At 68.1% G+C, this 112,895-nt stretch carries 105 protein-coding genes, 1 tRNA gene and 1 pseudogene (1 of these 107 running past the window's edge); 62 read left to right on the top strand and 45 right to left on the bottom strand.

What is annotated here, in order from left to right; all coding sequences use genetic code 11:
• Positions 1–633: the 5' portion of a glycosyltransferase family 2 protein gene (locus tag WS91_RS00850; protein WP_059645737.1), read on the bottom strand. Its footprint begins 132 nt before the window's first position; the window shows 633 of its 765 coding nt (coding positions 1–633); it begins with the start codon at positions 631–633; its stop codon lies beyond the left edge, outside the window.
• A gap of 423 nt (positions 634–1,056) precedes the next feature.
• Between WS91_RS00850 and WS91_RS00845 the strand changes: the two genes are divergently transcribed.
• Entirely contained in the window at positions 1,057–1,449 is a 393-nt protein-coding gene (locus WS91_RS00845; RefSeq protein ID WP_038754811.1) for an RcnB family protein, read from the top strand.
• Between the two features lie 267 nt (positions 1,450–1,716).
• Here WS91_RS00845 and WS91_RS00840 read toward each other — a convergent pair whose 3' ends face one another.
• The 6 genes from WS91_RS00840 to WS91_RS00815 all read right to left on the bottom strand — a co-directional run bounded on the left by WS91_RS00840 (position 1,717) and on the right by WS91_RS00815 (position 8,310).
• Complete coding sequence (locus WS91_RS00840; RefSeq protein ID WP_052145211.1) at positions 1,717–2,274, bottom strand: FUSC family protein; 558 nt, start codon at positions 2,272–2,274, stop codon at positions 1,717–1,719.
• Between the two features lie 267 nt (positions 2,275–2,541).
• The gene (locus WS91_RS00835) at positions 2,542–3,792 is read right to left on the bottom strand and encodes an MFS transporter (RefSeq protein WP_059669580.1); all 1,251 of its coding nucleotides are present in this window, start codon (positions 3,790–3,792) and stop codon (positions 2,542–2,544) included.
• Positions 3,789–4,763: a hypothetical protein gene (locus WS91_RS00830; RefSeq protein WP_038754836.1), complete on the bottom strand. Its 975-nt coding sequence runs from the start codon at positions 4,761–4,763 to the stop codon at positions 3,789–3,791. The genes WS91_RS00835 and WS91_RS00830 overlap by 4 nt, the downstream gene beginning before the upstream one ends.
• Before the next feature lie 595 nt (positions 4,764–5,358).
• Positions 5,359–5,811 carry a carboxymuconolactone decarboxylase family protein gene (locus WS91_RS00825; protein WP_059669579.1) on the bottom strand — a complete coding sequence of 151 codons (453 nt, stop codon included), beginning with the start codon at positions 5,809–5,811 and terminating at the stop codon, positions 5,359–5,361.
• Positions 5,812–6,277: 466 nt separating this feature from the next.
• Positions 6,278–7,171 carry an RNA polymerase sigma-70 factor gene (locus tag WS91_RS00820; protein ID WP_059574670.1) on the bottom strand — a complete coding sequence of 298 codons (894 nt, stop codon included), beginning with the start codon at positions 7,169–7,171 and terminating at the stop codon, positions 6,278–6,280.
• A gap of 152 nt (positions 7,172–7,323) precedes the next feature.
• A complete protein-coding gene (locus tag WS91_RS00815; RefSeq protein ID WP_052145168.1) occupies positions 7,324–8,310 on the bottom strand; it encodes a LysR family transcriptional regulator in 987 nt (328 codons plus the stop codon).
• Positions 8,311–8,419: 109 nt separating this feature from the next.
• Between WS91_RS00815 and WS91_RS00810 the strand changes: the two genes are divergently transcribed.
• On the top strand, positions 8,420–9,652 hold the full coding sequence (locus WS91_RS00810) for an MFS transporter (RefSeq protein ID WP_059574668.1): 1,233 nt from the start codon (positions 8,420–8,422) through the stop codon (positions 9,650–9,652).
• Positions 9,653–9,932: 280 nt separating this feature from the next.
• Here WS91_RS00810 and WS91_RS00805 read toward each other — a convergent pair whose 3' ends face one another.
• On the bottom strand, positions 9,933–10,226 hold the full coding sequence (locus tag WS91_RS00805; protein WP_059574666.1) for a hypothetical protein: 294 nt from the start codon (positions 10,224–10,226) through the stop codon (positions 9,933–9,935).
• A gap of 229 nt (positions 10,227–10,455) precedes the next feature.
• On the opposite strand from WS91_RS00805, the gene WS91_RS38075 reads away from it, so the two are divergent.
• On the top strand, positions 10,456–11,289 hold the full coding sequence (locus tag WS91_RS38075; RefSeq protein WP_231751954.1) for a hypothetical protein: 834 nt from the start codon (positions 10,456–10,458) through the stop codon (positions 11,287–11,289).
• Positions 11,290–11,433: 144 nt separating this feature from the next.
• Here the strand turns inward: WS91_RS38075 and WS91_RS00800 are convergent, their stop codons facing one another.
• Positions 11,434–11,949 (bottom strand): hypothetical protein, encoded by a 516-nt coding sequence (locus tag WS91_RS00800; protein ID WP_038753150.1) that lies wholly within the window; start codon positions 11,947–11,949, stop codon positions 11,434–11,436.
• A gap of 961 nt (positions 11,950–12,910) precedes the next feature.
• Between WS91_RS00800 and plcR the strand changes: the two genes are divergently transcribed.
• Both plcR and WS91_RS00790 read left to right on the top strand, forming a co-directional pair.
• Positions 12,911–13,627 (top strand): phospholipase C accessory protein PlcR, encoded by a 717-nt coding sequence (plcR, locus tag WS91_RS00795; protein WP_059669578.1) that lies wholly within the window; start codon positions 12,911–12,913, stop codon positions 13,625–13,627.
• A gap of 57 nt (positions 13,628–13,684) precedes the next feature.
• Positions 13,685–15,073 carry a pectin acetylesterase-family hydrolase gene (locus tag WS91_RS00790; protein ID WP_059669577.1) on the top strand — a complete coding sequence of 463 codons (1,389 nt, stop codon included), beginning with the start codon at positions 13,685–13,687 and terminating at the stop codon, positions 15,071–15,073.
• Positions 15,074–15,515: 442 nt separating this feature from the next.
• On the opposite strand, the gene WS91_RS00785 is transcribed toward WS91_RS00790, so the two are convergent.
• From WS91_RS00785 to upp, 11 genes and pseudogenes are all read right to left on the bottom strand, one after another.
• A complete protein-coding gene (locus WS91_RS00785) occupies positions 15,516–16,904 on the bottom strand; it encodes a nucleobase:cation symporter-2 family protein (protein WP_038753145.1) in 1,389 nt (462 codons plus the stop codon).
• 180 nt (positions 16,905–17,084) lie between these two features.
• Positions 17,085–17,622, bottom strand: a pseudogene (locus tag WS91_RS00780) (GNAT family N-acetyltransferase).
• 249 nt (positions 17,623–17,871) lie between these two features.
• A complete protein-coding gene (gene rng, locus WS91_RS00770; protein ID WP_059574660.1) occupies positions 17,872–19,335 on the bottom strand; it encodes a ribonuclease G in 1,464 nt (487 codons plus the stop codon).
• A 16-nt stretch (positions 19,336–19,351) separates the two neighbouring features.
• Entirely contained in the window at positions 19,352–19,984 is a 633-nt protein-coding gene (locus WS91_RS00765; RefSeq protein WP_038753139.1) for a Maf family protein, read from the bottom strand.
• Positions 19,985–20,033: 49 nt separating this feature from the next.
• Positions 20,034–20,504 (bottom strand): 23S rRNA (pseudouridine(1915)-N(3))-methyltransferase RlmH, encoded by a 471-nt coding sequence (rlmH, locus tag WS91_RS00760; RefSeq protein WP_038753137.1) that lies wholly within the window; start codon positions 20,502–20,504, stop codon positions 20,034–20,036.
• Between the two features lie 88 nt (positions 20,505–20,592).
• On the bottom strand, positions 20,593–21,057 hold the full coding sequence (gene rsfS / locus WS91_RS00755; protein WP_038753135.1) for a ribosome silencing factor: 465 nt from the start codon (positions 21,055–21,057) through the stop codon (positions 20,593–20,595).
• A gap of 4 nt (positions 21,058–21,061) precedes the next feature.
• Positions 21,062–21,814, bottom strand: coding sequence for a nicotinate-nucleotide adenylyltransferase (locus WS91_RS00750; RefSeq protein WP_038753133.1), 753 nt, complete (start codon positions 21,812–21,814; stop codon positions 21,062–21,064).
• Entirely contained in the window at positions 21,811–22,734 is a 924-nt protein-coding gene (gene hemF / locus WS91_RS00745; protein WP_038753131.1) for an oxygen-dependent coproporphyrinogen oxidase, read from the bottom strand. Before hemF ends, WS91_RS00750 begins: the two co-directional genes overlap by 4 nt.
• Before the next feature lie 127 nt (positions 22,735–22,861).
• Positions 22,862–24,139 carry a phosphoribosylamine--glycine ligase gene (gene purD, locus WS91_RS00740; RefSeq protein WP_059669576.1) on the bottom strand — a complete coding sequence of 426 codons (1,278 nt, stop codon included), beginning with the start codon at positions 24,137–24,139 and terminating at the stop codon, positions 22,862–22,864.
• 107 nt (positions 24,140–24,246) lie between these two features.
• Positions 24,247–24,975: a YebC/PmpR family DNA-binding transcriptional regulator gene (locus WS91_RS00735; RefSeq protein WP_038753127.1), complete on the bottom strand. Its 729-nt coding sequence runs from the start codon at positions 24,973–24,975 to the stop codon at positions 24,247–24,249.
• A 308-nt stretch (positions 24,976–25,283) separates the two neighbouring features.
• Complete coding sequence (gene upp / locus WS91_RS00730) at positions 25,284–25,934, bottom strand: uracil phosphoribosyltransferase (protein WP_038753126.1); 651 nt, start codon at positions 25,932–25,934, stop codon at positions 25,284–25,286.
• 237 nt (positions 25,935–26,171) lie between these two features.
• Between upp and WS91_RS00725 the strand changes: the two genes are divergently transcribed.
• The 19 genes from WS91_RS00725 to WS91_RS00620 all read left to right on the top strand — a co-directional run bounded on the left by WS91_RS00725 (position 26,172) and on the right by WS91_RS00620 (position 49,196).
• A complete protein-coding gene (locus WS91_RS00725; protein WP_059669575.1) occupies positions 26,172–26,951 on the top strand; it encodes an SDR family oxidoreductase in 780 nt (259 codons plus the stop codon).
• A gap of 193 nt (positions 26,952–27,144) precedes the next feature.
• Positions 27,145–27,537 (top strand): methylglyoxal synthase, encoded by a 393-nt coding sequence (locus WS91_RS00720; protein ID WP_038753122.1) that lies wholly within the window; start codon positions 27,145–27,147, stop codon positions 27,535–27,537.
• A gap of 722 nt (positions 27,538–28,259) precedes the next feature.
• Positions 28,260–29,234, top strand: a complete 975-nt coding sequence (locus WS91_RS00705) for a quinone oxidoreductase family protein (protein ID WP_038753118.1) — start codon at positions 28,260–28,262, stop codon at positions 29,232–29,234.
• A gap of 436 nt (positions 29,235–29,670) precedes the next feature.
• Entirely contained in the window at positions 29,671–29,763 is a 93-nt protein-coding gene (gene kdpF, locus WS91_RS00695) for a K(+)-transporting ATPase subunit F (protein WP_038753116.1), read from the top strand.
• Positions 29,760–31,568: a potassium-transporting ATPase subunit KdpA gene (gene kdpA / locus WS91_RS00690; protein WP_059574653.1), complete on the top strand. Its 1,809-nt coding sequence runs from the start codon at positions 29,760–29,762 to the stop codon at positions 31,566–31,568. The genes kdpF and kdpA overlap by 4 nt, the downstream gene beginning before the upstream one ends.
• Positions 31,569–31,635: 67 nt before the next feature.
• Complete coding sequence (kdpB, locus tag WS91_RS00685) at positions 31,636–33,747, top strand: potassium-transporting ATPase subunit KdpB (RefSeq protein ID WP_059574650.1); 2,112 nt, start codon at positions 31,636–31,638, stop codon at positions 33,745–33,747.
• Positions 33,748–33,759: 12 nt separating this feature from the next.
• The gene (gene kdpC, locus WS91_RS00680) at positions 33,760–34,341 is read left to right on the top strand and encodes a potassium-transporting ATPase subunit KdpC (protein WP_059669572.1); all 582 of its coding nucleotides are present in this window, start codon (positions 33,760–33,762) and stop codon (positions 34,339–34,341) included.
• A 268-nt stretch (positions 34,342–34,609) separates the two neighbouring features.
• Positions 34,610–37,747 carry a DUF4118 domain-containing protein gene (locus WS91_RS00675; RefSeq protein WP_059669571.1) on the top strand — a complete coding sequence of 1,046 codons (3,138 nt, stop codon included), beginning with the start codon at positions 34,610–34,612 and terminating at the stop codon, positions 37,745–37,747.
• Entirely contained in the window at positions 37,740–38,438 is a 699-nt protein-coding gene (gene kdpE / locus WS91_RS00670; RefSeq protein WP_038747356.1) for a two-component system response regulator KdpE, read from the top strand. Before WS91_RS00675 ends, kdpE begins: the two co-directional genes overlap by 8 nt.
• Positions 38,439–38,729: 291 nt before the next feature.
• A complete protein-coding gene (locus tag WS91_RS00665) occupies positions 38,730–39,026 on the top strand; it encodes a putative hemolysin (protein ID WP_038747354.1) in 297 nt (98 codons plus the stop codon).
• A 198-nt stretch (positions 39,027–39,224) separates the two neighbouring features.
• Positions 39,225–39,545, top strand: coding sequence for a quaternary ammonium compound efflux SMR transporter SugE (gene sugE / locus WS91_RS00660; RefSeq protein ID WP_038747351.1), 321 nt, complete (start codon positions 39,225–39,227; stop codon positions 39,543–39,545).
• A 191-nt stretch (positions 39,546–39,736) separates the two neighbouring features.
• Positions 39,737–40,354 (top strand): DUF4126 domain-containing protein, encoded by a 618-nt coding sequence (locus tag WS91_RS00655; RefSeq protein ID WP_059669570.1) that lies wholly within the window; start codon positions 39,737–39,739, stop codon positions 40,352–40,354.
• Entirely contained in the window at positions 40,351–42,969 is a 2,619-nt protein-coding gene (locus tag WS91_RS00650) for an ABC transporter permease (RefSeq protein WP_059574644.1), read from the top strand. The genes WS91_RS00655 and WS91_RS00650 overlap by 4 nt, the downstream gene beginning before the upstream one ends.
• A gap of 71 nt (positions 42,970–43,040) precedes the next feature.
• Complete coding sequence (locus WS91_RS00645) at positions 43,041–43,451, top strand: group II truncated hemoglobin (protein ID WP_038747342.1); 411 nt, start codon at positions 43,041–43,043, stop codon at positions 43,449–43,451.
• A 112-nt stretch (positions 43,452–43,563) separates the two neighbouring features.
• Positions 43,564–44,295: an alanyl-tRNA editing protein gene (locus tag WS91_RS00640; protein WP_038747339.1), complete on the top strand. Its 732-nt coding sequence runs from the start codon at positions 43,564–43,566 to the stop codon at positions 44,293–44,295.
• Positions 44,292–44,918, top strand: coding sequence for a DUF924 family protein (locus tag WS91_RS00635; protein ID WP_059669569.1), 627 nt, complete (start codon positions 44,292–44,294; stop codon positions 44,916–44,918). Before WS91_RS00640 ends, WS91_RS00635 begins: the two co-directional genes overlap by 4 nt.
• 263 nt (positions 44,919–45,181) lie before the next feature.
• Positions 45,182–46,576 carry an amidase gene (locus tag WS91_RS00630; RefSeq protein WP_038747333.1) on the top strand — a complete coding sequence of 465 codons (1,395 nt, stop codon included), beginning with the start codon at positions 45,182–45,184 and terminating at the stop codon, positions 46,574–46,576.
• A 156-nt stretch (positions 46,577–46,732) separates the two neighbouring features.
• The gene (locus tag WS91_RS00625; protein WP_059669568.1) at positions 46,733–48,067 is read left to right on the top strand and encodes an MFS transporter; all 1,335 of its coding nucleotides are present in this window, start codon (positions 46,733–46,735) and stop codon (positions 48,065–48,067) included.
• A gap of 55 nt (positions 48,068–48,122) precedes the next feature.
• Complete coding sequence (locus tag WS91_RS00620) at positions 48,123–49,196, top strand: porin (RefSeq protein ID WP_059669567.1); 1,074 nt, start codon at positions 48,123–48,125, stop codon at positions 49,194–49,196.
• 77 nt (positions 49,197–49,273) lie between these two features.
• Here WS91_RS00620 and WS91_RS00615 read toward each other — a convergent pair whose 3' ends face one another.
• The 12 genes from WS91_RS00615 to WS91_RS00560 all read right to left on the bottom strand — a co-directional run bounded on the left by WS91_RS00615 (position 49,274) and on the right by WS91_RS00560 (position 60,415).
• Positions 49,274–50,212: a LysR family transcriptional regulator gene (locus WS91_RS00615; RefSeq protein WP_059574637.1), complete on the bottom strand. Its 939-nt coding sequence runs from the start codon at positions 50,210–50,212 to the stop codon at positions 49,274–49,276.
• A gap of 200 nt (positions 50,213–50,412) precedes the next feature.
• Positions 50,413–52,329: an ArnT family glycosyltransferase gene (locus tag WS91_RS00610; RefSeq protein ID WP_059669566.1), complete on the bottom strand. Its 1,917-nt coding sequence runs from the start codon at positions 52,327–52,329 to the stop codon at positions 50,413–50,415.
• A 550-nt stretch (positions 52,330–52,879) separates the two neighbouring features.
• Positions 52,880–53,638, bottom strand: coding sequence for an SDR family oxidoreductase (locus tag WS91_RS00605; protein WP_059669565.1), 759 nt, complete (start codon positions 53,636–53,638; stop codon positions 52,880–52,882).
• A gap of 312 nt (positions 53,639–53,950) precedes the next feature.
• Positions 53,951–54,538, bottom strand: a complete 588-nt coding sequence (locus tag WS91_RS00600) for a TIGR00730 family Rossman fold protein (RefSeq protein WP_059574632.1) — start codon at positions 54,536–54,538, stop codon at positions 53,951–53,953.
• Positions 54,535–55,254 carry a TetR/AcrR family transcriptional regulator gene (locus tag WS91_RS00595; protein WP_006025081.1) on the bottom strand — a complete coding sequence of 240 codons (720 nt, stop codon included), beginning with the start codon at positions 55,252–55,254 and terminating at the stop codon, positions 54,535–54,537. Before WS91_RS00595 ends, WS91_RS00600 begins: the two co-directional genes overlap by 4 nt.
• 237 nt (positions 55,255–55,491) lie before the next feature.
• Complete coding sequence (locus WS91_RS00590) at positions 55,492–56,040, bottom strand: diacylglycerol kinase (protein ID WP_038747312.1); 549 nt, start codon at positions 56,038–56,040, stop codon at positions 55,492–55,494.
• An 8-nt stretch (positions 56,041–56,048) separates the two neighbouring features.
• Positions 56,049–57,083, bottom strand: a complete 1,035-nt coding sequence (locus WS91_RS00585) for a glycosyltransferase family 4 protein (protein WP_038747309.1) — start codon at positions 57,081–57,083, stop codon at positions 56,049–56,051.
• Between the two features lie 21 nt (positions 57,084–57,104).
• Positions 57,105–58,043, bottom strand: a complete 939-nt coding sequence (locus tag WS91_RS00580) for a UDP-2,3-diacylglucosamine diphosphatase (protein WP_038747307.1) — start codon at positions 58,041–58,043, stop codon at positions 57,105–57,107.
• Positions 58,044–58,133: 90 nt separating this feature from the next.
• Positions 58,134–58,643: an RDD family protein gene (locus WS91_RS00575; RefSeq protein ID WP_197422199.1), complete on the bottom strand. Its 510-nt coding sequence runs from the start codon at positions 58,641–58,643 to the stop codon at positions 58,134–58,136.
• A 6-nt stretch (positions 58,644–58,649) separates the two neighbouring features.
• The gene (locus tag WS91_RS00570) at positions 58,650–59,402 is read right to left on the bottom strand and encodes a DUF3106 domain-containing protein (RefSeq protein WP_038747305.1); all 753 of its coding nucleotides are present in this window, start codon (positions 59,400–59,402) and stop codon (positions 58,650–58,652) included.
• 30 nt (positions 59,403–59,432) lie between these two features.
• Positions 59,433–59,858 (bottom strand): DUF3619 family protein, encoded by a 426-nt coding sequence (locus WS91_RS00565; protein WP_038747303.1) that lies wholly within the window; start codon positions 59,856–59,858, stop codon positions 59,433–59,435.
• Entirely contained in the window at positions 59,855–60,415 is a 561-nt protein-coding gene (locus tag WS91_RS00560) for an RNA polymerase sigma factor (RefSeq protein ID WP_038747300.1), read from the bottom strand. Before WS91_RS00560 ends, WS91_RS00565 begins: the two co-directional genes overlap by 4 nt.
• A gap of 385 nt (positions 60,416–60,800) precedes the next feature.
• Here WS91_RS00560 and WS91_RS00555 point away from each other — a divergent pair, with 385 nt between their 5' ends.
• The 6 genes from WS91_RS00555 (at position 60,801) to WS91_RS00530 (ending at position 67,847) form a co-directional block, all read left to right on the top strand.
• Complete coding sequence (locus tag WS91_RS00555) at positions 60,801–62,564, top strand: acetolactate synthase 3 catalytic subunit (protein WP_059574629.1); 1,764 nt, start codon at positions 60,801–60,803, stop codon at positions 62,562–62,564.
• Between the two features lie 112 nt (positions 62,565–62,676).
• Positions 62,677–63,168 (top strand): acetolactate synthase small subunit, encoded by a 492-nt coding sequence (gene ilvN / locus WS91_RS00550; protein ID WP_004186134.1) that lies wholly within the window; start codon positions 62,677–62,679, stop codon positions 63,166–63,168.
• Positions 63,169–63,250: 82 nt separating this feature from the next.
• Complete coding sequence (gene ilvC, locus WS91_RS00545) at positions 63,251–64,267, top strand: ketol-acid reductoisomerase (protein WP_038747295.1); 1,017 nt, start codon at positions 63,251–63,253, stop codon at positions 64,265–64,267.
• A gap of 121 nt (positions 64,268–64,388) precedes the next feature.
• Entirely contained in the window at positions 64,389–65,039 is a 651-nt protein-coding gene (locus tag WS91_RS00540; RefSeq protein ID WP_038747292.1) for a phosphatidylserine decarboxylase, read from the top strand.
• Between the two features lie 16 nt (positions 65,040–65,055).
• On the top strand, positions 65,056–65,928 hold the full coding sequence (pssA, locus tag WS91_RS00535; RefSeq protein ID WP_038747289.1) for a CDP-diacylglycerol--serine O-phosphatidyltransferase: 873 nt from the start codon (positions 65,056–65,058) through the stop codon (positions 65,926–65,928).
• Between the two features lie 371 nt (positions 65,929–66,299).
• Positions 66,300–67,847, top strand: a complete 1,548-nt coding sequence (locus WS91_RS00530; RefSeq protein WP_038747284.1) for a 2-isopropylmalate synthase — start codon at positions 66,300–66,302, stop codon at positions 67,845–67,847.
• Positions 67,848–67,975: 128 nt separating this feature from the next.
• On the opposite strand, the gene WS91_RS00525 is transcribed toward WS91_RS00530, so the two are convergent.
• The 3 genes from WS91_RS00525 to WS91_RS00515 all read right to left on the bottom strand — a co-directional run bounded on the left by WS91_RS00525 (position 67,976) and on the right by WS91_RS00515 (position 71,150).
• Entirely contained in the window at positions 67,976–69,511 is a 1,536-nt protein-coding gene (locus tag WS91_RS00525; protein ID WP_038747282.1) for a SulP family inorganic anion transporter, read from the bottom strand.
• Positions 69,512–69,565: 54 nt separating this feature from the next.
• Positions 69,566–70,201: a carbonic anhydrase gene (locus WS91_RS00520; RefSeq protein ID WP_038747279.1), complete on the bottom strand. Its 636-nt coding sequence runs from the start codon at positions 70,199–70,201 to the stop codon at positions 69,566–69,568.
• Positions 70,202–70,637: 436 nt separating this feature from the next.
• A complete protein-coding gene (locus tag WS91_RS00515) occupies positions 70,638–71,150 on the bottom strand; it encodes a hypothetical protein (RefSeq protein ID WP_038747277.1) in 513 nt (170 codons plus the stop codon).
• 303 nt (positions 71,151–71,453) lie between these two features.
• Between WS91_RS00515 and WS91_RS00510 the strand changes: the two genes are divergently transcribed.
• The 29 genes from WS91_RS00510 (at position 71,454) to WS91_RS00370 (ending at position 99,493) form a co-directional block, all read left to right on the top strand.
• Positions 71,454–72,728 carry a branched-chain amino acid ABC transporter substrate-binding protein gene (locus WS91_RS00510; protein ID WP_059669564.1) on the top strand — a complete coding sequence of 425 codons (1,275 nt, stop codon included), beginning with the start codon at positions 71,454–71,456 and terminating at the stop codon, positions 72,726–72,728.
• Positions 72,729–72,834: 106 nt separating this feature from the next.
• Positions 72,835–73,104: a 30S ribosomal protein S15 gene (gene rpsO, locus WS91_RS00505; protein ID WP_038747271.1), complete on the top strand. Its 270-nt coding sequence runs from the start codon at positions 72,835–72,837 to the stop codon at positions 73,102–73,104.
• A 299-nt stretch (positions 73,105–73,403) separates the two neighbouring features.
• Positions 73,404–75,545 carry a polyribonucleotide nucleotidyltransferase gene (gene pnp, locus WS91_RS00500; protein WP_038747269.1) on the top strand — a complete coding sequence of 714 codons (2,142 nt, stop codon included), beginning with the start codon at positions 73,404–73,406 and terminating at the stop codon, positions 75,543–75,545.
• A gap of 115 nt (positions 75,546–75,660) precedes the next feature.
• On the top strand, positions 75,661–76,680 hold the full coding sequence (locus WS91_RS00495) for an NAD(P)H-quinone oxidoreductase (protein WP_038747266.1): 1,020 nt from the start codon (positions 75,661–75,663) through the stop codon (positions 76,678–76,680).
• Between the two features lie 59 nt (positions 76,681–76,739).
• Entirely contained in the window at positions 76,740–77,540 is an 801-nt protein-coding gene (gene tpiA / locus WS91_RS00490; RefSeq protein ID WP_197419469.1) for a triose-phosphate isomerase, read from the top strand.
• 84 nt (positions 77,541–77,624) lie between these two features.
• Entirely contained in the window at positions 77,625–78,002 is a 378-nt protein-coding gene (gene secG, locus WS91_RS00485; RefSeq protein ID WP_038747374.1) for a preprotein translocase subunit SecG, read from the top strand.
• A gap of 107 nt (positions 78,003–78,109) precedes the next feature.
• Positions 78,110–78,194: transfer RNA gene (locus WS91_RS00480), tRNA-Leu, on the top strand.
• Between the two features lie 155 nt (positions 78,195–78,349).
• Complete coding sequence (locus WS91_RS00475) at positions 78,350–78,709, top strand: NADH-quinone oxidoreductase subunit A (protein ID WP_004186624.1); 360 nt, start codon at positions 78,350–78,352, stop codon at positions 78,707–78,709.
• Between the two features lie 62 nt (positions 78,710–78,771).
• Complete coding sequence (locus WS91_RS00470) at positions 78,772–79,251, top strand: NuoB/complex I 20 kDa subunit family protein (protein ID WP_004186402.1); 480 nt, start codon at positions 78,772–78,774, stop codon at positions 79,249–79,251.
• A 20-nt stretch (positions 79,252–79,271) separates the two neighbouring features.
• Positions 79,272–79,874, top strand: coding sequence for an NADH-quinone oxidoreductase subunit C (locus tag WS91_RS00465; RefSeq protein WP_038747263.1), 603 nt, complete (start codon positions 79,272–79,274; stop codon positions 79,872–79,874).
• 9 nt (positions 79,875–79,883) lie between these two features.
• Entirely contained in the window at positions 79,884–81,137 is a 1,254-nt protein-coding gene (locus tag WS91_RS00460; protein ID WP_038747262.1) for an NADH-quinone oxidoreductase subunit D, read from the top strand.
• Positions 81,138–81,305: 168 nt separating this feature from the next.
• Positions 81,306–81,791 carry an NADH-quinone oxidoreductase subunit NuoE gene (gene nuoE, locus WS91_RS00455; RefSeq protein WP_038747259.1) on the top strand — a complete coding sequence of 162 codons (486 nt, stop codon included), beginning with the start codon at positions 81,306–81,308 and terminating at the stop codon, positions 81,789–81,791.
• Positions 81,788–83,098: an NADH-quinone oxidoreductase subunit NuoF gene (nuoF, locus tag WS91_RS00450; protein WP_038747256.1), complete on the top strand. Its 1,311-nt coding sequence runs from the start codon at positions 81,788–81,790 to the stop codon at positions 83,096–83,098. Before nuoE ends, nuoF begins: the two co-directional genes overlap by 4 nt.
• An 82-nt stretch (positions 83,099–83,180) precedes the next feature.
• On the top strand, positions 83,181–85,511 hold the full coding sequence (gene nuoG / locus WS91_RS00445) for an NADH-quinone oxidoreductase subunit NuoG (RefSeq protein ID WP_038747253.1): 2,331 nt from the start codon (positions 83,181–83,183) through the stop codon (positions 85,509–85,511).
• Positions 85,512–86,576: an NADH-quinone oxidoreductase subunit NuoH gene (nuoH, locus tag WS91_RS00440; RefSeq protein ID WP_038747250.1), complete on the top strand. Its 1,065-nt coding sequence runs from the start codon at positions 85,512–85,514 to the stop codon at positions 86,574–86,576. It abuts the gene before it with no gap.
• 15 nt (positions 86,577–86,591) lie between these two features.
• On the top strand, positions 86,592–87,080 hold the full coding sequence (nuoI, locus tag WS91_RS00435) for an NADH-quinone oxidoreductase subunit NuoI (protein ID WP_038747248.1): 489 nt from the start codon (positions 86,592–86,594) through the stop codon (positions 87,078–87,080).
• 109 nt (positions 87,081–87,189) lie between these two features.
• On the top strand, positions 87,190–87,846 hold the full coding sequence (locus WS91_RS00430) for an NADH-quinone oxidoreductase subunit J (protein ID WP_038747247.1): 657 nt from the start codon (positions 87,190–87,192) through the stop codon (positions 87,844–87,846).
• 17 nt (positions 87,847–87,863) lie between these two features.
• Complete coding sequence (gene nuoK / locus WS91_RS00425) at positions 87,864–88,169, top strand: NADH-quinone oxidoreductase subunit NuoK (RefSeq protein ID WP_004185739.1); 306 nt, start codon at positions 87,864–87,866, stop codon at positions 88,167–88,169.
• A gap of 17 nt (positions 88,170–88,186) precedes the next feature.
• Complete coding sequence (gene nuoL, locus WS91_RS00420) at positions 88,187–90,235, top strand: NADH-quinone oxidoreductase subunit L (RefSeq protein ID WP_038747245.1); 2,049 nt, start codon at positions 88,187–88,189, stop codon at positions 90,233–90,235.
• A gap of 14 nt (positions 90,236–90,249) precedes the next feature.
• Complete coding sequence (locus WS91_RS00415) at positions 90,250–91,740, top strand: NADH-quinone oxidoreductase subunit M (protein ID WP_038747244.1); 1,491 nt, start codon at positions 90,250–90,252, stop codon at positions 91,738–91,740.
• Positions 91,741–91,779: 39 nt separating this feature from the next.
• On the top strand, positions 91,780–93,237 hold the full coding sequence (gene nuoN / locus WS91_RS00410; RefSeq protein WP_059669563.1) for an NADH-quinone oxidoreductase subunit NuoN: 1,458 nt from the start codon (positions 91,780–91,782) through the stop codon (positions 93,235–93,237).
• A complete protein-coding gene (locus WS91_RS00405) occupies positions 93,237–93,542 on the top strand; it encodes a DUF2818 family protein (protein WP_038747240.1) in 306 nt (101 codons plus the stop codon). Before nuoN ends, WS91_RS00405 begins: the two co-directional genes overlap by 1 nt.
• Positions 93,543–93,578: 36 nt before the next feature.
• Positions 93,579–94,169, top strand: a complete 591-nt coding sequence (locus WS91_RS00400) for an NUDIX domain-containing protein (RefSeq protein WP_038747238.1) — start codon at positions 93,579–93,581, stop codon at positions 94,167–94,169.
• Between the two features lie 142 nt (positions 94,170–94,311).
• Positions 94,312–94,734: a DUF1178 family protein gene (locus tag WS91_RS00395; protein WP_038747235.1), complete on the top strand. Its 423-nt coding sequence runs from the start codon at positions 94,312–94,314 to the stop codon at positions 94,732–94,734.
• A gap of 62 nt (positions 94,735–94,796) precedes the next feature.
• Positions 94,797–95,993 carry an acyl-CoA dehydrogenase family protein gene (locus tag WS91_RS00390; protein ID WP_038747232.1) on the top strand — a complete coding sequence of 399 codons (1,197 nt, stop codon included), beginning with the start codon at positions 94,797–94,799 and terminating at the stop codon, positions 95,991–95,993.
• An 11-nt stretch (positions 95,994–96,004) separates the two neighbouring features.
• On the top strand, positions 96,005–97,138 hold the full coding sequence (locus WS91_RS00385) for an acyl-CoA dehydrogenase family protein (RefSeq protein ID WP_038747229.1): 1,134 nt from the start codon (positions 96,005–96,007) through the stop codon (positions 97,136–97,138).
• Between the two features lie 43 nt (positions 97,139–97,181).
• The gene (locus tag WS91_RS00380) at positions 97,182–97,640 is read left to right on the top strand and encodes a MaoC family dehydratase (protein WP_038747227.1); all 459 of its coding nucleotides are present in this window, start codon (positions 97,182–97,184) and stop codon (positions 97,638–97,640) included.
• Positions 97,637–98,119, top strand: coding sequence for a MaoC family dehydratase (locus tag WS91_RS00375; protein ID WP_059574612.1), 483 nt, complete (start codon positions 97,637–97,639; stop codon positions 98,117–98,119). Before WS91_RS00380 ends, WS91_RS00375 begins: the two co-directional genes overlap by 4 nt.
• 96 nt (positions 98,120–98,215) lie before the next feature.
• Positions 98,216–99,493: a right-handed parallel beta-helix repeat-containing protein gene (locus tag WS91_RS00370; protein WP_059574610.1), complete on the top strand. Its 1,278-nt coding sequence runs from the start codon at positions 98,216–98,218 to the stop codon at positions 99,491–99,493.
• A gap of 200 nt (positions 99,494–99,693) precedes the next feature.
• On the opposite strand, the gene WS91_RS00365 is transcribed toward WS91_RS00370, so the two are convergent.
• From WS91_RS00365 to WS91_RS00350, 4 genes are read right to left on the bottom strand one after another with little or no spacing between them, the layout of a single operon-like run.
• Positions 99,694–100,920: an acyl-CoA dehydrogenase family protein gene (locus WS91_RS00365; protein WP_059574608.1), complete on the bottom strand. Its 1,227-nt coding sequence runs from the start codon at positions 100,918–100,920 to the stop codon at positions 99,694–99,696.
• Between the two features lie 45 nt (positions 100,921–100,965).
• Positions 100,966–102,072, bottom strand: coding sequence for a phosphotransferase (locus WS91_RS00360; RefSeq protein ID WP_038747218.1), 1,107 nt, complete (start codon positions 102,070–102,072; stop codon positions 100,966–100,968).
• Between the two features lie 27 nt (positions 102,073–102,099).
• Positions 102,100–102,813, bottom strand: a complete 714-nt coding sequence (locus WS91_RS00355) for a histidine phosphatase family protein (RefSeq protein WP_038747216.1) — start codon at positions 102,811–102,813, stop codon at positions 102,100–102,102.
• A gap of 9 nt (positions 102,814–102,822) precedes the next feature.
• On the bottom strand, positions 102,823–103,614 hold the full coding sequence (locus WS91_RS00350; RefSeq protein ID WP_059669584.1) for an oxepin-CoA hydrolase, alternative type: 792 nt from the start codon (positions 103,612–103,614) through the stop codon (positions 102,823–102,825).
• A gap of 234 nt (positions 103,615–103,848) precedes the next feature.
• On the opposite strand from WS91_RS00350, the gene WS91_RS00345 reads away from it, so the two are divergent.
• Positions 103,849–104,505, top strand: coding sequence for a glutathione S-transferase (locus WS91_RS00345; protein ID WP_038747364.1), 657 nt, complete (start codon positions 103,849–103,851; stop codon positions 104,503–104,505).
• A 200-nt stretch (positions 104,506–104,705) separates the two neighbouring features.
• Here the strand turns inward: WS91_RS00345 and WS91_RS00340 are convergent, their stop codons facing one another.
• Both WS91_RS00340 and WS91_RS00335 read right to left on the bottom strand, forming a co-directional pair.
• Positions 104,706–105,878, bottom strand: coding sequence for a pyridoxal phosphate-dependent aminotransferase (locus WS91_RS00340; RefSeq protein ID WP_059669562.1), 1,173 nt, complete (start codon positions 105,876–105,878; stop codon positions 104,706–104,708).
• Positions 105,879–105,915: 37 nt separating this feature from the next.
• On the bottom strand, positions 105,916–106,557 hold the full coding sequence (locus tag WS91_RS00335; protein ID WP_059669561.1) for a PIN domain-containing protein: 642 nt from the start codon (positions 106,555–106,557) through the stop codon (positions 105,916–105,918).
• 93 nt (positions 106,558–106,650) lie between these two features.
• Here WS91_RS00335 and yaaA point away from each other — a divergent pair, with 93 nt between their 5' ends.
• Together yaaA and WS91_RS00325 are read left to right on the top strand one after the other, a co-directional pair.
• On the top strand, positions 106,651–107,433 hold the full coding sequence (yaaA, locus tag WS91_RS00330) for a peroxide stress protein YaaA (RefSeq protein WP_059574600.1): 783 nt from the start codon (positions 106,651–106,653) through the stop codon (positions 107,431–107,433).
• Positions 107,434–107,508: 75 nt separating this feature from the next.
• Positions 107,509–108,663, top strand: a complete 1,155-nt coding sequence (locus WS91_RS00325; protein ID WP_059669560.1) for a M14 family metallopeptidase — start codon at positions 107,509–107,511, stop codon at positions 108,661–108,663.
• Between the two features lie 203 nt (positions 108,664–108,866).
• On the opposite strand, the gene WS91_RS00320 is transcribed toward WS91_RS00325, so the two are convergent.
• From WS91_RS00320 to WS91_RS00305, 4 genes are all read right to left on the bottom strand, one after another.
• Positions 108,867–109,490, bottom strand: coding sequence for a BspC domain-containing protein (locus WS91_RS00320; RefSeq protein ID WP_038747201.1), 624 nt, complete (start codon positions 109,488–109,490; stop codon positions 108,867–108,869).
• 161 nt (positions 109,491–109,651) lie between these two features.
• Positions 109,652–110,326 carry an energy-coupling factor ABC transporter permease gene (locus tag WS91_RS00315; protein ID WP_038747199.1) on the bottom strand — a complete coding sequence of 225 codons (675 nt, stop codon included), beginning with the start codon at positions 110,324–110,326 and terminating at the stop codon, positions 109,652–109,654.
• Between the two features lie 66 nt (positions 110,327–110,392).
• Positions 110,393–111,232 carry a helix-turn-helix transcriptional regulator gene (locus tag WS91_RS00310; RefSeq protein WP_059669559.1) on the bottom strand — a complete coding sequence of 280 codons (840 nt, stop codon included), beginning with the start codon at positions 111,230–111,232 and terminating at the stop codon, positions 110,393–110,395.
• 194 nt (positions 111,233–111,426) lie between these two features.
• Positions 111,427–112,644 carry a DUF2863 family protein gene (locus tag WS91_RS00305; RefSeq protein ID WP_038747194.1) on the bottom strand — a complete coding sequence of 406 codons (1,218 nt, stop codon included), beginning with the start codon at positions 112,642–112,644 and terminating at the stop codon, positions 111,427–111,429.
• Positions 112,645–112,895 lie beyond the last annotated feature (251 nt).

Genomic DNA, 112,895 nt, shown 5'->3' with positions numbered 1-112,895 from the left:
CGCGAACGCCCATGCGGCGCGGCCGAGCGCCTTCGCGAATCCGCCGCGCTTGCCCGCCTCGCGCCGCTGTGCCGCGCCTGCGCTCGAATATGCGTCGAGCTTGCGCAGCACGGTTTCGAAGTCCTCGTACGAATAGTGGAGCAGTTGGCCGTCGAGCCTCGCGGACGGCCCGTCGAACACGAGCCGCTCGTGGACGAGATCGTCGGAAAAGCGCGCCGATTCGCGCTGGAAGAGGCGCGGCACCCAATCCGGATACCAGCCGCTATGGCGCACCCAGCTGCCGCAGAAGCTCGATAGCCGATCGAGCGCGTAGACCTGCGCGCGCGGCGCGCGGATCGCCGCCTGGATCGACGCGGCGAGTTCGGGCGTGACGATCTCGTCGGTGTCGATCGACAGAACCCAGTCGGTGTCGAGCGCGGCGACCGCGCGATTCTTCTGCGGCCCGAACCCCGGCCAGTCGACGGCGACGATCACGCGCGCGCCGTGCGCCTTCGCGATTTCGACGGTCGAGTCGGTGCTGCCGCCGTCGACGACGACGACGTCATCGGCGAACGACAGCGCGTCGAGACATTCGGCTAGCCGGGCCGCGGCGTTGAGGGCGATGAGGGCGACGCCGAGAGTGGGTTCTGCCATGAAAGCGATGGGTTGGTGCGAGGCGGGTGTTGAGAGTGAGCGCGAGTATACCCGCGCGGCGCGTGGCGGCCCGCGATGTCGCGCAAGCGGGGGCGCGGCTCGCCGCGTGGGGCGGCTCACGAGGCCGCGGCGCATCGAGCTGGATGGGCGGATCGAATGGACGAGCGGATCGAGCGGGGCAAGCGAGGCGGTGGCCCCGAGGAATCGGAGGGCCTGATTGTCCGGATGCGCGGAAGGCGGGGGCGAAAGAACGATCGGGCGGCCCGCAACGGCAGCCGCATGGCCGAATCGTACGCGGTTTGCGGCGCCTCACGTTATTTTTCATCACGACCCGCAATTCCGGGCGGATCAGCCGCGATGTGCTACCTTTTTCTATGCGCCCCGGCGCCAACGGCCGGTTGCGCCTTTTCACGGAGAGATTCGATGAAAGCACATCGCATGTTGTGGATTTCGATGGTCGCCGCCGGCGCGCTCGTGTCGTCGCTCGCCGTCGCTCAACCGCACGGCCCGGGCGGGCCGGGCGATGAGCGTCATGGGCCGCCTCCCGGCAAGCATTACGGCCGCGATCATGGCAATCACGGCGAGCGCGGCGATCAAGGCGGCCCGCGTCCCGGCGAGCATCGCGGCGACGAAAACGCCGCATGGCGTCGCGGCGATCGTCTGCCTGACGAATACCGGGACCGCCAGTACGTGATCGACGACTGGCGCGGCTACCGCCTGTCGCCGCCGCCGCGCGGCTATCACTGGGTCGGGATCGGCGGCGATTATCTGCTCGTGCGCATTTCGACGGGCGTCATCCTGCAGATCGGGCCGTAAGCCGGCCGGCGCGCGGCGCGCCGCACGCGGGCCTTCGCGCGATCCACACGGGGCGGGCGGGGCGAGCGCCGCGCACGTTCCGGTTCCGGGCGGCTCGGGATCGGACTGGCAGCTCCATTGCGGCTTCGTTGCGGCACCAGCGCGGCACCAGCGCGGCATCGGGGCGGGCATCCGTCAGGTTGCCGCGCGATGCGAGCCGATGCGGCCTCGTGCCGCGCCGTCATTTCCGTGCGCGCGGCGGCCCATTTTGGGTTTCCCGTCGCGGCTTCAGCTTTTGGCGAACCAGCGCCGCTCGATTTGCGACATCGTCCAGCCGACCGCCATCGCGCACGCGGTGCCGAGCGTCACCTCGCCGAGCCGCACGAGCGGGATGTCCCACAGCGGGCCTTCGCCCGGGAACAGCAGCACGATCGTCGCGGTGATCGCGCCGAGCCGCGCCGCGCTGCCGACGTTCAGACACCAGCAGCAGACGATCGCGGCCACGATCGTCACCGCGTACGCGACGAAGTGGCCGGCGCCCGTCGCCGCGCCCGCGAAGCCGATCAGGCCGCCCACCATCGCGCCGATGAACTGGTCGCGCGACAGGCTGATCGTGTCCGTGTAGTTGTGCTGCGTGACCGCGATCGCGGTGATCGCCGCCCACACGGCCTGCTCGGTGTGCAGCGCGCGGCCGATTCCGTAGGCGAGGCACGCGCCGCTCGCGGCCTGCACCGCCATCAGCAAGCCTTGCAGCAGGCGTTCCTTGAGCGAAAGGCCCTTGAACAGGTCGAGCACCGATTCCTGGATCTGCCGGCGCGCGTCGTTGAATGCTTTGATCGTTTCCATCGGGTTCATGCAGGGATCGGGGAATCAGCAGCGACTGCCGCACGGTCGGCGCGCGCGGGCGGCGGCGCGCATCGATCGCCGCCCCGCCGTCACGTGCGCGCCGAAACGGCGACGCGTCGCCGTTTCGGCGGCTGCGGCGGGCGCACCGTGCGCGTCGCGGCCACATCGAGCATCGTGCGGCCCCATGTCTGTCGTCGCGTTCGTTCGCGCTCGTCGTCGTGTCTGTCGTCGGTCGGCCGGCCGTCGCGCGCGACATCGCCCGCCGCGTTACTGCGCCGGCTCGGCGCTCGGGCGCTCGGCGTCGTCGACGAACGCCGCGTCGCGCGTCTCGGGCATCGCGAACCAGACGAGCAGCGTCGCGAGCGCGCCCGCGGCGGCGAGTCCGAAGAAGCTCGTCGCGTTGCCGAAGTGGTCGGCCGCGAAGCCGGCGAGCGCGGTACTGAGCGTTGCGCCGACGCCGGCCGCCAGTCCGAAGAGCCCGATGCACAGGTTGTAGCGCCCCTTGCCGCCCGCGACGTCGGCGGCGACGAGCGGCAGCATCACGCCGAACACGGCGGCGCTGATGCCGTCGAGCATCTGCACCGGCACGAGCAGGTATGGGCTCGAGACGCCCGCGAACAACAGCGCGCGCAGCGGCAGCGCGGCGAAGCCGAGCAGCAGGATCGGCCGGCGCCCCCAGCGCTGCGCCGAGCGGCCGACCCAGGGCGAGAGCATCGCGACGATCGCCTGCGGCACGATGATGCACGCGGCGATCACGAGCTGCACGTTCTCGCCCATGCCCGCCGTCACTTCGCCCGCCGCGAGGTTCAGCATCGCCGCGTTCGACAGGTGGAACAGCACGACGCACGCGGCGAAGATCAGCATCCGCTTGTCGCGCAGCAACTCGCGCAGCGTTTCGCGCTCTTCCTCGTCGTCGGTGCCGTCGCGCGGCGCGGCCGCGTGGTGGTGATGGTGCGTCGGCTCGATCATCGCGAGCGCGACGAGCGCTGGCAGCGCGAGCGCCGCCGTCAGCCAGAACACCGCGCGCGCGGAGAAGTACTCGCCCGTGAGCCCCATCAGGCCCGCCGCGACCGCGCTGCCGAGCGACGCCCAGCGGGCGTTGCGGCCGAGCCGGTCGCCGAGGTTCTCGCGGCCGACGAGCGCGAACGAGATTGCCGCCATTGCCGGCACGAGCATGCAGCTCGCGAAGCCGTGGAACACCTCGGCCGCGATCACGGGCACGATGGTCGGGCTCGTGGCGAGCAGCACCGCGGACAGGATGATCGCGGCGATCGCCCAGGCCGCCGCGCCTTTCTTGTTCTTCAGCGCGTCGACGGCCGCGCCGCCCGGCACCTGGCTCACCATCGCGCTGATCGTGCCGATCGACAGCACCATGCCGATCTCGCCCTGCGTCCACTTGTGCGAAGCCAGATACGACGCGATGAACGGACCGAAGCCCGTTTGCACGTTTGCGACGAAGAAGTTGAGCCAGTCGAGGGCGCGCAGGCTACGCGCGCTGACCGCATGCCGGAGCGTCATCGTTTCGCCCCTGCTTGAGCGGCGGCCGGCGCGGCCGCAGGGGCCACGGCCGGCGAGACGGCGAGGATCGGCTTGTCGCCGGCATAGGGCGGCGACGCCTTGAGCTGCGCGTCGCTCAGATCGAGCAGCGCGCGCAGCGATTTGTTCTTCGGCGCGAAGCGCAGCGCCGACCAGTTCGCGGCGATCGTGTGCCGGTCCGGATCGACGAGGCCGCCGACGTCGAGCACGACCGCCTGCGGCTGCGCGTCGCGGCCGATCAGCACGTCGACGACGCGGCCGATCTTCGCGCCGTTCGGGCGTTCGACGTCCGCGTCGATGATGCGCATCTGGCCGGGCTCGGCGCCCGCCTGCGTCGAGCCCGTGAGCGGCACCGTTCTCGGGCGGTCGGCGGGCGGCAGTTGCGCGGCCGCCGGCATGTCGAGGACGATCGGCTCTTGCCTGCCGCCCGGCGTGAAGCGGAACAGCTTCCACGGGAAGCTCACCTTGCGATCGCCGACGCCCATGAAGCCCTGCAGGTTCACGAGCATTTCGCGCGGCGCGCCGTTCGCGTCGGCCGTCATGTCGACCGCGCGGCCGATCACCTTGCCGCTGCGCCGCACTTCGCTGTCGAGCAGCGCGTGCACCTGGCCGCGCTCGATCGCGCGCGTCGTCACGAGCGGCGCGGGCGCAGACGCGGGCACGGGAGGCGGCGGCGCGGCGCGCGCCGGCTTCTTCGGCGGCGCGGCTTCGTGGTGCGGCTTCTTCGGCGGCGCGGCCTCGGCCGGCTCGGGCGCGCTCGCGGGCTCCGGGGCCGCGACGGGCTCGCTCGCCGGCTCGACGGGCACGGCGACCGCCTCGACGACGGGCGCGGGCGCCTGCGGCGCGCGGAACAGCGCGCAACCGGACAGCGCAAGCGTGGCGAGGACGACGGGAGCCGCAGTGGCGACGGGACTGGGGAGACGGAAGGCAGGACGCGGGAATCCGCCGCTCATCAAGAAATACTCCATGAACTGGGGCAGGCCGCGCGGGCGGTCGCTGTCGATGATGGCTGACGCCCCGAGGGCATCGCGGGAGGACAGAGTTTAACCTGTGAGGAATACGTGCCGGGGAAACGGCGCGCGGCGTTCGAATCGAATGGTACGCCCGTGCGGGCGGTGGTGGGGCGGGGGACGGATGGGCGGCGGCGATCGGCGGATGGCGAACGGCGGGTGATTCGCATTCGGCTTTTTGTTTTTCGATGTCTTTTGCCTCGCCCCGCCGAGGGATTTTTCGCGGGCGGGGCGCGAGGCGGCGGCCGCTCTCGATACGGCGGTCGCGAGGCTCGGCATTCGGCGGGGCCGAGGCGTCGCGGCGATTACTGGCCGATACGACGGAACCCGGAACCAGGCGGCGGGCACCAACTGCCGAACGTCGAACGTCGAACGTCGAACGTCGAACGTCGAACGTCGAACGTCGAACGTCGAACGTCGAACGTCGAACGTCGAACGCCGGAACGCCGGAACGCCGGAACGCCGGAACGCCGGAACGCCGGAACGCCGCGAGGCGGTCGTCGCCCTTGCGGCGCGACGACCGGCCCCTGACGTCCGCTCACACCGCTTCCGGAATCGGATTCCTGAAGCTGACGTTGAGCAGGTTCCATGCATTGATGGTCGCGATCGCGAAGCCGAGCTCGGCGATCTCGGCGTCGGAGAAGTGCGCCTGTAGCTCGGCAAACGCCGGGTCGCTCGGGTCCGTGCGCGGAATTCGCGCGACGCTTTCCGCCCATTGCAGCGCGGCGCGCTCGCGTGCGTCGAAGAACGGCGCCTCGCGCCAGCCGGCGACCGCGTTCAGGTGCCGCTGGTCGACGCCGAGGCGCACGAGATCGCGCCAGTGCATGTCGATGCAGTACGCGCAACCGTTGATCTGCGACACGCGCAGGAACACGAGATCGACGAGCCGCTTGTCGAGCGAGCCGCTCCACACGGTTTCGGACAGATGGAGCAGCGCGTTGAACGATTTCGACGCGAGCTTCGGGTACGGAAGACGGGGGGCGTGCGCCATGATCGGTTTCCTCTTGAAGGCGGGGGCCGCCCGATGCGGCCCTCTCGCCTACAAGACGCGTCGCGGCGCGCGTTTGTGACAGACTTTTTGCTGGAGAGAGGGGCGGTGCGGCTCGGCGCGGGTCGAAATCGATGGCCGTTTGGACGATGGGATGGTCTTCGAGGCGTGCCATACCATGCTGGCTATGAGTCGAGCCGAGCGGAGCCGAGCCAAGTCGATTCGAGTCGAGTCGAGTCGAGCCAACCAAGCCAAACCGAGCCAAGTCAGGCCAAGTCAGGCCAAGTCAGGCGCGTCGAATCGAATCAAGCCAAACCGTTCGACAGCGAACTAAGCAGTGAAGCCGAGCCGTAACGCAATGAGCCGTCGCGCAGCGCGCGCGGCGGCACGCGGCGCCGCGGCGGCGACGCGCGATTCGCCGCGCGACATCGCGCACAGACGCGGGCCGCCGCGCGCCCCCCGGCAGCGTTCACGCGTCGCGTGTCGGGATATGCGCAAGCTTGTCCGGGTTGCGCACCGCGTAGATCGCGACGATTCGCGCGCCGTCGGTGACGAACGCCTGCGCCGACTCGATCTGCCCGTCGATGAAGCGCAGCAGGCCCGGCTCGCCGTTGATTTGCACGAGGCGGTATTCGATGCGCCCGACGTTACGCCGGCCGACGACCCAGTACAGATTCGCGATCCGGAGCGCGCCGCGCAGCACCTTGAAGAACGACGGCACCTTGCCGCCGCCGTCGCCGACGAGCTCGACGTCGTCGGCGAGGAGCGCCTGGATCGCGCCGCGCTCGCCGCTCGCCGCGGCCTGCGCGAAGCGCTCGACGAGCTGCCGGTGCCGATCGCGCGACACGTCGAAGCGCCGGTGCGCCTGCTGCACGCGCGTCGACGCGCGATGAACGAGCTGCCGGCAGGCGGCCTCGCTCTTGTCGAGCAGTTGCGCGATTTCCGCGTAGTCGCGCTCGAACGCCTGACGCAGCAGGAACGCCGCGCGTTCCTCGGGCGACAGCCGCTCGAGCACCCACAGCAGCGCGACCGACAGATCGTCGGCGAACTCTGCCGCGGTCTCGGGCGTGCGCTCGTCGACGTCGACGAGCGGTTCGGGGAGCCACCAGCCGACATACGCGTCGCGCTGTGCCTTCGCGGCGCGCAGCCGGTCGATCGACAGCCGGGTGACGACGGTGACGAGCCACGCCTCGGCCGAGTCGAGCGCGCCGTGATCCGCTTGGTGCCAGCGCAGCCATGCGTCCTGCAGCACGTCCTCGGCGTCGGCGCGCGTGCCGAGCATCCGGTACGCGATCGAGAAGAGGCGCGGGCGCAGCGTGGTGAACGGTTCGTCGGACGGCTTCGGTCGGAAGGTTTCGGTGATGTTCGTAGGGGGCTTGAATGGCTAACGGTCCATCCCACCAAGACGGGGCGGGCCGCGTTTTTGTGACAGCGGCGAGCGGGGCGATGCGCCGAAGCCCGGCGCTTGGCCGTTTGTCGGGGGACGGAGCGCATCCGGCGACGGGCGCGCGGCGCTCAAGGCTTGGTCGTCCGCGCGCCGCCGCCCGATTCCGGGGCTGGCTCCGGCTCCGGCTCGCCCGTGCGCTGCCGAACGACGGCGAACAGCTCGTCGCGCAGCCAGCGGTGCGCGGGATCGGCTTGCAGACGCGGATGCCATGCGGCGGCCAGCTTGAAGCCTTCGACTTCGACCGGCAGCGGCAGCAGATCGAGCCGCTTGGCGAAGCGCATCAGGAAGCGCTCGGGCAGCGCGCACACGTAGTCGGTCGCTTCGAGCACGAGCGGCGCGAGATGGTACTGCTGGACCGACACCGCGACGGCCCGCGAGCGCCCCAGCGCGCGCAGGCGGTCGTCCATGAAGCCGTGAAAACCGCCGCCGTCGCCCGACACGATCACGTGACGAAGCGCGCAGTATGCGTCGAGGTCGGGCGGCGCGAGCCCGCGCGGATGTCCCTTGCGCTGCGCCATCACATATCGTTCCTGCAGCAGCGGGCGCGCGACCGTCGTGCGCGGCACCGAGAAATCGGCGGCGATCAGCAGATCGGCCTCGCCGCGCTCGAGCATCGCACCCGCGGCGTCGGCGGGCAGGTTGCGGAACGCGAGACGCACGCCCGGCGCGCGCGTCGCGACGCGCCGCACGAGATCGAGACCGGCCATCACGAAGCCGTTGTCGCTCGCGACGATCTGGAACGTGCGTTCGTCGGTGGACGGATCGAACGCCGCGCCGTGACGCAGCGCGGTCCGCAGCTCGCGCAGCGCGCCGCGCAACGGGCCGCGCAGCGCGAGCGCCCGCGCGGTCGGCACCATCCCGCGGCCGTTCTTCGCGGGCAGCAGCAGCGGATCGCCGATCAGCTCGCGCAGGCGCGCCAGTTGCGCGGACAGCGCCGGCTGGCTCAGATGCAGCCGCGCGGCCGCGCGGGTCACGTTCGCCTCTTCGAGCAGCACGTCGAGGGCGGCGAGCAGCGCGAGATCGGCGCCGCGCCATTCGGTCGACGTATTTCCCATGTGAATGGCTCCAATACGAAGAATCGATTTCAAATATACCAACAGGGTGCGCAGACTGTCGCCAAGCGCGGCTTCGGTGGCCGCGATCGGGACATTTGAAGGGGATTCGATGAAGACACACGAACCCGAGCGTCACGCGCTGCGCGCGCTCGCCAGCGCGAATTTCGCGATGGGCAGCATGTCGTACGGCGTGGTGGGCGCGCTGCCGTCGCTCGCCGCCGACTGGCGGATCGCGCCGGGGCGCGCGGCGCTGTTGATGGCGGCGTTCTCGATCGCGTTCGCGCTCGGCGCGCCGATGCTGCAGATGCTGATCGGGCATCGGCGGCGGCGCGGTGTCCTGATCGCCGGCCTGCTGACGACGTCGCTCGCGACGCTCGCCGGCGCGTTCGCGCCGGGCTTCGGCTGGCTGTTCGCGACGCGGATCGTCGCGGGCGTCGGCGCGGGCGCGGTGAGCCCCGTCGCGACCGCGATCGGCGCCGGGCTCGCGCCGGCCGAGCGGCAGGGCAAGGCGCTCGCGATTGTGTTCGTCGGCGTGACGTTATCGAGCGTCGTCAGCGCGCCGCTGTCGGCCTGGGTCGCGCAGGCGCTCGGTTGGCGCGAGACATTCGGCTGGCTCGCCGCCGTCGCGCTCGGCAGCGCCGCATGGATCGCCTGCACGGTTCGCGACGCGTCGCGCGGCGAGCGGATGCGCCCGGGCGGGCTGCTTGCGTTGCTCGCGCGTCCCGCGACGGCGGCGGGCCTCGCCGTCGTCGTGCTGCAGACGGGCGCGTTCTTCTGCACGTACACGCTGATCCTGCCGCTGCTGCATCGGCGCTTCGGCGCGAGCCCGGGCGACGGCGCGTTCGCGCTCCTCGTGTTCGGCGTGACGGGCGTGCTCGGCAATCTCGTCGCGCAGCGCGTGGCGCGCCGCTGGTCGGCCGATTCGCTGCTCGGCGCGGCGATGGGCGCGATGCTCGTGGTGTTCACGGTGTTCGGGGGCATGGCCGCGCTCGCGACGGCGGGCTTCGCCGGCGGCGCGCGATTCGCGGCGGCGCTCGCGCTGCTCGCGCTCTGGGCTTTGATGCAGGATCTGTTCTATCCGTCGCAGTTGCGGCGCGTCGTGGGTCTCGAGCCGAATTACCGTGCGATGGCGCTCGCACTCAATTCGTCGGGGATCTTCGCCGGCATCTCGCTCGGCTCGGCGCTCGGCGGGCGGGTCGCGGACACGTGGGGCGTGGGCCGGCTCGCACCGGCGTCTGCGGCGCTGACGGTCGCCGCGCTGATTGCATTGGGGATCTCGCGGCGATACGTGGCCGCGCCGCGCACGAGCGCACGCGCGGCGGGGGCGCCCGTGCTCAGATGACGCGCGAATCGGGCGCGCGCGAGCGCAGGCTCGCGAGCCGTCTCGTTTTTTTGTCGACGCGTCAGGCGTTCGGCCGCGCACAGCCGGACGAGCCGGACATGCTTCAGCGTGCCGTTCCGCTGCGGCGTCGGCGTGCCGAGATGCGGCGCGTTGTCGGTCGGCTCGACGTTGCGTGGCCGGAGCCGGGCTCAGACGCCGGATGCTGGCCGCCGTCGCCATCGCGGCCGCAAGTATCGCGACGTCGCCGACTCCGCACGGCTCGTCGCGCGACATCGCGGTATCAATAACCGTGCGTGACGAGCGACAGCACCGACAGATCCGGATGCGTGCCGTCGACGATGCTGCGGCCGATCGACACCGCCTCGTGGAACGCCTCGTCGGCGCTGCGGAAGCTCTCTTCGCCGTCCGCATGGAACGGCACGGTGTGACCGGGCAGCGCCGGATCGGCGCCCGGGTGGCACACGTAGCCGGCGTACGTGTAGCGGTTTGCGTCGGCCTGCGTCGGGGCCGGCGACACGTGGATCTCGAAGCTTTCGTAATCGACGTGTCGAGACGGGAGTGGCGATTCGGACATGGCTGTCTCCTGGGCCGCGTTCGGCGCATCTGGCGCCAGTCGCGCGGCCGTCTTTCGTTGTTGTCCTTTGAAGGAAATTCTAGGCGATGCGGGGCGCGGCGGCGGGTGCGGCGCAGCGTGCGGGGCGACGCCGCGGCTGGCGCGAGCACGTTGCGGGCGGCCGCGAGCGTGCAGCAGGCGGCCGATGGGCCGATGACGGTTCGCCACGCGGCTGCGGCCGGGATGCGCGGTGCATCGCCTGCTGCGCGATGGATTCGCTCACTGCGGGAGGGGCTATGCAACCCGAATTTTCTCGAAGCGTATGGCATGCGGTTGCCGTTGGGGTAACGACGGCCGGATTGGCGATGGCGATGGCAATGGCAATGGCAATGGCATCCTGCTCGAAGCCGGGCGGCTCGAACGCCGATTCGAGTCCGACCGGCGCGACGGGCGGCGTGCAGCCCGTGTCGATGGCGTTGTCTGGCAGTTCCGGCGCGGCGTCTGGCGGCGCATCCGGTGGCGGTTGATCCACGAATTTCGCCAGTTCGGCGCATGGCGAACACCGAGCACCGAGCACCGAGCACCGAGCACCGAGCACCGAGCACCGAGCACCGAACACCGAACACCGAACACCGAACACCGAACACCGAACACCGAACACCGAACGCGCCGCGCGCCTGGGCCGACGCGCGATTCGCCTGATCTGCCGACGCGCACGACGATCGGCTCCGCACCGAGCCGCGAAGACGGGCTGCTCGAGTTGAGCGAAGAGCGTCCGCCGAAAGGCGGCGACGATCGTTTGCTCGACCCTAGCGACTCGTCGATCCGCGGCGGCAGCGCGGCTGTGAAGCGGAGGCCGTTCGATGTCGATGCCGCGCCCGACAATCGGCGCGCGAGACGGGCAATGCCGATCCCGGTAGCGACACGGATCATGGCGGAACGGGCCGGTGCGCATCGGCGGACGGTGATTCGACGCTCGATGAACGCGCGGATGTCGAGCCTGACCGGACAGGCTCGGGTCGCGGTCGACGCGCGATGGTTGGCGGATGCGCGCGCTTTTCTTCAACGCCGTTGCGAAATGTGACGTTGTCGGCGGAACTGCATCGCGGCGGCGCTCGAAACGTCGGCCGATACGCGCGCGCTCGCTCTTGGGGGCGACCTTGCATGCGCTCGGGCGGTTAGGGCGCATCAGGACGCATCAGGGCGCAACAGGGTGCATCGCGTCGGCTCACGGTGCGATGCGAACGATAGCCGACGTGGAATTTTCGTCGGAGTTATATGTACCTGCATGAATCTTCATTTCTGCAATCACCGAAACCATGCTGCCGGCCGGCAGGACGACGGCCTGCATATCGTCCATTTCGGCATTGGGCAGGAACTCGTAACTGTCGCCTGCGCGTTCCAGCAAGTTTGCGCTCGCGACAAGTTCTCCTTCGTCCTCGTGAAACACGGTTCCGGCTTTCGCATCCACGGGCAGTTTGCGTACGCGCAACTGGTACGTGTCTTTGTTGCTGCTGGTCAACGCGAAAGTGCTGTTGCGCGGGTTTTTCGACTTTGCATGGATCACGAGCAGGCGGAGGTTGTCGTGATAGGGCAGCACCTGCGTGTCGAGCGTGATGTTGTTCTGCCAGTCTGTCGAACCGCCGAGCCAGAAAATCCATGCCGCCCATCCGCCTGCGACGAGAATGGCGATGCACGACAGCACTTTCAGAATCAGATCGAGGATTTCGATGGCTCGTTTCATAACCAATGCCTCCGGTAATCGTCCGCCCGTGCCGCCGCGCGCATCACGCCTTCGCTGTCCCCGCACGCGCAAATTGTCGATCGAATAGCCGCACGGCGTCGCGCGCCGAGCCCCCGCACATATCGACAGCGGCCGTTCAGATTCGCGATCGCGACGGGCCCGGACGCGACGAGTGAACTGGACGTCGATTGAATCGACACTCAGCCCACCTCGTCGTTCGACATCGGGATGTCGTGCGTCTTCGCGCCCGCGTCCGGCGTATCGAAGGCGGCCTTGCTGCGTGTCGCGGCCGCTTGCTTGTCGATGCCCATGTTTGCACCGGTTCCGGTCACGGAATACACCGCGCCGCCGTCAGCGCGAAGGGAACGGCGTCGAGTTCACGATCGTCGGCGTGATGCCGGTGAGATGCGCGATCGACGTGAACGCAGGGCCGGCGCACGTGTACGACTGCGTCGCGTGCATCATGTCGCCGTTCCGCCTGAACGACAACGAGCGTCCGTTCGCGCCGAATGTCGGATCGTCATTGCGCGTATGACTGGCGTATGACCGGCGCTGCGGGCCATGTCGATGGGCGCACCGATCGATTCGACCGCGCGGAGGAAGACGTTCCGCGCGCCGTTGGCCACGCTTTCGAAACATCGCGGCGAATCGTTGCGCTCCATCGGCGCGACGTTCGCTCATTTCGTTTGGACACCGAACGTCGACAGCCGTCGACCGCACACATCACGTACCACGCACCACCATTCATCGACGGAAACCCGATGGCCGACACCCGCCCGTAAAGCGGCGCGCGCCCCGGCGACGCGATATGTCAGGAAATGCAGGCAATGCGAGCGTTCGATGCGTGTTTTGCGGCTAGTGGATACCTTCTAGCGCGCGCTTTGACCACGGGTATGTTTCGACATAGAACCTACTCGAAAGCAAACTGTGAAGTGTCGCGACGGCCCGATCAGGAGACGCCGTGAAAAAATCGAAAACGCTTTGGCGAACGGTATCGCTGTTGACGATGATCGGTGCCGCTGTTGCGGTATGGCGATACGTGATGCCGTCGCCGGCCGCCGCCGCTTGGCCCGCGCAATCCGGTGCGACGCCGAGCGAACGGGTCGAACCGTCCGCGGGCGCGACGCCGAGCGAAATGCTCGCCGACGCCGGCCCCGCTGAGCGCAAGCTGGATCTCGTCGCACTGCGAAAGAGTCTTGCGGGCCGCGCGGACGCGGAAGCGCAGGTGCAGCGCATCGTTGCATTCGCTCGCTTCCGAGATCGGGTCGCCGCATACGGCGAAGGCAGGAACAGCATGCCGGTTGCGCAAAGAGCCCGATTGGCCCATCAGATTCTTGCGGAATTGCCCGAGCATGTTGCGCGCAACGAAATTGTCCCGGTGCAGGCCGAGGCGATTGGCGTCGCGCTGGTTGCCGACACGACGGCGGATTCCGCGACGCGCAGCGCGGCCATCCAGGCGATGCGGCAGCAGTGGGATGCCTATGCGCGGCGGACCGTCGGCCCGTCGCCCGCGCAGGACCCGCGCTATCAGGCCTATGCGCAGCAGAGCCGCGACATCGTCATGCAGGTGCAGGCGAGCATTTCCGATCCCGGCCAGCAACAGGCCGTCATCGCGCAGCGTCTGCAGGCGCTGCGCGTTCAGCTGTTCGACCAGTCGTCCCGTCCCGACACCCGTTGAGCGAGCCGCGCGCTCGTGACCGTGCGCCGTGGCGGCGAAAAAAAACGATCGATAGAGATGGAGGAGCGAATGTCCGTTCTCGAATGCGTCAAACGCGTCTGCGGCGCCGGCCTGCTGAGCCTCGCGACCCTCGACGGGCATGCCGCGAGCGCGGCGATGCAGGATTCGTCGATTCCCTATTATTCGTGGTACGAAGTGACGCTGCCGGAAAGCAGCGGCGCGTCGTGCGGCAACGGCACGCCGATGCGCTTCTACGTCAATCGCGCGCAGTCGGACAGCCTGCTCCTTATGATGGAGCCCGGCGGCGCATGCTGGGATCACGGCACCTGCACCGAAACGGCGGCCGGCTCGCAGGCGGGGCTGGGCGCGCTCAATCCCGGCGGCGTTCCGCGGAACTACGTGAACGGCACCGTGCAGCAGAGCCTGAAGACGTCGTTCCTGTCGCCGTTGATGACGCGAATGGATCTCGCGCATATCCTCGTCGGCGAGCCGAAGGTGGAAACGCAGGATTGGACCCAGGTGTTCGTTCCGTACTGCACGGGCGATATTCACATGGGCAGTGCGGTGCGCAGCTACACGTCGCCGTCGGGCGACTGGCGGATTCAGCATTACAACGGACTGAAGAACATGCGGGTGGTCGCGCAGTGGCTCGTCGACCACGGATTCGGCCAGCCGAACCGGCTGCTCGTGTACGGCACGAGCGCGGGCGGCTACGGCACGCTCGGCAACTATGCGACGCTGCGCAACACGTTGCGGCCGCAGATGCACAGCTCGCTGCTCGACGACGCGGGCACCGTCTTTTTTACGCGCTTCGGCGCCGATCCGGCGACGCATCCGTCCGTCGGGCTATACGACAAGGTGCGCGACGAGTGGGGGATGACGGCGCCGGACGGCATGATCACGATCAACAGCCGGCTGACCCGCAACTTCGATCCCGGTAACATGGGCAGCGCGTACGCAGCGTTGTCGGCGACCTATCCGCACGACCGCTTCGGCTTCACGACGTACCGGCGCGACAAGATCATCGCGGCCTACCATTACCGCCCGTTCGTGTCCGCGGTGATTGCGGCGCCGGACGACGCGGCCAAGGACGAACTGTCGCTCGCGATGTTCGATCAGGAGCTGAGCAACTTGAAGGAGGTGCTCAATGCGCTGCCGAACTTCGGCTATTTCATGCCGTGGGCGCGCGACGACTTCATCGGCAACCATCAGGTGACGGCGGTCAGCTTCACGGGATCGGGCATCCACGAGAGCGGCATCGACGCGGACGTCGGGACGTTCGTCGCCGATCTGCTCAATCAGCGGGACCCGGCGGATACGCCCGTGATGAAGGCGTATCGCACCGAGCAGTGGTCGGATTTCACGTTGTCGACATTCCTCGCGTGGATCGACAGCATCTTCAACCTGACCGGCGAGGCGGGGCCGATCTCGGGGCATCGGGCGTGAGCGTGCGATGCGCAAGTCGGCGTCGTGAAGCGTGCGATGGCCGCAGGCGCCGTGGCGTTTCGAATGCGCTCGAGCGCCGCACGCAAGCAGTTGGATCGCCGGATCATCGACTCGCTGACTCGCTGACTCGCTGACTCACTGACTCGCCGAATCGCCGAATCGCCGAATCGCCGCGATGTGTGACGCGCCGCGCGGACGTGTGGTGAATCCTGCGCGATTCGGCGGTTGTCGGCGTTTCACGCGAGGCGTTCGCGCGAGCCGTCGTGGCGAGACGAGCGGGAGGCGGGGCAGTGGGCCATCAGGCGATTGGCGACGCGTTCGGACGCCGATTCGGCGATGACATGTCGACGCACGGATGTGGCGCGGCGACGGACGCGCGCCTTTCCACGCTCGGCGGCGGCCCGCGAGCCGCCGCTATTGCATCGAGCGCTTCGTCGGCGCGTCATTTCTTCTCGGGCAGGAACCAGTTCATCACGAGCGCGCAGATGCCGCCCGTGGCGACGCCCGATTCCAGCACGTTCTTCAGCGCGTGCGGCAGGCTCGTCAGGATCTCCGGCACTTGCGACACGCCGAGGCCGAGCGCGAGCGAGACGGCGATGATCAGCAGCGCGCGGCGGTCCAGCCGGATGCCGGCGAGGATGTTGATGCCGGACGCGGCGACCGCGCCGAACATCACCATCGCGGCGCCGCCGAGCACGGGCTCGGGCACGGCCTGCAGGACGCCGGCGACGACGGGGAAGAGGCCGAGCAGCACGAGCATGCCTGCGATCCAGATGCCGACATGGCGGCTCGCGATGCCGGTGAGCTGGATCACGCCGTTGTTCTGTGCGAACACGGAGCTGGGGAACGTGTTGAAGACGCCGGCCAGCAGCGAATTGGCGCCGTTGACGAGCACGCCGCCCTTGATGCGTCGCATCCACAGCGCGCCCTCGACGGGCTGCCGGGAAATCTTGCTGGTGGCGGTGACGTCGCCGATCGCTTCGAGCGACGTGACGAGATAGATGATCAGCATCGGCACGAAAAGCGACCACGAGAAGCCGAGGCCGAAGTGCAGCGGTGTCGGGATCTGGAAGAGCGCGGCTTCGCGCGCGCCGGTGAAATCGAGACGGCCCATCGCGGCCGCCGCGAGATAGCCGATGGCGAGCGCGATGACGAGCGCGGTGCTGCGCACCCAGACGACGGGCACCCGGTTGAGCAGGATGATGGTGCCGAGGACGAGGCCGGACAGAGTCAGGTTCTGGATGCTGCCGAAGCTGCCCTTGGCGATCGCGCCGTAGCCGCCGCCCATGCTGACGAGGCCGACCTTGATGAGCGTGAGGCCGATCAGCAGCACGACGATGCCGGTGACGAGCGGCGTGATGAGGCGCTTGACGAAGGGCAGGACGCGGGACACGGCCATCTCGACGAACGAGCCGGCGATGACGACGCCGAAGATCGCGGCCATTACCGTCTCGACGGGCGCGCCCTGCTTGACCATCAGGCCGCCGCCGGCGATGAGCGGGCCGACGAAGTTGAAGCTCGTGCCCTGGACGATGAGCAGACCCGCGCCGAGCGGGCCGAAGCGTTTGCACTGGACGAATGTGGCGATGCCGGAGATCACGAGCGACATCGACACGATGAGCGTGGTGTCGCGGCTCGCGACGCCGAGCGCTTGGCAGATCAGCAGGCCGGGCGTGACGATGGGCACCAGGATCGCGAGCAGGTGCTGCAGCGCGGCGACGAAGGCGACCGCCGGCGCGGGGCGATCGTCGGGGCCGTAGACGAGGTCTTGGACGGATTCGGCGTCGTCGGCGCCGGGGGAAGCGGGTTGAGCGAGCGGGGCGGGTTGCATGGCGAAAGTGCCGGTCCGGGTGGAAAGTGCGGGATTTTAACGGAAGGCCCGACCGCGCCCTCCCGGAAAGGCTTCCGGCTGACAGCCCTTCCGGGAGGGCGCGTGCCGAGGGCGTGCGCTCTTGCATCGCGGTTGTATCCCGGTTGCATTGCAGTTGCCACGCAGCGCGACCGGCGATTGCTAATCGATTGCCAGTCGCGAATAGAGCGCAAAGTCCGCCGGGGCGCCTCGCACGATGCGATAGGAGCGGAGCAGCCCCTCGTGACGATACCCGCAGGCGATGAGCACGCGCGCCGATCGCGCGTTGCTTTTCAACACCGTCCCCGGCACGCGGACAAAGCCGCAGTGGCCGAACGACCACGCGGTGACGGATGCGCACGCCGCGCGCGCGATGCCTTTTCCCCAATGCGACGGACAGAGGTCATAAGCGATCTCGGCAGTCCGGGTCACTTTCGAAATCGAGTGAAAGCCTATCGTGCCGATCAATTCCTGCGTGCGATCGTCGACGCGTCGCGAGACGCCGGGTCGATTCGGCCGAGGTGGCGTCGTAACCGTCGAACAGCGGCAGCAGATCGTTCTTCGCGCGCAAGTTCCAGCTCGTGTGCTCGACGACATGAGGGAGCTTCAAATACGCATACCAAGCGTTCGCGTCCGTGCGTTCGAGCTGACGAAGCGATACGCCGGGGTAATCCAAGTGCGGGGCGCGTTCGATTCTCACCTTGAATGGGCCTCGGATGTCGATGCGCCGCCCCTGGCGATTGCGCGCCGGGCGAGCATGCGGCTGCCGTGCCGATCAATGCCGGCGGCGGCGCGGCGATCGGACCGCCGCCGTCCGGATCGACGACGAATCCGCTAGCAAGCTCGTGCTTGCGCTTGCGCGTTCGAACCCGCGCTGGACGGCGGGCTCCGTCGTCGCGACGCAGCGCGCATTCGGGATCGACAGGCGCCCGTATGACGCCGGATGAATCTACATCAGCACGATGTCGTATTGCTCTTGGCTCAAATTCGACTCCACCTGCAACGACACCGGCTTGCCGATGAAATCGATCAGCATCGCGAGATGCTGCGACTCCTCGTCGAGAAAGAGGTCGATCACCTGCTGCGACGCGATCACGCGAAACTCGCGCGGATTGAACTGGCGCGACTCGCGCAGGATCTCGCGCAGGACGTCGTAGCACACGGTGCGCGAGGTCTTCACCTGGCCCTTGCCCTGGCACGTCGGGCAAGGCTCGCACAGCACGTGCGCGAGCGACTCGCGCGTGCGCTTGCGCGTCATCTCGACGAGCCCCAGCTGCGAGAAGCCGTTCACCGTCACGCGCGTGCGGTCGCGCGCGAGCGCCTTCTTCAGCTCGGCGAGCACCGCGTCGCGATGCTCGGCGTTCTCCATGTCGATGAAATCGATGATGATGATCCCGCCGAGATTGCGCAGCCGCAACTGCCGCGCGATCGTGTGCGCCGCTTCGAGGTTCGTCTTGAAGATCGTGTCGTCGAAGTTGCGCGCGCCCACGTAGCCGCCCGTGTTTACGTCGATCGTCGTCATCGCTTCCGTCTGGTCGATCATCAGGTAGCCGCCCGATTTCAGATCGACGCGGCGCGACAGCGCACGCTGGATCTCCGTCTCGATGTTGTACAGATCGAAGAGCGGCCGCTCGCCCGTGTAGTGGTGCAGCTTCGGGCTCACGGCCGGCGTGAATTCGGCCGCGAAATCCACGAGCCGCTGGTGCGTCTCGCGCGAATCGACCTGGATGCGCGTGGTGTCGTCGTTCGCGAAATCGCGCAGCACGCGCTGCGCGAGATCGAGATCCTGATACAGCAGGCTCGTCGGCGGCAAGCGCTGGCCTTGCGCGACGATCGTCGCCCAGGTCTTGCGCAGGTACGCGACGTCGGCGGCGAGCTCGTCGGGCGTCGCGTCCTCGGCGATCGTGCGCACGATGTAGCCGCCTTTCTCGTCGGCCGGAATCACCGAGGTCAGCCGCGCGCGCACCGCTTCGCGCTCGGTTTCGCTCTCGATCTTCTGCGAGATGCCGATGTGCGGCTCCTGCGGCAGGTAGACGAGCGTGCGGCCCGCGATGCTGATCTGCGTCGACAGCCGCGCGCCCTTCGTGCCGATCGGGTCCTTGATCACCTGGACCATCAGCGTCTGCCCCTCGAACACGATCTTCTCGATCGGCTGGTGCACGGCGACGGGCGCGTCGGCCGCGCGCGGCTGCCAGATGTCGGCGACGTGCAGGAACGCCGCGCGCTCGAGCCCGATGTCGATGAATGCCGACTGCATGCCGGGCAGCACGCGCACGACCTTGCCGAGATAGATGTTGCCGACGCGTCCGCGCGACAGCGTGCGCTCGACGTGAAGCTCCTGCACCGCGCCTTGTTGGACGAGCGCGACCCGCGTTTCCTGCGGCGTGATGTTGATCAGGATCTCTTCGTTCATGGTGCGATGGGGCGGTTCAGAAGGCGACGTGCGCCGCGCGCAGCAGCGCCGCGGTCTCAAAAAGGGGCAGACCCATGATACCTGAATGGGAGCCGTCGATTCGCTCGACGAATTCCGCGGCGCGTCCCTGGATCGCGTACGCGCCCGCCTTGCCGAACGGCTCGCCGGTTTCGACGTAGCGCTCGAGCGCGTCGCGCGTCGCGGGCGCGAAGCGGACTTCGGAGCGCGACAGCGCGGGCGGCATCAGCTCGCCCGTCGCGTCGATCACCGCGAGCGCCGTCAGCACTTCGTGCGTGCGGCCGGCGAGGCGCGCGAGCATCGCGAGCGCGTCCGCGGCGTCGGCGGGCTTGCCGAGGATCGCGCCGTCGATCGTGACCGTCGTGTCGGCGACGAGCACGGGCGCGGCCGGCTTGCCGCCCGCGATGAGCCGCGCGCGCGCCGCCGCCGCCTTCGCGACGCACACGCGCAGCACGTAATGGTCGGGCGTCTCGCCCGGCAGCTCGGCTTCGAGCGCTTCGGCGTCCTCGTGCGGCGCGGGCGCGAGCAGCACGTAGCGCACGCCGAGCTGGTCGAGCAGTTCGCGGCGGCGGGGGCTTTGCGAGGCGAGGTAGACGAACGGATAGGACGGGGCGGCGGCGCGGTCGGGCATCTTCTGGGTTGTCTCGATGGACACGTGCGGCGCGTCGGGACGACGGCCGCTACGCGCGATGGTAAGGGTGATTCTGCGTGATGCTCCACGCCCGGTAAAGCTGCTCGGCGAGCAGCACGCGAACCATGCCGTGCGGCAGCGTGAGGCTCGACACGCGCAGCAGCAGCTCGGCGCGCGACTTGAGCTCCGGATCGAGCCCGTCGGCGCCGCCGATCACGAACGCGACGTCGCGGCCGTCCTGCTGCCATGCGGGAAGCGCCTGCGCGAGCTGCATCGTGGTCCAGTCGCGGCCGCGCTCGTCGAGCGCGACGACGCGCGCGTGCTTCGGCAGCGCGGCCTCGATCCGCTGCTTCTCGGCGGCCATCACGCTCTCGGCCGTGCGCGAGCCCGAGCGCAGCTCGGGCTTCACTTCGCGCAGCTCGATCCTGAGCTCGGGCGGCATCCGCTTCGCGTATTCGTCGAAGCCGGTCGCGATCCAGCCGGGCATCTTGTGGCCGACCGCGACGATGTGCAGTTTCATGGCGGCGAAAGCAATGAAAACGATGAAAAAAAGAAAGCGACGAAGGCGGTGACGGCGAGAAAGCCGACAGGCGCGACGAAACGGCGCGTCAGCGGCGGCGCGCGGCCGTCGTCTTGCGCGCCGGGCGCTCGGCGGGCGCCTCGTCGTCGTCGGATTCGTCCTCGTCGGCGCCGTCGGCCGCGCGCGCGCCGCGCGCGTTCGCCGCCACGCCGCCGAGCTTCATCCGCACGGGCTTGTCGCCCCAGATCTCCTCGAGGTTGTAGTACTGGCGCAGCGCCGGCTGCAGGATGTGGACGACGGCGTCGCCGCAGTCGACGAGCACCCATTCGCCCGTGTCCTCGCCCTCGGAGCTGACGACGTCGCCGCCCGCTTCCTTGACCTTGTCGCGCACGTTCGACGCGAGCGCCTTCGTTTGCCGGTTCGACGTGCCGGACGCGACGATCACGCGGTCGAACAGCTCGGTCAGGTGGCTCGTGTTGAACACTTTGATGTCTTGCGCCTTGACGTCTTCGAGAGCGTCGACGATCACGCGCTGGAGTTTGCGGATATCCATGGAATCAGGGGTGGTAGAGACGATGTTGGAGAATATAGGCCCACACGGCGGCGGGCACGTGCTCGGCCGACGCGTCGGGCACCCGCGCGCGGCGCGCGATGCATTCGCGCAGGTGCGCGCGGATGTCGGTCGCGGCGACGTCGAGCGAAAGCGTCGTGTCGATCAAGAGGCGCCCGGCGGGCGTCGCCTGCAGCACGTCGGCGCCGGCCTGCCGGCTCGCGATCTCGGCCGCGACGGCGGGCGACGCCGCCGCGAAGTCGAAGCCCGGCCGCGTCGCCGCGCACACGTGCGCGAAGTCGAAGAGCCGGCGCCAGTCGCGCCACGTGTCGAGGCGCACGAGCTGGTCGGCGCCGATCAGCAGCGACAGCGACGCGTCGGCGCCGAGCTGCTCGCGCCAGCGCGCGAGCGTCTCGACGGTGTAGGTCGGCCCGGCGTGCTCGATCTCGTCGGTCGCGACGCTCACGGCGACGCCCGGCAGCACGAGCGAGCCCGCCGCGGCGCGCGTCATCGCGAGCCGGTGCTCGGCCGCCGACACATCCTGCTTCTGATACGGCTGGCCGGCCGGCATCAGCACGAGCTCGGTCAGGCGCAGCACGTCGGCGAAGCGGCGCGCGAGCGCGAGATGGCCGTCGTGGATCGGGTCGAACGTGCCGCCGAGCATGCCGATGCGGCGCGGCAGCGGCGGCGGGCCCGCGTGGTCGGGATTCGGCGCGCGTCCTTTCGCGGCGGCGGCGCGGCCGGTGGCGGGGCGGCTCATGCCCAGTCGCGCGGCGCGAGGAAGTCGCTGTAGAGGCGCGCTTCCGGCGTGCCCGGCTCCGGGCGCCAGTCGTAGCGCCAGCTCGCCGTCGGCGGCATCGACAGCAGGATCGACTCGGTGCGGCCGCCGCTTTGCAGGCCGAACAGCGTGCCGCGGTCGAACACCAGGTTGAATTCGACGTAGCGGCCGCGCCGGTACGCCTGGAACGCGCGCTCGCGCTCGCCGTACGGCGTGTCGCGGCGGCGCTCGACGATCGGCAGGTACGACGGCAGGAACGCGTCGCCGACGCTTTGCAGCATTTCAAACGAGCGTTCGAAGCCGAGTTCCGAGAAATCGTCGAAGAAGATGCCGCCGACGCCGCGCGCCTCGTTGCGATGCTTCAGGAAGAAATAGTCGTCGCACCACTTCTTGAAGCGCGGGTACAGCTCGGCGCCGAACGGATCGAGCGCCGCGCGGCACGTGCGATGGAAGTGCCGCGCGTCTTCCTCGAAGCCGTAAATCGGCGTCAGATCCATGCCGCCGCCGAACCAGAACACGGGCGCCTCGCCCGGCTTCGTCGCGATCAGCATCCGCACGTTCATGTGCACGGTCGGGCAGTACGGATTGCGCGGGTGCAGCACGAGCGACACGCCGAGCGCCTCGAAGCCGCGCCCGGCGAGCTGCGGGCGCGCGGCGCTCGCCGACGGCGGCAGCGCGTCGCCCGCGACGTCGGAAAAGCCGATGCCCGCGCGCTCGAAGAACCTGCCTTCCTCGACGATGCGCGTGCAGCCGCCGCCGCGCAGCCGCTCGCCGGGGCCGCGCTGCCACGCGTCGGCGCAAAGCGGCGTGCCGTCGAACGCGCCGAGCGCGTCGGCGATGCGCGTCTGCAACCCTTGCAGATACGCGCGTACTCGGTTGACGTCGTAAGTCGAATCGGTCATCGATGTGGGGCGACATCCGCATGACGGATGCCGTCGAAAAATGCTTCTGCCGGGCATTCTAGCGAACCCCGGCAGAAGAGAGGGCGCGCCGGCCGGGAAGCCGGCGCGCGAGGAGCGGCGCGGCGCGTCAGACCGTCTTGCGGTTGAGCGCGCGGTGGCCGATGTCGCGGCGGTACTGCATGCCCTCGAAGGTGATCTGGTTGATCGCCTCGTACGCGGCCTGCTGCGCGCCGCGCACCGAATCGGCGAGGCCGACGACGCACAGCACGCGCCCGCCCGACGTGACGAGCTTGTCGCCGTCGAACGTCGTGCCCGCGTGGAATGTCACCGAATGCGCGGTTTCGGCCGGGATGCCGTTGATCCGGTCGCCCTTTCTCGGCGCATCGGGGTAGCCGTGCGCGGCGAGCACGACGCCGAGCGCCGTGCGGCGGTCCCATTCGAGCTCGACCGCATCGAGCGTGCCCGCGATCGCCTGCTCGACGACCTTCGAGAAATCGCTCTTCAGGCGCGCCATGATCGGCTGCGTTTCCGGGTCGCCCATCCGGCAGTTGAATTCGAGCGTGCGCGGGTTGCCGTCGCGGTCGATCATGAGGCCCGCGTACAGGAAGCCCGTGAAGCGGATGCCGTCCTTCTCCATGCCGCGCACGGTCGGCATGACGATCTCGCGCATCACGCGCGCGTGCATCTGCGGCGTGACGATCGGCGCGGGCGAGTACGCGCCCATGCCGCCCGTGTTCGGGCCGCGATCGCCGTCGAGCAGGCGCTTGTGGTCCTGGCTCGACGCGAGCGCGAGCGCGTTCTTGCCGTCGACCATCACGATGAAGCTCGCTTCCTCGCCGTCGAGGAATGCCTCGATCACGACGCGCGCGCCGGCGTCGCCGAGCTTGTTGCCGGACAGCATCATGTCGACGGCCGCGTGCGCTTCTTCCAGCGTCGTCGCGACGACGACGCCCTTGCCCGCGGCGAGGCCGTCCGCCTTCACGACGATCGGCGCGCCTTTCGCATCGAGGTACGCGTGCGCGGCGGCCGCGTCGGTGAACGTTTCGTAGTCGGCGGTCGGAATGCCGTGGCGCTTCATGAACGCCTTCGCGAAATCCTTCGAGCTCTCGAGCTGCGCCGCTTCCTTCGTCGGGCCGAAGATCTTCAGGCCGCGCGCGCGGAAGTGGTTGACGATGCCCGCCGCGAGCGGCGCTTCCGGGCCGACGAGCGTGAACGCGACGCCTTCGGATTCCGCGAAATCGGCGAGATCGTCGAGCGAGCTCAGATCGACGTTCTTCAGGCGCTCGTCCTGCGCGGTGCCGCCGTTGCCGGGCGCAACGTAGACGAGCTGGACGCGCGGCGACTGGGCGAGCTTCCAGGCGAGCGCATGTTCGCGGCCGCCGGAGCCGACGACGAGTAGTTTCATGGGATTCCCCGCAGACTAGAAAATAGGGCGGCCGGCGCGCGCGAGGCGGGCCGGCCGCGAGAAACGGCGGCGGCCGTCTTTCGCGCGAAAGGGCGGCCGCGCAACGCTCATTCCTCGATGACGACGGCGTTCGTGTAGACCTCCTGCACGTCGTCGAGATTCTCGAGCGCGTCCAGGAGCTTTTGCATCTTCACTGCGTCTTCGCCGGTGAACTCGATCTCGTTCTGCGGCTTCATCGTGACTTCGGCGAGCTCGGCCTTCAAGCCCGCCGCTTCGAGCGCGTCCTTCACCTTCGAGAATTCCTGCCAGTCGCACAGCACCTCGATCGAGCCGTCGTCGTTCGTGTTGACGTCGTTCGCGCCCGCCTCGAGCGCCGCTTCCATCAGCGTTTCTTCCGACGTGCCCGGCGCGAACAGGAACTGGCCGACGTGATCGAACATGAACGCGACCGAGCCGTCGGTGCCCATGTTGCCGCCGAACTTCGAGAACGCGTGGCGCACTTCGGCGACCGTGCGGGTGCGGTTGTCGGTCAGCGTGTCGACGATGATCGCCGCGCCGCCGATGCCGTAGCCCTCGTAGCGGATCTCTTCGTAGTTCGCGCCGTCCGCGCCGCCGACGCCGCGGTCGATCGCGCGCTTCACGTTGTCCTTCGGCATGTTCGCGTCGGCCGCCTTGTCGACCGCGAGACGCAGGCGCGGGTTCGAGTTCGCGTCGCCGCCGCCCAGGCGCGCGGCCACCTGGATTTCCTTGATGAGGCGCGTCCAGATCTTGCCGCGCTTCGCATCGGCCGCCGCCTTCTTATGCTTGATGTTGGCCCATTTCGAGTGACCAGCCATACTTTTCTCCGTCCGCTAGCGCGACAGGCCGCGCAGGCGTTTCAATGTGTCTGTCGTTGAGTCCGGCGGCCGCGTGAGCGGGCGAATGCCGCTTGGGCCGCGCGTTATCGAGTGGAACGTGATTTTATCACGCGGCGGTGCGCCGTTTGACGGGCAGACGGCGGGCGAGCGGCCGCCGCGCGGCGCGCGAACCGCGGCGCACCGGGGCCGCGCATCGTGCCCGCGCGCGGGCACGGCCGCGTGCGCACGGCGCGGCCGGCCGCGCTCGGCTCGACGCACGAGCCCGCGCCGGCCGCCGGCGTTTCCCGTCAGTTTTTCGTGCCGAACAGGCGGTCGCCCGCGTCGCCCAAGCCCGGGACGATGTACGCGTGGTCGTCGAGGTGCGAATCGAGCGACGCGACATAGAGCTTCACGTCCGGATGCGCGTCCTGGAACACCTGCACGCCTTCGGGCGCGGCGACGAGCGCGAGGAACATGATCCGCTCGCCCGGCACGCCGCGGCGCTTGAGCACGTCGATCGCGTGCGCGGCCGAATAGCCCGTCGCGACCATCGGATCGCACAGGATGAAGATCCGGTCTTCCAGATCGGGCAGGCGCACCAGGTATTCGACCGGGCGGTGGTCGTCGGCGCGGTACACGCCGATGTGGCCGACGCGCGCCGACGGAATCAGCTCGAGCAGGCCGTCCGACATCCCGACGCCCGCGCGCAGCACGGGCACGATCGCGAGCTTCTTGCCGGCGATCACGGGCGCGTCGACCTCGACGAGCGGGGTTTCGACCCGCTTCGTCGTGATCGGAAGATTGCGGGTGATCTCGTAGCCCATCAGCAGCGTGATTTCGCGCAGGAGCTCGCGGAACGTGCGCGTCGACGTGTCCTTGTCGCGCATGTGCGTGAGTTTGTGCTGGATCAGCGGATGGTCGAGGATGAAGAGATTCGGAAAACGGCTGTCCTGTTTCATGGAAGCGGCGGCTCAAAGGATTCTGGGACGGCGGGCGTGCCGGGTCGGCAGGCTGCGCGCGGGACAGCCGCAAGTTTACCGAAGATGAACGCTCGCGATCCGGATATTATCGGCGTTTCGACGCGCGTTTGGCGCGCGCGTTCGGTCGCAGGCGGCGGGACGGGCGCGCGTCAAGCGCCGCCCGGCTGCGCGCGGCGGCGGTTTTCGTCATGCAGGCATCGGTAAGGAACACGCTCAATGGATCTGGGAATCGCAGGACGGACCGCGCTCGTGTGCGCGGCCAGCAAGGGCCTCGGGCTCGGCTGCGCGCAAGCGCTCGCGGCCGAGGGCGCAACGCTCGTGATCGTCGCGCGCACGCGCGAGACGCTCGAGGCGGCCGCGGCCGACATCCGCGCGAAGACGGGCGCCGGCGTGACGGCCGTCGCGTGCGACATCACGACGCCGGAAGGGCGCGCGGCCGCGCTCGCCGCGTGCCCGCAGCCCGACATCCTCGTGACGAACGCGGGCGGCCCGCCGCCGGGCGACTTCCGCGATTTCTCGCACGACGACTGGATTCACGCGCTCGAGGCGAACATGCTGACGCCGATCGAGCTGATCCGCGCGACCGTCGACGGGATGATCGCGCGGCGCTTCGGGCGCATCGTCAACATCACCAGCTCGGCCGTGAAGGCGCCGATCGACGTGCTCGCGCTGTCGAACGGCGCGCGCTCGGGCCTTACCGGCTTCGTCGCGGGGCTCGCGCGCAAGGTCGTCGAGCACAATGTGACGATCAACAACCTGCTGCCGGGCCTGTTCGACACCGACCGGATCGCGACGACGCTCGCCGCCGCGGCGAAGGCGCAAGGCGCCACCGTCGACGAGCTGCGCGCGCGCCGCACGAAGGAGATTCCGGCCAGGCGCCTCGGCACGCCCGACGAGTTCGGCGCGGCGTGCGCGTTTTTGTGCAGCGTCCATGCCGGCTACATCACCGGGCAGAACTGGCTGCTCGACGGCGGCGCGTATCCCGGCACGTTCTGAAACGATTTGAGCCTGTCATGCCGGGCCCGTAAAGTAGCGGGGCGGCGCTAGCACGGCGGCGCGCCGGCCGCCGGTCAGGTTCGGCGCCGCTCGGGCGTGACCGCGCATCAGCGCACGCAAGCGGAGCGGAATCGGCCGCGACCGGCGCGCGCGGTCGGCCCGCGTCGACAGATCAGCAGAAGAGGATTCACAGATGAGCACTCCCCGCATTGCGCTGATCGCGCACGATGCGAAGAAGGACGAAATCGTCGCGCTCGCGGGCGCCTACCGGGCGGCGCTCGCGCAATGCCGGCTCGTCGCGACGGGCACGACGGGCGGGCGGATCGCGCAGGCGCACGGGCTCGAGGTCGAGCGCAAGCTGTCGGGGCCGCTTGGCGGCGACCTGCAGATCGGCGCGGAGCTCGCGGACGGGCGCGTCGACATCGTGATCTTCCTGCGCGATCCGATGACCGCGCAGCCGCACGATCCCGACATCACGGCGCTCGTGCGCGCCTGCGACGTGCACGACGTGCCGGTCGCGACCAACGTCGCGACGGCGCGCGTGCTGCTCGACGAATTGATGCGCCGGCTCGCCGCGAAGGCGTGAGCGGCGCGGCGCGCCCGAGCGGGCACGCCGGCTCGGCCGAAGCCGGTGCTGCGGCGGGTCGGGGCGAGCGGGCGGGGCGGCCGGACATCGCCGGCTCTTGAGCGTCGCGGCGTCGCGGCTTTGTTTTCGTGTCTCTCGGGTGAACTGGAGCGGCGCCCACTTACGCGCATCGAGGCTGCGCGTTGATCGTCTCCGGCGCGAGCAGCGCCCGCGTGGCGTGTCGTCGCACCGTCTCCCGGACGCGCAACCGTTCCTCGGCGGCATCGCCGCAGTTCGCCGGGTGCTCGCCGCATTTCGGCGGCGTCGCCGCCGCGGTTCGAGCGAACCGCCGCTCGCGGGCGCTGCGCGGGCGCGCTTGCCGCGGTTGCAGCATTTGCCGCGTTTGCGCCGTATTGCGCCGTATTGCGCCGTATTGCGCGACGTCATCCGCCCGCGCGGGCCGACCGCTCGATTCCGGCTCCCGCGGCGCATCCGACGCGCGTCGAAGCCGGGCCCTGCAAGCGTTCCCGCAACGCGCGACAATCATGCGACGCGACGCGAGCGCGCGCCGACAGCGCCGACAGCGCCGACAGCGCCGACAGCGCCGACGCCGTCCGACGCGCTTCGTTCCACCCGCCGGCCGTGGGCGTCGCGCTCGTCCACGCATTGCGCGCGCCCGCGCATCGCCCGGGCGCGCCAACCGATTCCGAACTCAACGCGCATCGCAACCAGGAGGAGCCAGCATGCCGAAGGCAATTCGTTACGACCAGCCGGGCGGCCCGGAGGTCATGAAGTGGGTCGACGTCGACGTCGGCGCGCCGCAGCCGGGCGAAGTCCGCATCAAGCAGCACGCGGTCGGCCTCAACTACATCGACGTCTATTTCCGCACCGGCCTCTACCCGCAGCCGCTGCCGGGCGGCCTCGGCATGGAGGCGGCGGGCGAAATCACGGAAGTCGGCGAGGGCGTGACGACGCTCGCGCCGGGCGACCGCGTCGCCTACGTCGCGCAGCCGCCGGGCGCGTACGCGCAGGAGCGCGTGCTGTCCGCCGCGAAGCTCGTCAAGCTGCCGGACGGCATCGGCTACGAAGACGCGGCGTCGGTGATGCTGCAAGGTCTGACCGCGCAATATCTGCTGCGCCGCACGTACGCGGTCAAGCCGGGCGACACGATCCTCATCCACGCGGCGGCGGGCGGCGTCGGCCTCCTTGTCTGCCAGTGGGCGAAGGCGCTCGGCGCGACGGTGATCGGCACGGTCGGCTCCGACGAGAAGGCGGCGCTCGCGAAGTCGCACGGCTGCGACCATCCGATCGTCTACACGCGCGAGAATTTCACCGAGCGCGTGAAGGCCATCACGAACGGCGCGGGCGTGCCGGTGGTCTACGACTCGATCGGCAAGGACACCTACGTCGGCTCGCTCGACTGCCTCGCGCCGCTCGGGCTTTTCGTCAGCTTCGGCAACGCATCCGGGCCGCTGCCGCCGATCGACTCGAAGGAGTTTTCGTCGCGCGGCTCGCTGTTCTTCACGCGGCCGACGCTGTTCTCGTACATCGCGAAGCGCGAGGATCTCGATCGCAACGCGGCCGAGCTGTTCGACGTGATCGCGTCCGGGCGCGTGAAGACGAGCATCCAGCAGCGCTATCCGCTCGAGAACGTCGCGCAGGCTCACCGCGATCTCGAGGCACGCCGCACGACGGGCTCGACGATCCTGCTGCCCTGATCCGCGCGCGGGCGCGTCCGTGACGCCCCCGCGTGCCGGAGCCGGCGCGCGCGCCTTCCGTTCCGCGCGCCGGCTCGTTCCATGACCGTTCGCAACGGCGCGGCGCCGCACGCGCCGGCTGCCGATGCGCGAACGGCGCGGCGCCCGAGCGCGCCGCATGCCGATTCCGACGATCCGATCCGCAGCGAACGGCGCGACGCGTCGCGCCTTCCCGCGGCGCGGCCTGTTCGCGTTTACGCGCTTTTTACATCCCCCTGCGAACCTTTGACCTGCCCTTTACACGCAATCCTCTAACGTTTCACCGGTCCGATTTGGAACACGGAGAAACAAGAATGGATGCGGTTTACATAGGCGGTCTGGCGCTTTTCACGGGGTTGATGCTCGCGCTGATCGCCGGTTGCGAGAAGCTTGCGCGATACGGTCGCGGGGGGCGTTCATGAGCTGGATGTTGTGGTTGGCGGGAACGGCGACGTTCCTGCTGTTCGCGTATCTCGTCTACGCGCTGTTGCGCGCGGAGGACATCGAATGAACGCGAACAATCTGTTGCAGGCGGCGCTTTTCATCGTCGTCCTGATCGCGGCCGCGGTGCCGGTCGCGCGTTACCTGAACCGCGTGATGGACGGCTCGTCGGCCGTCGTGCGCGTGTTCGGCCCGCTCGAGCGCGCGCTCTACCGGATCGCGGGCGTCGACCCGCAGGCCGAGATGAGCTGGAAGCAGTACGCGATCGCGACGATCGCGTTCAACGCGCTCGGCGTGCTGTTCCTCTACGGGCTGCTGCGCGTGCAGGGCCTGCTGCCGGGCAACCCGCAGGGCTTCGGCCCGATGACGGTCGACGGCGCGTTCAACACGGCCGTGTCGTTCGTCACGAACACGAACTGGCAGGACTACACGCCCGAGCAGACCGTCAGCTATCTCGCGCAGATGCTCGGCCTGACCGTGCAGAACTTCCTGTCGGCGGCCACGGGCATCGTCGTCGTGATCGCGCTGATCCGCGGCTTCGCGCGCCACACCGCGAAGACGATCGGCAACTTCTGGGTCGACGTGACGCGCGTGACGATGTACGTGCTCGTGCCGATGGCCGCGATCGTCGCCGCGCTCCTGATGAGCCAGGGCGTGATCCAGAACATGAAGGCGTACCAGGACGTGCCGACGCTGCAGACGACGGCCTACGCGGCGCCGAAGCTCGACGCGCAGGGCAATCCGGTCAAGGACGCGAAGGGCAACCCGGTCACGGTGACGACGCCCGTGAAAGCGCAGACGCTCGCGATGGGGCCCGTCGCGTCGCAGGAAGCGATCAAGATGCTCGGCACGAACGGCGGCGGCTTCTTCAACGGCAATTCCGCGCATCCGTACGAAAACCCCACGCCGTTCTCGAACTTCCTCGAGATCTTCTCGATCCTGATCATCCCGGCCGCGCTCTGTCTCGTGTTCGGCAACATGATCGGCGATCGCCGGCAGGGCGTCGCGGTGCTCGCCGCGATGACGGTCGCGCTCGCGGTCGCGATCGGCATCGAGATGAACGCCGAGCAGGGCGGCACGCCGGTGCTCGCGTCGCTGAACGTCGATCAGACGGCGAGCGCGCTGCAGGCGGGCGGCAACATGGAAGGCAAGGAAACGCGCTTCGGCATCGCGCAGACGGGCATCTTCGTCGTCGCGACGACGGCCGCGTCGTGCGGCGCCGTCAACGCGATGCACGATTCGCTCACGCCCGTCGGCGGGCTCGTGCCGATGCTCCTGATGCAGCTGGGCGAGGTGATCTTCGGCGGCGTCGGCTCCGGCCTCTACGGGATGCTCGTGTTCGCGCTGCTCGCCGTGTTCGTCGCGGGCCTGATGATCGGCCGCACGCCCGAATACGTCGGCAAGAAGATCGAGTCGTACGAGATGAAGATGGTGTCGATCGTCGTGCTGCTCACGCCGCTGCTCGTGCTCGTCGGCACGTCGATCGCCGTGCTCGCCGACGCGGGCCGCGCCGGCATCGCGAACCCCGGCCCGCACGGCTTCTCGGAGATCCTGTACGCGTTCAGCTCGGCCGCGAACAACAACGGCAGCGCGTTCGGGGGGCTCTCGGTGAACACGCCGTTCTACAACTGGATGACGGCGATCGCGATGTGGTTCGGCCGCTTCGGCACGATCGTCCCGGTGCTCGCGATCGCGGGCTCGCTCGCCGCGAAGAAGCGCATCGCCGCGACGAGCGGCACGCTGCCGACGCACGGCCCGCTGTTCGTCGTGCTGCTGCTCGGCACGGTGCTGCTCGTCGGCGCGCTCACCTATGTGCCGGCGCTCGCGCTCGGCCCGGGCGTCGAGCACCTGATGCTGTTCGTCGGCGCGCATTGAACACGCAAACGACACGAGAGGACTCGCGCACAACCAGACAACTGGATACGCGCATCTGAGGATTGCAATGACTCAACATTCCGCTACGCGATCGATGTTCGACCCGGCGCTCGTGCGCCCGGCGATCGTCGATTCGTTCAAGAAACTCACGCCGCGCACGCAGTTCCGCAACCCGGTGATGTTCTGCGTGTACGTCGGCAGCATCCTGACGACGATCCTGTGGATCGCCGCGCTGATGGGGCAGGCCGAGGCGCCCGCGGGCTTCATTCTCGCGGTGACGCTGTGGCTGTGGTTCACCGTGCTGTTCGCGAACTTCGCCGAGGCGATCGCCGAAGGCCGCTCGAAGGCGCAGGCCGCGTCGCTTCGCAGCGCGAAGAAGGACGTGATGGCCAAGAAGCTCAACGAGCCGCATCCGAAGTCGCCCGTGCGCATCACGACGGCGTCGGATCTGCGCCGCGGCGACGTCGTGCTCGTCGAGGCGGGCGACACGATTCCCGCGGACGGCGACGTGATCGAAGGCGTCGCGTCGGTCGACGAATCGGCGATCACCGGCGAATCGGCGCCCGTGATCCGCGAATCGGGCGGCGATTTCTCGTCGGTGACGGGCGGCACGCGCGTGCTGTCCGACTGGATCGTCGTCCAGGTGACGGCGAACCCGGGCGAGGCGTTCCTCGACCGGATGATCGCGATGGTCGAGGGCGCGAAGCGCAAGAAGACGCCCAACGAGATCGCGCTCACGATCCTGCTCGTCGCGCTGACGATCGTGATGCTGCTCGCGACCGCGACGCTGCTGCCGTTCTCGATGTTCTCGGTCGACGCGATGAAGGCGGGGCACGTCGTGACGATCACCGCGCTCGTCGCGCTGCTCGTGTGCCTGATTCCGACGACGATCGGCGGTCTGCTGTCCGCGATCGGCGTGGCGGGCATGAGCCGGATGATGCAGGCGAACGTGATCGCGACGTCGGGGCGCGCGGTCGAGGCGGCGGGCGACGTCGACGTGCTGTTGCTCGACAAGACGGGCACGATCACGCTCGGCAACCGTCAGGCGTCGGCGTTCCTGCCCGCGCCCGGCGTGACGGAGGCCACGCTCGCGGACGCCGCGCAACTGTCGTCGCTCGCCGACGAGACGCCGGAGGGCCGCAGCATCGTCGTGCTCGCGAAGGAGCGCTTCAACATCCGCCAGCGCGACATGGCGCAACTGCACGCGACGTTCATCGGCTTTTCCGCGCAGACGCGGATGAGCGGCGTCGACCTGGCCCCCACGGGCGCGCCGTCCGGCGCGCCGGACCGCGAGATCCGCAAGGGCGCGGCCGACGCGATCCGCCGCTACGTCGAGACGCACGGCAGCCGCTTTCCGGAAGAAGTGCGGCGCGCGGTCGACGACGCCGCGCGCCGCGGCAGCACGCCGCTCGTCGTCGCGGAAAAGCAGGGCGACGCGGCGCGCGTGCTCGGCGTAATCGAGCTGAAGGACATCGTGAAGGGCGGCATCAAGGAGCGCTTCGCCGAGCTGCGCAAGATGGGCATCAAGACCGTGATGGTGACGGGCGACAACCGGCTCACCGCCGCGGCGATCGCGGCGGAGGCGGGCGTCGACGATTTCCTCGCGGAAGCGACGCCGGAAACCAAGCTCGCGACGATCCGCGAGCACCAGGCGGCGGGCCGCCTCGTCGCGATGACGGGCGACGGCACGAACGACGCGCCGGCGCTCGCGCAGGCGGACGTGGCCGTCGCGATGAACACGGGCACGCAGGCGGCGAAGGAAGCGGGCAACATGGTGGATCTCGACTCGAACCCGACGAAGCTGATCGAGATCGTCGAGATCGGCAAGCAGATGCTGATGACGCGCGGCTCGCTCACGACGTTCTCGATCGCGAACGACATCGCGAAGTATTTCGCGATCATTCCGGCCGCGTTCGCGACCACGTACCCGCAGCTCGACGCGCTGAACGTGATGCATCTGGCCACGCCCGCGTCGGCGATCATGTCGGCCGTGATCTTCAACGCGCTCATCATCGTGCTGCTGATTCCGCTCGCGTTGAAGGGCGTGAAGTACCGCCCGCTCGGCGCGGCGTCGCTGCTGCGCCGCAATCTGTTCGTGTACGGCCTCGGCGGGATTCTCGTGCCGTTCGCCGGCATCAAGCTGATCGACATGGTGCTCGCCGTCTTCGGCTGGGTTTAAAGGAACATCGTCATGAAATCACTGTTTCGTCCGCTCATCGTCGTGTTCGTCGTGCTGACCGTCGTGACGGGGCTCGCGTATCCGGCCGTGATGACGGTCTTCGGCCAGGCCGTGTTCCCGTCGCAGGCGAACGGCAGCCTCGTCGAGAAGGGCGGCAAGATCGTCGGCTCCGCGCTGATCGGCCAGCAGTTCGACGCGCCGCAGTACTTCTGGGGCCGCCTGTCGGCGACGAGCCCGATGCCGTACAACGCGACGGGCTCGGGCGGCTCGAATCTCGGGCCGCTCAATCCTTCGCTGAAGGATCAGGTGAAGGGCCGGCTCGACGCGCTGAAGGCGGCGGGCACCGACCTGTCGAAGTCCGTGCCCGTCGATCTCGTGACGGCGTCGGCAAGCGGCCTCGATCCGGAAATCAGCCCGGCCGCGGCCGACTATCAGGTCGCGCGCGTCGCGCAGGCGCGCAAGATGCCGGAAGCCGACGTGCGCCGCCTCGTCGCGGACAATACGGCGGGCCGCCAGTTCGGCGTGCTCGGCGAGCCGCGCGTGAACGTGCTGAAGCTGAACCTCGCGCTCGACGCCGCGCAGGCCGCGCATTGACGCGCATTGACGCGCATTGACGCGCATTGACGCGCCGCGCCGCCCGCCGCCCGCCGCCGGGCCGCGCGGCGCGTTCGCGGCGGGGGGAGCGCAGGGTGGGGCGAAGCGCGGCGCGGCGTCGCAATCGACGGCGCGGCGGGAACGCCGCCGCCCGCGCCGCGGCCCCGTCGCGCCATCCGGACGACGCGCTCGACGCGTCGTCCTTTCCTTTTTGGGCGTTTTCGAACGACAATGAATTTCAGCCGCCAACCGGAGACCTCGGCCTCGCATGAACCGTCCCGATCCTGATCAGCTTCTCGACAAGATCCAGCGAGAAGAGGAAAAGCAGCAGCGCGGCAAGCTGAAGATCTTCTTCGGCGCGTCGGCGGGCGTCGGCAAGACCTATGCGATGCTGCTCGCCGCGCGCGCGCGCAAGCAGGAGGGCGTCGACGTCGTCGTCGGCATCGTCGAGACGCACGGCCGCAGCGAGACGGCGTCGCTCGTCGAAGGGCTCGACGTGCTGCCGCTCATGCAGATCGAATACCGCGGCCGCAAGATCGGCGAGTTCGATCTCGACGCGGCGCTCGCCCGCCGCCCGCAGCTCGTTCTCGTCGACGAGCTCGCGCACTCGAACGTGCCGGGCGCGCGGCACCTGAAGCGCTGGCAGGACGTGTACGAGCTGCTCGACGCGGGCATCGACGTCTACACGACCGTCAACGTCCAGCATCTCGAGAGCCTGAACGACGTGGTCGGCGCGATCACGGGCATTCGCGTGTGGGAAACCGTGCCCGACCGCGTGTTCGACGTGGCCGACGAAGTCACGCTCGTCGACCTGCCCGCCGAGGAGCTGCTGAGCCGGCTGCGCGAAGGCAAGGTCTACATGGCGCAGCAGGCCGAGCGGGCGGTGCGCAATTTCTTCCGCAAGGGCAACCTGATCGCGCTGCGCGAGCTCGCGCTGCGGCGCACGGCCGACCGCGTCGACGCGCAGATGCGCGAGTACCGCGCGGATCGCTCGATCCAGCGGATCTGGCAGGCGCGCGAGCGCCTGCTCGTGTGCGTTGGCCCAGGGCCCGAAGCGCCGACGCTCGTGCGCGCGGCCGCGCGCCTCGCCGCGAGCCTGAAGGCCGACTGGCTCGCGGTGTACGTCGAGACGCCGCGGCTCGCGCGGCTGCCCGACGCGGCCCGCCAGCGCACGCTCAACGCATTGAAGCTCGCGGCCGAGCTCGGCGCCGAGACGGCGACGCTGACGGGCGCGGACGCGGTCGCCGCGCTGATCGGCTACGCGCAGGTGCGCAACGTGTCGAAGATCGTCGCGGGCGGCTCGTCGAAGAGCGGCTTGTTGCGCCGCTTCTCGCGCCCGTTCGGCGAGCAGCTCGCGGAGCGCGCGGGCGACGTCGACCTGATGCTGATCCGCGCGTCGGCGGGCGAGGACGCGCGCGCGCCGCTCGACGCCGGCGCGCGCGCGTGGCGCGACGCGTTCTCGAGCGTCGTCGACGGCCGCTCGCCGCCGCGCAACTACGGCTATGCGGCGGCGATCTGCGCGCTGATCACGGGCGTCGCGAACCTGCTGCAGAGCCATCTCGACCTGACCAATCTCGTGATGCTGTACCTGCTCGGCGTCGTGTTCTCGGCGGTGCGCCTCGGGCGCGGGCCGGGCGTCGTGCAGTCGTTCCTGTCGGTCGCCGCGTTCGACTACTTCTTCGTGCCGCCGCGCATGTCGTTCTCCGTGACGGACACGCAGTATCTGCTGACCTTCTTCGGAATGCTGCTCACGTCGCTCGTGATCAGCCATCTGACGTCGAGCCTCACGCGCGGCGCGACGATCGCGCAGCGGCGCGAGCGGCGCACGAGCGCGATGTACGCGATGGCGCGCGAGCTCGCGGCGGCGCTCACGGCCGAGCAGATCGTCGAGATCGGCGGCCGGCACGTGTCCGAGGTGTTCCGCGCGCGCGTCGCGATCCTGCTGCCGGACAGCGGCGACAAGGTCCAGCAGAAGATCGAGAACCCGGACGAGGCGGTGACGATCACGGGGGCGGCGCTCGACATCGACGTCGGCCAATGGGTGTACGACCAGCAGAAGCCGGCCGGGCACGGCACCGACACGCTGCCCGCGGCGACGGCGCTCTATCTGCCGCTGAAGGCGCCGATGCGCACGCGCGGCGTGCTCGCCGTCGTCACGAAGGATTCGCGCGAGCTCGAGGTGCCCGAGCAGCAGCGGATGATCGACGCGTTCGCCGCGCAGATCGCGCTCGCGCTCGAGCGCGTCCACTACGTCGACATCGCGCGCGACGCGCTCGTCAACATGGAATCGGAGCGGCTGCGCAACTCGCTGCTGTCGGCGATCTCGCACGATCTGCGCACGCCGCTCACGGCGATCGTCGGGCTGTCGTCGATGCTCGCGAACGCGCGCGGCGCGCCGCGCAACGACGGCGTCGGCCCGCCCGCGCGCGAGGACGAGCTCGTCGAGTCGATCCACGACGAGGCGCTCAGGATGACGGGGATCGTCACGAACCTGCTCGACATGGCGCGGCTGCAGGCGGGCAGCCTGCAACTGAAGCGCCAGTGGTCGCTGCTCGAGGAGACGGTCGGCGCGGCGCTCGGCGCGTGCAAGCGCGTGCTCGCGCGTCATCCGGCGCGCGTGCGGCTGCCGGCCGATCTGCCGCTGCTGCAGATGGACGCGGTGCTGATGGAGCGGCTCTTCGCGAACCTGTTCGAGAACGCGGCGAAGTACACGCCGCTCGACACGCCGATCGAGATCGGCGCGGAGCGCATCGTCGACGACAGCCGGCCGTTCGTGCGCGTGTTCGTCGACGACCACGGCCCGGGGTTGCCGGCCGGCATGGAGGCGCGGATTTTCGAGAAGTTCACGCGCGGCGAGAAGGAGTCGGCGACGCCCGGCATCGGCCTCGGGCTCGCGATTTGCCGCGCGATCGTCGACGCGCACGGCGGTAAAATCGGCGCGCTCAACCGGCTCGGGCCGAACGGCCGGGTCGAGGGCGCGCGCTTCTGGTTCACGCTGCCCGTCGAGACGCCGCCGCCCGAGCCCGGCGCGGGCGACGAGGAGCCGGACGGCGAGCGGTCGGACGACGAGGCGGGCGCGGCGGGCCGCGCGGGTGAAGCGCCCTTCGGCGAGCCGCCGGCGGGCGAGCCGTCCGCCGACGCGTGTTCCCGCGCCGCGCCCGGCGAGCGCGCGGCCGACGATGTACACGCGGCCGTCGAGCGCGAAAGCGGCGAACCGGAAAGCAGCAAACCGGAAAGCGGCGAATCGGAAAGCGGCGAACCGGAAAGCGGCGAGCACGCATCCGGCGCAAGCGCCGACGCACGTTCCCGTGCCGAGCCGCGCCGAGCCGCGCCGGTGCTTGAGACTGGCCGCGGCGCCGGCGCGCCGGCGCCCGTATCCAACGAACATCCGCATGACCATGAGTGAACCGACCGTCACCGTCGTTCTGATCGAAGACGAAAAACAGATCCGCCGTTTCGTGCGCAGCGCGCTCGAGGAAGAGGGGATCGCGGTGTTCGACGCAGAAACGGGCCGCCAGGGCTTGATCGAGGCCGCGACCCGCAAGCCCGATCTCGCGATCGTCGATCTCGGCCTGCCGGACGGCGACGGCCTCGACGTGATTCGCGAACTGCGCGGCTGGTCCGAGATGCCGGTGATCGTGCTGTCGGCGCGCACGCATGAGGAGGAGAAGGTGGCCGCGCTCGACGCGGGCGCCGACGACTACCTGACGAAGCCGTTCGGCGTGTCCGAGCTGCTCGCGCGTATTCGCGCGCATCTGCGGCGGCGCAATCAGGGGGGCGCGGCCGAGTCGCCGCTCGTGAAGTTCGGCGACGTGAGCGTCGACCTCGCGCTGCGGCGCGTGTGGCGCGGCGGCGAGGTGGTCCACCTGACGCCGCTCGAGTATCGGCTGCTCGCGACGCTCGTGCGGCACGCGGGCCGCGTGCTCACGCACCGTCAGCTGCTGCGCGACGTCTGGGGGCCGACGCACGTCGAAAGCCACCACTACCTGCGGATCTACATGGCGCACCTGCGGCAGAAGCTCGAAACCGATCCCGCGCAGCCGCAGCACATCGTCACCGAGACGGGCGTCGGCTACCGGCTCGTCGGCGCGGGCTGACGCGGCGGCGTCCGCGCGCGGGGCCGCGCGTCGCGCGCAGCTGTGGCCCGCGCGCGCCGCGTTGCGTTCCGTCGCGGGGTGTTCGCGCGTCGCCTGGCGGCCGGTCGACGGCGGGAGGCGGACGGCAGACGGTCGACGCCGCGTCGCGTCGCGAAGCGTCGCCGCGCGTGCGCGCGGGCAGCCCGTCGACGGGCCCAATCGGGCGCCCCGCCGACCGCGCGCGACGCCGCCTCGCGCGTTTTTCTCTTATGCTGAGCGCTTAACCAACCCAACATAACGAGGAGGTCAGCCATGCTCGTCCGTCTACTGTGCGGTTGCGCATTGGGCATCGGCGCCGCGGCGGCGCTCGCGCAGCCGTTGCCGCCGAATCAGGCGACGACGCTCGCGAATCCGGCGTCGGTGAATTGCGAGAAGCTCGGCGGCAAGGTGGTGATCCACGACGGCCCGCGCGGCCAGTACGGAATCTGCGCGTTCAGGGACGGGCGCGAGTGCGAGGAGTGGGCGCTTTATCGCGACGATCGCTGCGTGCTGCTCGACGCGCACGGCTGGCCGATCGCGCAGCACGGCCGCAAGCCCGAATCGAAGTGACGGGGCGGCATGCCGGCGCGGCGCGATTTCGCCGGATGTCCGATGCCCGGACGCCGATCCTGCGGCGCGCGGGCGCGGCCTCGCGGGCGCGCGCAGCGCGATTGTAAGCTGCTTGTTATACTTCCGACGCCCGGGGACGACCCCGGGCCGCCGATGTACAACGGGGACGACCCCATTTGATTCACGGAGAGTCCCCGCATGCCTTGGCTGTGGCTTCTCGTCGCCGGTCTGCTCGAAATCGCATGGGCCGCCGGCCTCAAATCCTCCGAGGGCTTCACGCGTCTCGGCCCGTCCATCTTCACGATCGTCACCGCGCTCGGCAGCTTCGGCTTGCTCGCCGTCGCGATGCGCGAACTGCCGCTCGGCACCGCGTATGCGGTCTGGACGGGCATCGGCGCCGTCGGCGCGTTCATTTTCGGGATCGTGATGCTCGGCGAAGCGGTGACGCTCGCCCGGATCGCGAGCGCGTCGCTGATCGTCGTCGGGCTCGTCGGCCTCAAGCTGTCGTCGGCCGGCTGAGCGCGCAGGGTTTGCCCGCGTCGGCGGTGCGGCGGCTGCGCGCGGCGCGCGTCTATAATGAAGCGGAATCCATCTGACAACGCCCCGCCGCCGCACGCGAATCGGCGGGGCAGGCGGGTCGATGGGCCGCTTCGCCCGGGTTCGGGCGCGGTCCGCCCTCGAACCGCGCGCATTGCGCAAGGAGGCCGCACATGGTCGAAGCCATTTCGCTCGGCGCGGGGCTCGCGTGGGCGAGCGGCCTGCGCCTCTATCTCACCGTGCTGATCGCGGGCGTGTTCGCGCGCCTCGATCTCATTCATCTGCCCGACACGCTCGCGGTGCTGACGTCGCCTTGGGTGATCGGCGCGGCCGCCGTGCTCACGCTCGCCGAGTTCCTCGCCGACAAGATTCCCGCGTTCGATTCGCTCTGGGACGCGGTCCACACGTTCATCCGGATTCCCGCGGGGGCCGTGCTCGCGGCGGCCTCGCTCGGCCACGCCGATCCGACGCTTCTCGCGGTCGCGGGCCTCGCGGGCGGCACGCTCGCCGGCTCCGCGCATATCGCGAAGGCGGGCACGCGCGCGCTCATCAACCTGTCGCCGGAGCCGATCTCGAACTGGATCGCGTCGACGACCGAGGACGGGCTCGCGGTCGGCGGCCTCGCGCTCGCGTTCTTCGTGCCGCTCGTGTTCATCGCGCTGATGATCGGCTTTCTCGCGTTCTCCGCATGGGCGCTGCCGCGGCTCTGGCGCGGCGTGTCGGGCGGCTTTCGCGGGATGGCGAACCACATGGTGTCGCGGCTGAATTCGATCGGGAGCAAGCGCGATTGACGGCGGCGGGTAAAGCGATGCCGGCCGGCCGCCGTTTCGGCCCCGTCGACCTGCTGCGCCAGGCGGGGCGGATGACGCTGCGCGATTGGCGCGCGGGCGAGCTGACGCTCGTCGCGCTCGCGCTCGTGCTCGCGGTGGCGGCGCTCACGAGCGTCGGGTTTCTCGCCGACAGGCTGCGTCAGGGCCTCGAGCGCGACGCGCGCCGGATGCTCGGCGCGGACTTCGTCATACGGGCCGATCGTCCGATCGACCCGGCGTTCGCGCGCGAGGCGCGATCGCTTGGCCTCGCGACCGCGACGACCGCGATCTTCCCGAGCATGGTCGGCGCGCTCAATCCTCCCGGTTCGCCCAATTCGCCCAATTCGCCCGCCACCGCGGCCGACGCAGGCGGCCTGCCGCCCGTGCGCCTCGCGGCCGTGAAGGCCGTGTCGGCCGGCTATCCGTTGCGCGGCGCGGTCGAGATCGCGCCCGACGCGAACGCGCCCGGCCGTCCCGCCGGTTCGATTCCAGTCCCCGGCACCGTGTGGATCGACCCGTCGCTGCTCGACGCGCTGCATCTGAAGGTGGGCAATACGCTGCGCGTCGGCGAACGCTCGTTCACGATCGGCGCGGCGATCACCCGCGAGCTCGATCGCGGCTTCTCGTTCGTCAACTTCTCGCCGCGCGTGATGCTGCGCGCGGACGAGCTCGAATCGACGGGGCTCACCGGCTACGGCAGCCGCGTCACGTACCGGCTCCTCGTCGCGGGCGACGACGCGGCCGTCGAACGCTTCGCAAGCTATGCGCATGCGCGCGTCGACGGCGGCAAGCTGCGCGGCGTCGCGCTCGAATCGCTGCAGGAAGGGCAGCCGCAGGTGCGGCAGACGCTCGACCGCGCGCGCCATTTCCTCACGCTCGTCGCGCTGCTGACTTCGCTCCTTGCGGCCGTCGCGATCGCGATGGCCGCGCAGCGCTACATGCGCCGCCATCTCGACGGTTGCGCGGCGATGCGCTGTCTGGGCGCGAGCCGCCGCACGCTGTCGGCGCTGTTCGCGATCGAATTCGCGCTGCTCGGCGTGGCGGGCGGCGTCGCGGGCGCGGCGCTCGGCTACGTCGGCCATCTCGTGCTGCTGCGCGCGCTCGGCAGCCTGATCGACGTCGTGCTGCCGCCGCCTTCGGTGTGGCCGGCGGCGATCGGCGTCGCGACGGGGCTCGTGCTCTTGCTCGGCTTCGCGCTGCCGCCGCTCGCGCCGTTGACGCGCGTGCCGCCCGTGCGCGTGCTGCGCCGCGAGTGGGGCGAGGCCGGCCGCATCGCATGGGCGGGCTACGCGGCGGGCATCGCGCTCTTCGCGGCGCTCCTGATCGCAGCGGCGGGCAACCTGACGCTCGGCCTCATCGTCGCGGGCGGCTTCGCGGGCAGCCTCGTGCTGTTCGCGCTCCTCGCGCGGCTCGCGCTCTTCGCGGCCGCGCGGCTCGTGCGCGACGGCCGCGTCGCGGCGGGGCTCGGCTGGCGCTACGCGCTCGCGTCGCTCGATCGGCGCGGCGCCGCGAGCGCGCTGCAGATCACCGCGCTCGCGCTCGGCCTGATGTGCCTGCTGCTCATCGCGATCACGCGCAACGATCTCGTTGCCGGCTGGCGGCAGTCGACGCCGCCCGATGCGCCGAACCAGTTCCTCATCGACATCCAGCCCGACCAGCGCGACGAAGTCGTCCGCTATCTCGCGGCCAACGGCATCGCGAACCCGGCGCTGTCGCCGATGGTGCGCGGGCGGCTCTTGTCGGTGAACGGCAAGCCGGTGAATCCGGACGACTACAAGAACGACGATGCGCGCCGCCTCGTCGACCGCGAATTCAACCTGTCGTACACGACGCAACTGCCCGGCGACAACCGGATCGTCGCGGGCGACTGGTTCGGCGCATCGAACGCCCCGCAGATCTCGATCGAGGCGGGGCTCGCGAAGACGCTTGGCGTGAAGGCGGGCGACACGCTGCGCTTCGACGTGACGGGCCTCACCGTCGAGGCGCCCGTGACGAGCGTGCGCAAGCTCGACTGGGGCACGTTCCGCGTGAACTTCTTCGTGCTGATGCCGCCCGCGGCGCTGCGCGAGTTCCCGGCGATGTACATCACGAGCTTCCATTTGCCGCTCGCGCGGCAGCGCGTGCTCGACGGCCTGATCGCGCGCTATCCGAACCTGACCGCGATCGACGTCGCGCCGATCCTCGCGCAGCTCGAGCGCGTGCTGCTGCAGGTGATCGGCGCGGTGCAGTTCCTGTTCGGCTTCACGCTCGCGGCGGGCGTGCTCGTGCTGTACACGGCGCTCGCCGGCTCGCGCGACGAGCGCGTGCGCGAGGCCGCGCTGATGCGCGCGCTCGGCGCGTCGCGCGCGCAGATCGTCGCGGTGCAGCGCGCGGAGTTCATCGTTGTCGGCGTGCTCGCGGGCGCGATGGCGGCGGCGGGGGCGCTCGCGGTCGGCGCGGTGCTCGCGTCGCGCGTGTTCGATTTCGCGCTTTCGCCGGACCCGTGGCTCGTGCCGGCCGGCATCGCGGCGGGCGTCGCATGCGCGGGCGCGGCCGGTTGGCTCGGCCTGCGCGGCGTGCTGCGCCGCCCGGCGCTTCAATCGCTGCGCGATGCATGAATCGCGCGCACGCGGTATCTTCGGCGATCCGCTTTTCGTTTTCTTGTTTGTTCCATTCGACTGATGTCCGTATGACCGATGCAACCAATGACGCGCCGTCGCAGCCGACGGCGTTCGAACTCGTGGGCGGCGAGGCGCGCGTGCGCGAGCTCGTCGACCGCTTCTACGACCTGATGGACCTCGAGCCCGAATTCGCGGGCATTCGCGCGCTGCATCCGCCGGCGCTCGACGGCTCGCGCGACAAGCTGTTCTGGTTCCTGTGCGGCTGGCTCGGCGGGCCCGATCACTACATCGAGCGCTTCGGCCATCCGCGGCTGCGCGCGCGGCATCTGCCGTTTTCGATCGCGTCGCACGAGCGCGACCAGTGGCTGCGCTGCATCGCGTGGGCGATGGAGGACGTGGGGCTCGACACGCCGCTGCGCGAGCGGCTGATGCACGCGTTCTACGAAACGGCCGACTGGATGCGAAACCGTCCCGGCTGAAATTCCGGTACGCTTCGGTGCGCGCCGCGCGAAATTGCGCCTGTCGCGGCGCGCGCGCCGCGCCGCATACTGATCGCTTCCGATCACCGATAACGATATCCGAGACTCCCACATGGCCACTCAAGCCCTCTTTCGCGAAGACGCCTATCTGACGCGCTGCGATGCGCTCGTCACGGCCGTCGACGAAGCCGGCATCCACCTCGATCGAACCGTGTTCTATCCGCTCGGCGGCGGCCAGGCGGGCGACAGCGGCACGCTGACGCTCGCGGGCGGCGCGACGCTCTCCGTCGCCGACACGCGCAAGGCGAAATTCGAAGGCGCGACGCCCGACGATGCTGTGCACGTGCTCGCGCCGGGGCAGGACGCGTTCGCGGCGGGCGTGAAGCCGGGCGACGCGCTCGTCGCCGAGATCGACTGGGCGCCGCGGCTCCGGCGGATGCGGCTGCACACGGCAAGCCATCTGCTGTGCGCGGTGCTGCCGTACCCGGTCGACGGCTGCAGCGTGACCGCCGATTACGTGCGCGTCGATTTCGCGACGGTCGAGCCGATCGACCGCGAGCACGTGGAGGCGCGCCTGGCCGAGCTTGTCGGCGGCGCGCATCCGGTGACGACCGAATGGATCACCGACGACGAGATGGCCGCGCGCCCGGAGCTCGTGCGCACGATGAGCGTGAAGCCGCCGATGGGGCTCGGGCGCGTGCGCCTGTTGCGGATCGGCGGCGTCGACCTGCAGCCGTGCGGCGGCACGCACGTGCGCAACACGGCGGAGATCGGCGGGCTGCGCGTCGCGAAGCTCGAGAAGAAGAGCGCGCGCACGCGCCGTCTCGTGCTGGAGCTCGCATGACGGCCCCGCACGCGGACAGCGGCGCGCGCGAGGCCGCGGCGCTCGAGCCGCGCGCGCGCGACGTGCTCGATTTCTGGTTCGGCGCGCCCGGCGATCGGGCGTTCGGCACGGCGCGCAAGATGTGGTTCGGCGGCGGCCCGGCGCTCGACGCGCGACTGCGCGAGCGATTCGGCGCGCTCGTCGACGCGGCGAAGGCGGGCGATCTCGACGCATGGGCGCGCACGCCGCTCGGCGCGCTCGCGCTCATCGTCGTGCTCGATCAGTTCTCGCGCAGCATCCACCGGGGCACGCCGGCCGCGTTCGCCGCCGATCGCGCGGCGCTCGCGCACGCGAAGGCGCTCGTCGCGTCGGGCGGCGACCGCGCGCTGCCGACGGGCCATCACCGCGCGTTCGCGTATTTGCCGTTCGAGCACGACGAATCGCCCGACAGCCAGCGCGAAGGCGTGCGCCTGTGCGCGCAGATCAAGGGCGAGGCAGGCTGCGCCGGCTATCACGACTTTGCGCTGCGCCATGCGGCCGTGATCGAGCGTTTCGGGCGCTTTCCGCACCGCAACGCGATCCTCGGCCGGCCGTCGAGCGACGAGGAAGTCGCGTTCCTGAAGGAACCCGGCTCGTCGTTCTGAGCGAGTCCGAACGCGCGCGGCCGTGCCCGCGCGCTGCGCGTCCGGGGCGGGCTCGGCGCTCGTCCGGTGCCCGTCCGACGCGCCCGGCCGGCGTCTTCGCGAACGATGCGCCGCGCCGCGAGCGCTCGAAAAACGTGCGCGCCGTTCGATATAAATCGCGCTATCCATCGCGCTTTTTGCGTTGCTATCGTGAGATCCAACGACGGCGGGCGGCCGCCGCAGCCGGCCCGGCCGCCCGTCTCCCACCTTGTGAGGCCGATACCATGCCCGAGCTGCTCGAGCTGACCGCCTGCTCGCTTGCCGAACGATTCGAGAACCGCAGCGTGACGCCCGCCGATTATGCGGACGCGCTCATCGACCACATCGCCCGTTGGGAGCCGCATCTGAACGCGCTGTGCCGCTTCGATCCGCAGCGCGTGCGCGAACAGGCGCTCGCGTCGACCCGCCGCTGGGCGGCGGGCGCGCCGTTGAGCGGTATCGACGGCGTGCCGGTGACGATCAAGGAGCTGATCGCGACCGAGGGCGACCGGCTCGCGCAAGGCTCGGCCGCGGCCGCCGACGCGCCGCCCGCCACCGTCGACGCGCCCGCCGCGATGCGGCTGCGCGAGGCGGGCGCGGTCGTGATCGGCAAGACGACGGTGCCCGATTACGCGATGCTGTCGTCGGGGCTGTCGAGCCTGTACGGCACCACGCGCAATCCGTGGCGGCTCGATCTCAATCCGGGCGGCTCGAGCAGCGGCGCGGCGGCGGCGGCGGCGGCGGGCTACGGGCCGCTGCACGTGGGCACCGACATCGGCGGGTCGATCCGGCTGCCGGCCGGCTGGTGCGGGATCGTCGGCTTCAAGCCGTCGAACGGGCGGATTCCGATCGATCCGTACTACACGGGCCGCTGCGCGGGGCCGATGACGCGCACGCTCGACGATGCGGCGCTGCTGATGCGCTTCCTGTCGCGCCCGGACCGGCGCGACGCGACGAGCCTGCCGCCCGAGACGATCGACTGGGCGATCGCGCCCGCCGACGTGACGGGCATGCGGATCGGCCTGATGCTCGACGCCGGCTGCGGGATCGCGCCGGAACCGGAGATCGTCGCGGCGGTGGAGGCGGCGGCCGAGCGCTTCGCCGCGCACGGCGCGCGGGTCGTCGAGGCGCCGCCCGTGCTGTCGCGCGCGATGCTCGACGGCCTCGACCGCTTCTGGCAGGCGCGCCTGTGGGCCGACCTCGAACGGCTGCCGGACGCGGCGCGCGCGCGCATCCTGCCGTACATCCTCGCGTGGGCGGGGCAGGGCGCGAAGGTGTCGGGCGTCGACGCGGTGCGCGGCTTCGGCGCGACGTTCGAGATGCGCGCGGCCGCCGCACGCCTGTTCCAGTCGGTCGACGCGGTGCTGTCGCCGACCAATGTCGTCACCGGCTTCCCGGCCGAATGGGCGGGGCCGACCGACGATCCGGCGCGGCCGTTCGAGCACATCGCGTTCACGGTTCCGTGGAACATGGGCGAGCAGCCGGCGCTGTCGATCAATTGCGGCTTCGCGCGCAACGGAATGCCGATCGGCCTGCAGATCGTCGGGCCGCGCTTCGCCGATCGCCTCGTGCTGCAGCTCGGCAAGGCGTACGAGGATTGGCGCGGAGAGATGCCGCGCTGGCCCGCGCCGCCTCACTGACGCGGCCGCGCGCCGCGCGCCATGTACCGCGCGCCGCCGTGCGCGTTGCGCCGGCTTTTCGCTTCCCCATCCTGACACCGCATCCGGTTCGGCGGCGGGCGCCGCTCGCGCCGCGCCCGCGGCTGGTATCGTCGCCGCTTCGATCGAGGACACGCCATGGAAGACCTGCTTGAACCCGCGTACCAGCCGGCGTCCGGCGACACGTCCGCGCCGGCCGGCCCGGCCGCGACGCGCGCCGACGCTCGCCGCAACGTCGCGGCGGTCGCGCTCGGCAACGCGGTCGAGTTCTTCGACTTCGGCACCTATGCGACGTTCGCGGTGATGATCGGCCACACGTTCTTTCCGTCGGAGAGCGCGTTCACGAGCCTATTGCTGTCGGTGTCCGTGTTCGGGCTCGGCTTCGTCGTTCGGCCGTTCGGCGCGCTCGTGATCGGCGCGTACGCGGACCGGGCGGGCCGCAAGTCCGCGATGATGCTGACGCTCGCGATGATGGCGGTCGGCACGGGCGCGATCGCGGTGCTGCCGGGATACGAGACGATCGGCGTGGCCGCGCCGATCCTGCTCGTCGTCACGCGGCTGATCCAGGGGCTCGCGTGGGGCGGCGAGGCGGGACCCGCGACGACCTACATCCTCGAGGCTGCGCCGCCCGGGCGGCGCGGCGCGTACGCGTGCTGGCAGGTCGCGACGCAAGGCTTCGCGGCGGTCGCGGCGGGGCTCGCGGGCTACGTGCTCACGCTCGCGCTGCCCGAGGCCGACCTGTACGCATGGGGCTGGCGCGTGCCGTTCGCATTCGGCCTGCTGGTGCTGCCGATCGGCATCTATATCCGCCGCCGGCTGTCCGACACGATCGACGCGCACGGCGCGTACGGCTCGACGCGCGCGATCCTGCGCGAGCTGAACGCGCGGCATCGGCGGCCGATCGCGATCGGCCTGATGATCCTGCTCGGCAGCACGATCACGCAGTATTTCCTCAATTACATGACGACGTTCGCGCTGACCGAGCTGCATCTGCCGGGCGGCGTCGCGATGCTCGCGACGCTTGCGACGGGCGCGGCGCTCGCCGTGTGCTCGCTCGCCGGCGGCAGCCTGTCGGATCGCTTCGGACGCCGCGCGATCCTGATCTGGCCGCGCGTGCTGCTGTTGCTGCTGATCTTCCCGGCGCTGCAACTGATCGTGTCGCATCCGACGCCCGCCGTGTTCCTCGCCACGCTGACCGTGCTGTCCGGCCTGCACGGCATGAGCGGCGCGGCGCTCATCGTGCTGATCGCGGAAAGCTTCCCGCAGCGCGTGCGCTCGACCGGATTCTCGATCGTCTACGCGCTCGCCGTGTCGCTGTTCGGCGGCACCGCGCAAAGCATCGTCGCGTGGCTCATCGGCGCCACGGGCAATCCGATGGCGCCGACGGGCTACCTGCTCGTCGCGAACGCGATCTGCATCGCGGCCGGCTGGCTCGCCGCCGAGACCTGGCCGGGCCGCCGCGCCGCGCGGTAGGACGCGCACCGTCGTTCTCCTTTCCTCGATGTCTTCCCGTCACGCAGGAATCCGGATGAAATATCGACGACTCGGCGGACTCGCGCGCGCCGGGCGCTGCGCGGCGCTTTGCGTCGGATTCGGCTACGGCGCGGCCGCGCCGGCGCAGAGTTCGGTGACGCTGTACGGCCTGCTCGACGCGGGCGTCCAGTACAAGACGCATGCGAACGCGGCCGGCGACGGCGCGCTCTCGTCGAACAACGCGAGCACGTCGTATCCGTCGCGCTTCGGGCTGCGCGGCAGCGAGGATCTCGGCGGCGGTTATCGCGCGATCTTTCAGCTCGAGAACGGCTTTTCGCTCAGCAACGGCGCGTTCGCGGCGGCGAACACGCCGTTCAACCGGATCGCGCTCGTCGGCCTGACGAGCGATCGTTTCGGATCGCTGACGTTCGGCCGCCAGTACGGCGTCCAGTACGACAAGACGGTGCTCTACGAGCCGACGCTCTTCAACAACTATTCGATCTTCTCGCTGAACATGATTCCGCCTGCGACCGTGCGGCTCGACAATTCGATCAAGTACGCGTCGCCGGACATCGCGGGCGTGAACGTCGAGGCGATGTACGGCTTCGGTCAACAGTGGCCGGGCAACGCGGACGCGGGCCGCTACTGGGGCGTCGCCGCCGAATACAAGCTCGGCGAGTTTTGGGCGCGCGCCGGCTACGAGGAAGTGCGCGGCACCGTGAGCGGCGCGCTCGACCGCTCGGGCGCCGCCGACCGTCGCGCGAGCGTGGTCGCGCGCTACGCGTTCGACCGCTTCACGGTGTCGGGCGGCGTCGTGGCCGTGCGCGGCTCGCTGCAGGCCTCGCCGAACGGCGACATCTACTGGGCGGCGGCGCAGTACATGCCGACGCCGGCGTTGAAGCTGATCGTCGAAGGCGGCCGCTACGCGTTCAAGGAAGGCGGCGGCCGGCCGACGCTCGTCAATGCGTCGGTGCTGTACTGGCTGTCGAAGCGCACCACGGCGTACGTGACGACGGGCTACGCGATCAACGGCGGCGGTAGCGACTTCGGCGTCAACAACTATACGGCGGCGCCCGCGCCGGGAATGACGCAGCTTGCGGCGGGCACGGGGCTCATCGTGCGGTTCTGACGGCGGCCGCGGGGGCTGCTGCGGGTGCCGCCGCGGCCGTGGCGAGCGCGGCCCGAACCCCTTTGCACGACGAGCCGTCAGCCTTTCTCGCCGAATCCGGCGTCTTGCCGTTGCCGCGCCATCGCTTCCTTCAGCATCTCGACGCACGTGTTCACCGCGATCGACCGCGGCCGATACCGATATACGCAAAGCGCGACGCTGACCTGCCGCAGCTCGGCGTCGGCGATCGGCACCGCATGCAGGTCGGTGTCGTCGGCGGGCGCGGCGCCGTTCGCGCCGGGCGGCGTGAAGCACGGCAGGATCAGCAACGCCGCGCCCTGCCGCGCGAGCGCCTTTTGCGTTTCGAGCGAGCAGGTCGTGAACAGTGGCTCGAGCGTGACGCCGGAGCGCTTCGCGATCCGTTCGAGCGCCTGGCGCACGCCGAACGCCGCGTCGGGAATCGCGAGCGGCTGGTCGACGAGTTCCGCGAGCGTGACGCGCGCGCGCGCGCTCAGCGGGTGCGTCGGCGGCACCAGCACGCGATGCGACAGATCGACGGCGTCGAGAATCTCGACGTCCGCCCGGTGCGGCAGATAGAAGCCGACGCCGAGATCCGCGCGGCCCTGGCAGAGCGCGTCGAGCGTGTGCTGCGCGCTCGCGACCGTGATGTCGAAGCGGATGCGCGGATGGCGTCGCGTGAATTCGGCGAGCACGGGCGCGAGCAGCCCCGACACGATGCCCTCCGACGCATAGACCGACACCGATCCGACGTCGAGATTGCGCCGCGCCGAGATCAGCGTCTTCACTTCGTCGAGCTCGCGCAGCACGGAATCGATGCGCTCGGCGAGGAATTCGCCTTCGGCGGTCAGGCGAATGCCGCGCGGTCCGCGCTCGAGCAAGGGCGCGCCGAAGTGGTGCTCCAGTTGCTCGATCTGGCGGCTGATCGCGGTCGGCGCGACGTGCAGCCGCTCGGATGCCTTGCGCAGCGACGCGCAGTGCGCGAGTTCCTGGAAGTAGCGAAGTGTGCGGAGTTGCATGAGGCCGTCCGGTTGGGCAAGCGCGAGAAGGCGCCGACCGACGGGCGGAGCAATTCCCGTACCGGGCCGGCGGATGCGGACGCGGCCGGGCACGGCCGGGGCCGCGCACGGACGGCGCGAACCGCAACAGCATAGGGCACGGCGAACGCCGCGAAAATGGGGGAAACGGCGCGTGGCGGAGTCGCCGCGCGCCGCGGGCATTACGGGCGGGTGCTCGTCGCGGCGGGCGGCGCCGGCGTGCGCACGTAGACGCGTAGCATTTCCTGCTCGTCGCCCGGACGCGCGCCGGACCAGAACGGCTTCCAGTGGCCGCCGAGCACAGGCGGGCTCGCGCGCGTGCCTTGCACGATGAGCCACGTGCACGCGCTTTCGTTCGGTTGCGCGACGGGCTGGTGCCGGACGCCGGAGAAGTAGTAGAGCATCGGCGCTTCCGACTCGCCGAGATCGACGCTCGCCATGCAGTCGCCGTCGTTCCATTCGAGCGCGAGCTGGCGGTTCAAATCTTCGAACACCGAACGATAGCTCTTCGCGACGTCGAGCCAGGGCAGCAGCAGCGTGTAGACGAGCGCCCACGCGACGAGCGCGCCCATCGCCCACGACAGCGCGCCGCGCCACTTGCCCGCGAGCCGCAGCGACGGCAGCAGGCCGACCCAGCCGATCGTGATCGCGAGCGCCGACAGCACGAGCGCGGGCTCGATCGGCATCGTCCAGTCGAGCGGCAGCCAGCGGCCGAGCCAGTGCAGGCCGTCGCGCGAGCCGTTCTGGTCGGACATCAGCGACCAGACGACCCACACGAGCGCCGCGGCGGCGCCGAACAGCAGCCGGCTCGCGTAGTCCCACGCGGTGTGCAGCCGCTGCGGCAGGCGCGGGATCGCCTGCGCGGCGACGAGCGCGAGCGGCGCGATGAACGGCAGGATGTACAGCTGGCGCGACGTCGCGGAAACGTGCAGCACGACCATCCCGATGCCCGCGAACGCGATCGGCAGCGCGACGCGCGGCGCGCGCCATTCGCGCCAGAGGCCGCGCGCGAACGCGACGAGCGCGAGCGGGCCGACCGGGAAGCCGACCGTCAGCAGCGCGCGCCAGATGAAGAGCGGCTTGTCGTTTTCGGCGCCGAGCGTCGGCACGGAGAAGCCGAAGAAGCGGCCGACGTTGTTTTCCCAGAACCAGACGAGGAACAGCGATTCGGAGCGCAGGTACAACGCGGCCGGCCAGATCAGCGCGAACGGCGCGCACACGAGCGCGGCGAGCGCGAGCGAGCGGAAGAACGCGCGGCTGCGGCAGGCCGGATAGAGGATGAGCGCCGCCGCGACCGTCGCGCCGAACACGAGCGGCACGAAGAGGCCCTTCGACATCAGCGCGACGCCGACGCCGAGGCCGAAAAGCGGCGCCGCGAAGCGGTTCGCGGGCGGCCGGTGCGCGGCGTCGGCGTCGTTCGCGCCGCCCGCGTGGCGGATCACGAGTTCGAGCAGTCCGCAAAAGCCCATCGCCGTGCCCGCCATCAACGCGACGTCGGTCATCAGATCGTGCGCGTGCTTGATGACGACGAGCGAGCCCGCGAACAGCGCGACGGTGCCGATCACCGGCAGCTCGAGCCAGCGCGTCGCGCCGGTCGCGATGCGCGCGGCGCGCGCGGCGAAGCCGAACGCGAGCGCGGCGAAGAGGGCGCTTGCGAGCCGCGCCGCGTCGTGCAGCGGCAGATAACGGGAAAAGAGCCACGCGAGGCCGGTGGCGACCCAATCGTACAGCGGCGGCTTTTCGAGGAACGGCTGCCCCGCGTTGGTCGGCACGACGAAGTCGCCGCTTTCGAGCATGTGCTGGATGATGCCGAACGTATAGGTCTCGTCCTGCTTCCACGGATCGTGGCCGAGCACGCCCGGCAGCAGATACGCACAGAGCACGGCCGCGACGACGAGCCATGCGCGCAGGCCGGTGAGCGGTGCGCGCGCGGCGGCGGGGCCGCGCGCATCGGCGGTGCGGCCGCCTGCCGCGCCGGCCGTGTGCGGCGCGCCGACGGCGAGCGCGACGGACGACGAATCGGCTTCGGACGGAAGGACGTGACGAGTCGACGCGTGCGCGCGCGCGCGCCGGCCGCCGGGCGTTGCATTTCCCTGCATCGGGGTGATCTCTTCGAGTGCGCCGGCCAGGCTGCGTGGGCCCGGCCGATTTCGTGGCCGCGAGGTGGCGGGTAACGGACGTGCTGCGGCGTAGGCCGCGATTATCGTTAGTAGACCACGAGACTATTACGAACGTTTACGAAAATTGTTATGAAACGCTAAAGATTGCGGAGAATTGTGAAGATTTGTGTAACTGACGCCGCGCGGGGCCGTTCCGTAGATCGTGTCAGGCCCGCAATGCACGGCGGCCGACGCGGGTAAGGCCGCCCGGCGGCCTCGGGCTTCGGGGCTTGTCCGAGCGTGCGGGCAAGCGCGGGAAACCGTTCGAAGCCCGAAAGCGTGCTGATTGCGCCGACCGCCGATCACCGTATGCTGTCGCCGCCTGCCGCCTGCCGCCTGCCGCCTGCCGCCTGCCGCCTGCCGCCTGCCGCCTGCCGCCTGCCGCCTGCCGCACACTATCCACCGCGCACCGTGCACCGTGCACCGCCCACCGCCCACCGCCCACCGCCCACCGCCGGTCGGCGATCGCCGGTCAGCGGCGCGCGACGCGTCAGCGCCCGCCGCCGACGTCGAGCAGCGCGCCCGTCACGTACGACGCCGCGTCGCTCAGCAGCCAGACGATCGCTTCGGCAATTTCGTCGGCATTGCCCGCGCGGCCGAGCGGCGTCTGCGTGCCGAGCCGCTCGGCGCGGCCGGGCTGGCCGCCGCTCGCGTGGATGTCGGTCGTGATGAGGCCGGGCCGCACCGCGTTCACGCGCACGCCGTGCGGGCCGAGCTCTTTTGCGAGGCCGAGCGTCAGCGTGTCCACCGCGCCCTTCGAGCCCGCATAGTCGACGTATTCGTTCGGCGAGCCGAGCCGCGCGGCGATCGACGACACGTTGACGATCGCGCCGCCCGCGCCGCCGCGATCGGTCGACAGCCGCCGCGCGGCCTCGCGCGCGCACAGATACGCGCCGAGCACGTTGATGTCGAACACGCGCCTGAGGCGCGCGGCGTCCATGTCGGCGAGCGGCAGCGACGGCGCGACGATCCCCGCGTTGTTGACGAGCGCGTCGAGCCGGCCGAACGACGATTGCATCGCGTCGAACATGCCGATCACGTCGGCTTCGTTCGCGACGTCGCCGCGCACGACGCACGCTTGCGCGCCCGCGGCACGCACCGCGTCGGCGGTCGCGTCGGCGGCGGCCGCGTCGCGCGCGTAGTTGATGCCGATCGACCAGCCGCGCGCGGCGGCCGCGAGCGCGGTCGCGCGGCCGATGCCGCGGCTCGCGCCGGTGATGAGAACGACTTTGGACGGCGTGCTCGTCATCGCTTGGACCTCGGCCCGCGCGCGATGCGCTCGGGCGGAAAAGGGGACGGGGCGGGACAAGGCGGCCGCGCTTCGAGTGCGCCGCATTCGCAGCGTGATTGCGCGATCGCTGCATGACGTGGTTGACCGAAGCGCTCGACCGGAGCGCTCAACTGAAGAACCAGCCGACCGAGGCGCTCGACCGAAACAGCTGACCGGAGCGACGGACGCGGCCGGCGGCGCGAAGCGCCGAGCGCGCATCGACACGACTGGAAAAGCCGGGCGATGCGCCGCACCGCACCGCGACGCGCGCCCGCGCGGCGTCGCGCCGGCTCAGGCTTCCTGCTTCGACACGAACGCCCATTTGTCGCGCGCGGGCGGTCGATACTGACCGAGCCGATCGATGAGCGCATCGGGCGCGGCGTCGATGCAAAGCGCGTCAAAGTACGTGCGCTGCATGAAGCCTTCGTCGACCGTGTGCTTGAGGAGCGTGATGAGCGGTTCGTAGAAGGCGTCGACGTTGTAAAGCGCGACGGGCTTGCGGTGATAGCCGAGCTGCGCCCACGTATAGACCTCGAAGAACTCTTCGAGCGTGCCCGCGCCGCCCGGCATCGCGACGAACGCGTCGGCGAGCTCGGCCATCATCTTCTTGCGATGATGCATGTCGGGCACGACGTGCAGCTCGGTCAGGCCGGTGTGGCCGACTTCCTTGTCGAAAAGCAGCTCCGTGATGACGCCGATCGCGCGCCCGCCGGCGGTGATCACCTCGTCGGCGATCACGCCCATCAGGCCGACGCGCCCGCCGCCGTAGACGAGCGTGAGGCCGGCTTGCGCGAGCGCGCGGCCGAACGCGCGCGCCGCTTCCGTGTAGACGGGCTTGACGCCGTTGGCCGAGCCGCAATAGACGCAGACGCTCTTCATTGCTTCGCGTCCTTGCGCGGCGAGCCGTCGCGCGGCGGCAGGTAGTCGTGGAATTCGCGTTTCGGCAGCTTGCCCGACACGAGATCGTCGAAGATCTGCCGCGAGCGGCCGCGCAGATACGGCGCGATCACCGAGATCACGTGCATGCTGACCTGGTGCAGCTCCTCGCGGATCGCGTCCTGATCGTTGTACTTGCGCGGATGCATCACGTACTGATACGACAGCCAGTAAGTGGCGATCACGGCCATGTTGGTTGCGATCACCTCGATCTCGGCGGGCGTCGCGACGAGCTCGCCGTCGGCCGCGAGCAGCTCGCACATCTCGCGCGCGAAGCGCACCTTGTGGCTGATGATCTGCTTGAAGTGCGTCTCGAGCGTGCGGTTGCGCGCGAGCAGATCGTTCAGATCGCGATAGAGGAAGCGATAGGTCCACATGAAGTCGGCCATGTACTGCAGGTACGACCACGTTTCGTCGATCGTCGGCCGATGATCTTCGGGAAAACGCAGGCGCCGTTCGATCTGCTGCTCGAACTGCGCGAAGATGCTGTTGATGATGTCGTCCTTGTTGCGGAAATGGTAGTACAGGTTGCCTGGGCTGATTTCCATTTCCTCGGCGATCGTCGTCGTCGTGACGTTCGGCTCGCCGATCTCGTTGAAGAGTTTCAACGACAACTCAAGAATCCGTTCGCGCGTGCGGCGGGGAGGTTTGGCTTCCATGTCGTCCGGCCCTGTGTTTGCCGGACAGGCGGGCGCTGCGAGTACTGCTGCGTGAATCGTAGTCCGGCTCGGGTTGCTGTTTTGAAGGCTGTCGGCCGATTATAAACCGCTACCTTGCGCGTCCGGGGTATTTCGTCATCGGGGCATACCCGGCCGTGTTGCATCGCACACGAAGGCGGAGGGCGCACGGTGCGCGCCGCGCCGGATGCCGCCGGCGGCAGCGGAACCGCCGGCCGCCTAGCCGCCGGCGAGCCGGTGCCAGACGAGCGGGCCGAGTATGAGGCCCCAGGTCGTCACGCACGTGCAGAGCGCGACCGTGACGGCCGCGCTGCCGAGATCCTTCGCGCGCTTCGACAGCTCGTGGCGCTCGAGCGAGATCCGGTCGATCGCCGTCTCGACGCTAGAGTTCAGCAGCTCGACGATCAGCACGAGCAGCACGGTGCCGATGAGGAGCGCGCGCGAGCCCGGCTCGACGGGCACGAATGCCGCGATCGGCAGCATGATCGCCGCGAGCGTGAGCTCCTGCCGGAACGCGCTCTCTTCGCGGATCGCGACGCGAAAGCCGTTGTACGAGTTCTTGAGCGCGTACCACGCGCGCATCAGGCCGCGATTGCCCTTGTACGGATTGTGCGGCAGCGCGAGCGGATCGTCCGGGCCGAGCGGCTCGTGCGCATCGGGCGGCTCGTGCGTTTCAGACGGCGCGAGCCGGACGTGGGCGGGACGCGTCGCGCCGGCGCGCGCGGCCGGCTTTCGCGACGGGCTGACGGGGGGCGCTTTCGCGCGCATGGCAGGTTTCAAACGGCTGCGCCTTCGGTGTGTGGGCAGGCGGATTTCGGCAGCGGCTTCAGGTGCGACGCGAACTGCTCGGACGCCGCTTGCCACGAGAAGCGCTCGGCCCACGCGCGCGCATGCGGCCGGTCGATCTTCAGCGCCTCGAGGCACGCTTCGCGCAGGTCCTCGTTCATGGCCCCCGCGCCGCCGTCTCCGAGCACGTCGACGGGCCCCGTCACCGGATACGCCGCGACGGGCGTGCCGCACGCGAGCGCCTCGAGCAGCACGAGCCCGAAGGTGTCGGTGCGGCTCGGGAACACGAACACGTCGGCGGCCGCGTATACCTTGGCGAGCTCCGCCTGCGTCAGCACGCCGAGGTAATTGGCCTCAGGATAGCGCGATTTGAGCTCGGCGAGCGCGGGCCCTTCGCCCGCGACCCACTTCGAGCCGGGCAGGTCGAGCTTCAGGAACGCCTCGACGTTCTTCTCGATCGCCACGCGCCCGACGTAGAGGAAGATCGGCCGCGCGGTGTTGAGCACTTTCGACTCCATCGGCCGGAAGACGTCGAGATCGACGCCGCGCGTCCACAGCACGACGTTGTCGAAGCCGTACTGCTCGAGGTCGTACTTGACCACGGGCGTGGGCGCCATCACCGCGAGCGACGCGCCGTGGAACCAGCGCAGGAAACGGTAGGTCGCCGACAGCGGAACGCCGAAGCGCGCCTGCACGTATTCCGGAAAGCGCGTGTGGTACGCGGTCGTGAACGGCAGCTTGCGCGCGCGCGCGTAGCGGCGCGCGGCGAGGCCGAGCGGGCCTTCCGTCGCGATGTGCAGCGCGTCCGGCTCGAACGCGTTCAGGCGCTCGCGCAGCCGCCGGTACGGCAGGATCGACAGGCGGATTTCAGGGTAGGTCGGGCACGGCACCGTGCGGAACTCGAGCGGCGTGATGAGCTCGACGCGGTGGCCGAGCGCGATGAGTTCGCGCGCGGTGCTCTTCAGCGTGCGCACGACGCCGTTGACTTGCGGTTCCCATGCGTCGGTGACGATCATGATTTTCATCGCTGGCGGTCCTCTTCGGGATCAGGCGGTGGCGGTTTTCGTCTTGCGCGATTGAGTGGCGGACGGCGTGCGCAACACGGTCCAGTAGACGATCTTCAGCTCGCCTTCCATCGTCTCGACGAGCGCGGACAGGCTCTCGACCCAGTCGCCGTCGTTGCAGTACAGCACGCCGTCGATGTCGCGGATCTCGGCCTTGTGAATGTGGCCGCAGACGACGCCGTCGCAGCCGCGGCGGCGCGCCTCGTCGGTCATCACTGCTTCGAACGACGAAATGAAGTTCACGGCGTTCTTCACCTGGTGCTTCAGGTATTGCGACAGCGACCAGTACTGAAAGCCGAAGCGGCTCCTGATCCGGTTGAACCAGCGGTTCAGCACGAGGATCAGCGTGTACAGCGTGTCACCGAGATACGCGAGCCACTTCGCGTGCTGGATCACGCCGTCGAACAGGTCGCCGTGGACGACCCACAAACGTTTGCCCGACAGCGTCGTGTGGAACGCCTCGCCGCGCACGTGAATCTCGCCGAACGCGAGATCGCAGAACTGGCGCGCGCCTTCGTCGTGGTTGCCGGGAATGTAGACGACCTGCGTGCCCTTCCTCGCCTTGCGCAGGATCTTCTGCACGACATCGTTGTGCGCCTGCGGCCAGTACCAGCCCTTCCTCAGCTGCCAGCCGTCGATGATGTCGCCGACGAGGTACAGATATTCCGATTCGTTGTGCTTGAGAAAGTCGAGCAGGTAGCCGGCCTGGCAGCCGCTCGTGCCGAGGTGGATGTCCGACAGCCAGATCGTCCGGTAGCGGTGCGAGGCGGGCTCGTGGTCGTCGTGCCGCGTGGCGCTCGCGGCGGGAGGGCGGGCCGGCGCGAGCGTGTCGCTCGCGGCCGAGCCGGACAGAAAGGCACTGGCGGCGTGCAGGCCGGCAGGATCACGGAAGAAGGAGGTCGCGGACGTTTTTTTGCCCATGCATGACTCGCGCCGATTGATGTTATCGGCATTGCGCCATGCGGGCGTGACTGTGCCGTGACAGTCACGAGACGTTCTTATTACGGGGAATCAGGCGCGGCGGGGCGCATCGACGATGCGGGTGCCGGCGAGGCGATCATGCGGGAACTGGCGGCTCGGATGCAGCCGTGCGGCGAGCGTCCACAGCGCGAACCAGACGGCCGCGGCCGCGAGCGTGCGCGGCACGGAAAAGCCCGCGAGCGGGTGCAGCGCAAGCGGCGGCAGGAACCACAGCCAGCCGAGCGCGTAGCGCACGAGCGCCCGGCCGGCCGACAGCGGCGCGCCGCGCGCGGTCTCGACGCGCAGCCGCCAGGTCTTCATCGGCAGCGTCTGGCCGCCGTGCGTCCAGAACCAGACGAAGTACGCGCCGACGACGACCGCGATCCACACGGCGAGCAGGTTGTGGCGTTCGAGGCCGTTGCGCTGTTGCAGCGTCACGCCGAACGCGAGGCCGGCGAAGAACACGACGCCGAAGAGCAGCAGGCTTTCGTAGGCGAGGGCGGCGAGCCGGCGCCGCACGCTCGGCGGCGCCGGCTCGGATGGCATCGCGGGCGTCGTCACGGACGCTTACGAACCGTTGAAGAGCGACGGCGCCTCGGACGGCGATACGGGCGTCGGCGCGGCGGGCGGCGTGACGGCGCCCGTCGTCGTCGACGCCGCAGCGGGCGTCGCGGCGGGCCCGCTGGCCGCCGGCGGCGCGGTGCTCGCGGCGGAGGCGCTTGCCGGATGACGGTCGTGCGCGTTGACGAGCCGGTTGATGTCGCGATCGGTCTTGCCGGTGGGCGGCGCGCTGACGACGGTCGGCCGGCGCCGGCGCTCGGCCGCCGCGAGCTTCTCCTTCTGCTCGGGCGACAGCTGTTGGTAAGCCGTCCACGCCTTCTCGCGGGCCTGCGCGGACAACAGGTCCTTCGACACCAGGTAGTTCTCGCGCGCGACGCGGCGCTGCTCGGGCGTCATCCGGACCCACTCGGTCATCCGTTCCTGCAGACGCTTTTGCGCTTCAGGCGACATCTTCGGGAAGCGCGCCGCGATCTTCAGCCATTTGCGCTTGCGCTCGTCGCTGAACGAATCCCATTGATTCGCGAACGGCGCGAGCGCGACGTGCTGCTGCGGCGTGAGGCGCGCCCAGGAGAGCGGGCTCGACGGCGGCAGCGGCGGGAAGTCGGCCGACAGCGCGCTCGCGGCCGACGCGATCGCCGGCGCGCTCGCCGCCGCCACCGCGGCCGGTTGTGGGTGAAAGCGCGGGTAGGTGGCGGCGTACGCGACGACGAGCGCGATCACGCAACCGAAAAAGACAGCCAATCCCCGTTTTTGACTCACCCGTGCGTTCCTCTTCTTGATGCGTTGGCGTTAGTGAGTGTGCGAAAGATACGCGTTGAACCCGTGGTCGAGATACGCGTTGAGAGGCAGGTTGTCGCTCAGCATCGCGGCGTCGATGTCCGCGAGCTCCGCGGTGCGCTGCATGTCTTCCCAGTACGCGATGCCGACGAGGCCCGCGAGCAGCAGCGCGAGCGGCCACGCGCGGGCGAGCCGGCGCGCGAGCGACTGGCGGCGCGGCTCGTCGGGCGGGCGCAGCTCGAGCGTGCCGGCGCTGCCGGCGAGCGCCGGCACGAGCACGATCGCGGCATCGGGCTTCTTGCGCGCGAGCGCGGCGCGGCGCGCGGCGGCGAGCCGCTCCGTCGTCGCGGCGGGCAGCGAGGCCGCACGCTCGTCGAGCGCGCGGCGCACCTTGAGGGCGAATTCGAGTTCTTCTTTCGTTACGGGAGCGGAGCTCATAGCGTGATTCCTTTGGCCTTGAGCGCCAACGCCAATGTGTGAGTGGCCCGGGAGCAGTGCGTCTTGACGCTGCCTTCCGAACACCCCATGGCGGCGGCTGTCTCGGCGACATCCATATCCTCCCAATAACGCATCAGGAAGGCTTCCCGTTGACGTGCCGGAAGCTTCTGGATTTCATCGTCGATGAGGGCGAGCACCTGCTCGCGCTCGAGCCGCGTCTCGCCGCTCTCTACGCCGTCGCCGTCCGCCGATTCGAGCGTCTCGAGCGGGTCGAACTCGTCGTCGTCGGTGTTGTTCAGCGACGAGAACAGGCTGACCCAGGTGTTGCGCACCTTTTGTCTGCGGAAATAGTCGTGGATCGCGTTCTGGAGAATCCGCTGAAAAAGCAGCGGCAGCTCGGCGGCCGGGCGCTCGCCGTATTTCTCCGCGAGCCGGATCATCGCGTCCTGCACGATGTCGAGCGACGCGTCGTCGTCGCGCACCGCGTATGCAGCCTGCTTGAACGCGCGCCTTTCGACGCCCGCCAGAAAGTCCGCGAGTTCCTTGTCTGATGCCATTCCGTGAAGGTCTGCGCTGCGTTCTTGCGGCGTGAAAAGATCGGAAAAAATTCGTAAAACCCGCGGATGCTAACAAATTTTCGCGGTGCAGGGCATCCTGTTCGGGCTGTCAGGCTGCCGAAACGCGCGTGCGCGACGGTTCGCCGCCGGCGTCGGCCGGGCGCTTGCCGCCGTTGCGACGAGACGATTGATGCGCCGCGGGATTTTCCGCTTGACCGCCTGCCGGGGACCCGCTATCGTTGCCAGTTCGCAACATAAGTGATGGTCACATTTGAGGCTGGCCCATGAAGCCCGCCTTTCAACTGGACGCGCCGCTTGAACCCGAGCCACAAGCCCGGCAGAGAGCACCCGATCAATTTTTTGCCGAAAATTCGAAAGGTCCAAGATGAACATGCCCAGCGCGGAATTCTCCACGTCGGAATCCCTTTCCCCTCAGAAAACCGGCTCCATCGGCGCCACCGTGCTCATGAAGGCACTGGCCGACGAAAACGTCGAATTCATCTGGGGCTACCCTGGCGGCTCGGTCCTCTACATCTACGACGAGCTGTACAAGCAAGACAAGATTCAACACGTGCTCGTGCGCCACGAGCAGGCGGCCGTGCACGCCGCGGACGCGTATTCGCGCTCGACGGGCAAGGTCGGCGTGTGCCTCGTCACGTCCGGCCCGGGCGTCACGAACGCGGTGACGGGCATCGCCACCGCCTACATGGATTCGATTCCGCTCGTCGTGATCAGCGGCCAGGTGCCGACCGCGGCGATCGGCCAGGACGCGTTCCAGGAGTGCGACACCGTCGGCATCACGCGTCCTTGCGTGAAGCACAACTTCCTCGTGAAGGACGTGCGCGAGCTCGCGGAAACCGTCAAGAAGGCGTTCTACATCGCGCGCACCGGCCGGCCCGGTCCCGTCCTGATCGACATTCCGAAGGACGTGTCGAAGACGCCGTGCGAGTACGAGCCCGTCAAGAGTGTGTCGCTGCGCTCCTACAACCCGGTCACGAAAGGCCACTCGGGGCAGATCCGCAAGGCGGTGTCGCTCCTTTTGTCCGCGAAGCGTCCGTACATCTACACGGGCGGCGGCATCATTCTCGCCGACGCGTCGCGCGAGCTGAACCAGTTCGCCGATCTGCTCGGCTATCCCGTCACGAACACGCTGATGGGGCTCGGCGGCTATCGCGCGTCGGACAAGAAATTCCTCGGCATGCTCGGCATGCACGGCACGTACGAAGCCAACATGGCGATGCAGCACTGCGACGTGCTGATCGCGATCGGCGCGCGCTTCGACGACCGCGTGATCGGCGATCCGGCGCACTTCGCGTCGCGTCCGCGCAAGATCATTCACATCGACATCGACCCGTCGTCGATTTCAAAGCGCGTGAAGGTCGACATCCCGATCGTCGGCGACGTGAAGGAAGTGCTGAAGGAGCTGATCGAGCAGTTGCAGACGGCCGAGCACGGCCCCGACACCGAAGCGCTCGCGCAGTGGTGGAAGGACATCGAAGCCTGGCGCGCGAAGGACTGCCTGAAGTACGACCGTGAAAGCGAGATCATCAAGCCGCAGTACGTGGTCGAGAAGGCGTGGGAGCTGACGGACGGCAACGCGTTCGTGTGTTCCGACGTCGGCCAGCACCAGATGTGGGCCGCGCAGTTCTACCGCTTCAACAAGCCGCGCCGCTGGATCAATTCCGGTGGCCTCGGCACGATGGGCTTCGGCCTGCCGGCGGCGATGGGTGTGAAGATGGCGCACCCGGACGACGACGTGCTGTGCATCACGGGCGAGGGCTCGATCCAGATGTGCATCCAGGAGCTGTCGACTTGCTTGCAGTACGACACGCCCGTGAAGATCCTGTCGCTGAACAACCGCTACCTCGGCATGGTCCGCCAGTGGCAGCAGATCGAATACAGCAAGCGCTATTCGCATTCGTACATGGATGCGCTGCCGGATTTCGTGAAGCTCGCCGAGGCGTACGGCCACGTCGGCATGCGCATTGAAAAGACCGCGGACGTCGAGCCGGCGCTGAAGGAAGCGCTGCGCCTGAAGGACCGCACCGTGTTTCTCGACTTCCAGACCGATCCGACCGAAAACGTCTGGCCGATGGTCCAGGCCGGCAAGGGCATCACCGAGATGCTGCTCGGATCGGAAGACCTGTAACGGCGCGACGCGCGCCCGGTGCGCGGGCGGCCGCCTTCACGAAGGGCGGCGCGGCACGCGGCGGTGCGCGGCGCAGGCTAATCGACACGGATATATTCTGGAAGAAGCGAACATGAGACACATCATTTCCGTCCTGCTGGAAAACGAACCGGGCGCGCTGTCGCGCGTGGTCGGTCTGTTCTCCGCACGCGGCTACAACATCGAAACCTTGACGGTGGCGCCGACCGAAGACCAATCGCTGTCGCGCCTGACCATCGTTTCCATCGGCTCCGACGACGTGATCGAACAGATCACGAAACATCTGAACCGCCTGATCGAGGTGGTGAAAGTGGTGGACCTGACCGACGGTGCACACATCGAGCGGGAGCTGATGCTCATCAAGGTGAGGGCAGTGGGCAAGGAGCGCGAAGAAATGAAGCGGATGGCGGACATTTTCCGCGGCCGCATCATCGACGTGACCGAGAAGACCTACACGATCGAATTGACGGGTGCGAGCGACAAGCTCGACGCATTCATTCAGGCGCTGGACGCGGGCTCGATTCTCGAGACCGTGCGCACCGGCAGCTCGGGCATCGGTCGAGGCGAGCGCATTCTGAAGGTGTGACGCCGCCGCGCCGAACGAGCCGGGTGCGCCGTCAGAGCCCGGCTTCACTCACGAATTTCACTGAATCAGCGAAGGAACAATCATGAAAGTTTTCTACGACAAGGACGCCGACCTCTCCCTCATCAAGGGCAAGCAGGTGACGATCATCGGTTACGGCTCGCAAGGCCATGCGCACGCGCTGAACCTGAAGGACAGCGGCGTGAACGTGACGGTCGGCCTGCGCAAGGGCGGCGCGTCGTGGAGCAAGGCCGAGAACGCCGGCCTCACGGTCAAGGAAGTCGCCGAAGCCGTGAAGGGCGCCGACGTCGTGATGATGCTGCTGCCGGACGAGCAGATCGCCGCCGTCTACGCGCAGGAAGTGCATGCGAACGTCAAGCAAGGCGCGGCGCTCGCGTTCGCGCACGGCTTCAACGTCCACTATGGCCAGGTGATCCCGCGCGCGGATCTCGACGTGATCATGGTCGCGCCGAAGGCGCCGGGCCACACGGTGCGCGGCACGTACGCGCAGGGCGGCGGCGTGCCGCACCTGATCGCGGTCGCGCAGGACAAGTCGGGCGCGGCGCGCGACATCGCGCTGTCGTACGCGGCGGCGAACGGCGGCGGCCGCGCCGGCATCATCGAAACCAACTTCCGCGAAGAGACGGAAACCGACCTGTTCGGCGAGCAGGCCGTGCTGTGCGGCGGCACCGTCGAGCTGATCAAGGCGGGTTTCGAGACGCTCGTCGAAGCGGGCTACGCGCCGGAAATGGCGTATTTCGAGTGCCTGCACGAGCTGAAGCTGATCGTCGACCTGATCTACGAAGGCGGCATCGCGAACATGAACTACTCGATCTCGAACAACGCCGAATACGGCGAGTACGTGACGGGCCCGCGCGTCGTCACGGAAGAGACGAAGAAGGCGATGAAGCAGTGCCTGACCGACATCCAGACGGGCGAATACGCGAAGAGCTTCATCCTCGAGAACAAGGCGGGCGCGCCGACGCTGCAGTCGCGCCGCCGCCTGACGGCCGAGCACCAGATCGAGCAGGTCGGCGCGAAGCTGCGCGCGATGATGCCGTGGATCGCGAAGAACAAGCTGGTCGACCAGTCGAAGAACTAAGCTGCGCGACCCATCCGGCGCCCCGAATCGGGGGCCGACGTCAAAAAGCCGCCCGAAGGCACCGGAGCCGAGGGCGGCTTTTGCTATCCTACGGGCTTTGCAATTCATCGAAGAACGAACCATGAACTATCCTCATCCGATCATCGCGCGCGAAGGCTGGCCGTTCATCGCGATCGCGGCCGTCGTCGCGCTGTTGATCCACGCCGTTGGCGGGTTCGGCCTCGCTTGGCCGTTCTGGCTGCTGCTCGTCTTCGTGGTCCAGTTCTTCCGCGATCCGCCGCGGCCGATTCCGACGCAGGCGAACGCGGTGCTGTGCCCGGCCGACGGCCGCATCGTCGCGGTCGAGACGGCGCACGATCCGTATGCGAATCGCGAAGCGCTGAAGATCAGCGTGTTCATGAACGTGTTCAATGTCCATTCGCAGCGCTCGCCCGTCGACGGCGCGGTGCAGAAGGTCGAATATTTCCCGGGCGCGTTTCTGAACGCCGCGCTCGACAAGGCGTCGGCCGAGAACGAGCGCAACGCGGTCGTGATCCAGACGGGGGCGGGCCACACCGTGACGGCCGTGCAGATCGCGGGCCTCGTCGCCCGCCGGATTCTCTGCTACGTGCGCGCGGGCGAGCCCGTGACGCGCGGCCAGCGCTACGGCTTCATCCGCTTCGGCTCGCGCGTCGACGTGTATCTGCCGAAGGGCAGCCGCGCGCGCGTGTCGATCGGCGAGAAGGTGTCCGCATCGTCGACGATCCTCGCCGAACTGCCCGAACAACAGTAATCGGGAAGGCGTATCGATGGCCGCATTCAAACCGCGCCGGCCGCGCAACGGCAACGCTCCGTGGCCGAGGTCGTTTCGTCACAACAAATCGGTCGCGCAGGACGTCGCGCCCGTCGAGAGTCGGCGTGCCGCGCGCCAGCAGTTCCTGAGGACGCGCGGCATCTATCTGCTGCCGAACGCGTTCACGACGGCCGCGCTCTTCTGCGGCTTCTTCGCCGTCGTGCAGGCGATGAACGTGCGCTTCGAAACCGCGGCGATCGCGATCTTCGCCGCGATGGTGCTCGACGGGATGGACGGCCGCGTCGCGCGCATGACGCACACGCAGAGCGCGTTCGGCGAGCAGTTCGACAGCCTGTCCGACATGGTGTCGTTCGGCGTCGCGCCCGCGCTCGTGATGTACGAGTGGGTGCTGAAGGATCTGGGCCGCTGGGGCTGGCTCGCCGCGTTCGTCTACTGCTCGGGCGCCGCGCTGCGCCTCGCGCGCTTCAACACGAACATCGGCGTCGTCGACAAGCGCTTCTTCCAGGGGCTGCCGAGCCCGGCCGCCGCGGCGCTGATCGCGGGCTTCGTGTGGCTCGCGACCGACAACCGCGTGCCGATGAAGCTCGGCTGGCTGCCGTGGGTCGCGTTCGCGCTGACGGTCTACGCGGGCGTGACGATGGTGTCGAACGCGCCGTTCTACAGCGGCAAGGCGCTCGACGTGAGGCACCGGGTGCCGTTCGCGGCGATCCTGCTCGTCGTCGTCGCGTTCGTGCTCGTGTCGTCCGATCCGCCGCTGATGCTGTTCGGCCTGTTCGTGCTGTATGGATTGTCCGGCTACGTGTTCTGGGCCTATATGGCCGTGCGCGGCCGCGCCAATCCGGCGCGCTCGTCGCAGCGGGAGCACTGACGCGCGCTTGCGCGCCGGAATGAGCCCGGTTCGCGCCCGGTTCCTGCCGGAAGCGCACCCGAGACGGCGGCCCGCGGGGCCGCCGTTTTGTTGCGCGAGTCTTGCCCGGGCGGCGCGCGGCGCGGTGTTCCGGCCCTCGGAAAGCCGCCGATTGCGCGCGGCCGGGAATGCCGCTATATTCGACGCCATGACCGCATTTTCCCGCCTCTCCCTTCTTCTAGCCGGTGCGCCGCTACGCGCGCTAGCGCTAGCGCGCCTGCCGCGCTGACCGTTTTCGCCCTCCGTCGAGCTTCGTCTGCTGTCTAGCGTCGCCTGCGGTGGCGGCGCGAGCTTCATCACGTGTGTTTCCCCATTCGACACCTGGAGTCCCCATGACAGACAAGCTGATCATTTTCGACACGACGCTGCGCGACGGCGAGCAATCGCCCGGTGCGTCGATGACGAAGGAAGAGAAAATCCGCATCGCGAAGCAGCTCGAGCGCATGAAGGTCGACGTGATCGAAGCCGGCTTCGCGGCCAGCTCGAACGGCGATTTCGACGCGATCCAAGCGATCGCGTCGCAAGTGAAGGACAGCACGATCTGCTCGCTCGCGCGCGCGAACGACAAGGACATCCAGCGCGCGGCCGACGCGCTCAAGCCTGCGGACAGCTTCCGGATTCACACGTTCATCGCGACGTCGCCGCTGCACATGGAGAAGAAGCTGCGGATGACGCCCGACCAGGTGTACGAGCAGGCGCGTCTCGCGGTGCGCTTCGCGCGCAAGTTCACCGACAACATCGAGTTCTCGCCGGAAGACGGCAGCCGCTCCGACATGGATTTCCTCTGCCGCGTGCTCGAAGCGGTGATCGCCGAGGGCGCGACGACGATCAACATCGCGGATACGGTCGGCTACGGCGTGCCGGAGCTGTACGGCAACCTCGTGAAGACGCTGCGCGAGCGCATCCCGAACTCGGACAAGGCGATCTTCTCGGTGCACTGCCACAACGATCTGGGGATGGCGGTCGCGAACTCGCTCGCCGGCGTGAAGATCGGCGGCGCGCGCCAGGTCGAATGCACGATCAACGGCCTCGGCGAGCGCGCGGGCAACACGTCGCTCGAGGAAATCGTGATGGCCGTGAAGACCCGCAAGGACTATTTCGGTCTCGAGCTCGGCATCGACACGACGCAGATCGTGCCGGCGTCGAAGCTCGTGTCGCAGATCACCGGTTTCGTCGTGCAACCGAACAAGGCGGTCGTCGGCGCGAACGCGTTCGCGCACGCGTCGGGCATCCACCAGGACGGCGTGCTGAAGGCGCGCGACACGTACGAGATCATGCGTGCGGAAGACGTCGGCTGGACCGCGAACAAGATCGTGCTCGGCAAGCTGTCGGGCCGCAACGCGTTCAAGCAGCGCCTGCAGGAGCTCGGCGTGTCGCTCGACAGCGAAACCGAGTTGAACGCCGCGTTCGCCCGCTTCAAGGATCTCGCCGACCGCAAGGCCGAGATCTTCGACGAGGACATCATCGCGATCGTCACCGAGGAGGAATCGGCGCTCGCGCACGAGCACGAGCACTACAAGTTCGTGTCGCTCGCGCAGCGCTCGGAGACGGGCGAGCGGCCGCAGGCGAAGGTCGTGTTCGCGGTCGACGGCGACGAAGTGGCGGGCGAGGCGAGCGGCAACGGTCCCGTCGACGCGACGTTCAACGCGATCGAGACCGAAGTCGGCAGCGGCGCCGAGCTGCTGCTGTATTCGGTCAACGCGATCACGACGGGCACGCAGGCGCAGGGCGAAGTGACGGTGCGCCTGTCGAAGAGCGGGCGGATCGTCAACGGCGTCGGCACCGATCCGGACATCGTCGCGGCGTCGGCGAAGGCGTACATCGCCGCGCTCAACAAGCTGTATTCGAACGTCGACAAGCTGAATCCGCAGCGCGCGTGACGCGCGATACGCGAGCGCGGCGGCATCGCCGCCGTGCCGCGAACGAACGACGCCCCGCGGGCCGATGGCCTCGCGGGGCGTTTTTTTTACTGCGCGACGGGCCGGCGCATGCCGGCCGGCCCAGGCGCTTACTGCGTCGTCGGGCTGCGGAAGAACGAGCGCAAGCCGCCGCCGCGCGCGTGCTGAACCTGGCGCCGGTAATCGACCGTGATCTCGCGCAGCGGCGCTTCCGCAACGAACGCGTCGATCATCTCGCGCACGTCGTGGTCGATGTAGTCGGCGCGGGTCGCGTCGATGATGACGACCGCGCGATCCGGAATCTGCGCGAGATATTGCTTGATCTGCACCTTGCCGAGGAACGACACGTCCTTGCGGAACGACAGCAGATAGTGGTCGTCGTGCTGCGCGAGCGTCGCCGGGCTGCGCAGATTCGCGCACGCGACGGCCAGCACGCAGCACGCGAGGCCGAGCGCGATGCCGGCGAGGAGGTCGATCGCGAGCACGCCCGCGATCGTCACCGCGAAGGGCAGGAATGCACCCGGGCCCTGCTTCGCGACCGACGTGAAGAGCGCTGGCTTCGCGAGCTTGAAGCCCGTGTGGATCAGGATCGCCGCGAGGCTCGCGAGCGGGATCAGGTTCAGCAGCCCGGTGAGCGCGAACACGCTGACGACGAGCATCACGCCGTGCACGATCGCGGACATCCGGCTTTGCGCGCCTGCATTCACGTTGACCGAGCTGCGCACGATCACCGACGTGATCGGCAGGCCGCCGATCGCGCCCGCGACGAGGTTGCCGATGCCTTGCGCCTTCAGCTCGCGATTCGGCTGCGACGGCCGGCGTTTCGGATCGATCTGCTCGACCGCTTCGAGGCTGAGCAGCGTCTCGAGGCTTGCGACGACGGCAATCGTGATCGCGATGCGCCACACGTCCGGGCTCAGCAGGTACGCGAAGTTCGGGCCGAGGTCGACGGTCTTCAGCGCATTGCCGAGCGCGGCGAACGAAGCGAGCTCGGGCAGCGCGACCCGGTGCTCGGCGGGCGGCGCGAAATTCGGCGAGACGAAGCCGAGCAGAACCGTGGCGCCGATGCCGAGGATCACGACGGCGAGCGGCGCGGGCACAAGGCGCACGAACGCGAAGCGGCGCATCGCGCGGGTCTCCCACACGGCGAGGAGCGCGAGCGACGCGAACGCGATCGCGCTCGACGCGAGCACCGCGTGGCCCGGTGAGTCGCCGTCGCCGGACAGGCCGAGCGCGAACGGCATCTGCTTGACGATGAGCAGGATGCCGATGGCGGCGAGCATGCCTTTGATCACGGGCGACGGCACGTATGCGGCGAACCGGCCGGCCTTCAGGAGACCGAAGCCGAACTGGATCACGCCCGACAGCAGCACGGCGAGCAGGAACGCCTGGAAGCTGCCGAGCTGCGCGATGCCGTCGACGACGATCACGACGAGGCCCGCGGCGGGGCCGCTGACGGATAGCGGCGAGCCGCTCAGCACGGCGACGATGAGGCCGCCGACGATGCCGGACACGAGGCCCGCGAACGGCTCGACGCCGGATGCGTTGGCGATTCCGAGACAGAGCGGCAGCGCGACGAGGAACACGACGGTGCCGGCCACGAAGTCGCGCGGAAACGTGGAAAAGTAAGCGCGTAGATTCTTCATAGTGAACGGAGAAAAACGGGTTGAGGCTTGAGTGCGTGCGGCGGTGCGGGCCTATCAGGCGGCCGCCGCTTCTGCGCGTTCGGCTTGCGGCGCCGGTTCGGCGGCCGCGTAGCCGGACGCGAGTTCCTTGAGACGCCCGTCGGCGAGCGAGAAGATCCAGCCGTGCACGAGCGGGGCGGGATCGGCGTCGCGGATGATCGGCGAGCTGCGCAGCAGGCGGACCTGCTCGAGCACGTTGAGCTCGGCGAGCCGGTCGGCGGCCTGGTCGGGCGGCACGCCGTCGAGCTCCGCGCGATGGCGGCCGGCGAGCGCGCACAGCGGCGCGATCCGGCGGTTCACGTGCGGCAGCTCGTGCGACGGCGGCAGCAGCGACGCGCGCACGCCGCCGCAGCCGTAGTGCCCGCAGACGATCACGTGATCGACCTTCAGCACCTTGACCGCGTACTCGAGCACGCTCGCGCAGTTGTCGTCGTCGGGCTGGAAGATGTTCGCGATGTTTCGGTGAACGAATAGTTCGCCTGGCGCGCTCTGCGTGATGGTTTCGGCCGGCACGCGGCTGTCGGCGCAGCCGATCCACAGCACGCGCGGATTCTGGCCGCGCGACAGCGTGTCGAAGAAGTCGGGCGAGCGCTCGGACGTCTCGCTGGCCCAGGCGATATTGGCGACGAGCATGCTTTTCGGGCGATTCATTGAGGATTCCTTCTTATGCGTGCGGTAGCGGCGACGCAAACATGCATCGGCGCGGAACCATTGGCTTTCTAAATTGAAAGGTTGTTGTGTGTGATATTAGGGGGAACTTGTAATCGGAAGTTCAATTTGAAATATTCTGTTGCAATTTATTTTCAGGGATAGGGCGATTGCACCAACCGTGAAAAGCAAGTGGCTGGAAAGAGTGCATGTCGCACCGAAATGGGCGTGAGACGCCCGTCCAGCGGGGATGGGGCGGCAGGGGATTTTTGGGATTTTGATTTCATCGACGCGATAACCACGATATTGCCGCGTCATGAAAGATGACAAAAATTTTAAAAAGCTAATCTGAAAATGATAAAAAAGTCATTTAAGAGCCCGCGTGCATTAAATGACTTCCCGAAAGGGGGGCGCCGGCCGGGCGGCCGGCGGCGGGGGATCAGAACAGCGAGCGGCGGTCGGGATCGTGCAGCGGATCGGGCGTCTTCTGCGTGAGGCGCAGGATGCCGTTGTCGTCGAAGTAGAAGCTGTAGAGCATGTACCAGACGTTGTCTTCGAGGTAGCGATAGGTCCAGACTTCGCGCTTCATCAGCGGAAAGTACGACGTCTCGACCGGACGGCCGAAGTTCACGAGCACGTCGGTCTTGGTCCACTTGCCGATCTCGGCGCGGTAGAACTCGAGCGGTTGCAGCACCTGCCGAACGTTGACGATCCTGCCGTGAGCGTCGATGTCGGCGGCCGTCGTGACCTCGCCCATCGGCTGGGTCGGCCACATCAGGCGTTTGCCGCCGTTCGGCAGATCGTAGACTTCGCGCGGCGGCCCCATCCGAGCGACGATCGCCGACGAATCCTCTCCGGCGCGAAACTGCTGCCACGGCTGCGCGCAGCCGGCGAGAAGCGCCGCCGCGCAAGCGAACAGAACCGGGAGACGAGCGAGCATACGTTTCTCCATGAGGCGGGGATGGCGACGTTTTATCACGGCGGGCCACCGCGTGCGCGTACCGGCCCGGAAAAGTTTGCGCGGCCCGGCATCCGCGGCGGAACGGCGCGGCGAAAGCGATGCCGCGGTTTCGGGCGGCCTCCGGAGCCGAGGGCGGGCGCGGCGGGCCGCGGCCGAGGCGTTGTCCAGCCGACCGTTCGGACGGTCGATGTCCGCCGGCATTCCTCGCGTCGTGCGCTCGTGCGGCTTGCCGGCCCGCCGGGCGCTCGCCTATGATCCAGCGCTCGACGAACCGACTGCGCAGGAAATCACGCAATGTCTTCCTATTGGATGCGTTTTGCCGCCGCCGCCTCGGCGGCGCTTTCATTGGCGATGCCGTTGCCCGCGTCGGCCGGCGCGACGGGCGAGCCGATCCGGATCGCGCTCGTCGAGGGGGTGTCGGGACCGTTCGCGAACGCGGGCGCGGCGGTCGAGCGCAATCTGCGCTTCGGCGTCGAACGCGTCAACGCGCAAGGCGGCGTGCGGCTGCGCGACGGCGTCCATCCGCTCGAACTCGTCGTGCTGGACAGCAAGGGCGGCGTCGAGGAAGCGCTCGTCCAACTGCGCGCCGCGACCGACAAGGGGATCGGTTTCGTCGCGCAGGGCAACGGCTCGGCCGTCGCGGCGGCGCTCGTCGCCGCGCTCGATAAGCACAACGTCCGCGATCCCGGGCATCGCGCGCTGTTCCTCAACTATTCGGCTGACGATCCCGCGCTGACGGGGCGCGATTGCAGCTTCTGGCACTTCCGCTTCGACGCGCATGCCGGCATGCGAATGGATGCGCTTGCCGACGTGCTCGCGCGCGACCGCGCGGTGGGGAAGGTTTATCTGCTGAATCAGGACTACAGTTTCGGGCGCGACGTCAGCGCGCTCGCGCGTGCCGCGTTGAGCGAGCGGCGTCCGGACATCGCGATCGTCGGCGACGAGTTTCATCCGATCGGGCGCGTGAAGGATTTTTCGCCGTACGTCGCGAAGATTCGTGCGAGCGGCGCGGACGCGGTCGTCACGGGCAACTGGGGCAACGATCTGACGCTGCTCGTGCGCGCGGCGCGCGAGCAGGGGCTCGCGACGAAGTTCTACACGTTCTACGGCAACAGCCTCGATGCGCCGGCCGCGCTCGGCGACGCGGGCGTGAAGCGCGTGCTCGCCGTGGCCGATTGGCACCCGAATGCGGGCGGCGCGCAGTCCGACGCGTTCTACCGGGCGTTCCGCGCGCGTTTCCCGGCGCCGCGGGACGACTATCCGGTGCGGCGGATGAGCGAGATGATCGAGATGCTGGCCGCGGCGATGACGCGCGCGGGCTCGGCCGATCCGGTCGCCGTCGCGAAGGCGCTCGAGGGAATGCGGTACGACGACGGATTCCATCCGGCGCAGATGCGCGCGGCCGATCATCAATTGATTCAACCCCTTTATGTGATCGAAATGGACCGCGTCGGCGCGCCGGGCGTGCGTTTCGACAACGCGGGCTCGGGCTACGGCTTCCGGACGGTGCTCGAGCTGCCGCCCACGCGGGGCGCGGCGTCCGCCGCTTGCCGTATGAAACGCCCGTGAAAGGCGGGCTTCGCCGGCCGAGCGACCTGTGCTACAATTTGCGCCGGTTGTAAATCACGGCACGGCCTTTCTTCCGTGTCCGCCTGTTCAGTCGAAAGGAAATCAAATGTCTGTTGCTGATATCAAGAAGTCGGAAGTCGTTGCTCAGTTCGCGCGCGGCACCAACGATACGGGCTCGCCCGAAGTGCAGGTCGCGCTGTTGACGGCGCGCATCACGGAACTGACGGGTCACTTCAAGACCCACGCGAAGGATCACCACAGCCGCCGCGGCCTGCTGCGCATGGTGAGCCGCCGTCGCAAGCTGCTCGACTACCTCAAGGGCAAGGATGCCGACCGTTACCGCGCGCTGATCGAGAAGCTGGGTCTGCGTAAGTAATCGGGGCGTTGCTCGCCTCAGCAAGATGCCTGTGTCAGTCTGCTGATACAGGCATTTTGTTTTTTCGCGGCATGCACGATGCTTGCCGCCGGGCTGTCGAAGCCCACAACCGGCCAGGCGCACAAGGGTTGAGCTTTGTGTCATTCCAGCGCGCTGTTCGCGTCCCGCTCGACGCCGGGCGGCGAGCACGGCGCTGGAATGGCATAAAAAACACACCTCTTCCCATGTGGCCCGGTCGCGCTGCCGCCGTGCCGGCTTTGTCCGCGCACGGCGTCCGATAACGAACGAAAGGAGCGACCATGTCTCTGTTCAACAAAGTCGTGAAGGAATTCCAATGGGGCCAGCACAAGGTGCGCCTCGAAACCGGCGAGATCGCGCGCCAGGCTAGCGGCGCCGTGCTCGTCGATATCGAGGACACCGTCGTCCTCGCGACCGTCGTCGGCGCGAAGTCGGCGAAGCCGGGCCAGGATTTCTTCCCGCTCACCGTCGACTACATCGAGAAGACCTACTCGGCAGGCAAGATCCCGGGCGGCTTCTTCCGCCGCGAAGGCCGTCCTTCGGAGCACGAAACGCTGACCTCGCGCCTCATCGACCGTCCGCTGCGCCCGCTCTTCCCGGAAGGCTTCTATAACGAAGTGCAGGTCGTGATTCACGTGCTGTCGGTGAACCCGGAAATCCCGGCCGACATCCCGGCGCTGATCGGCGCATCGGCCGCGCTCGCCGTGTCCGGCCTGCCGTTCAACGGCCCGGTCGGCGCCGCGCGCGTCGCATACGTGAACAACGAATACGTGCTGAACCCGACGCGCGAGCAGATCAAGGCGTCGCGCCTCGACCTCGTCGTGGCGGGCACGGAGCGTGCGGTGCTGATGGTCGAATCGGAAGCGGAGCAACTGCCTGAAGACGTGATGCTCGGCGCGGTCGTGTTCGGCCACGAACAGATGCAAACCGCGATCGACGCGATCCACGAGCTCGTGCGCGAAGGCGGCAAGGCCGAGTGGGACTGGCAGCCGGTGCCGAAGGACGAGGCGCTCAACGCACGCGTGACCGAGCTCGCCCAGCCGGAACTGCTCGCCGCTTACCAGATCCGCGACAAGCAGGCGCGTTCGACGAAGCTGAAGGAAGTGTACGCAGCGACGTCGGCGAAGCTGGAAGAAGAAGCGACGGCGGCCGGCACGGTCGCGGCCGACAAGGCAACGGTCGGCAACATCCTGTTCGACCTCGAGGCGAAGATCGTTCGCGGCCAGATCCTGAGCGGCGAGCCGCGCATCGACGGCCGCGACACGCGCACTGTGCGCCCGATCGAGATCCGCACGGGCGTGCTGCCGCGCACGCACGGCTCGGCGCTGTTCACGCGCGGCGAGACGCAGGCGCTCGTCGTCGCTACGCTCGGCACGAAGGGTGACGAGCAGATCATCGACGCGCTCGAAGGCGAGTACCGCGAGCGCTTCATGCTCCACTACAACATGCCCCCGTTCGCGACCGGCGAAACGGGCCGCGTCGGCTCGCCGAAGCGCCGCGAAATCGGCCACGGCCGCCTCGCGAAGCGCGCGCTCGTCGCGTGTCTGCCGAGCGCCGACGAATTCGGCTACTCGATCCGCGTCGTGTCGGAAATCACCGAATCGAACGGTTCGTCGTCGATGGCGTCGGTGTGCGGCGGCTGCCTCGCGCTGATGGACGCCGGCGTGCCGATGAAGGCGCACGTCGCGGGCATCGCGATGGGCCTGATCCTCGAAGGCAACAAGTTCGCGGTGCTCACCGACATCCTCGGCGACGAAGATCACCTCGGCGACATGGACTTCAAGGTGGCCGGCACGGCCGACGGCGTGACCGCGCTGCAGATGGACATCAAGATCCAGGGCATCACGAAGGAAATCATGCAGGTCGCGCTCGCGCAGGCGAAGGAAGGCCGCATGCACATCCTCGGCAAGATGAAGGAAGCGGTCGCCGGAGCGAACACGCAGCTGTCGGAATTCGCGCCGCGCATGATCACGATCAAGATCAACCCGGAAAAGATCCGCGACGTGATCGGCAAGGGCGGCTCGGTGATCCGCGCGCTGACCGAAGAGACCGGCACGACGATCGACATCTCGGATGACGGCGTCGTGACGATCGCGAGCACGAACAGCGAAGGCATGGCCGAAGCGAAGAAGCGCATCGAGAACATCACGGCCGAGATCGAAGTCGGTCAGGTGTACGAAGGCACCGTGCTGAAGCTGCTCGATTTCGGCGCGATCGTGAACCTGCTGCCGGGCAAGGACGGTCTGCTGCACATCTCGGAGATCGTCAACGAGCGCGTGAAGGACATCAACGACTACCTGAAGGAAGGCCAGCAGGTGAAGGTCAAGGTGATCCAGACAGACGAAAAGGGTCGCGTGCGTCTGTCGGCCAAGGCGCTGCTGAACGAGGCGGCGGCTCAGACGGACACGCCGCCGCAGCAGTAAGCGGCGACGCAACGGCCGGCAGCGCGAAGGCGCGCCGGCCGTTTTTCATAGGATGGACCGGTTTGCGGAGCGCGCATCGCGTGCGCAAACCCGTCACGATCTTGGAGCGACGTGCATGAAAGCGATCGAAATCACCGAATTCGGCGCGCCCGACGTGCTGAAGCTGACGGAGCGGCCGCAGCCGGAGCCGAGGCGCGGCGAGGTGCTGATCAAGGTGGCGGCGTCCGGCGTCAACCGTCCGGACGTGTTCCAGAGAAAGGGCGCTTATGCGCCGCCTCCCGGCGCATCGGATCTGCCGGGCCTCGAGGTCGCCGGCGAGATCGTCGGCGGCGATCTTTCCGACCCCGCGGCGAACCCGTTCGGCCTGAAGCTCGGCGACCGCGTTTGCGCGCTGCTCGCGGGCGGCGGCTACGCGCAATACGTGGCCGCGCCGCTCGCGCAGTGCCTGCCGGTGCCGAGCGGATTGACCGACGTCGAGGCCGCCTCGTTGCCGGAAACGTTCTTCACCGTGTGGAGCAACGTGTTCGATCGCGCGCAACTGGGTGCGGGCGAAGGCGGCGCGCAGGAGACGCTTCTCGTGCAGGGCGGCTCGAGCGGCATCGGCGTGACGGCGATCCAGATCGCGCATGCGCGCGGTTTTCGCGTGTTCGCGACGGCGGGCACCGACGACAAGTGCCGCGCATGCGAGAAGCTCGGCGCGGAGCGCGCGATCAACTACAAGACCGAGGATTTCGTCGAGGTCGTGAAGTCGCTCACGCACGATCGGGGCGTCGACGTGATCCTCGACATGGTCGCGGGCGCGTACGTGCCGCGCGAGCTGACGGCGCTTGCCGACGGCGGCCGGCTCGTCGTGATCGCGCTCCTCGGCGGGGCGAAGTCGGAGATCAACCTCGCCGAGATCCTGCGGCGGCGCTTGACGATCACGGGCTCGACGCTGCGGCCGAGGCCCGTCGAATTCAAGGCGCGCATCGCCGCGCAGCTGAAGGCGCATGTGTGGCCGCTCATCGAGGACGGGCGCGTGAAGCCCGTCGTCTATCGAGTGCTGCCGGCCGCGCAGGCCGCGGACGCGCATGCGCTGATGGAGAGCAGCGAGCACGTCGGCAAGATCGTGCTCGATTGGGGTGCGAACGCTTGACATCGGTCGTTTGACCGGTTCTCGAGCGCCGCAGTAAAATCGCGGGTTCGCTTCGCCAGATGAACACGACGCCCGGCTTCGGTGCGTCCACGACGAGACAAACGATGTCGAAACAAAGAATCAAGCGGGTGATCGGCAACTGGAAGATGCACGGTCGCCTGAGCGGCAACCAGGCGTTGCTGAACGAAGTCGCGCAGGGCGCGCAAGCGGTGGGCGATAACGTCGGCATCGGCGTGTGCGTGCCGTTCCCGTACCTCGCGCAAGCGCGGGCGCAGCTTCAGGGCGGCCGCGTCGCGTGGGGCGCGCAGGACGTGTCCGCGCACGAGCAGGGCGCCTACACCGGCGAAGTCGCGGCAGGCATGGTGGCGGAGTTCGGTGCGGCTTACGCGATCGTCGGGCACTCGGAGCGCCGTGCGTATCACGGTGAATCGAACGAGACCGTCGCGGCGAAGACGCAGCGCGCGCTCGCTGCGGGTCTGACGCCCGTCGTGTGCGTCGGCGAGACGCTCGCCGAGCGCGAGGCGGGCGCGACCGAGCCGGTCGTCGGCGCGCAACTCGACGCGGTGCTCGCGGCGCTGTCCTCGGACGAGGCGGCGCGCATCGTCGTCGCGTACGAGCCCGTCTGGGCGATCGGCACGGGCAAGAGCGCGACGGCCGAGCAGGCGCAGCAGGTGCACGCGTTCCTGCGCGCACGGCTCGCGGCGAAGGGGGCGGCGCACGTGTCGCTGCTGTACGGCGGTAGCGTGAAGGCCGACAACGCGGTCGAACTGTTCGGCCAGCCCGATATCGACGGCGGCCTGATCGGCGGCGCGTCGTTGAAGAGCGGCGATTTTCTGGCGATCTGCCAGGCAGCGCAGTAAGCGTTCGCACGACGCGGGCGCGCGAAGAATAGCGGGGCGGCCGGCGGGTGCGCCGATTGCTTGAAACCAAACAGGTGAATGTATATGCCGTACTTGAAAGTCTTGATTATCGTGGTCCAACTGCTGTCCGCGCTCGGCGTGATCGGCCTCGTGCTGCTGCAGCATGGCAAGGGCGCGGATATGGGTGCCGCGTTCGGCAGCGGGGCGTCGGGCAGTCTCTTTGGTGCGACGGGCTCGGCGAACTTCCTGTCGCGCACGACGGCCGTTCTGGCGACGATCTTCTTCGTCGCGACGCTCGCGCTGACGTACCTCGGCTCGTACAAGTCGGCGCCGTCGGTCGGTGTGCTCGGTGCGGCTCCCGCGCCCGCGGCGTCGTCGGTTGCGGCATCGCAGGCGCCCGCGGCATCCGCGCCGGCCGCCGTGTCGGCCGCGTCCGCGCCTGGTCAGGACGTGCCGAAATAAATTCAAAAAATTCGCGCTTGTGCGTTGAACAATTTGAGGAAGCGGGTTAGAATTTAAATCTTGAAGCGATTCGCGGGATACAAAGTTCTTCCCGGGTTGCATGCAGTGCCGACGTGGTGAAATTGGTAGACACGCTATCTTGAGGGGGTAGTGGCGAAAGCTGTGCGAGTTCGAGTCTCGCCGTCGGCACCAAAGTTACTCAATGCCAGCCGCTTCGTGTGGCTGGCATTTTTCATTTCTGGGCTACCCTTGCGCTCGGCTTGGGTTCTCCGGTAGTCCGAAATGATCCTTTCCCCGGAACGGTGTTATTCTCCGGAACGCTCGGAACCAACCAATAGAGGATAGCCTTGAACCTCGCAGCCTATTACCCCGTCTTGTTGTTCCTCCTGGTGGGCACTGGTTTAGGTATAGCGCTGGTCAGCATCGGCAAGATCCTCGGCCCCAACAAGCCCGACAGCGAGAAGAACGCGCCCTACGAGTGCGGCTTCGAGGCGTTCGAGGACGCGCGCATGAAGTTCGACGTGCGCTACTACCTCGTTGCGATTCTGTTCATCATCTTCGATCTCGAAACCGCGTTCCTGTTTCCGTGGGGCGTTGCCCTGCGCGAGATCGGCTGGCCCGGTTTCATCGCAATGATGATTTTCCTGCTCGAATTCCTGCTCGGCTTTGCCTATATCTGGAAGAAGGGCGGCCTCGACTGGGAGTGACGGGCTAATCGCCGGTTTGCATGGGCGGCCACGCGTCGCCGCCTGTCTGGAGTGGAAAGCAAATGAGTATCGAAGGGGTCTTGAAGGAAGGGTTTGTCACCACGACGGCTGACAAGCTGATCAACTGGACGCGTACCGGCTCGCTGTGGCCGATGACGTTCGGGCTCGCGTGCTGCGCAGTGGAAATGATGCATGCGGGCGCCGCCCGCTACGACCTCGACCGGTTCGGCGTCGTGTTTCGTCCGAGCCCGCGTCAATCCGACGTGATGATCGTCGCGGGTACGCTCTGCAACAAGATGGCACCCGCGCTGCGTCGCGTCTACGATCAGATGGCCGAGCCGCGCTGGGTGATCTCGATGGGGTCGTGCGCGAACGGCGGCGGCTACTACCACTACTCGTATTCGGTGGTGCGCGGCTGCGATCGGATCGTGCCCGTCGACGTCTACGTGCCGGGCTGTCCGCCGACCGCCGAGGCGCTCGTCTACGGCGTGATCCAGCTGCAGGCGAAGATCCGCCGCACGAGCACCATCGCCCGTCAATAAAGCATCGAGCACCCCACAACATGGCAAGCAAAATCGAGACCCTCAAGGCGAACCTCGAAGCCGCGCTCGGCGCGCGCGTGGTGAGCCTCGTAGAAGCGGTTGGCGAGCTCACGCTCGTCGTGAAGGCGAACGATTATTTCGAAGTCGCGAAGCAGCTGCGCGACGATCGCTCGCTCGGCTTCGAGCAACTGATCGACCTCTGCGGCGTCGACTATCAAACCTACGGCGACGGGGCCTACGAAGGGCTGCGTTTTGCCGCCGTCCTGCACCTGCTGTCGGTCGCGAACAACTGGCGCCTGCGCGTGCGCGTGTTCGCGCCCGACGACGATCTGCCGATCGTGTCGTCGGTCGTCGATGTCTGGAGTTCGGCGAACTGGTACGAGCGCGAAGCGTTCGACCTCTACGGCATCGTGTTCGAAGGCCACCCGGACTTGCGCCGCATCCTCACCGACTACGGCTTCATCGGTCACCCGTTCCGCAAGGATTTCCCGGTTTCCGGCTACGTCGAAATGCGTTACGACCCGGAAGAGAAGCGCGTCGTGTACCAGCCGGTGACGATCGAGCCGCGCGAAATCACACCGCGCGTGATCCGCGAGGATCGCTATGGCGGTCTGAAACATTGAGAGGGCGTCATGGCTGAAATCAAGAACTACACGCTCAACTTCGGTCCGCAACACCCGGCGGCGCACGGCGTGCTGCGCCTCGTGCTCGAGCTCGACGGCGAAGTGATCCAGCGCGCCGATCCGCACATCGGCCTGTTGCATCGGGCGACCGAGAAGCTTGCCGAAAACAAGACGTTCATCCAGTCCGTGCCGTACATGGATCGTCTCGACTACGTGTCGATGATGGTGAACGAACACGGCTACGTGCTCGCGATCGAGAAGCTGCTCGGCATCGACGTGCCGGAGCGCGCGCAGTACATTCGCGTGCTGTTCGACGAAATCACGCGCGTGCTGAACCACCTGATGTGGATCGGCGCGCACGCGCTCGACGTGGGCGCGATGGCGGTATTCCTCTATGCGTTCCGCGAGCGCGAAGATCTGATGGACGTGTACGAGGCCGTGTCCGGCGCGCGCATGCACGCCGCGTACTATCGCCCGGGCGGCGTCTATCGCGATCTGCCGGACGCGATGCCGCAGTACAAGGCGTCGAAGATCCGCAACGAGAAGGCGCTCGCGAGGATGAACGAAGCGCGCCAGGGCTCGGTGCTCGACTTCATCGACGACTTCTTCACGCGCTTCCCGAAGTGCGTCGACGAATACGAAACGCTCCTGACCGACAACCGGATCTGGAAGCAGCGTCTCGTCGGCATCGGCGTCGTGACGCCGGAACGTGCGCTGCAGCTCGGCCTGACGGGTCCGATGATCCGCGGCTCCGGCATTGCATGGGATCTGCGCAAGAAGCAGCCGTATGAAGTGTACGACCGCCTCGACTTCGATATCCCGGTCGGCGTGAACGGCGATTGCTACGACCGTTATCTCGTGCGTGTCGAGGAAATGCGCCAGTCGACGCGTATCGCGAAACAGTGTATTGAGTGGCTTCGTAAGAATCCCGGTCCAGTGATCACCGACAATCACAAGATCGCGCCGCCGTCGCGTGTCGGCATGAAGACGAACATGGAGGATCTGATCCACCATTTCAAGCTCTTCACGGAAGGTTTTCACGTGCCCGAAGGCGAGACGTATGCGGCCGTCGAGCACCCGAAGGGCGAGTTCGGCATCTATCTCGTGTCGGACGGCGCAAACAAGCCGTATCGCCTCAAGATCCGTGCACCGGGCTACGCCCATCTGTCCGCGCTCGACGAAATGGCGCGCGGGCACATGATCGCCGACGCCGTCACGATCATCGGTACGCAGGACATCGTGTTCGGCGAAGTCGACCGCTGACGGTCGCGCCGCTCGCGGGCCCGGCCGGGCCGCGCGCGGCGAGTCACACGCGGCGCGCGCCTCGGGCTCGCCGTCGCAACAAGCTGTCAACAGTGAGCGCCAGGTCTGCCGCATCGGTCATGCGGCAGGTTGTTCGTGCGGTAGGAATTGAAAGAGTCGTGTCTGAAAATGATCTCAGCTGAAGGCCTGAAAGAAATCGATCGAGCGATCGCGAAGTACCCCGCCGATCAGAAACAGTCCGCTGTGATGTCGGCGTTGGCCGTCGCTCAGGAAGAGCATGGCTGGCTGTCGTCCGAACTGATGCAGTTCGTCGCGGACTATCTCGGCATGCCGGCCATTGCGGTCCAGGAAGTCGCGACGTTCTACACGATGTACGAGCTCGCGCCCGTCGGCAAGCACAAGATCACGCTCTGCACGAACCTGCCGTGCCAGCTCGGGCCGCACGGCGGCGCCGAAGCGACGGCCGACTATCTGAAGCAGAAGCTCGGCATCGATTTCGGCGAGACGACGCCCGACGGCAAGTTCACGCTGAAGGAAGGCGAGTGCTTCGGCGCGTGCGGCGATGCGCCGGTGCTGCTGCTCAACAACCACAAAATGTGCAGCTTCATGAGCCGCGAGAAGATCGACCAGCTGCTTGAGGAGCTCTCGAAATGACGTCCCTCCACGATCGTCACATCAAACCGCTGATCCTCGCCGGCCTCGACGGCGAGAACTGGCATCTCGAAGACTACGTCGCGCGCGGCGGCTACAAGCAGCTGCGCCGCATCCTCGAAGAAAAGATTCCGCCCGAGCAGGTGATTGCCGACGTGAAGGCGTCGGGGCTGCGCGGCCGCGGCGGCGCGGGTTTCCCGACCGGCCTGAAGTGGAGCTTCATGCCGCGTCAGTTCCCGGGCCAGAAGTATCTCGTCTGCAATTCGGACGAAGGCGAGCCGGGCACGTTCAAGGATCGCGACATCCTGCGCTGGAATCCGCACGCGCTGATCGAAGGCATGGCCATCGGCGCATACGCGATGGGCATCACCGTCGGCTACAACTACATCCACGGCGAGATCTTCGAAGTGTATCGGCGCTTCGAAGCGGCGCTCGAGGAAGCGCGCCGCGCGGGCTTCCTCGGCGAGAAGATCATGGGCTCGGATTTCTCGTTCCAGCTGCACGCGCACCATGGTTACGGCGCGTACATCTGCGGCGAGGAAACCGCGCTCCTCGAATCGCTCGAAGGCAAGAAGGGCCAGCCGCGCTTCAAGCCGCCGTTCCCGGCGAGCTTCGGCGTCTATGGCAAGCCGACCACGATCAACAACACCGAGACGTTCGCCGCGGTGCCGTTCCTGCTCGCAGTCGGTCCGCAGAATTATCTCGAGATGGGCAAGCCGAACAACGGCGGCACGAAGATCTTCTCGGTATCGGGCGACGTCGAGCGTCCGGGCAACTATGAAGTGCCGCTCGGCACGCCGTTCGCGACGCTGATGGAGCTCGCGGGCGGCATGCGCGGCGGCAAGAAGATCAAGGCGGTGATTCCGGGCGGCTCGTCGGCGCCGGTGATTCCGGGCGACATCATGATGCAGACCGATCTGGACTACGACTCGATCGCGAAGGCGGGCTCGATGCTCGGCTCCGGCGCGGTGATCGTGATGGACGAGACGCGCTGCATGGTGCGTTCGCTCCTGCGCCTGTCGTACTTCTATTACGAAGAGTCGTGCGGCCAGTGCACGCCGTGCCGCGAAGGCACGGGGTGGCTGTACCGCGTCGTGAACCGCATCGAGCACGGCGAAGGCCGCCAGGAAGACCTGGATCTGCTGAACTCGGTCGCGGAGAACATCATGGGCCGCACGATCTGCGCGCTCGGCGACGCGGCGGCGATGCCGGTGCGCGGGATGCTCAAGCACTACTGGGACGAGTTCGCGTACCACGTCGAGCATAAGCGCTGCATGGTCGGCGGCCACGCGCACGCGGCCGCGGCCTGACGGCGCAACCCGATTGCAGAATTCGAGCGCCCGGTCGAGCGGACGCGGGCGAGCGGTAATAGGTTAAGGACCATTCACCATCATGGTTGAACTTGAAATAGACGGCAAGAAGGTCGAGGTGCCCGAAGGCAGCATGGTGATCCAGGCTGCGCACAAGGCGGACACGTACATTCCTCACTTCTGCTATCACAAGAAGCTGTCGGTTGCGGCCAACTGCCGGATGTGTCTCGTCGAAGTCGAGAAGATGCCGAAGGCCGTGCCCGCGTGCGCGACGCCCGTCTCGGCCGGCATGATCGTCCATACGCAATCCGACAAGGCCGTGAAGGCGCAGCAGTCGGTGATGGAGTTCCTGCTCATCAACCATCCGCTCGACTGCCCGATCTGCGATCAGGGCGGCGAATGCCAGCTGCAGGATCTCGCGGTCGGCTACGGCAAGTCGACGTCGCGCTATGCGGAAGAAAAGCGCGTCGTGTTCCACAAGGACGTCGGCCCGCTCATCTCGATGGAAGAGATGTCGCGCTGCATCCATTGCACGCGCTGCGTGCGCTTCGGCCAGGAAATCGCCGGCGTGATGGAGTTCGGCATGCTGGGCCGCGGCGAGCATTCGGAAATCACGACGTTCGTCGGCAAGACGGTCGACTCCGAGCTGTCGGGCAACATGATCGACCTGTGCCCGGTCGGCGCGCTGACGAGCAAGCCGTTCCGCTACAGCGCCCGCACGTGGGAGCTGTCGCGCCGCAAATCGGTGAGCCCGCACGATTCCGTCGGCGCGAACCTCGTCGTGCAAGTGAAGAACAACCGCGTGATGCGCGTGCTGCCGTTCGAGAACGAAGCCGTCAACGAGTGCTGGATCTCGGACAAGGACCGCTTCTCGTACGAAAGCCTGAACAGCGACGAGCGCCTGACCAAGCCGATGATCAAGCAGGGCGGCGAGTGGCGCGAAGTCGACTGGCAGACCGCGCTCGAATACGTCGCGCGCGGCCTGAAGGGCATCAGCGACGACCACGGCGCGTCCGCGCTCGCCACGCTCGCGAGCCCGCACAGCACGGTCGAGGAACTGTTCCTGCTCAAGCAGCTCGCGCACGAGCTGAAGACGCCGAACGTCGACTTCCGTCTGCGTCAGACCGATTTCTCCGCGGCCGCGCAAGGCGCGCCGTGGCTCGGCATGCCGATCGCCGATCTGTCGGATGTCGATGCCGCGCTCGTCGTCGGCTCGTTCCTGCGTCGCGATCATCCGCTCTTCGCGGCGCGTCTGCGCCAGGCGGCGAAGAGCGGCGCGAAGCTGCACCTGCTGCACGCGACGGGCGACGACGCGCTGATCCCCACCGCGCAACGCATCGTCGCCGCGCCGTCGGCATGGCTCGACACGCTTGCGGGCATCGCGGCCGCCGTCGCGCAGGCGCGCGGCGTCGCGCTGCCGGACGCGCTCGCGGGCGTCGACGCGTCGGCCGCGGCGCAAGCGGTCGCGCAATCGCTCGTCAACGGCGAGCGCCGCGTCGTGCTGCTTGGCAACAGCGCGGTCCAGCATCCGCAATTCGCGCAGATCCACGCGATCGCGCAGTGGATCGCGGACAACACGGGCGCGACGCTCGGCTTCCTGACGGAAGCGGCGAACACGGTCGGCGCGCACCTCGTCGGCGCGCTGCCGGGCGCGAACGGCCTGAACGCGCGCGACGCGTTCGCGCAGCCGCGCAAGGGCTACGTGCTCCTGAACGTCGAACCCGAATTCGACACCGCCGATCCGGCGCAGGCGATCGCCGCGCTGAAGCAGGCGGAGACGGTCGTCGTGCTGTCGCCGTTCAAGTACGGCCTCGATTACGCGGACGTGCTGCTGCCGATCGCGCCGTTCACCGAGACGGCTGGCACGTACGTGAACGCGGAAGGCCGCGCGCAGTCGTTCAACGGCGTCGTGCGTCCGCTCGGCGACACGCGCCCCGCGTGGAAGGTGCTGCGCGTGCTCGGCAGCCTGCTCGGCCTGCCGAACTTCGAATACGAGACGTCGGAAGAAGTGCGCCTCGCCGCGCTCGGCGACGGCGAGATCGCGCCGCGCCTGTCGAACAAGACCGCGGCGGCGCCGGCGCGCGCGGCCGCGAAGGCGGCCAACGGGGGCCTCGAGCGCCTCGCCGACGTGCCGATCTATCATGCCGACGCGCTGTCGCGCCGCGCGGGCGCGCTGCACCTGACGGCCGCCGCGAAGACGGCGCACAAGGTGGGCCTGCCCGCCGCGCTGTTCGACAAGCTCGGTCTGAAGAACGGCGACGCGGTGCGCGTGCGCCAGGGCGATCGCACGGTGCAGTTGCCGGCCGTGCGCGACGAGAATCTTGCGGAAGCCGTCGTTCGCGTGTCGGCGGCCACGCCTGCCGGCGCAGCGCTCGGCAGCCTGTCCGGTGAACTGGTGGTGGAGAAGGCGTAAATGAGCTTGTTCGATACGATCAACTCGGGCGGAGCCCAGCTTCTCGGCGTCGCATGGCCGACGGTGTGGGCGCTCGTGCGCATCCTCGTCGTCGCCGTCGCGATCCTGCTGAGCGTCGCGTACCTGATTCTGTGGGAGCGCAAGCTGATCGGCTGGATGCACGTGCGTCTCGGTCCGAACCGCGTCGGCCCTGCGGGCCTCTTGCAGCCGATCGCCGACGTGCTGAAGCTGCTGCTGAAGGAAGTGATTCATCCGACGGCCGCGAGCCGTTGGCTGTATCTGATCGCGCCCGTCATGACGGTCGTGCCGGCGTTCGCCGTGTGGGCGGTGATCCCGTTCCAGGCGGGCGCGGTGCTCGCGAACGTCAACGCGGGGCTGCTGTACGCGATGGCGATCTCGTCGATCGGCGTCTACGCGGTGATTCTCGCCGGCTGGGCGTCGAACTCGAAGTACGCGTTCCTCGGCGCGATGCGCGCGGCCGCGCAGATGGTGTCGTACGAAATCTCGATGGGCTTCGCGCTCGTGCTCGTGCTGATGACGGCGGGCAGCCTGAACCTGTCGGAGATCGTCGGCTCGCAGCAACACGGCTTCTTCGCGGGCCACGGCGTCAACTTCCTGTCGTGGAACTGGCTGCCGCTGCTGCCCGTCTTCGTCATCTATTTCATCTCGGGCATCGCCGAGACGAACCGCCACCCGTTCGACGTGGTGGAAGGCGAGTCGGAAATCGTCGCGGGTCACATGATCGACTACTCGGGGATGGCGTTCGCGCTGTTCTTCCTCGCCGAGTACATCAACATGATCGTGATCTCGGCGCTTGCGGCGACGCTGTTCCTCGGCGGCTGGGATGCGCCGTTCGAATTCCTGTCGTTCATTCCGGGCATCTTCTGGCTGGTGCTGAAAGTCTTCGCGCTGCTGTCGGTGTTCATTTGGGCCCGTGCGACGTTCCCGCGCTACCGCTACGACCAGATCATGCGCCTCGGCTGGAAGGTATTCCTGCCGGTCTGCGTGATCTGGGTGATCGTGGTCGGTTTCTGGATGATGTCGCCGCTGAATATCTGGAAATAAGGGGCGGACGAAATCATGACGGCAATCCAACATTTTTTTAAGACCTTCTTCCTGACCGAGCTGCTGAAGGGGCTCGCGCTGACGGGGCGCTACACGTTCAAGCGTAAGTTCACCGTGCAGTTCCCCGAGGAGAAGACGCCGATTTCGCCGCGCTTTCGCGGGCTGCACGCGCTGCGCCGCTACGAGAACGGCGAGGAGCGGTGCATCGCGTGCAAGCTGTGCGAAGCGGTGTGCCCGGCCATGGCGATCACGATCGAATCGGAGACGCGCGCGGACAACACCCGCCGCACGACGCGCTACGACATCGACCTGACGAAGTGCATCTTCTGCGGTTTCTGCGAGGAGAGCTGCCCGGTCGATTCGATCGTCGAGACGCAGATCCTCGAATACCACGGCGAGAAGCGCGGCGATCTGTACTTCACGAAGGAAATGCTGCTCGCGGTGGGTGATCGCTACGAGAAGGAGATCGCGGCCGCGAAGGCCGCCGATGCGCGGTATCGCTAATCCGATGCGCCGGCCCGGGAGCGGGCCGGCAAGCTGCGGCGAAGCCGCGGCACGCCCGGCGGTGCCAGCCAACCGCGCCTGACAATGGCCTAATGATGAACCGGTAATCATGGACTTCACGACCGTACTCTTCTACATCTTCTCGCTGCTCCTCGTGGTGTCGGGGCTGAAGGTGATCACTTCGCGCAACCCGGTGGCGTCTGCGCTCTTCCTCGTGCTCGCGTTCTTCAACGCGGCCGCGATCTGGATGCTGCTCGAGGCCGAGTTCCTCGCGATCCTGCTGGTGCTCGTCTACGTGGGCGCGGTGATGGTGCTGTTCCTCTTCGTCGTGATGATGCTCGACATCAACGTCGACGTGCTGCGCCGAGACTTCAAGCGCTTCGTGCCGATGGCGACCGTGATCGGCGCGATCATCGTCGTCGAGACGGCGCTGATCCTCTGGCGCGGCTACGGGGCGACGGCCTCGCCCGTGCGCGACATGGCCGCGGGCGCGCTCGCCGGCATGCCGAACACGAAGCTGATCGGCAAGGTCATCTACACCGACTACATCTTCGCGTTCGAAATCGCGGGGCTCGTGCTGCTCGTCGCGATCATCGCCGCAGTCGCGCTGACCGCGCAGAAGGGCAAGGACAGCAAGCGCCAGCGCGTGTCCGAGCAGGTGAAGGTGCGCCGCGAGGATCGCGTGCGCCTCGTGAAGATGCAAGCCGACAAGCCGCAGCCGGAAACCGCCGCGAGCGACGCCGCGTCGGGCGGGAACAACGGCTAAGCGGAGGAGAAGAATCTATGTTGACCTTGGCTCATTACCTCGTGCTCGGCGCGATCCTGTTCGCGATCGCGATCGTCGGGATTTTCCTGAACCGCCGCAACATCATCATCATCCTGATGGCGATCGAACTGATGCTGCTCGCGGTGAACACCAACTTCGTCGCGTTCTCGCACTACCTGGGCGACGTGCACGGCCAGATCTTCGTGTTCTTCGTGCTGACCGTCGCCGCAGCGGAAGCCGCGATCGGCCTCGCGATTCTGGTGACTCTGTTCCGTAAGCTCGACACGATCAATGTCGAGGATCTCGATCAGCTCAAAGGTTAATTTCAGGCAACGCTGTTATGTCAACGACACTCAATGAAAACCTGCTGCTGGCGATTCCGCTCGCTCCGCTGGCCGGCTCGCTGATTGCGGGGCTGTTCGGCAACGCGGTGGGCCGCAAAGGCGCGCACCGCGTGACGATTCTCGGCGTCGCGATCTCGTTCATCCTTTCCGCGATGGTGTTCTTCCAGGTGCTGGACGGCGCGAGCTACAACGCGACCGTCTACGAATGGATGAACGTCGGCTCGCTGAAGCTCGAGGTAGGCTTCCTGGTCGACACGCTGACCGCGATGATGATGGTGGTCGTCACGTTCGTGTCGCTGATGGTGCACGTCTACACGATCGGCTACATGTCGGAAGAGGACGGCTATCAGCGCTTCTTCTCGTACATTTCGCTCTTCACGTTCTCGATGCTGATGCTCGTGATGAGCAACAACTTCCTGCAGCTGTTCTTCGGCTGGGAAGCGGTGGGGCTCGTGTCGTACCTGCTGATCGGCTTCTACTTCACGCGTGAGAGCGCGATCTACGCGAACATGAAGGCGTTCCTCGTGAACCGCGTCGGCGACTTCGGCTTTTTGCTCGGCATCGGCCTCATCCTCGCGTACGCGGGCTCGATGAACTACGGCGAAGTGTTCGCGAAGCGCGCGGAACTCGCGGCGCTGCATTTTCCGGGCACCCAGTGGGGCCTGCTGACCGTCGCGTGCATTTGCCTCTTCATCGGCGCGATGGGTAAATCCGCGCAGTTCCCGCTGCACGTGTGGCTGCCCGACTCGATGGAAGGCCCGACGCCGATCTCCGCGCTGATTCACGCGGCGACGATGGTGACGGCCGGCATCTTCATGGTCACGCGCATGTCGCCGCTCTTCGAGCTGTCCGACGCCGCGCTGTCGTTCATCACGGTGATCGGCGCGATCACGGCGCTCTTCATGGGCTTCCTCGGCATCGTCCAGAACGACATCAAGCGCGTCGTCGCTTACTCGACGCTGTCGCAGCTCGGCTACATGACGGTCGCGCTCGGCGTGTCCGCGTACCCGGTCGCCGTGTTCCACCTGATGACGCACGCGTTCTTCAAGGCGCTCCTGTTCCTCGGCGCGGGCTCGGTGATCATCGGCATGCACCACGATCAGGACATGCGCAACATGGGCGGCCTGCGCAAATACATGCCGATCACGTGGATCACGTCGCTCGTCGGCTCGCTCGCGCTGATCGGCACGCCGTTCTTCTCGGGCTTCTACTCGAAGGACTCGATCATCGACGCGGTGAAGCTGTCGCACCTGCCGGGCTCGGGCTTCGCGTATTTCGCGGTCGTCGCGAGCGTGTTCGTCACCGCGCTGTATTCGTTCCGGATGTACTTCCTCGTCTTCCACGGCGAAGAGCGCTTCCGTCATCCGAAGGAATTCGGCAACAACCACGGCGCCGAATCGGCCGCGCATCACGGCCATGATGATGACCATGGTCACGGCCACGCGCACGAACCGCACGAAACGCCTTGGGTTGTCTGGCTGCCGCTCGTGCTGCTCGCGATTCCGTCGGTCGTCATCGGTGCGATCGCGATCGGCCCGATGCTGTACGGCGACTTCTTCCAGCACGGCGTCGCGTTCGACAAGGTGATCTTCATCGGCCAGAACCACCCGGCGCTCGCCGAGATGGCGGAGGAGTTCCACGGCTGGGCGGCGCTCGGTCTGCATTCGATCTCGTCGCTGCCGCTCTGGTTCGCGCTCGCGGGCGTCGTCGTCGCGTGGTTCCTGTACCTGAAGCGCCCGGATCTGCCGGCCGCGATCCGTCGCGCGTTCGGTCCGATCTACACGCTGCTCGACAACAAGTACTACATGGACAAGATCAACGAGGTCGTGTTCGCGAAGGGTTCGGTCGCGATCGGCCGCGGTCTGTGGAAGGAAGGCGACGTCGTGGTGATCGACGGCCTCGTCAACGGCAGCGCGCGCTTCATCGGCTGGTTCGCCGGCGTGATCCGCTTCCTCCAATCCGGTTACATCTATCACTACGCGTTCGCCATGATCATCGGCATGCTGGGGCTCCTGACCCTGTTTGTAACGCTCGGCGGCAAATAAGGCGGGGACGACTAATGCACTCTTTTCCGATTCTCAGTACCGCGATCTGGTTGCCGATCGTCTTCGGCCTCATCGTGCTCGCGGTCGGCTCCGACAAGAATCCGGGCGCGGCGCGCTGGATCGCGCTGATCGGCTCGCTCGCCGGCCTCGCCGTCACGATCCCGCTGATCACGGGCTTCGACTCGAGCACCGCCGCGCTGCAGTTCGTCGAGCAAACGAGCTGGATCGAACGTTTCAACATCACGTATCACCTGGGCGTCGACGGCATCTCGATGTGGTTCGTCGTGCTGACCGCGCTCATCACGGTGATCGTCGTGATCGCCGGCTGGGAGGTGATCACCGAGCACGTGTCGCAGTATCTCGCCGCGTTCCTGATCCTCTCGGGGATCATGATCGGCGTGTTCTCGTCGGCTGACGGCCTGCTGTTCTACGTGTTCTTCGAGGCGACGCTGATTCCGATGTACATCATCATCGGCGTGTGGGGCGGCCCGAACCGCGTGTACGCGGCGTTCAAGTTCTTCCTGTACACGCTCGCCGGCTCGCTGCTGATGCTGGTCGCGCTGATCTACCTGTACACGGAAACGCATTCGTTCGACCTGGCTACGTGGCAGAACGCGAAGATCGCGATGACGCCGCAGGTGCTGCTCTTCATCGCGTTCTTCCTCGCGTTCGCGGTGAAGGTGCCGATGTGGCCGGTGCACACCTGGCTGCCGGACGCGCACGTGGAAGCGCCGACGGGCGGCTCGGTCGTGCTGGCCGCGATCATGCTGAAGCTCGGCGCATACGGTTTCCTGCGCTTCTCCCTGCCTATTACGCCGGACGCAAGCCACTTCTTCGCGCCCGTCGTGATCGCGCTGTCGCTGATTGCGGTGATCTACATCGGCCTCGTCGCGATGGTGCAGGCGGACATGAAGAAGCTCGTCGCATATTCGTCGATCGCGCACATGGGCTTCGTCACGCTCGGCTTCTTCATCTTCAACCAGCTCGGCGTCGAAGGCGCGATCGTCCAGATGATCTCGCACGGCTTCGTGTCGGGCGCGATGTTCCTTTGCATCGGCGTGCTGTACGACCGCGTGCACTCGCGCCAGATCGCCGATTACGGCGGCGTCGTCAACGTGATGCCGAAGTTCGCCGCGTTCGCGATGCTGTTCTCGATGGCCAACTGCGGCCTGCCGGGCACGTCGGGTTTCGTCGGCGAGTTCATGGTGATCCTCGCCGCCGTCCAGTTCAATTTCTGGATCGCGTTCGGCGCGGCGTTCACGCTGATTCTCGGTGCGGCGTACACGCTGTGGATGTACAAGCGCGTGTACTTCGGCGCGGTGGCGAACGATCACGTTGCGAAGCTGAAGGACATCAGCCGCCGCGAATTCACGATGCTCGCCGTGCTCGCCGCGTTCACGCTGCTGATGGGCCTTTATCCGAAGCCCTTTACCGACGTGATGCACGTTTCCGTGGAAAACCTCCTCTCCCACGTCGCGCAGTCGAAACTGCCGCTGGCCCAGTAAGCCCGAGCGGAGGATACAAAGATCATGCAAAACGCACCTATGAATGTCCTGTTGCCTGATGCGCTGGTGATGGTCGCCATCGTCGTCGCGTGGCTGAACGACACCTTCGTCGGCGCGGCCGGCCGCCGCCTCACGTATCTGATCGCGGTCGTCGCGTCGGCCGCGGCGGGCGTGTGGTTCGCGCTGCAAGCGCTCGACCCGCAGCAGTACTACTTCTTCTCGCGGATGGTCGTCGTCGATTCGTTCGCGAGCGCGATGAAGGCGGTGGTGTCGATCGGCTTCGCCGTGACGCTCGTCTACTCGCGCAGGTATCTCGAGGATCGCGACCTGTTCCGCGGCGACGTGTTCCTGCTCGGCATGTTCTCGCTGCTCGGCCAGCTCGTGATGATCTCGGGCAACAACTTCCTGACGCTGTACCTCGGCCTCGAGCTGATGTCGCTGTCGCTGTACGCGGTGATCGCGCTGCGCCGCGACGCGGCGCAATCGAGCGAAGCGGCGATGAAGTACTACGTGCTCGGCGCGCTCGCCTCGGGTTTCGTGCTGTACGGGATCTCGATGCTGTACGGCGCGACGGGTTCGCTCGAGCTGAACGAAGTGCTGAAGGCGGTCGCATCGGGCCGCATCAACGACGCGGTGCTGCTGTTCGGCGTGATCTTCATCGTCGCGGGCGTTGCGTTCAAGCTCGGCGCGGTGCCGTTCCACATGTGGGTGCCGGACGTCTACCAGGGCGCGCCGACCGCGATGACGCTCTTTGTCGGCGGCGGCCCGAAGGTCGCGGCGTTCGCGTGGGGCCTGCGCTTCCTCGTGATGGGCCTGTTGCCGCTCGCGGTCGATTGGCAGGAAATGCTCGTGATTCTCGCGGCGCTGTCGCTCATCGTCGGCAACATCACCGGCATCGTCCAGCGCAACATCAAGCGGATGCTCGCGTACTCGGCGATCTCGAACATGGGCTTCGTGCTGCTCGGCCTGCTCGCGGGCGTCGTCAACGGCAATCCGGCGTCGGCGGCGAGCGCGTACAGCTCGGCGATGTTCTACATGATCGTCTACCTCGTGACGACGCTCGGCTCGTTCGGCGTCGTGATGCTGCTCGCCCGTCGCGACTTCGAAGCCGAAACGCTCGACGACTTCAAGGGCCTCAACAAGCGCAGCCCGGTGTTCGCGTTCGTGATGATGGTGATGATGTTCTCGCTCGCCGGCATTCCGCCGGCGGTCGGCTTCTACGCGAAGCTCGCAGTCCTCGAGGCGACGGTCAACGCCGGCCTCACGTGGCTCGCCGTGCTTGCCGTCATCACGTCGCTGTTCGGTGCGTTCTACTATCTGCGCGTCGTCAAGCTGATGTACTTCGACGCGCCGCAGGACACGACGCCGATCGCGGGCGACGCGTGCAAGCGCACGATCCTCGTGCTGAACGGCCTCGCCGTCGTCGTGCTCGGCATCGTGCCGGGCCCGCTGATGACGGTCTGCCTGCAGGCGATCAGCCACACGCTGCCGCTGTAATGTCGGCGGCCGGCTGGTTCATCGTGCTGTTGGCGCTCGCCGGCGCCAACTTGCCGTTCCTGAATCAGCGCCTGTTCGCCGTCGTGCCGCTCAAGAGCGGGGCGACGGCGAAAAAGAGCGCATGGCTGCGGATCGGCGAACTGATCGTGCTGTATTTCGTCGTCGGCGCGCTGGGCTTCTGGCTCGAATCGCGCGCCGGCAACCGCTTCGAACAGGGCTGGCAGTTCTACGCGATCACCTTCAGTCTTTTCGTGGTGTTCGCGTTTCCCGGCTTCACGTTCCAGTATCTCGTCAAACGGCGCTGACGGCGTAGGCCGTCGCGCCCCACTGCGGAGCCGCCGATGGCCGACTTGCCGAATCACGACGCCACCCTCACCGAGACTTGCATCGAAAGCGAAGCCGTCTACGACGGCTCGTTCCTGAAGGTCAGGCGCGATACCGTGCGCCTGCCCGACGGCAAGCATGCGACCCGCGAATACGTGACGCATCCGGGCGCCGTGATGGTCATTCCGCTCTTCGACGACGGCCGTGTGCTGATGGAGAGCCAGTACCGCTATCCGATCGGAAAGGTGATGGCCGAATTTCCGGCGGGCAAGCTCGATCCGGACGAAGGCGCGCTCGCATGCGCGGTTCGCGAGCTGCGCGAGGAAACCGGCTATAGCGCGCGCGAGTACGTGTTCCTCACGCGAATTCATCCGATCATTTCGTATTCGACGGAATTCATCGACGTCTATCTCGCGCGCGGCCTGACGGCGGGCGAGCGCAAGCTCGACGACGGCGAGTTCCTCGAGACGTTCACGGCGACGTTGCCGGATCTGCTCGAATGGGTGCGCACCGGCCGGATCAGCGACGTCAAGACGATCATCGGCACGATGTGGCTGGAGAAGGCGATGTCCGGCGCGTGGCCGCTCGGCGACGCGATCCGGCCATAAAGTCGGGCCGAGCGGGACATTTTGCGAAGGGATACAATCGGTGCGACGGTTCGCTCGATCGCGTCCTTTTTCGGACTGAATTTAGCACGATCGTTCAAAAAATTTCCATTTGCGATACACTGGCAGCACGCCCTGATTCAGCATGAAGGTCCTCGATTTACAGTGCCCGCAAGGCCATCGGTTCGAAGGCTGGTTCGCGTCGGCCGATGAGTTCGAAGCGCAGTTGTCCCGCAAGCTGGTCGAATGTCCGGCTTGCGGTGCGACCGAGGTCAGCCGCATGCCGTCCGCGCCGCGCCTGAATTTGTCGGGTGCGACGCAGGCGCAGCCGGTCGATCCGCGCGAACTGCAGGCGCAGGCGATGCGTGCGCTGCGCGAGGTGCTCGCGAAGACCGAGAACGTGGGCGAGCGCTTCGCCGAGGAAGCGCGGCGCATTCATTACAACGAAGCGCCCGCGCGCAACATTCGCGGCGTGACCACGCCCGAAGACGCGCAAGCCTTGGCCGAAGAGGGCATCGACGTGATGCCGCTGCCGGTTCCCGCCGCGCTGAAAGAGCCTCTGCAGTGATCGATCGCTGATCGCTGCGCGGCCGCAGGCGGCCGCCGGTGCGGTCAGAGGAGACACTGCGCATGGATCTCGATTATTCCCCCGCCGACGACGCGTTCCGCGCCGAAGTCCGCGCCTGGCTCGAGGCGAATCTGCCTCGCGCGCTGCGCGACAAGGTTCTCAACCACAAGCGTCTGAATCGCGACGATTTCGCGAGCTGGCACCGGCTGCTCGGCGCGCGAGGCTGGTCCGCTTCCGCGTGGCCCGCCGAGTACGGCGGTCCCGGCTGGAACGCGACGCAGCGCCACATCTGGGATGAGGAGTGCGCGCGAATCGGCGCGCCGCCCGTGCTGCCGTTCGGCGTGTCGATGGTCGCGCCGGTACTGATGAAGTACGGCAGCGAAGCGCAAAAGCGCCACTATCTGCCGCGAATTCTCGACGGCACCGACTGGTGGTGCCAGGGCTACTCGGAGCCCGGCTCGGGCTCGGATCTCGCGTCGCTGCGCACGCGCGCCGAACGCCGCGGCGATCATTACGTCGTCAACGGCCAGAAGACCTGGACGACGCTCGGCCAGTACGCCGACATGATGTTTTGCCTCGTGCGCACCGATCCCGAAGCGAAGAAGCAGGAAGGGATCTCGTTCCTGCTGATCGACATGAAATCGCCCGGCATCACCGTGCGCCCGATCATCACGCTAGACGAGGATCACGAAGTCAACGAAGTGTTCTTCGAGGACGTGAAGGTGCCCGTCGAGAATCTCGTCGGCGAGGAAAATCGCGGCTGGACCTATGCGAAGTATCTGCTCGGGCACGAGCGCAGCGGGATCGCGCGCGTCGGCGCGTCGAAGCGCGAGCTCGATTTCCTCAAGCGCATCGCGTCGCGCGAGCGCAAGAACGGCAAGCCGCTCATCGCCGATCCCGTGTTCGCCGCGAAGATCGCCGCGCTCGAGATCGAGCTGATGGCGCTGGAAGTGACGGTGCTGCGCGTCGTCAGCAGCGAGGCGAGCGGGCGCGGGCCGGGGCCCGAGGCGTCGATGCTGAAGATCAAGGGCACCGAGATCCAGCAGGCGCTGACCGAGCTGATGGTCGACGCGATCGGGCCGCTCGCCGCGCCGTTCGACGCGCCGTTCCTCGAAGGCGAGCGCGAGCACAGCGTCGCGGGCGACGACGACGCGGCGCCGCTCGCCGCGTATTACTTCAACTACCGCAAGACGTCGATCTACGGCGGTTCGAACGAAATCCAGAAGAACATCATCGCGCAGATGATTCTCGGACTGTGAGGAGCGCCGCCATGAACTTCACCTTCAGCGAAGAACAACAGCAATTCGCGGACGCGCTGCGCCGCTATCTCGACGAGCGCTACGGCTTCGACGCGCGGCGCGCGATCGTCCATTCGGACGCGGGCGTATCCGCCGACCAGTGGCGCGCGTTCGCCGAGCTCGGCCTTACCGCGCTGCCCGTGCCCGAAGCGCACGGCGGCTTCGGCGGCGGCGCCGTCGACATGCTCGTCGCGACGCAGGAGCTCGGGCGCGCGCTCGTCGTCGAGCCCTATTGGGCGACGGCGGTCGGGATCGAGGCGGTCCGCGTCGCGGGCTCGGGCGGCGGCGAGGACGCCGCGCTCCTCGAGCGTGTCGCGCAGGGCGACGCGAAGCTCGCGGTCGCGTTCCACGAGCCGCACGCGCGCCACGATCTGTTCGCGATCGAGACGACCGCGCGGCCCGACGGCGAAGCATTCGTGCTGAGCGGCGTCAAGTCGGTCGTCCGGCACGGCGCGCAGGCGGACGTGCTGATCGCGCCCGCGCGGCTGCCGAACGGCGCGATCGGTCTGTTCGCCATCGCACGCGGCGCGGCGGGCGCGGACGTCGTCGACTACCGGACGATCGACGGCCAGCGCGCGGCGACGATCCGCCTGTCGAACACGCCCGCGCGCGCGCTCGCGGGCGGCGAGCGCGACGCGGCCGCACTCGAGCGGATCGCGGATTACGGGATCGTGCTGTTGTGCGGCGAAGCGATCGGCGCGCTCGACGCGCTCAACCGCGCGACGCTCGACTATACGAAGACGCGCCAGCAGTTCGGCGTGCCGATCGCGCGCTTCCAGGCGCTGCAGCACCGGATGGTCGACATGCTGATCCACGCCGAGCAGGCGCGCTCGCTCACGTATCTCGCGGCGGTGCGCTACGCGAGCGACGATGCGAACGCGCGCCGCAAGGCGGTGTCGGCGGCGAAGGTCCGCGTCGGCCAGGCCGCGCGCTTCGTCGGCCAGCAGGCAGTGCAACTGCACGGCGGGATGGGCGTCACCGATGAAGTCGCGGCCGCGCATCTGTTCAAGCGCCTGTCGATCATCGAAACGACGCTCGGCGACGTCGATCATCACCTCGCACGCTTTGCGTCGCTGCCGGATTTCGCGGCGCTGCAGGATGCCTGAGCGGGCGGCGCCCCCCGCCCGTTTCATTTCACGGAGAAGCTCGATGGGTATCAGTTACGAAGACCTGGAAGTCGGCGGCAGCACTGAAGTCGGCAAGCATCGATTCACGGACGACGAGATCGTCACGTTCGCTCAGGCGTACGATCCGCAACCTTTTCACGTCGACTCGGAAGCGGCGAAGGCGTCGATGTTCGGCGGGCTCGTCGCGAGCGGCTGGCACACGTGCTCGGTGTTCATGGGCATGCTCGTGCGCAACGTGCTGCAGGGCTCGACGAGCATGGGCTCGCCCGGCATCGAGGAGATCCGCTGGATCAAGCCGGTGCGCGCGGGCGACACGATCACGATGTACAGCAAGGTCCTCGACAAGCGGCTGTCCGCGAGCCGGCCGGATCGCGGGATCGTGACGACCGAATGGGAGGGCGTCAACGAAGCGGGCGAGACCGTCATCACCGTGCGCTCGAAGGTGATCTTCGGGTTGCGTTCGCCGCAGGGGGGCGCATGACGGCGGGCGCGAGCGATCCGCCGCTCGTCGCGTCGGCCGATGCGCTGCGCGCGCGGGTCGGCGGGGCGCCGCTCGCGAGCGGCTGGATCGACGTCGGCCAGGCGCGCGTCGACCGGTTCGCCGCCGCGACGGACGATCATCAGTGGATCCACGTCGATCCCGAGCGCGCCGCGCGCGAGTCGCCGTTCGGCGGCCCGATCGCGCACGGCTTCCTTACGCTGTCGCTGATTCCGGCGCTGATGACGGACACGCTGCGCTTCGAGCAGCGGATGGGCGTGAACTACGGCCTGAATCGCGTGCGCTTCCTGAAGCCGGTACCGGTCGGCTCGCGCGTGCGTGCGCTCTTCGCGCTGAAGGAGACGGGGCCGGCGAAGCAGGGCGGCGTGCAGGCGGTCTGGGCGGTGTCGGTGGAGGTCGAGCTGGGCGGCGAGCCGGTGCCGGCCTGCGCGGCCGAGTTCATCACGCTGCATTATTTCTGAGCGGGGTTCGCGCGGCGCAGGTGAGTGTGGTTTGACGCACGGACATGCGACCTTTCGGAAACATATCGTGCCCTTACAACGATCAGGAAGGGGACGATGATGAACCGATCACAGCGGGTTCTCGCCGTATGCGCCGCCGCGTGGGCGCTCGCCGCCGGCGGCACGGCGCGGGCATGGGCCGCGCCCGCCGACGTCACTGTCTATCCGGCGGGCAATGGCGGCGACCAGGCCGACGCGCTGCAACGGGCGCTCGATGCGTTGCAGACCGGCCAGCGCCTCGTGCTCGCGCCGGGGCAGTACGCCGTCGGGCGTTCGCTGATCGTGAGGAACACGCAGGTCGTGGTGTCCGGCTACGGCGCGACGCTCGTCGCGACGAACGACGCCGACCAGACCATCGAGATGCGCGGCCAGAATTCGACGCTCGTCGGCGTCACGCTGGTCGGCACGGGCACGACGCGGCTGTCGACGCCGGAATCGGCGAAGGTGGACGTGACGGGCGCGGGCGTTCAGGTGCTCGACGTCACGGTGCGCGGCGGCGCGAGCGCGGGCATCTTCGTGTTCGGCGGCGCGGACGTCGCCATTGTCGGCAACACCGTCCAGGACACGCTGGCCGACGGCATCCACGCCACGTACGGTTCGCGCAACGTGCTGGTGCGCGACAACACGGTGCGCAACACCGGCGACGACATGGTCGCGGTCGTCAGCTACCAGGCGGACGGCAAGCTCAGCAGCAACGTGCTGATCCAGAACAACAAGCTGCTCGGCAACTACTGGGGGCGCGGCGCGACCGTGGTCGGCGGAGCGGACGTGACGATCACCGGCAACACGGTGCAGAACGTGCAGAAGGCCGCCGGAATCCTCGTGGGGCAGGAGGACGGCTGGAACACCTACGATGCGCGCAACGTCATCGTGTCGAACAACACGGTGTCGGAGATCGAATTGCCCGATCCGAACAACACGCGCTCGCCGGCCTACATGGCCGCGATCGACGTCAACACCTGGTCGGGCAAGGCGACGGGCGTGTCCGTGACCGACAACCGGATTTCCCGAGTCCAGTACGCCGGCATACGAGCGCTCGGCAACGTCTGCCAGTTGCGCGTGTCGCGCAATGCGCTCGCGTCGATCGGCGACACGCCGATCGCGTTGCAGCAGGCGCCGGGCTGCGCGGCGGGCCAGATCGTGTGCGTGGCGAATACGCTCGACGGCGCCGCGCTCGCGTCGCCGGCAGGATGTTCGGCGACGGACGGCTTGACGATCACCGGAGCGAACGTCGCGCGCCTGCCGCAGGTGCGCGAGTACTTGCGGCAGGCGCCGACGTCGTCCGCGGCGAAGGCGGGCGCCGTCGCATCGGGCGTGCGAGGGGCCGGCGCTTAGCGGCTTCGGTCCGCGCGTGGATTGCCGCCCATTCGCGGTGGCGCATCGCGGTTCTTTCCGCGACGGACGTGTGGGGCCGCGCGTCGCGTCGGCGCGGGAGCCGGAGTGGGCGCGGCGCGTCGCGGCGGCGTCGAGGGACGGTGGCGCGGCGGCCGCGCGCATGGCCCGCCGGGTGTTCGCTTCGCGGCGCGAAGCCCGCCTCAGGCGGGCGGCGGCGCGTGACGTGCGAGCTCGAGCTTCGCGATCGCGTTGCGATGGACCTCGTCCGGCCCGTCCGCGAAACGCAGCGTGCGGGCCGACGCGTACGCATACGCAAGCGGGAAGTCGTCGCTGACGCCGCCGCCGCCGTGCGCCTGGATCGCCCAGTCGATCACCTGGCACGCCATGTTCGGCGCAACCACCTTGATCATCGCGATCTCGCCGCGCGCGCCCTTGTTGCCGACGGTGTCCATCATGTACGCGGTCTTCAGCGTGAGGAGCCGCGCCTGTTCGATCATGCAGCGCGCTTCGGCGATCCGCTCCTGCGTGACCGTCTGCGCGGCGACCGGCTTGCCGAACGCGATCCGCTCCGACGCACGCCGGCACATCAGCTCGAGCGCGCGCTCCGCGAGCCCGATGAGCCGCATGCAGTGATGGATGCGGCCCGGCCCGAGCCGGCCCTGCGCGATCTCGAAGCCGCGCCCTTCGCCGAGCAGCAGGTTCGACGCCGGCACGCGCACGTTCTCGAGCGTGATCTCCATGTGGCCGTGCGGCGCGTCGTCGTAGCCGAACACGTTGAGCGGCCGATGCACGGTGACGCCGGGCGCCTCCGACGGCACGAGGATCATCGATTGCTGCGCGTGGCGGGGCGCGTCGGGGTCCGTCTTGCCCATCACGATATAGAGCTTGCAGCGCGGATCGCCCGCGCCCGACGACCACCACTTGTGACCGTTGATCACGTAGTCGCCGCCGTCGCGCTCGATGCGGGTCCGGATGTTCGTCGCATCCGACGACGCGACTTCGGGCTCCGTCATCAGGAACGCCGAGCGGATCGCGCCGTCGAGGAGCGGCTCGAGCCACGCCGCCTTGTGCGCGTCGGTGCCGTAACGCTCGAGCGTCTCCATGTTGCCGGTGTCGGGCGCGTTGCAGTTGAAGACTTCGGGCGCCCACGGCACACGGCCCATGATTTCGCAAAGCGGCGCGTACTCGAGATTCGTGAGACCTGCGCCGCGCGTCGAAGCGGGGAGGAACAGGTTCCACAAGCCCGCCGCGCGCGCCTTCGGCTTCAGCGTCTCGATCAGCTCCACCGGCTGCCATGCGTTGCCGGCGCGCCGGTTGCGCGCGATCTCTTCGTGGAACGCGCGCTCGTTCGGATAGATGTGCTCGTCGAAGAACGCGTTGAGCCGCGCGCGCAGCGCGTCGACTTTCGGGGAGTAATCGAAATGCATGGCTGCCTCGCTGGTCGGTCGGTTCGGTGAGGGAAGGGCGCGCCGCTAACGCGTGCGCTGCGCGTAGCGCCACGCAAGCTCGGCCATCGGCCGCGCGCGCCGGCCGGCGTCGAGCGCCTGCGCGCTCGATGCGGTGCCGTCGACGACGCGCTTCATGATGCCTTGCAGGATCGCCGCGATCCGGAACATGTTGTATGCGAGATAGAAGTTCCAGTTCTCGGGAATCGTGAGGCCCGTGCGCTCGCAGTAACGCGCGACGTAATGCGTTTCGTCGGGAATCCCGAGCGCCGGCAGATCGAGCCCCGCGATGCCGCGAAAGCTCTCCGGCGCGACGTGCCACGCCATGCAGTGATACGCGAAATCGGCGAGCGGATCGCCGAGCGTCGACAGTTCCCAGTCGAGCACGGCGAGCACGCGCGGCGCGTGCGGATCGAAGATCAGGTTGTCGAGCCGATAGTCGCCGTGCACGATCGACACGCGCGCGTCGGTTTCGGCTTCCGGGCGCAGATGCCGCGGCAGCCAGTCGATCAGCCGGTGCATCGCGTCGATCGGCTCGGTCTCCGACGCGAGGTACTGCTTGCTCCAGCGCGCGATCTGGCGCGCGAGATAGTTGCCGGCCTTGCCGTAGTCGGCGAGCCCGACCGTGTGCGGATCGATCGAATGCAGCGCGGCGATCACGCGGTTCATTTCGTCGTAATGGCGGCCGCGCTCGGCGGGCGTCATGCCGGGCAGCGACGGGTCCCACAGCACGCGGCCGTCGACGAACGCCATCACGTAGAACGCGCGGCCGATCACGCTTTCGTCGTCGCAAAGCGCGAGCATCCGCGCGACGGGCACGTCCGTGCCCGCGAGCGCGGCCATTACCCGATACTCGCGCTCGATCGCGTGCGCGGACGGCAGCAGCTTCGCCGCGGGCGCGGGTTTCGCGCGCAGCACGTAGCTGCGCGCGGGCGTGACGAGCTTGAACGTCGGATTCGACTGGCCGCCCTTGAACTGCTCGACGGAAAGCGGGCCGGCGAAGCCGTCGACGTGCTTCGCGAGCCACGCGGCGAGCGCGTCGGCGTCGAAGCGCTGCGCGTCGCCGACAGGGCGCGTGCCTTCGAATGCGGCGTAATCGGTCGGCTTGGACTGCGGATCGTGCTCGGCTGCCATCGTCTCCTCCGGGGCCGTTCGACGCGCCTACTCGCGCGTGCTCTGCAAGAACTGGTGGTACAGCACTTCCATCGTCGTGTTGCGCATGTCGCGGTGCAGTGCCTCGGGCGGCGAATAGTTGACGAGCCGCACGACCCAGTCGTCGTCGCGCTCGCCGACGTCGAGCGCGTTGATGCAGCCCGCCGACTGTGACAGCGTGCCGATGAAGAGCCGATGCCCGGGCACCGTCGCATGCGAGAGCAGCGCGCAATTCACGCCGCCGTGCAGCACGAGCAGCACCGTGTCCCACGACGGATTCGCGCGCAGTGCGGCGAGCGGCGGCAGCACGCGGTCGATCAGCTCGCCGATCGTCTCGCCGCCGAGAAAGCGCGTGTGCTCGGCGACGATGCCGTCGAGCACGCGCAGGAACGCGGCTTCCTGTTCCTCGGGCGGGATGTCGGCGAGAAAGCCGCCGCGGATCTCTCGCCACGCGGGCTCGATATCGATGTCGAGCTGCTGGCCGGCCTCGGCGAGCACGCGCTGCGCGGTCTCGATCGTGCGCGGCAGGCCGCTCGTGATCACGCGGTCGAAACGCACGTTCTGCTCGGCGAACACGCGCCCGGCGGCGCGCGCCTGCATGCGGCCGCGCTCGTTGAGCGGCACGGCGTCCTGGTCGAACGGGCGGCCGCTCGCATCGAAATAGGTGACGTCGCCGTGGCGCATCAGATAGATGCGGCGGCGCTTCGGCAATTGATAGGGCATGGGTGGACGTTAGCGTTTGTAGATAGGAGCGCGCTTGTCGAGGAACGCGGTGATGCCTTCGAGCGCGTCCGCATGGTGCAGCGACGCGACGAAGTGATCGCGCTCGGCGGCGAGATGCGCGGCGAGCGGCTGCGTCTGCGCGTCGGCGATCAGCGATTTGATCCGCGCGAGCGCGTTCGGCGACATCCTGCCGAGCTCGTCGGCCCACGCGATCGCCTCGTCGCGCGCGGCGCCCGGCTTCGTCAGGCGGTTCACGACGCCGAGCGCATGCAGCCGCGTTGCGGCGGCCGGCTTGCCCTCGAACAGGATCTCGGCCGCGAGCGCGCGGGGCACCGCGCGCGCGAGGAACCACGAGCCCCCGCCGTCGGGCGTGAGCGCGACGCGTGCGTACGACATCACGAACTTCGCGTCGTCGGCGGCGACGAGGAGATCGCACGCGAGCGCGAGCGAGAAGCCCGCGCCGGCCGCCGCGCCCTCCACGGCGGCGATCACGGGCTTCGTCACCGTGTTGATCGCGGTGACCCATTCGCCGAGCAGATCGATGCTCGCCGCCTGCACGGCGGGCTCCTTCGCGCGATTGTCGAGCAGCCGGTTCAGGTTGCCGCCCGCGCAGAAAAAGCGGTCCGCGCCGGTCAGCACGACCGCGCGGATCGACGGATCGCGCTCGGCGGTATTGAGCGCCTCGAGGCCGGCCGCGTACATGTCGGGGTGAAGCGCGTTGCGCGCGCCGGGGTTGGACAGCGTGAGGACGAGCGTCGATTCGCTTTCCGGCGGGCGCGACGCGAGCAGTTCTGCGCTCATGCGGTGAGTCTCCTTGAATGCGACAGGCGTCGGGCGCGATGCGCCGCGCTCGCGCGCCGCGCGGGCGGACATCGTCCCGGCCGGCTTGGCCGGCATGTTTTGAAGCGGCGCTCGAAACGCGCGGCGCGTTTCGAAGTTGCTTTAGACTAGCATGAACGTGCTTTTCGGCGTCACGCCGACCGACGCGCGGGATACATCGCGCGCGGCCCTTTTCCCATGAAGAAGGAGACTTCGATGCTGCGGCTCTGTGGCTTACCGTTGTCCAACTATTACAACAAGGTCAAGTTCGTACTGCTCGAGCACGACATTTCGTTCGACGAAACGCTCGTCAAGCTGCCGATCGATGATCCCGCGCTGTTCGTCGACACGCCGCTCGGCAAGGTGCCGTATCTGCTCACCGAGCACGGCGCGATCAGCGAATCGCAGGCGATCGTCGAATACCTCGCCGCGATCCATCCCGACAAGCGCATCTTTCCGGCCGATCCGTTCGCGGCGGCGAAGGCGCGCGAGATCACGGCCGTGCTCGAGCTGTATCTCGAATGGAACGTGCGCGAGCTGTTTCCGCAGGCGTTCTTCGGCGGCCAGGTGAGCGACGGCACGAAGGCGCACGTCGAGAAGCGCATGCCGCGCGCGCTGGACGGTTTCAAGCGGCTCGCGAAATTCTCGCCTTACGTGCTCGGCGACGCGTTCTGCATCGCCGATATCGCCGCGTTCATCCATTTGCCGGTCGTCGCGCTCGCGACGAAGGCTGTCTACGGCCGCGATTTCGTCGCCGACGCGGGGATCGACTGGAAGTCGTACGTGAAGCGCATCGAGGAGGAGCGGCCGGCCGCGAAGCGCGTGAGCGAAGAGCGCAAGGCGTTCATCGCGGGGCTCGCGAAGGATAGCTGACGCGACGACGGGCGTGATGGGGGCGTGATGCTGGCGTGATGCGGGCACGACGCGCGAAGGCGGTTCGCCGTCGCGCGCGTCGCGTGTCCTTGCCGCGTCGCGCGCGGCGGCGCGAGCCGTTGGGCCGCTCGAGCGCGCGCGGAGCACGGACGATTGCGGCGATGCGCGCGAAAGTCGCGCACGCGCCGGATCGTCGTGACTTACAAGCGTGCGAGCCGTTCGAGCGCGGTCGCGAGCGTTGCCTCGCGCTTCGCGAAGCAAAAGCGCACGACGCCCGATTCGTGCGGCTCGTGATAGAACGCCGACACCGGAATCGCGGCGACGCCGATCTCGGCTGTCAGCCATTTCGCGAATTCCGCCTCGGGCAAATCGCTGATCGCCGAATAATCGACGCACTGGAAATACGTGCCCGCGCACGGCAGCAACTTGAAGCGCGTGTTCGCGAGCCCGGCCCGGAAGAAGTCGCGCTTTTTCTGATAGAACGCGGGCAGCGTCAGGTACGGCTCGGGGTCGCGCAGGTATTCGGCGATGCCGAACTGCATCGGCGTGTTCACCGTGAACACGTTGAACTGGTGCACCTTGCGGAACTCGGCCATCAGCGGCGCGGGCGCGGCGACGTAGCCGATCTTCCAGCCCGTCACGTGGAACGTCTTGCCGAAGCTCGACACGACGATGCTGCGCGCCGCGAGCTCCGGATGGCGGGCGACGCTTTCGTGTCGCGCGCCGTCGTAGACCATGTGCTCGTAGACCTCGTCGGACACGATCAGCAGATTGGTGCCGCGCACGATGTCCTCGAGCGCGCGCATGTCCGCTTCGCGCCACACGGTGCCCGTCGGATTGTGCGGCGTGTTGATCAGGATCGCGCGCGTCTTCGGCGTGATCGCCGCGGCGAGCTTGTCGAACGGAATCGCATAGTCGGGCGCGTCGAGCGTGACGAACACGGGCGTCGCGCCCGCGAGCGCGATCGACGGCAGATAGCTGTCGTAGGTCGGCTCGACCACGATCACTTCGTCGCCCGGATGCACGGCGCAAAGGATCGCGGTCAGGAGCGCCTGCGTCGCGCCCGCCGTCACGGTGATTTCGGTCGCGGCGTCGTAGCGGCGGCCGTAGAGCCGCTCGATCTTGTCCGCGATCGCCTCGCGCAGCGGCGCGACGCCCGCCATCGGCGGATACTGGTTGTGGCCGTCGCGCATCGCGCGCGCGACCGCGTCGACGATGCGCGGATCGCAATCGAAATCGGGGAAGCCCTGGCCGAGGTTGACCGCGCCTTTTTCGGCGGCGAGCGCGCTCATGACCGTGAAGATCGTCGTGCCGACGTCGGGCAGGCGGGAGAGGAGAGTGGGCGTAGTAGGCATGTCGTGCGGTGCGTTCATCGTGGCTTGCGCGAAAAGTGTCGGGGCGGCGCGTCGCTCATGCCGGCTCGGATGCGTCGGCTGCGAGCGCGCTGGCCGCGAACGGCGCGGGCTGCGCGATCCGGAATCCGAAATCGCGCTCGGTGCGGCGTGCGAGCTTCAGAAGCGCGCGGTCCTTCGATATGAGCCAGTCGGCGCGCGCCGCGTAGGCGAGTTCGAGGAATTTCTGGTCGTCGCGATCCTTGCACTTCGGCAGCGGGCGTGGCGGCGCGTCTTCGGCGGGCGATGCCGCCGCCGCGTCGCCTGACGGCGGCGCGCTCGCGCGGCGCGTTTGCGCGTCCGGCGCGTGCCGGCCGTCCGGTCCGCCCGGCGCATTCCCGGCATCGGGCGCGTGCGCGGGCGATGCGGCCGCCGACGCGCCGTCGGCGTTCGTCGCGGCTGACCCGCGCGATTCGCGCGATTCGCCGCGATCGGGCCCCGCGACGCGCTCCGACAGGCGCGCGAGCGCCGCGAGCGCGGCCGCCTTGTCGACCGCGCGCGCCTTGAACTGCGGGTAGTCGAGCACGCGTTCGAGCTCGACCAGGCAGCGGACGTCGATGAGCGCCGTGATGGCGCCCGTTTCAAGGGCATCGCGGATCGGGCGGGCGGCGGGGTCGTCGAACACGAGGATGTCGATCCAGACATTCGAATCGAGCACCACGCGACGACCGGCGCGGGAAGCGTCGGGGCTGGGCATTCGTTACAATCGGTGGTTTTCGTCTGATTGCGCGGCACGGCGTGCCGGCGAGCCCCTATGATAATCGTTCTCTCCCCGGCGAAATCGCTCGACTACGAAACCCCGCCTCACGTTCGCACCCACACGCTGCCCCAGTTCGCCGACGACGCGGCCGAGCTGATCGGCGAGCTGCGCCGCCTGTCGCCGCAGCAGATCGGGACGCTGATGAGCATTTCCGATCCGCTCGCGCGCCTGAATTTCCAGCGCTACGCGGAGTGGTCGCGCACGTCGACGCCCGCTAACGCGAAGCAGGCGGTGCTCGCGTTCAACGGCGACGTCTACGAAGGCTTCGACGCGCGCTCGCTGTCGGCCGACGATCTCGACTACGCGCAGCGGCACGTGCGTGTGCTGTCGGGGCTCTACGGGCTGTTGCGGCCGCTCGACCTGCTGCAGCCGTACCGGCTCGAAATGGGCACGCGCTTCGCGAACGCGCGCGGCAAGGATCTGTACGCGTTCTGGGGCGGGCGGATCACGCAGGCGCTGAACGCCGAGCTGAAGTCGCGCGACGGCGCGTCGCGCGTGCTCGTCAATTGCGCGTCGGCCGAGTACTTCAAGTCGGTGAGGCCGAAGCTGCTCGATGCGCGCGTCGTCACGCCGGTGTTCGAGGACTGGAAGGACGGCCGCTACAAGATCATCAGCTTCCACGCGAAGCGCGCGCGCGGGCTGATGGCGCGCTACATCGTCGAAGGGCGGATCGGCGCGCCCGACGCGCTGAAGGATTTCGCGTCGGAAGGCTATGCGTTCGACGAAGCCGCGTCGAACGACGACACCTACGTGTTTCGCCGGCGCGTCGGCGCTTGAATTCTCGGCGGCCGGGCAAGCCGGCCGCGACGCACATCCGGCGGCCCGGCGCGGCCGCCGCAACCAGGAGATGCCATGACTCTCTCGATCACGAGCAATTTCGACGCGGGCGCGATCGATGTCCTGTCGTGCGAGCGCGCGGATGCGATCCGGCTGCGCGTGCGCGGCGACAATCGCGCCGAGTTCGCGCAGTGGTTCTATTTCCGCCTGACGGGCGCGCGCGGCGAGCGCTGCGTGATGACGTTCGAGAACGCGGACGCGTGCGCGTATCCGGCCGGCTGGCGCAACTATCGCGCGGTCGCGAGCTACGACCGGGTCAACTGGTTTCGCGTGCCGACTTCGTTTGACGGCCAGGTGCTGACGATCGACCATACGCCCGATTTCGACAGCGTCTATTACGCGTACTTCGAGCCGTACAGCGAAGAGCGGCATTCGGAATTTCTCGGCGTGGTTCAGCAGATGCCGCACGCGAACGTCGTCGAGCTGGGCCGCACCGTCGAAGGGCGGCCGATGTCGCTCGTCGTGCTCGGCACGCCCGACGAAGCGGGCGTCGCGAAGAAGAAGGTGTGGATCATCGCGCGCCAGCATCCGGGCGAATCGATGGCGGAATGGTTCGTCGAAGGGCTCGTGAAGCGGCTTGTCGGCTGGGGTGACTGGTCGGGCGATCCGGTCGCGCGCAAGCTCTACGATCGCGCGACGTTCTACATCGTGTCGAACATGAATCCGGACGGCAGCGTGCGCGGCAACCTGCGCACGAACGCCGCGGGCGCGAACCTGAATCGCGAATGGATGGAGCCCGACGCCGAGCGCAGCCCCGAGGTGCTCGTCGTGCGCGACGCGATTCATGCGATCGGCTGCGATCTCTTCTTCGATATCCACGGCGACGAAGATCTGCCGTACGTGTTCGCGGCCGGCTCGGAGATGCTGCCGGGCTTCACCGAGCAGCAGCGTGTCGAGCAGCGCGCGTTCATCGGCGCGTTCAAGCGCGCGAGCCCCGATTTCCAGGACGAGCACGGCTATCCGCCCGGCAAGTACAAGGAAGATGCGCTCAAGCTCGCGTCGAAGTACATCGGCCATCGGTTCGGCTGCCTGTCGCTCACGCTCGAGATGCCGTTCAAGGACAATGCGAACCTGCCCGACGAGCACGTCGGCTGGAACGGCGCGCGCAGCGCGTCGCTCGGTGCGGCGATGCTGGGCGCGATTCTCGAGCACGTGCAGACGTTCGCCTGAGCGCGCGCTTGCGCGTGTGAGGGGCGCGCGTTCGAGCGGATTCGGGCGCGCATGAAAAAGCCGGAGCGCGACGCCGCACCCCGGCTTTTTTTGTCGGGCCGATGGCGGCCGAGCGCGACGCGGCGCCAGACGCCTCTATCGGCCGTGCGGTCGTCCGTGGGGGCGTCCGTGCGGTCGCGCGGCCCGACCTCCGATCGGAGGCTTCACGACTTTCGCGTCGACCGCTTCTTCACGGTTTTCTTCGTCGCGCCGGACTTCTTCGTCGACGCCGACCGTTTGCCGCTCTTGCCCGTGGCTTTCGCCTTGATCTTGCCTTTGCCCGAGTGCGCGCGAAGCTTTTTCTTCGACGACGTCGCGCGCTCGACGCGCGGCTTCGCGGGCGGCACGGGATCGTTCCAGCTGAACGCGAGCATCTGCGTGCCGACGTAGCCGCAGCGGAACTTCAGGTGCTCCGGCTCGCCGCCGCTGCTGCGCACGCCGAGGCCCTCGACGGTCACGATGTTGTCGACCTTCACGCGCTGCTTGCCTTCGTCGAATGAATCGTTCCAGGGCGTGATCGATGCGTTGCCGCTGTCGAACGCGTTCGGCGGAAATTCGACATGGTCGAAGGCGCTTGACGTGCCGGCGATGAAGTTGCCGTGCGCGGCGCAGTCCGCGACGAGCGGATCGGCATGCATTTCGTTGACGTACTTGTTGATGAGTTCGGCGCGTTGATCGAGCAAGTCGGCGAACGCGGGCGCGGCAAACGTGAGCGACAGGCCCGCGACACAGGCCGTCAGCTTGCCGAGCGCGCCGAGCAGGCGATGCGAGGCGGGAAAGCTGTCCATCTAGAAGGTATGAGATAAGCGCGATAGAGACACCAGGCACATGAGATGCCCGATGAAGAGCAGGGTTCCATCTTAGCGTAATTTTCCGGCGCGGCAGTAGAGCGGTTGTCCGCATGGCCGAGCGCGCACGCGTCGGCGCGCCTGCCGTCAGACGGCCAAGCTCATGCGCGCGGCCCGCCGAGCCGATAGCGGCGCACGTCGGAGGTCGTGACCCACGCGGGCCGGTAGACCGCGATCAGCGCGGTCGCCATGCCGGTGAACCACGCTTCGCCGAGCGCGAGCAGCAATGCGTTGAGCGCATAGCCGGATGGCACGACGACGAGCGTGCCTTCGGCTAGCGCGATCTGCACCCCGGCCGCCGCGGCCGCGACGACGCCCACGGCGATCGCCGGCGATACGAAGCCCTGGCCGACGATGAGCGCGGGCAGGTTGTGCGGCAGCCACGCGAGCGCGGCGCGCTGCAGCAGCGTCGACACCGCGACGGGCAGCGCGCCGTATACGAGATAGGTGAGTCCGACGCCTTGCCACGTCGCGTCGAACACGACGGCCGCGACGCCGATCACGGCGGCCATCCCGACGAGCGCGAGGGTCCAGTCGAACAGCGTGACGAGCAGCGTCGCGCCGAGCAGATGCATGACGAGGCCGTCGTCGAGCCACGCATTGGATGCCCATAGCACCGCGATCGTGGTCACGAGCGCGAGCCACACGTGCTGCAGCGTCGCATCCTGCAAACGGCCGAACGGGCGCTTCCACAGCGCGAGGGCGAGCAGGGCCACGGCGGCGATCCAGCCACCGACAGCGACCCAGAACGGAAGCGGCGTGTAGAGGAAACCCATGTTTTTATATTACTCGTTGAATACGAAAGATGGGAATGGATTCACCCTCTACACGGGTTTTACCGGCTATTCGTTCGCTTTGAACGGCGCGGGCGGTTCGGCCGCGACGAGCGGCTCGGCAGACGATTCGTTTTCTGCGACAAGCGGGTACTTGTGCTGCGGTTTCGCCACGCGCAGCGGCACGGGGCTGGCCGCGCCGTGCACGGGCTTCGGCGAGCTGTCGCGCGCGGACAGCAGCACTTCGAGATGCGGCGGTAGCCAGCCGTTGTAGATCGCGACCGCGGCGGCGCGATTTGTCGCACCCAGTTGCTGGAAGATGCTGGCCAGATGAATCTTGACGGTGCCTTCGCTGATGCCTAGCGTGCGCGCGATCATTTTGTTCGTGCTGCCCATGTGGACGAAACGCATGATCTGCGCCTGGCGCGGCGACAGCAGGCTGCACGGCGAGCGCTTCCTGCGCGGGAGCTGGCTCACGATCGCATCGACGCGGCCGTCCCTCGCACGTGAGGCCGGCTCGGTGAGGTTGAGCGCGCTCGGCGGGACGTAGCGCCCGCCGAGCAGCACCATTTCCAGCGCGAGAACGATGAGGTGCGGGCGCGTCGAACGTGGAATGACGCCGAGCACGCCGGCGTCGAAGAGCGCCTGCGCGTGCTCGGGTGACGCGTCGTCGGTGAGCGCGGCGACGGGCGTCGGCGCGCAGGCCTGACAAAGCGCGTGCAGGTCGCCGAGCCGCTTGATGTCCTGCCAGTCGACCGCGATCAAGTCGAAGCCCTGTTGTTTGATGAGCTGCTGTGCCTGCCGCCAGTCCTTGGCGTCGTTGTAGCCGGCATGCCGGTCGATTTGACGCAGCAGGGTTTTCAAGCCGTCACGACGCTCAGCGTCAGAATTAAGCACCAGAAACCTCATGTAATGCCTCCGCTTATCCGATTGATCGAGAAAACGACGAGTGCCATCTCCGCAATAATGACAAATACATTACAAAATGTCGGCCTAGCTGAAAGTCATAAGAAAAATTCAGACAAGCAAAAACGCGAAGGCCGCCTCGAGCGGGTGCTCGAGGCGGCCTTCGGCTGACTTTTCGCGCCGGTCGGCGCGGCGCTTTAGTGGAAATGCGGCTGCGCGGGCGTCGCGTCCTCCGGCATCTCCGCGTGGACGATTTCGCCGAGCGGGTCCGCGTACAGCGGGACGCCGCAATCGTCGCAGTATTCGGGTTCGAAACGGCCGGCGTGGCGCCTGATGTCGGTCACGCCCGCTTCCTTCAGCAGCGAAGCGATTTCTTCGAGCGGCCCGTCGGCGGGCGATTCGGCTTCGAGCGTCGCTTCGTCGACCGGCGTCTCGCCGTTCTCGCGGCCATAGAGCGGCCAGACGACGCCATAGATGACATCGTTGCTGCCGCGGCGAGTGAATGCGACGCGATATTCGTCGATCCGGCGCTCGCCGAAGCCGGCGATCACGGCGCGCAGTTCCTGCGGCGCGGCGCCGATCGTGTCGAACAGATAGCGGATCGCGGTGCGCACGGTATGCGGACGGATTCGCTCGTCTGCGTCGCGGCACGCGGAGTAGTACGCGTCGGGCAGCAGGCTCTCGAATTCGCAGCCGGGCAGCGCGGCGGACAGGTTGACGCCGCCTTGCGCGGCCCATTGCTCGAGGCATTGGCCGCGCTCGATGCGCGAACCGTGCTCTTCCTCCTGCCAGCGGAAGAGCGGGGCGCCGGCGGGCGCGGCCACGACGGCGAGCAGGAAGCGCGGATCGGCGAGAATCGGCGACGTTTCGGGCAGGTCGCCGAAGCTCAGCTTGACCGGATGGTTGCCGAGCGCCGCGTGCGCGAGTTGCTGGGCGAGGCGATAAGTCTCGACGTGATGGCGCGGCAACTGGTCGATGCTGTAGAGAAAGGGAGCCATCGCGACGAGCGTGTCTTGCGCGAGCACGTGCGCTTGCAAATGGGTGCGCAACACGTCGGCGATCTCGGTCTTGAGCGAGCCCGACGGAATCATGTAGCGGGTCCACGCGAGCACTGGGACGGCGACGAGGAGCGCTTCGTACGGCTTGCCGTCGTGCTCGACGGACAGCGATTCGCTGTGCGTCTCGGCCATGTCGGCGAGAGCGCCGTAGGCGTCCGGATGATTCTGCTGGAGATGATCGAGCGCGGCATCGAGTGTGGTCTGATTGCCGTTGCGGACGATCTTTGCGAGCAAGGCGTCGAGCTTGGCTTCCCAGAAGCGATCTTCGACGCGGCTGCCGGACGCAAACAGCGCGAGCGACAGACCGACCAGTTTGTCGGCATCGGGAGGGAGGCGTTTAGCGGTTCGCTGGCGCATAGATTGACATGGTTGGATGCGAGGAACCTGTCATTTTAGTCCGTTCCGCGTTTGTTCTGCGGTTTGCCGGCCTTCTGGCAGTCTTCTGTATAGAAAATATGCGAGGGCGCTCGGAGTGTGAATCTATGAGGGACAAAAAATTTATCGAAACCCCCTTGCGGGGTACGGAGCTTATGCCTACAATCACGCCTCTTTCGCGCCAAGCCGAACGCGGCGCGAGAGGGGAAGCGGGAAGTTCCGATGCCGAGGTG

It is taken from the genome of Burkholderia sp. MSMB1498 (assembly GCF_001526245.1).
Taxonomy (GTDB): domain Bacteria; phylum Pseudomonadota; class Gammaproteobacteria; order Burkholderiales; family Burkholderiaceae; genus Burkholderia; species Burkholderia savannae.
This window is presented reverse-complemented; position numbering and strand designations above follow the sequence as displayed.

What these genes read in the sequence shown, in the direction of transcription:
- WS91_RS00845 (WP_038754811.1), top strand. Translation starts at nt 1,057, where the DNA reads ATGAAAGCACATCGCATGTTGTGGATTTCGATGGTCGCCGCCGGCGCG.
- WS91_RS00840 (WP_052145211.1), bottom strand. Translation starts at nt 2,274, where the DNA reads ATGGAAACGATCAAAGCATTCAACGACGCGCGCCGGCAGATCCAGGAA.
- WS91_RS00835 (WP_059669580.1), bottom strand. Translation starts at nt 3,792, where the DNA reads ATGACGCTCCGGCATGCGGTCAGCGCGCGTAGCCTGCGCGCCCTCGAC.
- WS91_RS00830 (WP_038754836.1), bottom strand. Translation starts at nt 4,763, where the DNA reads ATGAGCGGCGGATTCCCGCGTCCTGCCTTCCGTCTCCCCAGTCCCGTC.
- WS91_RS00825 (WP_059669579.1), bottom strand. Translation starts at nt 5,811, where the DNA reads ATGGCGCACGCCCCCCGTCTTCCGTACCCGAAGCTCGCGTCGAAATCG.
- WS91_RS00815 (WP_052145168.1), bottom strand. Translation starts at nt 8,310, where the DNA reads ATGGGAAATACGTCGACCGAATGGCGCGGCGCCGATCTCGCGCTGCTC.
- WS91_RS00810 (WP_059574668.1), top strand. Translation starts at nt 8,420, where the DNA reads ATGAAGACACACGAACCCGAGCGTCACGCGCTGCGCGCGCTCGCCAGC.
- WS91_RS00805 (WP_059574666.1), bottom strand. Translation starts at nt 10,226, where the DNA reads ATGTCCGAATCGCCACTCCCGTCTCGACACGTCGATTACGAAAGCTTC.
- WS91_RS00800 (WP_038753150.1), bottom strand. Translation starts at nt 11,949, where the DNA reads ATGAAACGAGCCATCGAAATCCTCGATCTGATTCTGAAAGTGCTGTCG.
- WS91_RS00790 (WP_059669577.1), top strand. Translation starts at nt 13,685, where the DNA reads ATGGAGGAGCGAATGTCCGTTCTCGAATGCGTCAAACGCGTCTGCGGC.
- WS91_RS00785 (WP_038753145.1), bottom strand. Translation starts at nt 16,904, where the DNA reads ATGCAACCCGCCCCGCTCGCTCAACCCGCTTCCCCCGGCGCCGACGAC.
- rng (WP_059574660.1), bottom strand. Translation starts at nt 19,335, where the DNA reads ATGAACGAAGAGATCCTGATCAACATCACGCCGCAGGAAACGCGGGTC.
- WS91_RS00765 (WP_038753139.1), bottom strand. Translation starts at nt 19,984, where the DNA reads ATGCCCGACCGCGCCGCCGCCCCGTCCTATCCGTTCGTCTACCTCGCC.
- rlmH (WP_038753137.1), bottom strand. Translation starts at nt 20,504, where the DNA reads ATGAAACTGCACATCGTCGCGGTCGGCCACAAGATGCCCGGCTGGATC.
- rsfS (WP_038753135.1), bottom strand. Translation starts at nt 21,057, where the DNA reads ATGGATATCCGCAAACTCCAGCGCGTGATCGTCGACGCTCTCGAAGAC.
- WS91_RS00750 (WP_038753133.1), bottom strand. Translation starts at nt 21,814, where the DNA reads ATGAGCCGCCCCGCCACCGGCCGCGCCGCCGCCGCGAAAGGACGCGCG.
- hemF (WP_038753131.1), bottom strand. Translation starts at nt 22,734, where the DNA reads ATGACCGATTCGACTTACGACGTCAACCGAGTACGCGCGTATCTGCAA.
- purD (WP_059669576.1), bottom strand. Translation starts at nt 24,139, where the DNA reads ATGAAACTACTCGTCGTCGGCTCCGGCGGCCGCGAACATGCGCTCGCC.
- WS91_RS00735 (WP_038753127.1), bottom strand. Translation starts at nt 24,975, where the DNA reads ATGGCTGGTCACTCGAAATGGGCCAACATCAAGCATAAGAAGGCGGCG.
- upp (WP_038753126.1), bottom strand. Translation starts at nt 25,934, where the DNA reads ATGAAACAGGACAGCCGTTTTCCGAATCTCTTCATCCTCGACCATCCG.
- WS91_RS00725 (WP_059669575.1), top strand. Translation starts at nt 26,172, where the DNA reads ATGGATCTGGGAATCGCAGGACGGACCGCGCTCGTGTGCGCGGCCAGC.
- WS91_RS00720 (WP_038753122.1), top strand. Translation starts at nt 27,145, where the DNA reads ATGAGCACTCCCCGCATTGCGCTGATCGCGCACGATGCGAAGAAGGAC.
- WS91_RS00705 (WP_038753118.1), top strand. Translation starts at nt 28,260, where the DNA reads ATGCCGAAGGCAATTCGTTACGACCAGCCGGGCGGCCCGGAGGTCATG.
- kdpF (WP_038753116.1), top strand. Translation starts at nt 29,671, where the DNA reads ATGAGCTGGATGTTGTGGTTGGCGGGAACGGCGACGTTCCTGCTGTTC.
- kdpA (WP_059574653.1), top strand. Translation starts at nt 29,760, where the DNA reads ATGAACGCGAACAATCTGTTGCAGGCGGCGCTTTTCATCGTCGTCCTG.
- kdpB (WP_059574650.1), top strand. Translation starts at nt 31,636, where the DNA reads ATGACTCAACATTCCGCTACGCGATCGATGTTCGACCCGGCGCTCGTG.
- kdpC (WP_059669572.1), top strand. Translation starts at nt 33,760, where the DNA reads ATGAAATCACTGTTTCGTCCGCTCATCGTCGTGTTCGTCGTGCTGACC.
- WS91_RS00675 (WP_059669571.1), top strand. Translation starts at nt 34,610, where the DNA reads ATGAACCGTCCCGATCCTGATCAGCTTCTCGACAAGATCCAGCGAGAA.
- kdpE (WP_038747356.1), top strand. Translation starts at nt 37,740, where the DNA reads ATGAGTGAACCGACCGTCACCGTCGTTCTGATCGAAGACGAAAAACAG.
- WS91_RS00665 (WP_038747354.1), top strand. Translation starts at nt 38,730, where the DNA reads ATGCTCGTCCGTCTACTGTGCGGTTGCGCATTGGGCATCGGCGCCGCG.
- sugE (WP_038747351.1), top strand. Translation starts at nt 39,225, where the DNA reads ATGCCTTGGCTGTGGCTTCTCGTCGCCGGTCTGCTCGAAATCGCATGG.
- WS91_RS00655 (WP_059669570.1), top strand. Translation starts at nt 39,737, where the DNA reads ATGGTCGAAGCCATTTCGCTCGGCGCGGGGCTCGCGTGGGCGAGCGGC.
- WS91_RS00645 (WP_038747342.1), top strand. Translation starts at nt 43,041, where the DNA reads ATGACCGATGCAACCAATGACGCGCCGTCGCAGCCGACGGCGTTCGAA.
- WS91_RS00640 (WP_038747339.1), top strand. Translation starts at nt 43,564, where the DNA reads ATGGCCACTCAAGCCCTCTTTCGCGAAGACGCCTATCTGACGCGCTGC.
- WS91_RS00635 (WP_059669569.1), top strand. Translation starts at nt 44,292, where the DNA reads ATGACGGCCCCGCACGCGGACAGCGGCGCGCGCGAGGCCGCGGCGCTC.
- WS91_RS00630 (WP_038747333.1), top strand. Translation starts at nt 45,182, where the DNA reads ATGCCCGAGCTGCTCGAGCTGACCGCCTGCTCGCTTGCCGAACGATTC.
- WS91_RS00625 (WP_059669568.1), top strand. Translation starts at nt 46,733, where the DNA reads ATGGAAGACCTGCTTGAACCCGCGTACCAGCCGGCGTCCGGCGACACG.
- WS91_RS00620 (WP_059669567.1), top strand. Translation starts at nt 48,123, where the DNA reads ATGAAATATCGACGACTCGGCGGACTCGCGCGCGCCGGGCGCTGCGCG.
- WS91_RS00615 (WP_059574637.1), bottom strand. Translation starts at nt 50,212, where the DNA reads ATGCAACTCCGCACACTTCGCTACTTCCAGGAACTCGCGCACTGCGCG.
- WS91_RS00610 (WP_059669566.1), bottom strand. Translation starts at nt 52,329, where the DNA reads ATGCAGGGAAATGCAACGCCCGGCGGCCGGCGCGCGCGCGCGCACGCG.
- WS91_RS00605 (WP_059669565.1), bottom strand. Translation starts at nt 53,638, where the DNA reads ATGACGAGCACGCCGTCCAAAGTCGTTCTCATCACCGGCGCGAGCCGC.
- WS91_RS00600 (WP_059574632.1), bottom strand. Translation starts at nt 54,538, where the DNA reads ATGAAGAGCGTCTGCGTCTATTGCGGCTCGGCCAACGGCGTCAAGCCC.
- WS91_RS00595 (WP_006025081.1), bottom strand. Translation starts at nt 55,254, where the DNA reads ATGGAAGCCAAACCTCCCCGCCGCACGCGCGAACGGATTCTTGAGTTG.
- WS91_RS00590 (WP_038747312.1), bottom strand. Translation starts at nt 56,040, where the DNA reads ATGCGCGCGAAAGCGCCCCCCGTCAGCCCGTCGCGAAAGCCGGCCGCG.
- WS91_RS00585 (WP_038747309.1), bottom strand. Translation starts at nt 57,083, where the DNA reads ATGAAAATCATGATCGTCACCGACGCATGGGAACCGCAAGTCAACGGC.
- WS91_RS00580 (WP_038747307.1), bottom strand. Translation starts at nt 58,043, where the DNA reads ATGGGCAAAAAAACGTCCGCGACCTCCTTCTTCCGTGATCCTGCCGGC.
- WS91_RS00565 (WP_038747303.1), bottom strand. Translation starts at nt 59,858, where the DNA reads ATGAGCTCCGCTCCCGTAACGAAAGAAGAACTCGAATTCGCCCTCAAG.
- WS91_RS00560 (WP_038747300.1), bottom strand. Translation starts at nt 60,415, where the DNA reads ATGGCATCAGACAAGGAACTCGCGGACTTTCTGGCGGGCGTCGAAAGG.
- WS91_RS00555 (WP_059574629.1), top strand. Translation starts at nt 60,801, where the DNA reads ATGAACATGCCCAGCGCGGAATTCTCCACGTCGGAATCCCTTTCCCCT.
- ilvN (WP_004186134.1), top strand. Translation starts at nt 62,677, where the DNA reads ATGAGACACATCATTTCCGTCCTGCTGGAAAACGAACCGGGCGCGCTG.
- ilvC (WP_038747295.1), top strand. Translation starts at nt 63,251, where the DNA reads ATGAAAGTTTTCTACGACAAGGACGCCGACCTCTCCCTCATCAAGGGC.
- WS91_RS00540 (WP_038747292.1), top strand. Translation starts at nt 64,389, where the DNA reads ATGAACTATCCTCATCCGATCATCGCGCGCGAAGGCTGGCCGTTCATC.
- pssA (WP_038747289.1), top strand. Translation starts at nt 65,056, where the DNA reads ATGGCCGCATTCAAACCGCGCCGGCCGCGCAACGGCAACGCTCCGTGG.
- WS91_RS00530 (WP_038747284.1), top strand. Translation starts at nt 66,300, where the DNA reads ATGACAGACAAGCTGATCATTTTCGACACGACGCTGCGCGACGGCGAG.
- WS91_RS00525 (WP_038747282.1), bottom strand. Translation starts at nt 69,511, where the DNA reads ATGAAGAATCTACGCGCTTACTTTTCCACGTTTCCGCGCGACTTCGTG.
- WS91_RS00520 (WP_038747279.1), bottom strand. Translation starts at nt 70,201, where the DNA reads ATGAATCGCCCGAAAAGCATGCTCGTCGCCAATATCGCCTGGGCCAGC.
- WS91_RS00515 (WP_038747277.1), bottom strand. Translation starts at nt 71,150, where the DNA reads ATGGAGAAACGTATGCTCGCTCGTCTCCCGGTTCTGTTCGCTTGCGCG.
- WS91_RS00510 (WP_059669564.1), top strand. Translation starts at nt 71,454, where the DNA reads ATGTCTTCCTATTGGATGCGTTTTGCCGCCGCCGCCTCGGCGGCGCTT.
- rpsO (WP_038747271.1), top strand. Translation starts at nt 72,835, where the DNA reads ATGTCTGTTGCTGATATCAAGAAGTCGGAAGTCGTTGCTCAGTTCGCG.
- pnp (WP_038747269.1), top strand. Translation starts at nt 73,404, where the DNA reads ATGTCTCTGTTCAACAAAGTCGTGAAGGAATTCCAATGGGGCCAGCAC.
- WS91_RS00495 (WP_038747266.1), top strand. Translation starts at nt 75,661, where the DNA reads ATGAAAGCGATCGAAATCACCGAATTCGGCGCGCCCGACGTGCTGAAG.
- tpiA (WP_197419469.1), top strand. Translation starts at nt 76,740, where the DNA reads ATGAACACGACGCCCGGCTTCGGTGCGTCCACGACGAGACAAACGATG.
- secG (WP_038747374.1), top strand. Translation starts at nt 77,625, where the DNA reads ATGCCGTACTTGAAAGTCTTGATTATCGTGGTCCAACTGCTGTCCGCG.
- WS91_RS00470 (WP_004186402.1), top strand. Translation starts at nt 78,772, where the DNA reads ATGAGTATCGAAGGGGTCTTGAAGGAAGGGTTTGTCACCACGACGGCT.
- WS91_RS00465 (WP_038747263.1), top strand. Translation starts at nt 79,272, where the DNA reads ATGGCAAGCAAAATCGAGACCCTCAAGGCGAACCTCGAAGCCGCGCTC.
- WS91_RS00460 (WP_038747262.1), top strand. Translation starts at nt 79,884, where the DNA reads ATGGCTGAAATCAAGAACTACACGCTCAACTTCGGTCCGCAACACCCG.
- nuoE (WP_038747259.1), top strand. Translation starts at nt 81,306, where the DNA reads ATGATCTCAGCTGAAGGCCTGAAAGAAATCGATCGAGCGATCGCGAAG.
- nuoF (WP_038747256.1), top strand. Translation starts at nt 81,788, where the DNA reads ATGACGTCCCTCCACGATCGTCACATCAAACCGCTGATCCTCGCCGGC.
- nuoG (WP_038747253.1), top strand. Translation starts at nt 83,181, where the DNA reads ATGGTTGAACTTGAAATAGACGGCAAGAAGGTCGAGGTGCCCGAAGGC.
- nuoH (WP_038747250.1), top strand. Translation starts at nt 85,512, where the DNA reads ATGAGCTTGTTCGATACGATCAACTCGGGCGGAGCCCAGCTTCTCGGC.
- nuoI (WP_038747248.1), top strand. Translation starts at nt 86,592, where the DNA reads ATGACGGCAATCCAACATTTTTTTAAGACCTTCTTCCTGACCGAGCTG.
- WS91_RS00430 (WP_038747247.1), top strand. Translation starts at nt 87,190, where the DNA reads ATGGACTTCACGACCGTACTCTTCTACATCTTCTCGCTGCTCCTCGTG.
- nuoK (WP_004185739.1), top strand. Translation starts at nt 87,864, where the DNA reads ATGTTGACCTTGGCTCATTACCTCGTGCTCGGCGCGATCCTGTTCGCG.
- nuoL (WP_038747245.1), top strand. Translation starts at nt 88,187, where the DNA reads ATGTCAACGACACTCAATGAAAACCTGCTGCTGGCGATTCCGCTCGCT.
- WS91_RS00415 (WP_038747244.1), top strand. Translation starts at nt 90,250, where the DNA reads ATGCACTCTTTTCCGATTCTCAGTACCGCGATCTGGTTGCCGATCGTC.
- nuoN (WP_059669563.1), top strand. Translation starts at nt 91,780, where the DNA reads ATGAATGTCCTGTTGCCTGATGCGCTGGTGATGGTCGCCATCGTCGTC.
- WS91_RS00405 (WP_038747240.1), top strand. Translation starts at nt 93,237, where the DNA reads ATGTCGGCGGCCGGCTGGTTCATCGTGCTGTTGGCGCTCGCCGGCGCC.
- WS91_RS00400 (WP_038747238.1), top strand. Translation starts at nt 93,579, where the DNA reads ATGGCCGACTTGCCGAATCACGACGCCACCCTCACCGAGACTTGCATC.
- WS91_RS00395 (WP_038747235.1), top strand. Translation starts at nt 94,312, where the DNA reads ATGAAGGTCCTCGATTTACAGTGCCCGCAAGGCCATCGGTTCGAAGGC.
- WS91_RS00390 (WP_038747232.1), top strand. Translation starts at nt 94,797, where the DNA reads ATGGATCTCGATTATTCCCCCGCCGACGACGCGTTCCGCGCCGAAGTC.
- WS91_RS00385 (WP_038747229.1), top strand. Translation starts at nt 96,005, where the DNA reads ATGAACTTCACCTTCAGCGAAGAACAACAGCAATTCGCGGACGCGCTG.
- WS91_RS00380 (WP_038747227.1), top strand. Translation starts at nt 97,182, where the DNA reads ATGGGTATCAGTTACGAAGACCTGGAAGTCGGCGGCAGCACTGAAGTC.
- WS91_RS00375 (WP_059574612.1), top strand. Translation starts at nt 97,637, where the DNA reads ATGACGGCGGGCGCGAGCGATCCGCCGCTCGTCGCGTCGGCCGATGCG.
- WS91_RS00370 (WP_059574610.1), top strand. Translation starts at nt 98,216, where the DNA reads ATGATGAACCGATCACAGCGGGTTCTCGCCGTATGCGCCGCCGCGTGG.
- WS91_RS00365 (WP_059574608.1), bottom strand. Translation starts at nt 100,920, where the DNA reads ATGCATTTCGATTACTCCCCGAAAGTCGACGCGCTGCGCGCGCGGCTC.
- WS91_RS00360 (WP_038747218.1), bottom strand. Translation starts at nt 102,072, where the DNA reads ATGGCAGCCGAGCACGATCCGCAGTCCAAGCCGACCGATTACGCCGCA.
- WS91_RS00355 (WP_038747216.1), bottom strand. Translation starts at nt 102,813, where the DNA reads ATGCCCTATCAATTGCCGAAGCGCCGCCGCATCTATCTGATGCGCCAC.
- WS91_RS00350 (WP_059669584.1), bottom strand. Translation starts at nt 103,614, where the DNA reads ATGAGCGCAGAACTGCTCGCGTCGCGCCCGCCGGAAAGCGAATCGACG.
- WS91_RS00345 (WP_038747364.1), top strand. Translation starts at nt 103,849, where the DNA reads ATGCTGCGGCTCTGTGGCTTACCGTTGTCCAACTATTACAACAAGGTC.
- WS91_RS00340 (WP_059669562.1), bottom strand. Translation starts at nt 105,878, where the DNA reads ATGAACGCACCGCACGACATGCCTACTACGCCCACTCTCCTCTCCCGC.
- yaaA (WP_059574600.1), top strand. Translation starts at nt 106,651, where the DNA reads ATGATAATCGTTCTCTCCCCGGCGAAATCGCTCGACTACGAAACCCCG.
- WS91_RS00325 (WP_059669560.1), top strand. Translation starts at nt 107,509, where the DNA reads ATGACTCTCTCGATCACGAGCAATTTCGACGCGGGCGCGATCGATGTC.
- WS91_RS00320 (WP_038747201.1), bottom strand. Translation starts at nt 109,490, where the DNA reads ATGGACAGCTTTCCCGCCTCGCATCGCCTGCTCGGCGCGCTCGGCAAG.
- WS91_RS00315 (WP_038747199.1), bottom strand. Translation starts at nt 110,326, where the DNA reads ATGGGTTTCCTCTACACGCCGCTTCCGTTCTGGGTCGCTGTCGGTGGC.
- WS91_RS00310 (WP_059669559.1), bottom strand. Translation starts at nt 111,232, where the DNA reads ATGAGGTTTCTGGTGCTTAATTCTGACGCTGAGCGTCGTGACGGCTTG.
- WS91_RS00305 (WP_038747194.1), bottom strand. Translation starts at nt 112,644, where the DNA reads ATGCGCCAGCGAACCGCTAAACGCCTCCCTCCCGATGCCGACAAACTG.